The following is a 96,102-nucleotide window of genomic DNA, read 5'->3' as shown; positions in this document are numbered from 1 at the left end:
TAAGTAAAGTGGGATCCCACCCTGAATGGTGAATAGACAAGAGGAAAAGCTGGATGATATCGAAACGTTTCGCTGTTTATTTTAAAGAAGCATATTATATGCAATAAAATAGTTAACTCTCTATTTTTCTTAATTTTAACATCGTCGTCGTTAATAAAGAATGCCCTTCATTCTTCATTCACAAAAAACTAGTGCGACGTTATCGTTCTACTGGCCGTCAGCGAGTATTAGAGAAATCGATTACTTGTTGAGGAAACGATGCTGGCTCAGTTGCTGCAACGTTACTAATAATAATTTTTCTTTTGTCGTTATTTTCCACTGGAAAANNAAAATACACGTCTCTAGTCTTCAGTCTTCCGGCCAGATAATCTCCGATTATTCAAGCTTATGACGCTAAGTTCGTCGAAGGTTCAATCGCATCCTGGTTTAGGATCAGCAGGGAAAGCACGCGATTTTCAACGTTCAGCTTCGAAAAGGACAGCGTACTGAGCTGCTTTTTGGTAAAGCCATCAGACAACAAATCCGAGACCACGTGCGTACTCAACATGTTGGAGTTCGTCATAAAATCGTGATAGGCAAACTTCACGTTGATAGGGAGTACATCATCAATTGAGACGGGCGTATTCATTTCAGCACGCAATCCAAAATGGGCGTTGAAAGCGGAATTCGCACAGACGACCTTACATTTCTCGTCAATCACCGCCACTGCACGTCTATCATTCTGAACTGGTTGAGAAAGCATGCCTAAAATCTCATTCCGGCCAAATATCAGACTCATTGTTTCCTCTGCATCATGCTATGTAAAAAGATATCTCACAGCGAGCCATGACGCCACGGCGCACCATTGATAAGCAATCAACCTACCGGAATGTAAAAGGTTTCCGGATTAATAGTGTTCTTCCCTACCCCAGAAAATCCCCTACTAAAAATAGTGAATTCACTAACCGGAACCGTTTACACGTTCTCATGTTACCGAGGCTCAAACATCTGCCGCCTTACTCAGCGTCAGTGATGTTGGGTATATCTATGTTATTTATTTTTGGAAACCGGATATTTCTGAATCAGATACAAAAATAATACTTCATTTTTTCAGCGGCTAGCACACGGTATCTTTACGCCTTTTAAAGAGGATCCACATCGATGCTATGCAACCGACTAAAGTGTAGATTATTCACACTTATCTGCCCGTGGATAATCAGATAAGCCTATTTCATTAATAGTCTACATATAATTAACAACTGGAACAAAAATCCAACACATCAACCATCGTTGAACGCGCTAAATAGCTGGCCTACGTAGGAATATACTCTGAACAAGATTTTTACTATCGGCTGAATAAGCGGGATCTTTATGCCTTTTGATCGTAAAGGGCGATCAAAAACTTGATAACGATAGATATAAACTATTGAAAACAATGAATTGATCGTTAATCACATTATAACAGCACTGATAATTCTGCTGGCAGTCATATTGTGACATACATCACTTACTGCATTTTGACTACCACAAAAAGTTGCCTGTTTTCTGCACCAGAAGACTATCTTTTAAGTAACGCCTCATTGCTTTTCCTCCATTGCGTGATCAATCGCGCAAAAAAGAAACAAAGATAACAGGTTAACTACAATTAACGATTATTTGACATAGCATTAACATGTTTAAGGAGAAGCGCTATGACACAACATAATAAACACACGATTCCCGCTGCAATTGCAAAAAATGCACTGATAAATGCCCAGCAATACAAAGATATGTATCAGTTATCCGTTGACGACCCCGACGCCTTTTGGGGCGAGCAAGGAAAGATCGTCGATTGGATAAAACCTTATAAAACGATCAAGAACACCTCATTCGACCCAGGCCACATCAGTATCCGCTGGTTTGAAGACGGTACACTCAATGTGTCAGCAAACTGCCTGGATCGCCACCTCGCCGAACGTGGCGATCAAACCGCCATCATCTGGGAAGGTGATGACGCGACGGAAAGTAAAAAAGTCACCTACCGTGAACTGCATCAATCCGTATGTCGCTTCGCCAATGTGCTGAAATCGCAGGGCATCAAAAAAGGCGACGTTGTTGCTATTTATATGCCAATGGTGCCGGAAGCGGCGGTGGCAATGCTGGCATGCGCCAGAGTCGGGGCGATTCATTCGGTGATCTTCGGGGGGTTCTCTCCCGAAGCGATTTCTGGGCGTATCATCGATTCCAGCGCCAAACTGGTCATTACCGCCGATGAAGGCGTACGCGCCGGACGAATGATTCCGCTGAAGAAGAATATTGATGAGGCGTTAAAGAATCCGAACGTCACCACCATTTCCAGCGTTATCGTTTTCCGCCGTACGGGTAAGATCGGTGAATGGCAGGACGGGCGCGATCTGTGGTGGCACGATCTGGTTGAAAAAGCAGACGATTATTGTCCACCAGAAGAAATGAACGCAGAAGATCCACTTTTTATTCTTTATACGTCAGGTTCGACCGGTAAACCCAAAGGCGTGTTGCACACCACTGGCGGCTATCTGGTTTATGCTGCGCTGACCTTCAAGTATGTATTCGACTATCATCCCGGCGACATTTACTGGTGTACGGCGGACGTTGGCTGGGTCACAGGGCACAGTTACCTACTTTATGGCCCACTGGCATGCGGTGCGATTACGCTGATGTTCGAAGGGGTACCAACGTGGCCAGACGCCAGCCGCATGGCGCAAGTGGTCGATAAGCATAAGGTCAACATCCTCTATACCGCTCCCACCGCGATCCGTGCGCTGATGGCTGAAGGTGATAAAGCGATCGAGGGCACATCGCGTGAATCCCTTCGGATCATGGGGTCCGTCGGTGAACCGATCAATCCAGAAGCTTGGGAATGGTATTTCAACAAAATCGGCAATGGCAAATGCCCTATCGTCGATACCTGGTGGCAGACAGAGACGGGCGGCTTCATGATCACTCCTCTGCCTGGCGCGATTGAAGCGAAAGCCGGCTCCGCGACGCGCCCGTTCTTCGGTGTACAGCCTGCGCTCGTCGATAACCTCGGCACCCCACAAGAAGGCACCGCTGAAGGCAATCTGGTCATCGTAGATTCCTGGCCGGGTCAGGCGCGAACCCTGTTTGGCGATCACGATCGCTTTGAGCAAACCTATTTCTCTACCTTTAAAGGCATGTACTTCAGCGGTGACGGCGCACGCCGTGACGAAGATGGCTACTACTGGATCACGGGTCGCGTTGACGACGTGCTGAACGTTTCCGGGCACCGTCTGGGGACGGCGGAAATCGAATCAGCGCTCGTTGCCCATCCCAAGATTGCTGAAGCCGCCGTGGTCGGTATTCCACACCATATGAAAGGCCAGGCCATCTATGCCTACATCACGCTGAATCACGGCGAAGAGCCGTCCAGCGAGCTGTATACGGAGGTTCGCAATTGGGTACGTAAGGAAATCGGTCCGATTGCTACACCGGACATCCTGCACTGGACCGATTCTTTACCCAAAACGCGATCCGGCAAAATTATGCGTCGTATTTTGCGTAAGATCGCCGCCGGTGACACCAGCAATCTGGGGGATACCTCAACGCTGGCCGATCCTGGCGTCGTCGAAAAACTGCTCGAAGAAAAGCAGGCCATGAGTAGCGCCTCTCAATAACCCTCTGACCCACTACTCTCTTCATCCCCGTAAGCCATGATATGGCTTGCGGGAATGTCGGTGGTGATAAATCAGAGGATGACGGTCGCAGTCGCACTCAACCCTACAAATTACTGGAGACTTACGATGAATGATTCCATTTATCAACGGATTGAAAGTAACCCTTTATTCAGAGAACTGGTCAACAAGCGGCAGCGTTTTGCCGCTTTTCTTTCACTCATCATGCTGGTGCTTTATGTCGGCTTTATTCTACTCATCGCCTTTGCGCCTGGTTGGCTGGGAACACCAATTAGCCCAGAATCCAGCATTACCCGCGGTATTCCGATTGGCGTGGGATTGATCGCAATCTCTTTCATTCTGACTGGTATTTATGTGTATCGCGCTAACGGTGAATTTGATCGTTTGACCAAACAGTTACTGAATGAGGTAAAGCAATGAAAATACGCTTTATGATGCTGTTCGGGCTTTTGGCGCTGCCTGTACTTGCATGGGCGGCAGATGCCCTCACAGGGGATGTCCAGCGCCAGCCGTTGAATATTCAGGCCATCGTGATGTTTCTGTTATTCGTCAGCGGTACGCTGTATATCACCTACTGGGCGTCGAAGAGAACTCGTTCACGTAGCGATTATTACACGGCAGGCGGCAACATTACCGGCTTCCAGAACGGGCTCGCGATTGCGGGCGACTACATGTCTGCCGCGTCTTTCCTCGGTATTTCTGCGTTGGTCTATACCTCCGGCTACGACGGCTTGATTTACTCACTCGGCTTTTTGGTCGGTTGGCCCATTATTCTGTTTTTGATCGCAGAGCGACTGCGCAACCTCGGACGTTATACCTTTGCTGACGTCGCATCCTACCGTTTGCAACAGCGCCCGATCCGCAGCCTCTCCGCTTGTGGTTCGCTGGTGGTGGTGGCGCTGTATCTCATCGCACAGATGGTGGGCGCGGGGAAACTCATCGAACTGCTGTTCGGCCTCAATTACCACATTGCCGTGGTGCTGGTCGGTATCCTGATGGTGATGTACGTGATGTTTGGCGGCATGCTCGCCACCACATGGGTGCAGATTATTAAAGCCGTCCTGCTGCTGTTCGGTGCCACCTTCATGGCAGTCATGGTCATGAAATCAGTAGGCTTCAGCTTTGACACCTTGTTCAAACAGGCGATAGCGGTGCACCCCAAAGGCGCGTCGATCATGAGCCCCGGCGGACTGGTTTCCGACCCGATATCCGCGTTGTCCCTTGGGCTAGGTCTGATGTTTGGTACGGCTGGTCTTCCGCACATCCTGATGCGTTTCTTCACCGTCAGCGATGCGAAAGAAGCACGAAAAAGCGTGTTCTACGCCACGGGGTTCATGGGTTATTTCTACTTCCTGACCTTCATCATCGGTTTTGGTGCCATCCTGCTGGTCAGCGCGAATCCTGCGTTTAAGGACGCAACGGGCGCGCTCATCGGCGGCAATAACATGGCAGCGGTACATCTGGCCGATGCCGTCGGCGGCAACTTCTTCCTCGGCTTTATCTCTGCCGTGGCCTTTGCCACCATTTTGGCGGTCGTCGCGGGTCTGACGCTGGCGGGTGCCTCTGCCGTGTCCCACGATCTCTACTCTAACGTGATCAAGAAAGGGAAAGCGACAGAGCGTGATGAATTGAAAGTCTCGAAAATCACCGTGATGGTGCTGGGTGTGGTGGCGATTTCGCTCGGTATCCTGTTTGAGAAACAAAACATCGCCTTCATGGTCGGGTTAGCGTTCTCCATCGCGGCGAGCTGTAACTTCCCGATTATTATCATCTCGATGTATTGGTCGAAGTTAACCACGCGCGGTGCGATGATCGGCGGTTGGGCGGGTTTGTTGACTGCTGTCATTTTGATGATATTGGGGCCGACAATCTGGGTGAAAATTCTCGGTCACGCTACACCTATTTACCCTTACGACTATCCAGCGCTGTTCTCCATGCTGGTCGCGTTTATCGGTATCTGGTTCTTCTCCATCACCGATCGCTCCGAAGCCGGACAGCAGGAACGCGCACGCTTCCATGCACAGTTTGTCCGCTCACAAACTGGCGTCGGCGCATCAAAAGGCAGTTCCCACTAACCTTCCTCTCTCATCCTCCCCTTCACAGGGGAGGATTTAACTCTTTGATGTTTCTGGTTCACTCTCCCCTACCAAGATTTTTATACATAGACTCCACGACTGATAAGGGATTATGCCGTTATCCGGCATACAAAATTATGCAGCGGTATTCATGAACGCCGAGTGAGCGACAGGACGTCGCGAAAGTCAGTGTCGCGTCGGCCAAAACGTCAACGACGTTTTGAACAGCACTTGTGCTGGCCCGAAGGGCGAGTCCCATTTATGGGCGAGTAAACGCGTCACTGACGGCTCGATTAGCGGTCATGAGCACCGATGGAACCGCGCGGCGGCATAATTTAGCCGGAAGCCTGGGTTCGCAGGGCGGCGGCGATTGAGCGCCATGCGTCGGGCGCATATACAATTTAACATATGAATGATCACGGTATGGCGCACGAAACCGTCTCTTAGGCGACATAAAATACAACCAATAATAGGCTGCCACGGTGAAGGAAAAATCTAGTCATATCCCAAATATAGAGGCTTGTAAGAGGTCTGAAACCCACTAAAGAAGCGTTAACTTCTTTCATATTCGAACACGGGATATGCTGGAATTGGCGCACGACATCGGGCTATTATTTGAACACTGGAATCTGTCTTTGCCACTGCGGCACGCATTATTACTGTACGTCGCGACAGTGGGCAACACGTCTGACATAGACAGGTTCATTGATTCAGTGGCTGAGCCCCTGTCAACGCATAAGGAGGACACAATGACCATTGCACAACAATTACACCAAAGGGGATTTGAGCAGGGGATGCAGGCAGGGCTACAGGAAGGAAAGCAAGAAGGGATGAAATCTAGCGCGCTAAACATCGCACGCCAGTTACTGCAAAACAAGATGGAACAGGAGCTAGTTCAGCGCGTCACCCAACTGTCCGATGAAGAGATGACGCAGTTGCTCCGCAGCGAGCAGAAGTAATTTTTTATCGTGGGCTATCCCTGCCCACGCCCCTTCGGGCCAACGCTGCGCGTTGTTGAAAATCGCTCCTGCGCTTTTTTATCGTGGGCTATCCCTGCCCACGCCCCTTCGGGCCAACGCTACGCGTTGTTGAAAATCGCTCCTGCGCTTTTTTATCGTGGGCTATCCCTGCCCACGGTTCTGCGGAACCCAGCGCTTCACCTTGTTAAAACGGGGTTTATTCCTCGCTTAAGGTCACCACGTCATACATCACGCTGCCGCCTTTTAATTGCAGCGTGATTGTGTTGTTGCCGTTTTTCAGAAAGCGGGATGACACAGGGATACGGGCGATGTGATAACGACCACTTTGTAGCGCACCGCGATAAATGGTTTTGTCGTTTGCGTAAGTCAGCGTTTCCAACGTGGTGCCGTTCACCGCTACCGCCAGCTGTGGCATGGTCGGTTCACTCATGCCGCTGTTGCTCGCGGCCGCCAACGCGATGTTCAGGAAATAGGTTTTCTTCTCCGGTTGCAGGGCAAAACGGATATCCCATTTTCCCGGTTTGGTCTGCGCGTAATACCAGTCACGCTGATAGTCGCTGCGGCCAATATCGAACATCAGATTTGCTGGAACCTCCTGCTGCCAGCGGGTATTGCGTGACTCATTGCCAAAGCGGAATTCGCTCGCCTGCCGATTGGCCTGTCCAATAGCCCATACAACTGGCTCGGCTTTGGGCAGCGTTATCACAGGCAGCGCTTGCTTATCACCGGAAACGGACAACGTTTGTTCTGCCACTATCCCCGGCTGTGTACCGCTGTTGGCATATACCGCCAGATGGTAATTGCCCGGACGCACATGGGGAATCGCAAAATTCCCCTGAGCATCGGTGGTTGCCTGATACGAATAGCCGCGAGTTTGCACATCAAACGGTTCATCCAGCGATGACGAAAGCACGACGGTTACGGCCTGCTGGCTGGCAACACGTCCACTCACCTGCGTGCGCTCGCGCGCATAGCGGGAATCATCCACCCATTGGTACGGCCAACTGACGGTTTCCGTCAGCGCCTGACGCTGAGCATCCGCCAGCATGTGTCCGGTGTCGCCCTGATTGATATACAGCAGCCACGGACCGTAGAATTTTTTCCAGCCCGGTGGAGCGACCATATCCGGCGTGCCGAAGTGCGAGCCCGTCATGTAGTTCAGGATGATCGCATCCTGATGCACCAACAGATCCTGCTTAAGCGCATCGCCGGAGAAATACTCCCGATTGCCGTGAATCAGCCACGCGCCCACGCCGTTACCGAAAACGCCCCAGAAAGGCGCGGCACGCATGTAACCGGCAAAATCATATTTGGAATAAATGCTGCCATCTGGCAATCGCCAGGTTTCATCCTGTACCTTCGGCGACGCTTCAAGCTGGCTGTAGAGCAGCGGTTTACCCTGACGCTCACCATTGTAGAGATGATCTAACCGAGCGGGATCGAAGCGATAAACGTTACGTAGTTCACTGACTTTAACGTCCTGAGTTCCGCTATTTTCAGCAACGACATAGCTATAAAGCCCGCTAACACCGCGACGCATAATCAGGTGATATTCAAGCCGTAACAGCCCGTCCCGATCGTCGATATAAGCCACATGCGCCATCTCACGATCGTTGCGCAGCACCTCTATCCGCTCGGGGACAAAATCTTTGACGCCTTTAGCATGCGTATCGTTAACATAGTAATCGAGGTAAGCGCTACGCGTTTTACTCGGATCGCGCGCCGCACCGGACAGATTGGTGACGATGTTTTTGCCTCCCGTCACCATGCTCGTCGCGCTGCCATCCTCCCCGAATGCGACCTTCAGCAAGCCGTTATCCAACACGGTATTCAAACCAGAAACGGATAACGACACCGCATTATCCTGCGCGCTATAGCTATAGGGTGCCAGCATGGCACCCACCAACAACAAGACAGATCGCTTCACAGTCAGCCCTCTTGTGTTCCACTGTTTAGACAGAAACGTTCATCGCGATGGTTCAAGCCACGGCAAATGTCAGATATTAGGGGAAACACGGTGATGAGGTTCCCGCAGGGACACCTCGCGCCGTGGTAGCCCCGTGTATCTCGGTATGGCACCAAACCTTGTCGCTGAAATTAAAAATTTCTGCCATTTTAAATAGATAGGATAGAGATATGAGTAACAAAATAATCGAAGGGATAAGCGCCCTCCTTCACGCCACTGCCAGCACAAACAAGAATCTGGCAATAACGGAAAGATAGTCAGGATCGACATCGCAGAAATCAAAACTGATCAGAATGACAGTTCTCGGATCAGCACGGCGGACACCACTTTCCAGCCGCGAATCAACAGGCTTTGCGCCTCACCGTCCATCACCACCGTGCCGCGCAGCACCTGCGGCTGAGCACGATAATCGTCGGGCAGACTGAGCAGCACGCGATAAACGGCCTGTTCAGGATGCAGCTTGCGTTGTGCATCGCTCAGCGTGGCAATATCGCCGCCATAAATTGATGCCAGTTCCGGTGCGGCGTTCAGATCGCGCGTTGCCGTGCTGGCAATCTCCACAATAGTGAGCGGCAGCGACGAACGGCTCACATCCTGTAAATAAAACGTCCCCTTTGCGCCCGTGTGGAGCCGCTGCCAGTCTTTTTCCGATACGAACGCTTCCACCAGCCCGCCGGTTGGCTTGGTGACAACCGCCAGCCACTCGCCCTGCCCCAGCCACTCACCGGTTTCCAGCGGCGTTGTCATGTCAGCCACCACGCCGTCTATCGGCGCACGCACCGTCAGTTGTTCAGACTGACGCTGCAAGACCTGTAACTTTTGCAGCGCGGCTTCGTGCTCCTGCTTTACCCGCTGGTGATCGCCAGCCGCTTCCTTGTTGAATACCTGAAAGGTGCTTTGCCAGTTCAGCGTGGCGATTTGTCGCTCTAGCTGTTTCTGTTCGTGCGCCAGCGCGTCAGACGACAGCGTAAACAGCGTTTGTCCCGCCTGTACAGGCTGGCCGACCTTCACGTCAATGCGCTGAATCATCGCGGGCACGGGCATATACAGGCTGCTTTGCTGTTCCGCCCGCAGCAGCGCTGGAGCGTACACGCCGCGCTGCCAGGGAATCATCAGCAAGAGCAGAACCACGGCGCTCACAGTCAGCGTTGTCGTCATATTACGGTTCATACGATAATCCTTACGGCGTTTACTCCATTCGCGCACTTCATTCACCACCGGCATCACCACGAAGTAGCCGATTTCAATCGCGAAAAGCAGCATCCCCAGCAGTTTGAACGTCATGTGGTAAACCAGAATCGCGATACCGGTAAACAGGAAGAAACGGTATATCCACACCGCGAAGGCATAGCCCACCAGCGTGCGCTGTAGCCAGCGTGGAAAGTGCTCCGGCGGCGCATCACCTAAGCCGAACAGCCATTCCCGCATCTGCCAGCGGCCGATAGCGAAGCCACGGTTTTGCAGATTCGGCATCTGCAATCCATCGGACAGCAGGAAATAGCCGTCGAAGCGCATCAGTGGGCTGAGATTAATCGCCAGCGTCATAATCCAGGTTGTCGTCGCCAGCATAAACGCGGCGCTGCGCAGCATGCCGTCCGGCAAGAAGCTCCATGCCAGCGTCGCCCACGCCGCCAGCACCAGCTCGGTCATCATGCCCGCTGCGCCAATCGCCATCCGCTGCCGGCGGCGGGTGAGCTTCCACGAGCCGGACGTATCGGTGTACAACACCGGCATCATCACCAGAAATGCGACGCCCATCGTGGCAACCCGCGCACCAAAGCGCTTGCAGGTGTAGGCGTGACCGAACTCATGCAGAATCTTGGTAAAGCACAGCGTCAGCCCCGCCAACGCTGCGCCTTCCAGCGTGAAGAAGTGCAGAAACGTATGCTTGAACGTTTCCCACTGGCGTCCGGCGAGGAAGAGCCCCAGCACGGCCACCAGCAGCGTCAGTTTGAGGAAAGTCCGGCTGAAAAATGGTTCGACCCACGGCAGCGTTGCGCCCAGAAAGCGATCGGGGTGCCATAAGGGGATGCGAAAAAACAGGTAGTTCTTCAGCAGTTTGCGCCAAATCGAAACGCGTGACTGTTCCACCTGACGAGAAAACTGCGCCAGCGCCTCATCGCCGGAAACGCGCGTCAGGCCGTTGGCCTGCAAGAAGCGATTGAAGTACTGCACATCGCTGTCATCGAGCGTCAGCGCAGAAGTCTGGTTAACGTCGGACACGATCTGCGCCGCGTTCCCCATCGACCAGCGCGATAGCATCGCCATTTCTGCCCAGCCGATACGAAAATAGAGACCACGCAGCGGATCTTCCAGCGTCCAACTGGGCGACCCGTCGCGGTTAGCCGGCCCGGCGTGCAGGATCAGTTCATCGCGCAGCGGGCTAAGCCCAGCGGCTGGCGTTGCACCTCCGGCCATCGTTAGACGCCCAGCCAGACGCGCAGAGCTGCCAGCGGTTTACGCAGCAGGTAAACGAACAATACCGTGCGTTTCCCGTACAGCTTGGCGGTCCCCTTCAGGCCCACGCGTAGCTGCGGGTCATCCTGCGTAAAGCGCGCCCGCAGCCGATAGGCCATCACATTATCCGGCGTTGGCGCGGCGCGGTAGCCAATCTGCTCAAGCCGCGCGTCCTGTGCCGAATTCGGTGCAACATTGAGGAACAGACGCACGTCCGCACCATTTTCCAGCGCAATCGCATCCGCCGCAGGCAACTGGATCTCCAGCTCAACATCATGTGGATCGGCAATCATCATGATGCGTTCTCCCACCGCCACCGAGCGCCCAATCCAGTCGCTGCTATCGTCAAAAATCGCCACGCCGTCACGCGGGGAAGCGAGCTGCATGCGTTCCTGCTGACGTTGCAGAAAATCCATCTCGCTCTGTGCCTGTTCGCGGCGGCTTTGCAGCACGGCCAAACTGGCTTTGCTGTTAGCATCGAACAGCGCCTGCTGCTGTGCCTGACGATACTGAGCATCGGCGGTAGCAAAAGCCTGTCGGGCCGATTCCAGCCGGTTTTCCAGTTCGCGTACGTCCAGTCGCACCAGCGGCTGATTAGCACTGACAGTCTGATTAGGGCGAACCAGTATGTCATCCACAACGCCTGCCACAGGGGCGCGCACCATCACCGGACGATGCGCGACGATCTCCGCCGGAGCCAGCACCGACTGGCGAACCGGGATCAACAAGATCAGCACCAGCGCCACGATCGCAGCAACGATCAAACGGCGTCTGGCAGGCGGCATTTTCGACGGACGACGGCGTACTTTACACAGGCTCGACCAGGCGTGCGCATAGGCATCTGCCAATTTCTCCAGCAGCACAATCTCGGCAGGCAGCCACGCGCTATCCCGCGCTAACACCAGCACCAGCGGCGTATCACCCTGCGGTAAACGCAGCGGCAGCCAGAGTAAAAATTCCGGCAGATGTTCCTGCCACAAAATCTGGTCATCGGCAGGCAGTTCGCGGCATTGCAGCGTCTGCGTTTGACGCCCTTCTTCCTGCCACTGGCGGCACAGGCGGCTAAATTCGGTACAAAACGGGGCGTTGTGATCGAGCGAGGCCAGCCCGGAAGCCGCCTGCAAGCACCGTTTATCACAGTCCCACAGCAGCGCCTGCCGATACTTCACTAAATTATGCGTCTCGTTGACGATAAAAAACGCCAACTCATCCAGCGTCTCACGCGCTCTGGCACGGCTTTGCAGTTGCAACAGCTCGGCCAGCAGCGCCAGCCGGGTATCCTGTTCCGTTTGTGCTACCGTCGTATTCCGTTCGGTCATGGCGATACGCTGCCTGCATCAGGCGGCACGATTTGCGCCACGCCGCTCATGCCCGGTAGCAATCCAACGGTAGACTGGGTAATGCGGCCAAAGACTTTTACCGACTGACTAACCGGATCGATCGCCGAAGAGAGTCGGCTGATTTCTGCCGGATAGCTCAGACCAGTTTCATCCAGCACGACCTGAAAGGCGCTGCCCTGCTTTAACCACACCAGCCAGCGCGACGGCACGATCATTTCCAGCTCGAACGCGCTGTCATCATAAATCGCCAACAGCTCCTTGCCTTCCGGCACGGATTCCCAACGCTTCACCTTGGTTTCCGTGACGCGACCGGAGAACGGCGCTTTAATCACACAGCGTTGCAGCATGGCGCGATTGACGCCGCTTTCGGCCTGCGCCATCGACACCGACGATCGCGCCTGATCGACATCCGACAGGCTGATCGAATTGAGCTTATCCAGCCGATCGGCAATTGCCAGCTTCTTACGCGCGGCATTCTCTGCGGCGTTTGAGTAGTTCAGCTTTTCGCGCAGCACGGTGCAGTCAAACGTCACCAGCGTATCACCCTGCTTGAAGTGTTCGCCCTCTTTCACCGCAATATCCGTCACTTTCCCGGCAATTTCGCTGGATAACACGGTATAGCGCTGCGCACTAAGCTGTACGCGAATGTCTCCCGTCGTCGCAGCCTGCCCCAACAGGGGCAGACCTAACGCACTGACCAGCAACAGCGGACGCATCATGCCGAAAGCCATTAACGCGAACCTCCCGCCTGTAGAGATTGCAGGTTATCCCACATATCCGTGTTCACCACGCGATAAGGCTTACCCGCGCTAGCCGACGATGTAGCCGCGGACGAGGCAATTGGCTTCACCGCAGGCGCAGAGGATGGGGTAGACGCTGTTTTAGTCGACGCCGTCGTGGTGGCAGGCGTAGCCGGTGTTGCCAGAGACAGACGCGGTACCGCAACGCCGCCTTTCTCAAGGTTACCCGTGGTGCGGGCAATCGAGCTGCTCAGCGCCGCCAGACTGACATCGCTCACGTTATCCGGCAGCACATCCAGCCCGGCAGCCTGATACACCGCACCGAGCGCGTTCTGCACATCGGCAAAGCTGCGGTCGCGCGCGCGCGTCGTCAGAATGGTTTCCGTGCTGACGCGCACCTGCTCCATTTGCGTTTCGGCACGATGCTGTACGCTGAGAGTGGTCTGGTTGAGGATGCCGCGCTGAATCCGCGCCAGTTCCTGATAGCGGCCAAACATCTGCGTACTCTGCTGATATTCCTGCCACGCGACGTTCACCTGCGTCAGCACCGCCATGCGCAGCGCCTGACGACGAACTTCCGCCAGATCTTCATTCGCCTGTCCGGCACGTTTCACCGATGACCACGACAGCACGTTCAGCAGATTGCCGCTGACCTGAACGCCCGCGTTCGCCCACTGGTGATTGACCAGATAGCTGTTGCTGTCGCCGTTGATACCGGCAAACAACGACACGCCCGGCAGCAGACGCAGCAGTGATTTACGGGTTTCCAGTACGCTATTGCGTGCCAGATAGCTCTCTTCGCGCACTTCCGGGCGTTTAACCATCGAGAAGTTTTCCAGATCGTCGAGCGAGTAGGCCATCTTCGGCGCGACCAGACTGCTTTCGCTCGGTACGACGACATCGTATTTGCTCGACGGCGGCAGGTTCATCAGCGCGGCCAGACGGGATTTCGCCACCACCAGATCGCTGTCGACAATCTCTAACTGACGCACCATCTCCAGCATGTTTTTCTGGAAACGCAGTGCCTCAACCGGTGCCAGCAGACGCTGTTGTTCGGTCTGACGCGCATATTCCAGCGCCTGACGCGCCTGCGTCAGCGCGGTCGTCACTTCCGGCTGCAAGCGCTGTGCCGTTGCCGCTTCCCAGTAGGCCGTCCGCACCTGACGGGTTATATCCGCGACCACGCGACGACGACGCTCTTCCGCCGCCAGCGATTTGTTCGCCTGCACTTTGGCGTTGAAATAGCTGATGCCGAAATCCAGCACGTTCCAGCTCATCGTCAGATCGGCGGTACGCTGGGTCTGATCCTGACTGGTTGATGGGGCTAATGATGGTTGCCCTGTCGCAATATTTTCACTACCGGAAGCCGATACATTGTCGCGGGTTTGTAGCCCCGCGCGCGCGGTCAGTTTCGGTAACAGCATGTCCAGATTCTGTACGCCCAACAGGTCATCTTCCATCGCCTGTTCCATCAGAGCGACCCGCTGTTGCAGGTTATATTTCAGCGCACGGGCAATCGCCTCATCCAGCGCGATCGTGCCGCGCACCGGTTCCTGATTGGCGAACATCTGCGTTCTGTCGCTCAGCGCCTGTGCAACCTGTTGTTCGATCGTAACCGGCTCAGGTTTGACGGCACAGCCAGCAAGACCCAGACAGGCCAAGGCTACCGCGATCCGTAACGCCCGGGAACCCGCGGTGCGTGGTCTAGCCTCGTGTTGAACGTTCTGCTGCTGACTGTCGTGTTGCTGGCTATCCCAGAAATGCGCTATGTGCTGATTCACCCGGGTTCTCCCCATCTTCTATTTGTCTGTTCCCTTCATCTGGCAAACTCCCGCCTGCCAGCGCCAGGGTTAGTGGTTAAGTAAATAAAATCTCGTCTTAATATTCAGCCTACGTGTGCTATGTACGCAGGCTGCTCAGCTCACTGAGCGCCGCCAGCAGCGCATCCTGTTCAGGCTGATGCTGACGCAGCTGTTCGGTAAAGGCGGTTTTTCCCACTGGCGCTAACCGCTCTGCATCGCGGTTTTCTGTGGGGAGCGCATCAGAGTGGACAGGCAGTTGCATCGCACCACGGTCAGTTGCCATCTCTGCGCCATCGCCCAGCCCGGTTTGCAGCGTAATCGGTACGATCCGGCTGGTACCGTCTGCGGCCTGTGCTTTCAGCGCCAGTTGGATCTGATTAACCTGCACCGCGCTGGCATCGGTAATACGCACCACGCCGTTGCGGGCATCGAACTGCACCCACGCAGGCAGCGGACGTCCGTTCGCCAATTGCAGCGTCAGCGTGGCATTACCCTCACGCACGCTGAACATGCGCTGCGGCAGGCTAAAGGCGAGCGCGCCGGAGGCATCCGGCTGTAACGCGCCCTGCACGCTACTGAAAGCCGACTCCAGCGCCGTTGTCTGACCGCGCACGCTCAGGAACAGGTTGGAATCAGCCGGACGCAGCACGGCGTTATCGCGTAGTGACGCTTCAGCGCGCGAAGAGAAGTTGACCTGATCCAGCGTTGGCATCAGCGATGACATCACCGGATCGAGCACCCAAGGGGCATCCGACTGACGTGCCGTGTCGGCATCGCGCTGACGCACAGGTTCGGTAACGATGTTGTTCGGTAGCGGCTGCGCTTCCGGGCGAGACAAATCGGCGACAATCGCTCCCAGCGGCTGGTCGCGCTCTCTTTCACTCGAATCAACAGGCAGGCTTGCGCCCTGCTGCACCAGAATCACCGGTGCCGTAGTCGTGGTATTGTTATCCGGATTTGCAGGCTCCGTCGGCGTGCCAGGGTCAACCGGCGTTCCCGGATCAACCGGCGTTGAAGCGGCATTGACCGTCAGCGCCACATTCAACGGCGTCGCGTTACCCGCGCTGTCCGTGGCGGTAATTGTCAGGTTGAACACACCGGCGGCTGACGGCGTGCCGCTGAACGTCCGTGTTGCACTATCAAAACGCACGCCGTCTGGCAGTTGCGCGCCATCAACGGTAAACGTCAGCGCATTATTTTCAGGATCGGTAAATAGCGTACCTGGTAAGGTATAAGACCAGCGAGTACCCGCCTGCGCCGTTGGCGGCGTGAACTGATCAGCATGACCCACCGGCGGCAGGTTCACCTCTCTCGACAGCGTAACGCCGAGCGCCCGCGCGGCAGAATCAGCTGCGCCGTCATTGAGCACCAGCGTCAGCGATGTCGCATTCCCCGTCAGCGGGGCGCTCGTCGCCCAGCTAATTTGGCGAGCCAGCGCTGTCGCATCCGCACGGGAAAGGGCAGCCGTGAAGGTCACGGTGAGCTTGCCGTCTGCCTGCGTGAAGGTGGCTACCGCTTGTCCATCGTTGCTAATGACGCCATTCGCTAAGGTGAAACCGTTGCCCGCAGTAAAATCGAAGCGATCGCCGGCTGATGCCGTTTCACCACGCTGTAGCGTGATTGAGGCTCCCTGATAATTCCCCGCCCCGCCGTTCAATGCATCCAATTCAGCATCACTGAGGACGGTAGACGGTGCAACGATAATTGCAGGGCCATCGACGCGATAAACCGGCAGACGAGAGACTTCATCCAGCACCGACACACCGTTGCCAAGCGCAATCAGACCACCGTCAACCGGCAGCAGATGAGCGAAGCTCGTACCCGCGTTTTTCAGCGTATCGAGTTTTGTCAGCGTCTGGTCGTTCAACACATAGCGAGTGAGCGCACCGTCGCTTTGCGTGACGTACAGCACCCGCGCATCCGCAGAAAGAGCGATATCGCTCACCGTGCCTTCTGCCGCGACGCGAGCCAGGTGCGTGAAGGTTCCCGTAGCGGTATCCAGCGAGAAGGCATCAATGTGCTCTGCGTTAGCAACAAAGATGCTACGACCATCGGCACTGACCGTAAGCTGTGTCAAACCAGAGAATGAGACGATATTACCTGCGGCATCGGTAAAGTTGCGGATGTATCCCAACGGCTTCAGGTTGCCACCGCCGTCGCGCTGATATGCAATCAGCGTCGAACCATTACTCGGATCGGTGGTAACAAAGAGCAGATTGCCACGGCTGAGGATGCTGGTCGGGGCCCACAGATAAGGCGGCTTATTCATATCGCCGCCCAGCGCCTTAACATAGGTTAACGCCCCTGTTGCGGTGTCACGGTTAAACCAGACGATGTTGTATCCATTGATGAGATAGAGCGTCTTTCCATCTTCCGACAGTGTGATATCTACCGAATTCCAGAGACTACCTTCAAAACGGTCTGTCTCTCCCTCACTGAGAGTTTCTTTATGAGTGAGGTTGCCCTCAGTATCACGACTAAACCAAATGATGGCGTTGTTACCGTTACCCAATGCATACACACTGCTGCCATCGGCAGAAACCTGTAGCCGACTGATTCCTGTCACGCCTTCTGCGGCGGCGAAGGTACGCACATAGGTTAATTCGCCGCTGTTCGCATCGCGCTGGAATAAGGCAATCGCGCCTTTATCATCGCTGACATACACGGCCAGCCCGTCTGTCGTGCGGGCGGCAGCCGTCACCGTGCCCAGCCCGCTAATTGCGGTGTATGTATTCACCAGACGCAGTTCATCGGCTGAGAGCACCGGGTCGTTTGCCACGACAGGCGTGTCATTGATAGCCGTAATCGCCACTGACAAGGCCGTGACCTGAGAGTCCAGATAGCGGTCAGACAGCGTTACCGTCACCGCCACTTGCGCGGCAGGCGTATGGCTGTCGCTGGCGTAGGTAATCTGGCGCAGCGTATTCTGCACGTCTTCCGTGGTGGGGATGGTGCCAGCATTCGCGTTGAAGCGAATCGTCAACACGCCGTCTTTATTACTGACCTGACCAATGGTGACGCCGTCTTTCTGAAGCGTATCACCCGATAACGTCAGACCGTTGCCAGAGCTGAGGCCCAGCTTATCCAGCACCGTTTTGCCGTCACCCAGCGTAATCTTCAGCGTCGCGCCGTCGTAGTTACCTTTACCGCCATTGAGCTTGTCCATCTGTGCATCGGACACCGTCGCGTCCGGTGCCAGCACGATAGGATCGGCACGTTCGGTATACGTCGGTGTGGTGCCCGGAATCGTGATAACCGGCGCAGTATTGGCTTCTACCGCAGGCACCAGCGTCAGCGTAATCGCCTGATCCAACGTGGTTTCCGGTGAACTGCCGCTATTATAGTCTTCTACAATCTTCAGGGTAACGTGGCGTTCCCCATTTGGACTGTTACCCAGATAGTTGTAGCCGATACTGTCGATAATTTTGGCAGTCTCACTGCCATTTTTCATCGAGTAGAAGACAACGGTAGCCTTTCCGTCTTGTACCGCAACAGAATATTCCGCCTCATTGGCGGTTTTCCGTACGCCGTTGGATGATTCAAGAACAATCGTGGATCCTCCCACGCTGATCGTCTCATTGGGCCCTGACGCATCAAATGTCATCACTACTTGCCAGATGCGTTGTCCGCTCTCGATAGTGTCGATATGGGTATCTTTAAACAGCTTAACAAACTCGCCGTTGCCCGGAATCTGTGGGTTGAGCACCGTCGTCGTTAACGTTGACGGATCGTTCACACCGACGAGATCGACGGTGATATCCAGGTCAGCGACGTTATTGTCATTGTCACGAATGCTGAAAGTGAAAATTGGTGACGAACCCGCCAATTCAGGATCCTGACTGGTATTCTGGTAGGTAATCTGACGCAGAACATTCTGCGCATCGGATTTAGTTGTTGCTGCCGTGAATGTCACGGTTAATGCGCCATCTACCTGGGTAAAGGTCGCGATTACCGCGCCATCTTTTAGGATAGTGTCACCATCACGCGTTAAACCGTTATCCGCCTTCAAGCCAAAGACATCTTCCGGCCGCCCGCCATTCTCTCGACCCACCGTGATGACGGCACCATTATAGTCGCCCTTCGCTTCATTCAAGGCATCAAACTGCGGGTCGGACAGGCGGCCTGACGGCAGCAACACAACGGGATCATTGCCTTCGGTGTAAACAGCCTCAGCCGTACCAATATTCAGTATGAGGACCTGATCGCCACCGACCAGATAGAGTTGCTTACCATCTGCGCTCAATTCCACGTTTTGCAGCCCAAAGAAACCGGTGCCAAGCGCGCTATCACCACTCTTAATGGTCTGTTTCAGCGCCAGGCTACCATCTTCAGCGCGGGAGAAGAGGGTGATGTTCTTCCCGATCACGAATAGCGCCGAACCATCAGCGGACACCACCAGATCGGTCGCCAGCGCTTCGCCGGTATCGCCACCGTCATCGGTGATTGGCGTTGTCGATACCAGCGTGAGCACCCCATTGGCGCTCACCGCTATCGTATTGAGCGTGTAATTCCCCACATCGGCATGAATTGCATACAGCGTTTTGCCATCGGGCGACAGCGCCAGTCCGTTAATGTAATACTCGCTCGCTCCGCTAATCTGACCGACCTGAGCCAGCGTACCTTGCGCATCAATGCTGAAAGCGGTGACGCCGACTGTGCTACCTGACCCGGAAACAAACAGGTAGCGCCCAGTCGGATCAACCACCAGACGGTTCGCCCCAATCAGATTATTAGCCTGAGAAACCGATGTCAGTTTGCCGTCCGCTTCGCGCTTAAACACCAGCACGCTGCGGCTGTCATTATCACTATCAGATTGGGCAGCAGTGAGGTAGAGATAATCGCCTTGAGAAACGATGTGGGAACGCACATCCAGCGAACGTCCGCCCAATGCAGCCTGATCCAGAACACCCGTTTGCGTCAGCTCACCGTCGCTGCCCACACGGAAGAGAGTGACCGTGTTGCCTTCACTGCCCACCACATACAGGTACTGCCCATCAGAGGACAGGGTCACCTCGGACGCCCCTGCTAATGAGGGATTGTCGATAAACCTGTCGTTCTGTAGCGTATCGTTATTAAATACCTCTCGGTAATGAGGGAATACTTTTGATAGAGTGAACTTCCCTTCTGCATTGCGCACAAAGACGCTCAGTACCGCTGAGCCACCATCCGGTGAACTCACGACGTAGAGGGTTTTACCGTCAGCAGACAGCGCGGTGTCTTTTACCCCCGCCATCAGATTCCTTTCGATGACCTCATTATACAAGTCTTGCAGAGATTGATCGTTTTTCAGCGTGGAAGACTCACCGCCAATCGTGGGGACTTGTTCAGGGTTGGGCGCAATGGTTAGCGTGAGCGTCTGCTCCACCTGTGCGCCCGACTCATCACTCGCCGTCACGCTGATCGTAAAGGTTCCAGAGCCATTGAGCGCTGGCGTACCGGAAATGGTGCGTGTTTCGGGATCGAAGGTTAATCCCGCAGGAAGACCGTTGACCTGCAGCGTCAAAGCACCATTTTCAGGATCGCGGAACAGGTTTGCTGGTAGTTCTGCGGTATACGATTGTCCCGCTGTCGCCGACGGTGGAACGTACGCGTTATTCTCCACCACTGGCGGCTTGTTCGGCACCAGTGTCAACAGCAGGCTGGTCTCCTTAGCGCCATCGCTAAAGTTGACCTTCATCGGAATGGCTGCGCCTACCGTGTCGCCGCCGTTGCGGTAAGTCACCTGATGCAGAACCTGATTGGCGACCGCTTTAGTAACACTGCCGGTAAAGACAATCTTCGCCGTGCCGTCATTCACACTAAAAGTAGCGATTGTCGCGCCCTGATACTGAATCTCGCTGCCAGATAACGTCAGATCGCCGCCGTTCTGGAAAGCAAAGTGGTCATTTGCCGATGCATCGCCGTTACGGCCAACGGTAATCGTCGCGCCCTTGTAATCATCAGCGGCGTCCAGATCCTGGTCTGACAACGTGACGCTCGTGGCAAACCGGGCATCCGCCGTCTGGCTATAAGGTGCATTGGCTGCCGCATTAAGCACATTCAGCCCAGCAAAGAACGTACTGACCCCAGCATAAATATTCTTGCCATCCGCGCTGACGGCCAGATGGTTGACGGTGTTAATCGATAGTTCAACGCTATTGCGATACGTTAACGCACCGGAATCGCTATCGCGACCAAACACCAACAGTGACTTGCTGCCGAACGCTGCAACATACAGCGCCGAACCGTCTTCGGATATCACCAGTTCACGTAACGCCAGCGCGTTCGCAGGAATATGGCCTGCACTATACAAATTCAACGTCCCAGCGTAGGTCAGCTCTCCTGAATCCGTATCACGACTGAAAACCGACACGGTACCCTGCGAGTTTGATGACACGTATACAAATCGGTTATCCGGTGAGATAACGATATCCTGCAAGCCATTGAGGTAACGGTCGTCTTGCGGAACCTCCGCGCTGTTCGCATCAGCTGCTATGGTGCTGTTATTGATCGTGGTGACATAGTCAAGGGTGCCCGACTCCACATCGCGTGACAGTACGGTAATGCTGTTATTCCCCAGGTTGGAGATATAAGCCGATTTCCCATCGCTGGACAGCACAATGCCACTTGGACTTTTCAGCGGAATCGTATCGCTGCCAAACAGTGAACCGACAAACGTCAGCGCACCCGAAGTGGTATCACGTGAGAAGAAAACGACGGCGTTTTTAGTCGTCGCGCCATCGACTGGCGTCACGCCGTTAATGGCATACAGCGAGGTGCCGTCGTCGGACAGCACGATCTCAGAAATCGCCGCATCCAGACCACTGACGCCATTCACACCTTGTGTAGCGACAATCCCGACATAGCTCAACTGTCCCGTCGTAGCATCGCGGCTAAACTGCACCAACGAGTAGGCACTTCCGCTTCCTCCCGCAACATACACGCTGGAACCATCTTTTGACTGCACCAGCGTGGTAATCGTGTTCAGACCGTTAACTTCAATCGCAGGAGTGGACGGGTCATCCTGTTCGCCCTGCGTGAAGCTTTGTAATAACGTCAATTCACCGGTTTCTGCATCACGGGCATAAACGCGCAGATAGGTCTTACCACCGTTATTGTTCCCTTCACTGCCAGTGACCAGCAGCGTTTTTCCATCCTGAGAGACGCTGATCGCCGAGACGCGTTCGTTATAGCCACTTAGCGTCCCCGCGTTGTAAAACAGTGTGGCATCAGGGAAGTAGGTCATCTCGATCGTCGGCACGTCGTTTAAAGCCAGATTAACGCTGCCAGATACCGTCAGCGTCGCGGTATCACTTCCGCCATTGGCAGTGCCGCCGTTATCCTGCAACTCAGTTAGCGTAATAGTACGCAAGCCGCTGGCGCTGGTGCTCTCTTTGCTGGTTGAGTAGCTCAGGCCATCGACCAACTTCATCATCGCCATGCTGCTGATGCCCTGAGCACTGCTTAGTACCAGAGAAGACTCACCGCTTAGGGCGTTATAGGTGTAGGTATACTGGTAGCCGCTTACCGTCGTGCCCGCGCTGTCCTTACTCAGATCGATAACCGTACCATCCACCGTCAGGTATTCTTGATACGGGTTTTTTAGGCCATCAATACCGATCGACAGTTTGGTCAGCGCCTGCCCGGCTTCTCCGGTGTTAACCACAGTGTCTTTGAACAACGTGACGGACGTACCGCGCGTATCCAGCGTCAGGTTACTTCCGCCCTGACTGACCAACGTCGGCGCACTATTCACTGTCAGCAATAGCGCGACCGTCGTCACCGTGCTGTTCAGTTCGCCATCGCTCGCCGTCACTGCGAGCACTACTGTTTCGGCCGCACTCTGACTACCGACGTTGCGATAGGTAATTTGCTTCAGGACGTTATTAGCGTCATCCCGACTGGTTCCAGCAAGGAAAGCAATCGTCAGTTTGCCACCAGTCTGGTCAAACGTAGCTATCGCCTGCTCGCCTTTGAAGATCTGACCATTATCAAAACGCAGGCCATTTTCTGCATTAAAACCAAACACATCATCACTGGATTCACCGCCAGAACGGTTCAAGACTAACTGAGACGAACCGTAATCACCTTTCCCCTCTGCCAACTTGTCAAAGTTAGCGTCGGATAACGTTAATCCCTCGGCTAACACCACTTCAGAACCGTGAATCACAGTACGAATCGATGAGTAGCGAATCAGTCCGCCGCCAGAAACCAGAAGCGATCGTCCATCCGCCGATAAAGCAATATCTTCGCCAGTCGTGCTACCTGCCGCACTCCCGGTCAGGATGAGGTTGCCACTGTCAGCCACCGTATAGATATTGATCGCGCCGTCTGTCGTCGCGGCATACAACATCGAGCCATCAGCATTCAGCGTCAAACTCCCCACAGGAGCACTGGATACCGTGTTGAACTGAGTCAAACGATTATCAGAACCCAAGCGATAAACGATAATCGTGTTCTCCGTAGGGTTACCCATATACAGCAGTTTTCCATCAGGAGATGTCGCCAGTGCATAGTCGATAGCGTCCTGCCCTTCAGCACTGAGAGATAAGGTGTCGAGCAGCGTTAACTTACTGTCCGCCTCTCGCTGATAGACTTTTAACTCATGATTTTCAAAAACAAGTGGACTGCTATGCGCGATATAAACGTAATTACCAGAGGTTGCGATGGAGCCATTACGATGCGACTCTAACGTTTGTACGCGGCTCAACTCACCTGTCACAGCATCACGACTATAAACGTAAACTTCCCGGCCATAGTTGTTGCTCGCATCCACATAAACTTGGGCACCATCACCGGAGATAGCCAGTCCACCGTTGGCGCCACTTCCCAACGATATCGTGCCGGTGTAGCTCAGCAGGCCGTCGTTCACGCTCAGGTGAACCAGATTACCGTTACCAGAAACCGTATAGACCGATTTGCCATCACCGCTAACCACTAAATGATTGACGGTTCCCAGGTTTTCAACGACGACACTCTGCTTCTGCGTCAGGCGACCCAACTCATCGACTGAAAAAACAGAAAGGGTGTTGTCTGCACCTGCGGCATAGACAAAGCGGCCATCAGAGGAATAAGCCACTTCCGTAGAATGAGCCAGAGTACCGGTAACAAATGATTCTACTTCTCGAACCACATCACCAGACACCACGGGCGCCACATTGATCTTACTGTCGATAGTGACGGTCGCATGAATATTCAGCTCGGCAGTATCGGTATCATCGCCGCCTTCATCACTCAGGCTTTTCAGCGTCACCACGACATCACCACCGGCCACGGTGTTATCCAGCGGCTGGTAGGCAATACTGTCAATCAATGACTTGGTATCCGCGAGATTGTCGGTAAAACCGTCGATATTCACAGTTACCGTCGTGATGTCGCCGCTCACGGTCACGCGGTATGAGAAGCCATCACTGTCAGCCCGTGTCGTTCCGCTTCCCGATTCCAGCGCGATGCTTTTACCATCAATGACTAATGCCTGATTCGCACCCGTGCGGTTAACGGTAATCACCAAATCTTTCAGTTCCTGCCCGTCTTTACCTGCCGACACGCGAACGTCGCTGAACAGATCGACCGGCTGGAAGCTGTCGCTGGAATCGGTGATGGTGACTGTCGCCTTAACCGGTGTGGCATCGACGCCGGGCGCGGTGTCCGTTGCCGCGACGGTCGCCGCCACATCCACTGCCGTGACCACAGCAGCGGCATCAAACATCATGCGCGGTTCCAATACCCACGCCTGACGCGGCGTGCGCGTTAAGCCTGAACCAGATTTTGAGCGGGAAAAAGTCATCGTGTCATGTCCTGTAATAAAGGGGCAAATCGCGTCATTTCTGGCTACATCTGGCGGTCATTCAACCAGCCGAACATAGCCGCCCTCGGTTTCGATCTGGCCGGCAATACGATCCAACCGTCTAATCAATTGATCCTCAACGCCCTCAGCACCGAACCCTGCACCATCGATAAAGCTCATCCGTTTCTCACCCTCGGTACAAATCAGCAGACCTGGCGTCGCTTCGGTGTCGAACAGGTTGCGGCCAAAATCCTCTGGGTCGCCGGGACGAATGCCGACAAAATAGAATTTGATGTTGCGCGCGCGGAAGCTGGAACACAGATCGCGGAAGCGCTGCGCGGCAAAGGTACGGGCAAGATCCGTGCCGGTCGAACCACGAAATTCATTGCGATTGAAGTTGTAGCTGTCGGTGTCAAACCAGTCACCGACGGTGTTGGCCATCATCACGATCACTTTTTGACCGTCACCGTTGCCGTCCAGATTGAAATCCAGCGGCAGCGTGGCATCACCCCAGCCGTCTGAACCGCGCATGTTGGGTGACAGCGCCGCGCCCGCCCATGACATCCCGATGGCGTAGTTCACGTTGTAGCGGGCAGAGAACTGATCGATACGCTGATTCAGTAGGCTTTCTTCATTGGTCAGCGGCATTAGTGCAGCATTCGGACACCCTTTGTCCGCAACGATAAAGCGGGTATCGACTGCGTCGGAACCGTTATTCCATGGATAGAGATCGGGATTGGGGCCGCGCCAAGAGATCGGCGGTGCGCCGGGGCTGCCGTTTTGCGGCAAATCGTGACGGTAGTACACACGAAATTGCCCAACGGGCGGTTCATCCCAGAAGAAATTTTCTTCCCGCCCCAGCCCACGATACATGCACAGCAGGTTAGCGCGCCGATCGGGGAAGCGACGGTCTGCCAGGCTACTCACCACACCACTGGCAAACAGTGAACGCAGCTCCGGTGGGTTCAGTGCACTCGGTGTAGACCAGCGCCGAATGCGGTTGGCGTCTTCCGCATCGTACACATTTACCGACTGGCTGTACGGCACCAGCGATAGCCATAGGTTGTCACGCTTGCCGTCTGCGCTACTCAGCATACGCTCGACAAAACTGCGGCTAACGCTTTTTAGCGAACGGATATCTCCCTCACTCATATCCCCCGTCACTGGCATGACAAAGGCAATTTCGGTAGGACGGTTGATAACTTCGGCGGTCGAGTACACTTCCTGTTTCTTCGCCCCGAGGTTCAGCAGACTGGGCTTGGTTTCGAAGGCGACGGTGACGGTATAGGTTTTCCGCGTCTCGCTGTTGCGCCCTTCCGTGACGGCCACATCACCCACCACCAGCTTGTCACTCAGGGTCTTATTCATCCCCAGATTATTTTTGACGTAGTCATACGCCAGCTTATTGGTCTCTTCCTGACTGTATTCTTCGCCATTAATGGTCGCCTGATGCCCGACGGCCAGCGCAGCGGCATCCGTCGCGCGCTTGATCTGCGTGGCATCACCGGTTGCCGTGGAGGTATCCACAATAAAAGCCGCCGTCACCAATAACGCCATCGCCCCCAGTGCATAGAATCCGGTGCCCGCACCCTTTTCCTCCTGAATAAAGGCAGACAGGCGTTCACGCCAGAACAGAGTAATTCCGGTAGCGTCTTTTTTTATTCTTCTGTTCTGTAAGGTTTTTTTCATTCCTTCCTATCCTGTATTCCTGGATTCAGCGCGTACTCAACCCGCCCATAAAACGGGAAAATAAAAACGACATTGCTCATATGCCTATAGATTTTTTAAGTGTTTCATTATTCCGGTAACGAGAAGCTCGCTGCCGTTTGCGGTCTATTTGCCGCTTCTATGTCCGGTATAAAAATGTCCGGTATAAAACCCGTCGCTATTGATCTTTTTCTTCCAGCCCGGCCTCTTTTCTGAGTACCTCGTCCAGTTCAACCACGTCGACAGCGACCCGGTTGACCGACGACGCATGCAGCAGACCGCCCAGTGAGAGGCCACCCAGCAGGCTCACATCTTTCCCCTGACGGCAGATCTCGACCACAATCATGGAGATATTTTTGCTGCCTTCTTCACGGTCCCTTTCCGGCAGTTCAGGGAGGTATTCTTCTTCCGGCAGGGTTTCACTTTCCGTACACAGCGCCTCTGCCGTGCCTCTGCTCAACTGCCAGTGCAGCTCACCCGTCTGGCGCACGTTGCTGATTAACAGCTGGTAATTACCTAAACCTTCCGTTGGCAACACCGTCTCGAGCAACCCCTGTAGTCCGCTTTCATCCAGTTCCTGCTGCATCGCTAATATTGATGCGATAGCGCCCGCACGCTGTTCCATGCGCGTCCGCTCCAGCCCGACGGTGTAGATATCCGCGCACAGTGACCCAATCGCCAACACAATCGGGAACGCTAACGCCGTTTCTACCGCGGTAGAAGCGCGGCGAGAAAACCAGAAGCGGCGCATCCCGCTCAGGAAACGACTGGTTTTCAGTAAAAGACTGGGTTTCAGTAAACGACTGGGTTTCAGTAAACGATCAGTCATTGCGCAGTTCCGTCCCAAACACATGTTTGTACTGATAGCGGAAGGTGTCCCCTAGCGTTAACACCTCCGGCAGCGGCGTAATAAACGCTTTTTTAATCTGTACCGTCACGGACCACACTGGCAGCGTCGTCGTTTCCTCACCATTNNATTCGGGTTGTCCTGATTGCCATTGCCGTTCGTCAGCCCGCCAAGTTGGCTCAGATTGTCGAAGTGCAACACGCTGACGGTTAAATCGTCTTCCTTGAGGTAGCCGTATCCCGCTTCAACCATGCGTGCCTTGAGACGGGTTCCCATCTGTTCCGCGCTGTCCGAGGCGAGATTATCGAGGCGGAAAGCCTGCACGGCTTTATCCAACGCGGCGCTGCCAGCGGCAATGACCAGCCCGATACGCGCCAGTTCAAACAGCATCATCACCCCGACCAGCACCACCGGCACCAGAAACGCCACTTCCGTCGCGATCACACCGCGCGTGCTGCGCCAGTGGCGTTCATGGCGCGGCACGATACGTTCATCACGCCACGAGCCGAGATTACGAAACCACGCCATTACTCAGGCGTACTCAATTGCAGGCGTTGACGGCTGGATAACAGCAGCGCTTCACCACGGGATTTATCCTGCTGCATCTGCTGTAAACGTTGATTCAGCTCGTCAATCAGGCCATCAATACGCTGTGGCTGTGCAATGGTCGCCAGCGCCGAACGCGCTTCATCGTCTTTGCCGCCAGAGAGGTAGGCCAGTGCCAGATTCAATCTGCCCGTCGCGTTGCTGTCATCCACCGAACGCAGCAGCGAAATGGCTTTGTCTGCGTTGCCGCTTGCCAGCCATGAGAGCGCCAGATTGTTGAGTGCCGCGACATCTGCCGGGTTTATCTGCAACGCTTTTTCAAACAGCTGACGCGCTTCGGCGTGTTTACCTGAAGCATCCATCACCACGCCCATGCCGTTAAGAGCGCCAGCGTCATTCGGCTGCGCTTTCAGCGCACAGGCAAAGTCGGTTTGCGCCATCGCATTACGTCCCAATGCCAGCTGCGCACGACCCATTCCCAGACACACCGCCAGTGCTTCTTCCGGCGTCATTTTGTTGGTATCGCCGCCCAGAGCCTGACGTGCTCGTCCGTACAGTTCCAGCGTTTGCTGCGGTGAACGCGCCAGAGCCGCCACGCTGGCATACTCCAGCATCTCTGCGCCTTTCAGCGCATCGCGGCTGTCGAGGCGCGCGTACACTTCCGTCGCCGCTTCAACACGCCCCTGATCGCGCAGCAGACGTGCCAAACGCAGGCCTTCATCTTTGCTGCCCTTAATCGCCATCGAGCTGCTGCATCCCGCCAGCACGGTACTGACAATCAGCAGTGCCAGCATGGGCGCGCCGAGCTTAAGTTTTGCTACCAGATCGACCATCTTCGATAACTCCATCGGTTGTAACCGTTGTGATTTCCGGCGCATACCGGGAATCGATGCTTTTAAAATAAACACATTAAAATCAATGTTTTGAAAATAAAACGCTACTGCGCCAGCAGGCGGACCACGCGTACCAGTGCAGGCGACGCCATAATGGCGATAATCGGTGGCAGGATCAGTGCCATCAGCGGCACGCTCAACTGCGCAGGCAATTTACCCGCCTTCTCTTCCAAAGTCAGAATCAGCGTCTTGCGGCTTTCATCCGCAATCGTGCGCAGCGCCTGAGACAGCGGCGTACCGTAGCGCTCCGCCTGAATCAGCGTCGCCACCATGCTTTCGATCTCGCTGACGCGGGTACGCTCCGCCAGATGTTTCATCGCCAGCGTACGATCCGACAGGATCTGCAATTCAGCGGCGGTGTAGTGCAGTTCATCCGCCATTTCTGGTGAAGACAGCCCAAGCTCTTTCGATACCACCTGCAATACGCGTCCGATAGGCAGACCGGCTTCGGCGCAGACCACCATCAGATCCAACGCATCCGGCACCGCACGCGCCAGCTTTTCACCCCGGCTTGCCGCACGCCATTTCAACCACCATTCCGGCACCATCGAACCGACAAAGAAGCCGATCAGCCCCGCCGCAACGCCCGTCAGACCCGCACGGTCAGCAGGTGGCAACCATCCCCACACCAGCGCGATTGCTAGCAGCGCCCCGGCAGCAAATTTTCCCATCACCAGCCAGCCCACCGCTTCGTTGCGGCGGAGCCCGGCGAGATCCAGCAGGCGGCGCAGATTGCGGCGATCGCGATCCGATCCTGAAAGGCGCTCGCCCTGCATGGCGAGAGGCTGCAACAGCTTTTCCAACAGGGGAGATAATGCGGTTCCCTGGCCTCTCAGAATATTTTCCTGAGAAGCCACCTCTGTAGAGGCAACGGGCAGATGCCCACGCATGCGAATTTCCAACCGCTTGTATTGCTGCGCTTTATGCTGTGTACGTGCTAGGTAAATCCCAGCCACCATCAGCACGAGCGCCAGCAGCAGTAAGGGATCGTCAAAAACAGTCATGAATGGCTCTCCCTTTACCCTATTCGCTTAACCATCACGTGCGTGATCAACATGCCGACCGAGACGCTGCACAAGGCATAAATCAGCACCGACGTTCCCACCGGATCGGAAAACAAGAAACTGAAATCCTCCGGTGACTTCATGTATAGATAAGCCAGACAGCCGGGGAACAGTGCGGCGACAATCTTGGCGGACGCGCGCGCTTCCGACGTTTTGGATTGCACTTTCAGTTGCAGTTCCCGACGTTCACGCAGCGTCGCAGACAGACGCTCCAGCGTTTCCCCCAGTCGCCCACCCGCTTCCTGATTGATGATCAAAATCACCACGAAGAAACGGTATTCGGACATCGGCACCCGTGTTGCCGAGGCCTGGATCACCTGACGCAGCGGAATCCCCAGCCGCAGCCAGTGATCGATCGTCTTGAATTCATTCGCCAGCGGCCCAGTCAGGTGCTCCGCGACAATTGAGAAGGTATTCGCCACCGGCACACCGGCACGGCAGTTGCGGGTAATCGCATCAATCGCTTCCGGCAGGCTCTCGCGCAGCGCTTTCAGGTGTTTTTGCAGCGTCGAACGGAATAGCAGCATGCCGATGCTGATAAACAGCATCAGCGTAAATATCAGCCCCATCGTGAGCGGCAGCAGGGTGCGTTGTCCCAGAATCATGCCGAGAATCAGACTCACCGCCGCCAGCGAAAGGGAGCGCTGGAGCAGGTTCTTTTTCCAGCCAATGAACGTCATCTGCGCCCAGAGGATCGCCAGCCAGCGTCCAATCACCGGGACACCCATCAGCGGCGTTCTGATCTCGTCACGCAGAATGGAATCAGACGCTACGGCGGCAGCCGACGGGCTGACCTCGTTCAAAATCTGCTGCCAGCGTTGTTCGCGCTGCATACGCTGCTGCCGCGACTTTTTCCAGGCGTTGACCGCCAGAAACAGCATCAGCACGCTGCCAAACACCAGCAACGTGATCAGATTCAGGCGTAAATCACTCATCGCGTCTCCTCTGCCCGTCACTGCGCATCGAACAGATGCGCTTTATCGCTGTAGAACTGCGGGCGCTGAATGTGCTGAACATAGTCACCCGTCAACAGACCCTGTCCATCCATCCCCTGAATGTTGAAGCTGAACAGATCCTGAAGCTGAATGACTTCGTTCTCCATGCCACACACTTCGGTGATGGATACCACGCGGCGCATACCGTCGCGCATACGTTCGATCTGCACGATCAGGTGAACCGCACTGGCGATCTGACGGCGGATCGCTATCAGCGGCAGTTGCATGTTCGCCATCATCACCATGTTTTCCAGACGCTGTATCGCATCGCGCGAGGTATTGGCGTGCACCGTACACAGCGAACCGTCGTGACCGGTGTTCATCGCCTGCAACATGTCAAAACTTTCGCCGCCGCGCACCTCACCCAGAATGATGCGGTCAGGGCGCATACGCAGGGCGTTACGCATCAGATCGCGCTGATCGACGCGGCCCGTGCCTTCGGCACTGACCGGACGCGTTTCCAGCCGCACCACGTGCTCCTGCTGCAATTGCAGCTCGGCGGCATCTTCGATGGTGATGATGCGATCGGTACTGCCGATCTTCTGCGATAGCGCATTCAGTAAGGTGGTTTTACCCGCCCCCGTTCCGCCGGAGACGATCACGTTAACGCGCGCCTGCATCGCTTTGTTCAAGACATCCGCCATCGCGTAGGACATGCAGCGGCGCTCTGCCAGCATTTCCAGCGACAGGTTGCGACGCATAAATTTACGGATCGAGATTGTGGTGCCGTCGATCGCCAGCGGATAGGTGATGACGTTGACGCGGCTACCGTCCGGCAGACGCGCATCCACCATCGGGCTGGCTTCGTCGATGCGACGACCTACCGCGGCGGCAATACGCTGCGCGGTGTTAAACACATGCTCTTCATCAATGAAGGTAATCGGCGACAGTTCCAGCTTGCCAAAACGCTCGACAAACACCTGACCGGCACCGTTGACCAGAATATCGTTGACCGTGTCATCCGACAGCAGCGGCTGGATCGGCCCGATCCCGGTCATCTCATCCAGCATTTCGGCGGCGATGGCTTCCTCTTCCTGACGAGAAAGCTGCAAGCGCTGCTCATCACAGATGCGGCGGATCACCGTTTCGATCTGCACCAACAGCTTGTCGCGTCCCATCATCGCCGCTTTACCTGCGTCGATCTGATCGTAGAGCTGTGCGCGGATAATCCGACGCTGGCTGTTTCGGTTGTCCGTCTGGCGGGCAGCCGGTGCCGATCCAGAAGAGGTATTCACCGCAGGCTGTGTGCGGTTCTCCGCAGCCGGGCGCGTTTTCAGTTCTGCCACATTGGCAGCAGGCGCAGGCTGAGGCGTGCTTTTTCCTGCTTCACTTTTTTGCAGGTTATTCTTGCGAATCAACATAGTCCTGAACCCCAAAAAACAGTCTGTAACCCTTTGAAAAACGGTGAACGCTGAACATCATCAGGCGCGTTTTAACCAACGCGAGAACCAGCGTTTTTCCGCCGGTCTAGCACGTACGCCGCAGGCCAGATCGACCAGTTGACGTAATCCCTGCTGGAAAGCGGGTGCCGCGGCCAGATTCAATGCGCCGAGCGTCAGGCTCTGCGATAACGCGTGGCCTGCATTCGGCAGCACGACATCAATCTTCCGGCCGGTAAATTGCTCGAACTGATCGCGGCTTAACGGCGCGGTCGTAGCAAAACGGCTCTGGTTATGTACCAGCAACAGACGCTGTCCTTCGCTTTCGTCGCCGATCTCATTCAGCACGCGCCGTACATTACGCGCATCCTGAAGCGTCAATTCCGTCACGATGATGCGCAGATCCGCGTAGGTCAGCACGTCGAGCGCACCGGTCGGGTAGCTGCTGGGCAGATCCCAAATCACCTGATTGAACATGCGGCACAGCGCACCGCCAAGATTCAGCACGTTATCGACGTCAACCGGGGCCAATTCTCCCAGCTCTGGCTTCTGTGCCAGCAGGTGCAGACGGGTATCCACGCGCAGCATGGCGCGTTGCAGAAGTCGGGTATCCAGTTCCTGCGTCCCCAACACCGCCGCCAGACCCGCATCATCGGTTTGCCCCTGCAACAGCAGTTGGTCGCCGTTACGACGGTCAAAATCCACCAGTGCCACAGGCAAATGACGCTCGCCGGACAGCAGGCGGCCCAGCCCCATCGCCACAGTACTGGCACCACTTCCGCCGCTGGCGCTGACGACCGCAATCGTCCTGCCCATGCGGGCATATTCCGGCCCGGCCTGTTGGCCTTCACACTTCGCCAGCGTTGCCGCCAGCAGATCCAGCGTGAACGGCTTCACCAGATAGTCCACCACGCCCGCCTGAAGAAGCGCGCGGTACAAGCCGACATCCTGTTCTTTGCCCGTCGCAATCACCTGACTGGTGGGGCCGCAGACGCTCAGCAGCTCTTCGAGTGCCGGAAGCGGCCAGTGCGCCCCTTCCAGATCCACCAGTAAAATGCGCGGCGGGACATTCAGTTCACACCATTGACGCGCCGCAGCGATACCGCCGGACATCACCGGTACATCCGGCTGTTTCAGGCGAGTAAAGAGATCGCCGATATCGGCTACGTCGCGTACGTCATTGGCGAACGCCACCAGCGGTAGCGCCAGTTCTTCACCATCGTTAGGGGTAATTTCACTCATGGAATGTCACGCCCTTAATCTTCTTCAAAGTTAATGTCGATGAGCTCTTTCACTTCATCTTTGTGATAGCGTTCGATGCTATTGACCGCCGCCACGCCATCCGCACTATCCAGCGCTTTGGCCTGAATCAGATCGCGTGGTTCGGCGACCATCATCGCCAGATTGTTTTGCGTGGCGCAGCCGAGAGAACCCATTGCCTCATAGGGCTTCACCATCAGCTGATTGGGATCGTTGATCGTGCAGCGGGTGGTTTTGACCACCAGCGCCTCGGAGATCACTTCCAGATCGCCATTCTGTCCACTCGCCGTAGAACGGCGCATCTGCTTCACATTCTGTGGATTAGCACCGGCGTTTTTCAGCACGGTAGCCAGTCGCCCTGCCATCTGCTCACCGCTTGTGCTGTGCGGAATCAGCGTCAGCGTCTGTGCGGATAGTCGTCCCTGATCCTTCAGCATGATATTCAGCTGTTTCAGGGATTCAGGAAGGAACCCACGTCCGTTCGGTGCAACCAGTAACGGCACGGACACCGATGAAGGCTGGACGGCAATCGGTTGAAGCCCAGGCTGATCGAAGCGCTGCATACGGACGTCGTTAATCGGCTTATTCCATCCGCATCCTGCCAGCAGAACCACGGCGGTAAGCACCGCCACACGCATGTGCAGTGGGCGAAGCAGAGGGTAACTGTTGTTGATCGTTTTCATGTGTTATTTCCCCTCGCGGACTCAGTAGAGATAGCCGATAGATGCAGAGCGCGGCATGGACGAATCCAGCATTTTCACGCCTTGTCCCGGCGTCTGAAGATCGCCCGCGTTAACCGGCTCAACGACATAGGCGGTCGCGATAATCACCAATTCCGTTTCTTCCTGACTGGTGGCTTCGCTTTCAAACAGGCGGCCAAACATCGGAACGCTGCTTAATCCCGGCACGCCGTTGATCGTCTGGCTACCGGCGCTACGCAGCATGCCTGCCAGCGCAAAGCTCTGGCCGCTGGCGAGCTCTACCGTGGTATCCGCACGGCGTACGGTTAAGGCCGGAATGCGCGATCCGCCTTCCAGCTGTACGGAACCGACGTCGGTTAGCTCACTAACTTCCGGTGCAATGTGCAGGCTGATGCGATTGGCAGACAGCAGCGTTGGCGTCATGCGCAGAATCACACCGTAGGATTTGTAATCGATGCTGACGCTGTTGTTGGTGATCAGGACGATTGGCACTTCACCACCCGCGGCAAACGCAGCGGTTTCCCCTGACATCGCCGTCAGGTTGGGTTCAGCCAACACGGTCGCCATGCCCTGCTGGTTCATCGCGGTTAACAATCCGCTCAGTCTGGAACGGCCGAAGTTCAGGAAGCCAGAATCCGTTGGGTTAGAAAATCGTCCGGTTGTAGCGTTGAACAGATTAAGACGCGAGCCGCTGCCTGCACTCATATTCCCGCTGCCGGTGCTCAGTGATGCCGCCCAGTTGAAGCCCAGTTCGCTGGTCAACTTGCGGGACACTTCCACTACGCGCACCTGAATATTGATTTGCGAAGGCGTTTTGATTTTGAGCTGGTTGATCACTTTGCCGGAGGATTCGCTGGAGCCTGGCAGTCTTTCGCCACCGCCTCCACCACCCTGCCCGCCACCGCCGGCGGACGCGCTGATATAAGCCTGTATGCTGTCGATCACACGCTTGGCGTCCTGCGGGGTATCGACGCTACCGCGCACAATCACACCGCTGGGAATCGAGGCTTCCAGTTGGATATCCGCACCGGGGAATTCACGCTTCATGCGTTCACCCAGCGCTTTCAAATCATGCTCGGATACCAGACGAATGGCGTTGATCACATTGCCATTTTCATCCATCGCGTAGAGCGTGGTGGTACCGACGCTTTTAGCGTAGACAAACAGGTTACCCGGTGAAGGCAGTTCGAAACTGGCAATATTCGGATCGGCCACCAGCACGCTGTCCGGCAGCTCGTTGAGTTGCAATAACCGTCCCTGATGCACGGTCAGGCGCACTTCGTCGGTTACCGGCGCTACCGATACCCCAGCCGCCAGCGTGGTTGCGGGCAACATCATCGTCGTCAGCGTGACAGGCAATACCGCATTAAACAGGCCAGCGGCCAGCAATCGTTTGCACGTACCCCGAAAGTCCGATTTCAAAAACAGCGAAAACATCGTCATTTACTTAATTTCCGTAATGGGCTTCATTTTTCCATGAGCAACTCGCGGCTGCCCGCAGGCTGTCAGATTTCGTGTTCGTCCTATCGGGAGGGGAACGTCACCACGTCTTTTTGCTCAGCGCGATAGATTTTCACTTTGTGCCCGCCGGATCCGGCAGATAGCGCTCCGTAGATATCGGTTGCCAGAGGCACTGTGGTCACATGAGGTCGCCCTGTTGCAGGATCGACTACATCATCCAGATCGGCACTGCGCAGCGCCAAATGCAGAATGCCCAGCTCTTTGGCAACCGCCAGCGCTTCAGCCTGCTGAGGCGTCACTTCCAGCGTCACGGTTTGATAAGTTGCAGGACGAGAACGCACGGCAGACTCACGGCTTTTGGCGGTTGCATCAAGCACCGTACCGTCTTCAGCAGCATCAAAGCGTGGGTATATCGGCGTACCAGTTTTATCGTTCAGCGCCAATACGCGTAAATCACGAACTATCGTTTGTGACGCCAGAAGCGGCATCACGACAGGTTGGTTACGGCTTGCGGGTAACTCAGACTGATCGTCTCGTCTCATGCTAAGGATCACATCAACACGATCGCCTGCTGACACTAATCCAGCATTGCTCGCAATGGCGCTGGTAGGAACGGAGATAGCACGCATGCCTTTACGCAGTACGGCAGCGACAAAACCCGGCTCATTCGGCTTAACCAATACGTTACTGTTTAACGGCGCACCTTCTGCCACTGTTTCACGCAACGTTGAGCCGAACAGTAGCGACTGACTGTCTTTACCACGAACAAAGTTAAATGAACGAGAAACCGATTCATCTGTCTCCTGCCAGCGCAGGGAGGATGAATCCAGAAAGTCACCGGGATGCAGATCTTTCGCGGCCACCAAAACAGCCGTTTTTTCCGGTGCTTTAACCACAATCGGAGGCGGCGCAGGGGGTTCAGAAGAGAGGTGGCTACGCACCATCAGCGCAACAATGCCTGCCAGCACGAGCGCGCCTGACAGTACGTATGTAGAGTTCACTTTCATTTCAACTTGCCTACCTAAGCCGTGTGTGTCTTAAAGCTGCGACAGAATTAAAACAAGGGAAAAATCAGGACATACATCGCGCCGAACGCAATGGCGACGCCGTAAGGTATGCCTTGAGAAAGATCGGCGGGCAACGCGGGTGGCATAGGCAACCGACTCTTGAATATCCGGTTGGTGGTTTGAATGCCCATCGCCACCGCTGTGGGTACGGTATTCAGCAGCGGCAAGCTAAGCGCCAGAACACCGCCAGCCAGCGCCGTCACCATGACGAAAACGATCTGGTGCCCTTGCCCAACCCACAGGCACAGCACACTCATCAGCTTGACATCCCCGGCGCCTAATCTGCCGGTGAGGAAAAGCAAAAATCCCACAACCAGTACTGCCGCCGCGCCTGGCAGCGCCCAGAGCGTTTTCTGTAGTGCCAACCTATCTAACGCACCGGATTGCAGGACATGTGAAGCGCTGAAAAACAGCCAGCCCAGCAATAAAATCAGTACCGCCTGATTCGTAATTTTGCGTACTAACAGGTCGGTACTGATACACCACAGCAGGCACCCCATCAGCAGTACCGTCTGCGGCCAGTGCGCGTAATCCGCCATCCCGTACTTATTTCGGTACGTTCGTTGAACCCGATCCTGGCGTTCCTGCGCCAGTGATTTGATCGGCGATCTGGCTAAATTTCTCATTCAGCGCTTTCACGAAGATACCGTCACCGCCGAAAATAGCGCCGATAGCTGCCGCCATCGCCGCCGCAAGAATGCCGTATTCGATTGCCGTTACACCGCTCTCGTCACGCAGGAAAGAACGCAGTTTTGCTTTCATATTTTTCATGGGAAGACTCTCTAATCCGCAGGCAAAGAAATCATGGCCTACTCGGAAACTCAGGGTGCCACGATGATAATAAGATTAATAATGAGACTTATTATCAAGCAGAGCAAGCAGTGGAACATTAATATTCGTTAATCTTTCCATACAAAAAATTATCAATATAAATCAATGATTAAAACAATTTACATTGCAGGGTAAATTAATAAATATTCATGTTTTTTGCAGGGATATTCATAAACGATTAAGAGAAAATCGTCGTAGCAAGCAGAGAAAACCCACTTACCACACGTCGTATTCATCGAGAAAAAAGAGGATTAGCAGCGATTAAGGCACAGATAAACGTTCAGGCCCGGCTCTGAGGAATCCAGATAGAGTTTGCCACCGTGCAGATCGGTAATTGCCTGAACCAGAGATAACCCCAGCCCATAGCCAGACTGAAACCAGGTATCCAGCCGCTGAAAGCGTTGTAGCGCTTTGGCATGCAGCGCCGGCGGAATGCCCGGACCACGGTCAGCAACGCTCAGGGCTATCCAGCCACGGTACAGCGTCACGCTCAACGTGATGTATTTTCCCTGCGCCGCATATTTCAGCGCGTTCTCTACCAGATTGGCCAGCGCCTGAAACAGCAGCGCTCGGTCGCCAAATAGCTGAATTCCGGCTTTGATTTCAATCTTCAGGCGACAGCCGCGCTCTTCCGCCAGCGGCTGATAATATTCGGCAATTTCTTCCAGCAGTTGGCGCGCTTCAATGTTCTCAAACTGGTGTACACAGCGCCCACTTTCGATTTCACCGATACGCATCACGGTTCGGAATAGCCCGAGAATTTTATGCACCTCGTCCACCGCCAGATTCAACTCATCACGAATGTCGTTATCCAGCCCTGCCCGCTCCGTCAGATTGAACAGGCGATTTTGCAGATGCGTCAGCGGCGTACGCAGTTCATGCGCGACATGGCTGGAAGTGCTGCGCACCTGCTCCATCAGGCGCTCAATGCGTTCCAGATTCTGGTTAATATCGGCACTCAGGCTGTCAAAATCATCGTCGTAAGGCGACAGCGGCATACGCACCTGTTGCTCACCGCTGCTGTAGCGATGTAGCGCCGCACGGATTTTCTCCACGCTGCGCAAGCTGCGTAAGCTGAAATGGCGGCTGACAAACAGGCAAAAGAGCAGCACGACAAACAGTCCCGCCCCCGCCACGAGCGGGATGGTTCTCACCCTCTCTAACATCGGCCGAATGTTGTAAGCGGTAAACAGCACGCCCCCGTCATCCAACATGACGGACAAACCGATTAGATTCGGGTCGTCAGGGCTGGAAATTTCGGCTTTAAGACAGCTGACATCCATCTGGCAATCGGTATGCTGCCGCATTTCAAGAGGGTGTGAGTTTGCAGAATGGGGAGGGAGTGGATGCGTTCTTAATGGATGATTGTGATACAGAATATCACCGTGTTTATTCATCACCAGAAACAGCGGTAATTCGTCCCCTTTCGCGCGATTGTCCTGCCGTAATTGCGTAATCAGGCTATCGGCATTGGTTAAACGCGACTGCATCGAATAGTCGTAAATATTACCCAGAATAACTTCGCGGACATGCGTTCTAATCAGCGTTTCACTTAATGAACTGAAGCCGACAATACACATCAGCATCATCAATAAGAACAGAAAAACAATGGTTATTGCCTGGCGAAAATTAGAGGTGCATAAAAAGCCGGGATATTGGCTTGCCCCCAGTAATTGCCAGTGTTTTATTTTTACCTGCCAGTGCTGCCCGAGCTTCTTTATTTTTATTTTATTCAGCGTGGCTGCCAACATCGGTTTTGTCCTTATCTACCGCGCCTAATGCGTAGCCCATCGCTCTTAGCGTTTTAATTAATGGATGCGGGAAGCCTTTATCAATTTTTGCCCGCAATTTTGACATATGAACGTCGATCAGATTGGTTTGCGGATCAAAATTGTAGCCCCATACGCGCTCTAACAGCATCGTACGCGTAATCGCCTGACCCGGATTTTCCATTAATATAATCAGTAACTTGATTTCTTTATCGGTCAAGTCGATGCGCTTGCCGCCGCGCCATGCAACGCGCTGCATACGGTCAAGCTGCAGGTCTTCAAAAGTCAGCATGGAAGGATTATCGACATGATGTTTACCGCGCCGCGCCATAATATCCAGACGTAATCTAAGCTCATTAAAATTAAAAGGCTTGCCGAGATAATCCTCCGCACCAAGCTCTAAACCCATCACCCGATCGACATCACGATCCAGCGCCGAGAGCAGCATAATAGGCGGATGACGTGAGCCTTGTAATTCACGTAATACCGTAAATCCATCCATGATGGGTAACATTCTGTCTAACAGAACGACATCATAAACTTCATCCTTGATCGCTTTTAATGCGTGTGCGCCATCGTGCACCATTCGGCAAGAATGGCCGTGGGAATGTAATTTAGACCCCAGCCAATGGCACAGCACAGAATCATCATCAACCACTAATACACGCATAATATTCCCCTATAAACGTGGCTTATTACCTAATTAATTTAGGGTTAATGTCCGTTTATTTTATCTGGTCCTTCAAACAGCCATTCACCCCACACGATGTTGATACCGTGCGGGCCGTTTTGTGCTTCTGGTTTTTTAGTTTTCTGTTTTTTACTGCTCTACTTTTCACTTATGAGAAAAGCCCTACAGATAATAACAATCATTATCATTTAGTGACAAGCAGTTTACAATCGCCTGACGTCGTTCTTAGGCTGGACGCATAAAAAACATCCCCATCGCTTACGCCATGGAGATGCAGAGGAAGAAAAGAGAAGAGAAAGAAATCAACGCGGTAACGGGGATCGTCTCACCGCGTCTTACTCATTTTCGATCAGAAGCGCTTCCATCAGATCGAGGTCGCGCAGCATTTTTTGCAACGTCTCATTGCTGATTTGCTGCGTGGCACGCAGGTGATACAGCTCAGCACGTTCGGAATTCAGCGCGGTCAGACGAAAACGCCGCTCCAGATTCTCAATCAGCAGACCATTTTCAGGATCGTCTTTATCGATGAGCCGTCGGCGCAGATTACCAATGACACGCGCGCTGACTTCTTTCAGCACCTGCTCATCAATGTTCTCCTCTCGATCGGCGGCCAGACGCTCCTCCATTTTGTGCATACTTTTGATCGCCACTTCTGCCACCGCCATGCGCGCCATGCGGATTTCTTTGGCATGCGCGGCCTTGTCCGCGACCACCACACCACGCAACAGAAACGGCAACGCCAGCACGCCACACAGTAGAGAAAACAAAATGACGCCCGTAGCGATAAGCACCAGTTGATAGCGTGACGGGAATGCGGTGCCGTCCGTCAGCAGCAGCGGAATAGATAGCACACCCGCCAGCGTAATCGCCCCTCGCACGCCAGCAAAGGACGCGATCCACAGCTCCCGCGTGGAAAATTCGGCAAAGATCATCGGGCGCTTTTTCTGGATGTGTGTGCTGTATGTTTTCATCACCCACAGCCAACAGAAACGCAGCAGCAGCAAAGCACCATAGATAATCACGATATCGGTAAACAGCATCCAGGTTTCAATCGTTGGGTCCAACTCCGCCTGCGTCACCGAGGTTTCCAGAATGCCCGGTAATTGCAGGCCCAACATGATGAACACCATGCCGTTAAACACGAACTCCAACATCGACCACACGCCGTTCGCACGCAGCCGCATTGTCAGCGGTGCGCTACGAATGACGCCCGATTGACCCATCGTCATCCCCGCGGCTACCGCGGCCAGAATGCCCGACACACCGATGTGTTCGGCAATCAGATACGAGGCGAAAGGTAGCAGCAACAGCAGCACAATCTGCGTTGCGGCATCATCACCACTCCAGCGGCTGATAGCGCGCAGCGATTTACCGAATATCCAGGTCACGCCGACGCCCGCCAGCAGCCCGCCCAGCGCAACCTGCATGAATTCCAGCGTCGCACCGGAAACCGTAAACACCATCGTGCCCATCGCAATCGCGACAGCAAATTTCAGCGACACCAGACCGGACGCATCGTTCATCAGCGCTTCGCCCTGCAAAATGCCCATCAGCTTTTTCGGTATACGATCTTCCCCGACGATACCAGACAGCGCGACGGCATCCGTCGGCGACAGCACGGCGGCCAGCGCGAAGGCCGCAATCAGCGGCATGCCCGGCACCATCCAGTAGATGAAATAGCCGATGCCCACCACGGTAATCAGAACCAGAACCAGCGCCAGACCAATAATTTCTCGACCGTGTCTCAGGAACTCACGCGTCGGCGTTTTCCAGCCGTCGGCAAACAGCAGCGGCGGAATGAAGAGCACCATAAACAGCTCGGGATTGAAATCAACGTGCAAACCAAAATGGGGCCAGGCAAGGATGGCACCAAGCACGATTTGCATTAAAGGCAGAGGGATTTGAAAAGGTAAAATGCGGGTAATCACCCCAGACAGAGATACCACTAGGGTCAAAATAAGAATCGTAAAAAATATTTCCATGCTTTCCTTAGACGTACTCCTAAATCAAAAAATTCTGCCTGCTAGCGAGCAGACTGCTCTTCCATATTTAACGCATTTAGCTCGGTATGAAAATGGATTTCTGGTCGAAATCAAAATTAATAACAATATTGATTATCACACAAGTAACATCAACCCAACGCCAATAAAAAGACACATAAAATCGCATTTAGCGTGGGAAATGATAAGAAGGGAAGGAGGAAGGAAAGACGAGGAATGACAGACCTTCTGGACGGCACCAGAAGGTCTATTGGAAAGAATTACAGCGCCCAGCCGCCAGCGTAGAACACCACCAGCGCGACAGCAATCACCACGGTGCCGATGTTCAGTTTACGCCATTCGCCGGAGAAGATGCGGCCTAATACCAGCGCGCCAAAGCCCAGCATGATACCGGTCACAATGTTACAGGTCAGCACGATGAATACGGCACAGACCAAACCGGACATGGCATCGACGAAGTCATCAAAGTTCAGTTTGGAAACGTTGCCCAGCATCAGCAGGCCGACGTACATCAGCGCGGGTGCGGTGGCATAGCCAGGCACCAGATACGCTAACGGAGACACAAACAGCAGCAGCAGGAACAGGACACCGACAACGGTTGCCGTTAAGCCCGTTTTACCACCGGCTGCCGTACCTGCGGCGGATTCGATGTAAACCGCTGCCGGAGACGTCCCGACCAAGCTGGAGAAAATGCTGCTCACGGAGTCTGCGGTCAGGGCTTTACCACCGTTGATGATTTGCCCGTCTTTATCCAGCAGGTTCGCCTGTCCGGCTACCGCGCGGATCGTACCCGTGGCATCGAACACGGCGGTCATCACCAGCGCCAGCACGCTCGGCAGAACCATCGGCTGCAATGCGCCCATGATATCCAGACTGAAGATCAGCGACGAACCGTCAGCCGCCGTCAGGCTTGGCAGCGCAAAGAAGCCAGCGTATTTTACATTTGGGTCAAAAATCAGCCCCAGAATAGAGATCGCGATGATAACCAGCAGAATACCGCCCGGTACGCGACGCTTCTCTAAACCGATAGTCGCTGCCAGCCCCAGCAGGGACATAATGACAGGGAAAGAAGTGAAATCACCCAGCGCGACTGGCAGGCCGTCAATCGGGTTTTTTACCACCAGACCGACACCGTTGGCGGCAATAATCAGCAGGAACAGACCGATACCAATCCCCGTACCATGCGCCACACCTATCGGCAGGTTACGCAAGATCCAGGAGCGGATGCCTGTGACGGAAATGATGGTGAACAGCACACCCATCAGGAAGATCGCTCCCAGCGCCACAGGAATGCTGATTTGTTGCCCCAGCACCAGACTGAACGCGGTGAATGCCGTCAGCGAAATCGCACAGCCGATCGCCATTGGCAGATTGGCCCACAATCCCATCAGCAGCGACCCCAGCCCGGCAACCAGACAGGTTGCAACGAACACGGCTGCCGGCGGGAAGCCAGCCTTACCCAGCATACTCGGCACCACAATCACGGAGTAAACCATTGCCAGGAACGTCGTCAGGCCAGCTAACACTTCCTGACGCACGTTACTGCCGCGCTGTGTAATTTTGAAAAAAGCATCAAGCGAGCCTTGTGAACCTGCCTGACGGGTGGTGTTTGACATGGTGGTATCCCCTGAAATGCCATTATTATTTAAGATCGATTCTGACGGTTCCCGCGGCCTTGCTCCGCGAACGCACCAGCATCGCTGGCGCATCATGAACCGTATATACCCGTCATTCTTCAAGCTGCACGTGTGTTGGCTGCGTTCAGTCACCCGAATCACTTACTCAAGTAAGCTCATCGGGATTCCCTCTCTTGCCGCCTTCCTGCAACTCGAATTATTTAGGCTATAGCCCCGCACGCAAACGATTAACTCGCTGGATGCAAAGCTGGAAAACGTTGCTATATCAAGACACTGCAGCACCAAAAACAGGCTGAACTAAAACAAGCTGGATAAGACGGTGTCAGGCAATATGAAGCGCGTGATTATCCCGCTTCACCCGCGCTTATTTCAACTGCTAATCGAGACAATTTACCTATCTCACGCCATCTGTCCGATAACGAAGCGCACAGCCAGTACAGGTAATGCCCAATCAGGCCACTCTCTGAAAATGGGTCAGTATGAAGAAAAAGCAGAAAGGGTTCTTAGACGGAAATCAAAACAGCGGTTTACCCCTCACAAACTGATCGTTCATTTTTTTGTGATTCGCATCACAAAAAAGTTGACCACCCGTATCAGTGCGAGTATTCTTAAAAACGTGAACAGCATCACAGAAAACAAATCAACTAACAATGAGGAAATGACCATGAAACTGCTGAACAAAATCATCGCTATGTTTGAAAACATCAACATCAACTTTGGTACTTTCAACCAATAATTATTTAAGAATCGTGGGGATAAAAAAGATGCGCGTTGTCCGCAAAATCAATCAAATATTAAAAGCGTTGGGCAAAACCTATCGCGGTGTTAACCCCCACGCTATCTTCCGTTAATCGTACTCAAGTACGTTAACCACCCTAAAATGGCTGCCATCCGGTAGCCATTTTTGTTTGTGCATCATGCGTAGGGACTGTTTTTTCGATATGTTAGATGGCGCTGAAGCACCATCCAATTTCAAACGTTTACGTCATTTAACACAAAGTACATTCAACATCCACACTATCCTCAGGCGTAAAGAGACACTTCCCCTACCGGACGGGTTTTAAAGCGCCGGTGCAGCCAAAGGTACTGTTCGGGTGCACGCATGATTTCTTTCTCAATCACCTTATTCATGTAACACGCCGCAGCCTGTTCATCGTGATAAGGATAATCCTGTAATTCAGGCTGAATCACCAGTTGATAGCCCAAGGCATTGGGTTTGCGAATCAGCACTGTCGTCATCATCGCCGGTTTTGCGAGACGGCTAATCGTGTATGTGCCGTTCGTGGTTGCCGCATTTTTCACCGCAAAGAACGGGGCAAAAACGCTGCCTTTAGGGCCGTAATCCTGATCGGGAGCGAACCATACCGCTTCACCCCGTTTTAGCGCTTGCACCATGCCACGCAGATCTTTACGGTCGATCATCGCTTTGTTGGAACGAGAACGTCCCCAAGTTTGTACCATTTCCATCGCTTTATTATTGTGCGGACGGTACATCGCCATCATAGGCTGACACAGCCCCATCGCCCTACCACCCAGTTCCAGCGACATAAAGTGAATACCAATCACCATTACGCCCTGACCTTTTGCGGTCGCATGCTGTAAATGCTCCAGCCCTGAAACATCAAACCACTGGCGCACGCGGCGATCGGACCAAAACCAAGCCATACCGGTTTCAACCAATGCCATCCCGAGCGAAGCGAAGTTATTGTCGATCATCGCTTCTCTTTCATCGTTGGAGATCGTAGGGAAGCACAATTCAAGATTGCGTCGGGCAATCGACACCCGGCGTTTCAGAAAGAGGCGGGATAGACGACCTGCACTGCTTCCGAGTTTCATCAGCAGCGGATAAGGGAGTTGAACTAATAAAAACAGCACGCCAAGGCCAAACCAAGTCATCCAATAGCGCGGGTGGAGTAGTGCCCTGGTAAATGTTTGCTTAATTTTCATGATACTCGTCTTTAAGTGATTAACAGCGTACCGCATAAAGAGTCGTTCTCATCGCGCTACATCTATCATGACACTTATTTATAGGGATCGTTTCAATTGTGTGGAAAACCGTTTCTGACCGTTATCGCGCGTGAGGTTAAAAAGCAGGATAAACATGCTGATAACACTGAGGGGATTTTTGAGCAGCCGATGAACGGCTAACGGCAGCGGCATCATACCCGATTCACGTTTAATAAAGGAGTGGTCGGACAAGAAATATTCGCAATATTACGCCGTCTAACGCTAACATCTTGGCATATACCAAAAAAGCGACTGGCTTTCTGGCAGCGAAAATAGGCAGGCAGCAAGCTACCGCGTAATCAAGGACTTGATAGAAAATGACTTTTTCTCTCCCTTCCCGCCTCTCTATGCTAACGGCACTGATCACGGGGATTCCTGTTCTGGCGTTTGCCACAACCTTCGCTGATAGCACTTTCTTTCATAAAGACTGGGAAGTGGTCTGTGATAACACGCTAACGTGTCGGGCTGCCGGCTACTCGCCAGAAAAGCAGTACACAGGGGAAGAGGAAGATGTGCCAGATATCTCACTGCTTCTCACGCGTCATGCCGGGCAAAATACGCCAATAACGGCTGAGGTTACACTCGCTGAGGTAGAAAAGGAAATTCCTAAAGGCACCAAGCTCACGCTAACCGTTGACGGTGTCGATACAGGCCTACTCACCTCAACCGGAGACAATCTCTGGCAGCTCAATGAGACACAGATTCCCTTCGTCCTACAGGCACTAAAAGGAAGCGGGAAAGTGGCTTTTCATCACAATGGCGTCGTTTCCGAACTGTCTGGGGCGGGTGCCTATGCGGTACTGCTAAAGATGGATGAGAAACAAGGTCGCATCGGCACAACGGATGCCATCACCAAAAAAGGAAGTGAAAGTAGCGCATTACCTGCTGTCACTGCCCCCATTATCTATGCGGCAGTAACCAAAAAGGAACGATCAAGAAATCTGACAGACGCAGAAAGGGCGGCTATCCAGAAAACGCTGCTTAAGACGTTAAAAGCAGATGACTGCGACAGTTTCCCACCGCAAGATTATCAAGAAGCAGAACCGATTGAACGCATTCCATTGAATGACAGTATGTCCCTACTCAGCACCCTTTGCTGGCGCGCCGCTTACAACGAAGGCTACGCTTACTGGGTTATCGACAACGCCATGCAAACCCAGCCGCAGCTTGTGACCACAATCGGAGTAGGCTACGAAAACGGTGAAATTACCGCAGTACAGAAAGGGCGTGGACTCGCAGACTGCATGAGCGATAGTGCCTGGGTATGGGATGGCAAAGCATTCCAGCAAAGCCGAGCATCAATCACAGGCTCATGCCGTATGATCCAACTCGGCGGCACCTGGGATTTACCCTACTGGACGACGACGGTGGTGAAATCAGGAAAGTGAAACTTTGATTGGATCGCCGCAAACTTTTACTTGCGGCGTTTCTGGCTCATTCCACCGGAAGAGGCAAAGATGCCACCCATTAGGAATATTTCGGGAACAATCAATAATGCCGTCAGCTCCACTAGCCCTTGCACGATCTGCGTTAACCCATGAACCTGGAACTAACCCGCTCCCGATAGCCTCCCGCCAGGAGCCATTCGACGCTTGCGGATTAATTCCCAGAAGTCGGGAGATCTCCTCATTCCGCTGATCAAACACCCATGCATCGGTAACACTAATTGGGATAAGAACACGAGCAAGACCATCTTCTCTCATATAGCCTGACACAGCACTGATTGACCACTCCGGAAATGGACTCATGTAGAGTGCAGGTTGGCCATGTCTATGATAGCGCCCTGCACTTTGTGGTCCTGGCGGATCAAGAGCAGCCCCTACATTCGTCGCTAACACAGAACGATAGAAAACACCCTGAATCTGAAGAAAGTCTCTACTAACCATAAGGTTACTCTCCCTACCAGATGAATTTCGACCATAAAAATCACCAGAAAGCGCGTTTAAAACCCTACGCGCATTCTTGGATTTTACTCTATGGCTTGGCACAGTGGATCTCAAAATCTGTAAATGGAATGCGTATAGTATTTCAGGTGTCATCGTGCCCTATACACATGACTATACGCACCAGGATGTAGATTTCGAGAGACGAGTTATTTCCCTAAACGACTGAGAAGTAGCGTGAAGCATTGTGATTGCTGGATTTATCTGACTTAGGTAGACATTGAGAGAAGAGAACTTGGAGCGAGTGAAGGGAATCGAACAAAAATCCATTCCACTTCTGTAACCTACTGACAGATAAAGATATTGCGATCAGCATAGGTAACTGATTACGTGATAATAGAGGATCATTATCGTGTCAATCAAGGGCCAGGCGTACTTATATAAGCGAAAAGACGGGATCTGGATGTTTCAAATCTTCGTTCCTAAGTATCTTCGATTCTTATATCCGTGTTGGATGTGGCGCAAAACCACCTCAACCCGCGATCTCAATGAGGCTCGGCGCTTTAGAAACCACTTGTTGTTAGAATGGGAAGAGTTAAAACGGAAGTACAATCCAAACAACCCGGATCAGTGGTTGCAGCAATCAATAGCCGCCCTGCATACGGAAGGCAAAAAGAACAAAAGCCGCCCTCGATCCGTAGCACGATCATGTTCGATTCCCATTCTGTGCCTATTACGGGACGAATACGCCGAAAGCTATAAAGACCGCCGTTCTTATTCAACGTTGAGCAAATCGGCGCGAGCCGTTGAGTTATTTCTTGAAAGTGCCAAACAACCCGACATTGCATTAGAAAGGATAGGCCGTCGCCTGGTTACTGAGTTCCTCGAAGCACAGAAGGAGAAGGGAGCAGCCGATCAATCTCGTCAAAACTGGCTGACGTGCTTAGGCTCTCTCTACGAATTTGCAAAGCGCCGCTACGATGGCATACCAGACCGCAATCCTTTTCACGGTCACAACCTCGAAGCACGTCGAACCATCGAGAGCTACCAGCCATTCGAGCCTGACCAGATGCAAAAGCTACTTGATTCAGCAGAGCCGGAGATCAGGAACATTATTATCATGGGGCTGTTTTCAGGATGCCGCCTTGATGAACTGGCAAGCCTCAAGAAGTCAGAGATCCAAACGGTGGAAGGTGTGCGCTGTTTCTAGATCAGCAAGAGTAAAACCAAAGCGGGGATCAGGCATGTGCCGATTCACTCCCTGCTATCTGCGATAGTCGATGAATACATGAGCCACAGTTACGGTGAGTACCTATTCCCACAGGCTAATAAGATTAACCGCGCTGACGGTAAGAAAGGCCCGTTCTACTCTCAAGCGTTCACCAGGCTACGCCGTCGCGTTTTGCCTACAGCTACAGATCGTCAATGCTTCCACAGCTTGCGCGGGATGTTCATCACCTGCTTAGACCGTGCAGGAGTGCAGGAAACACGGATCGGCAGTATCACCGGACATACAGAGCAGAAAGCGAAAACGGAGGCATTCAGGACGTACAGCAAAGGGGCAGGGATGATTGAGCTATCGAAGTATATAGAATTGGTGAATTACGAAGGAATATGAATCGCAGATACAAAAAAGCCGAGGGTATCCCCGGCTTTCTATCAATCTTTGCTCTCACCAGCTTGTATCTTTTCATCAACAGCTTTGCGAAGAGCAGACAACGAAAACTTGTCATGCTTAATCTTTTTCACGCCAAACAATTGGTCATGATCAGTGATAAAGCGAACAGACACGTAAGGTTTTCCTTCGTCATCCTTACTAAATTTTATAACAACAAGAGGATCATCAAAATTTGGTCTTAAACGAGCATGGTAAATGCCAATGTACTCGATAACTAAACGGCCTTCGCCATCGCAATCACTGCTCTTTGCCCTGCCGTGCGTGCGGTCTTCACGTACTTCATAAATCTCAATGTATTGCTGCTCTTCCCACTTTTCGATGAGTGCATACAATTCATCAAGATATTTTTCTGCGTCGTAACCATACTCAGCACTAAACTCATAAAAAAATTGGTTAATCTTAACAGAGTTGATAGTTTCTCTTTTGAGCATTTATGATCCTTGCCAGACTTTCCCGGCGCTCCTGCAAAGTTTTGCCTTGGATGGCAAAATCTCTGCCCTCGTCACCTTTTAAGAGCAATGCTTGAGCCTGGAGAACTTCTTTGTTAGTTTTTTCGTAATTTTTCATAGTATATCCTCCTACGCTTATGCGTCGGGAGTGTCAGCATCAACATTAGCACTGAATGTACCAATGTCTGCTAACGCATCAACATATCTGATACTGTAATTTTTAACTTGAGATAGGGTTTGCAACTTATTTGTTTATGGACACAGATTACGCAATCTACGTCAGTGTGTCAAGAAAATGCGCGAAAAACACGCATAGTAAAACAGTCGACAAAAACAATTAACGCATTGATTATTAATTAATTTTCACGAAAATAACTAACAGTACTTCGCCCGTTGCCTAAAGTCTCCAGTTTAGATATCAAAAACTGCGAGAAACAATAAAGGGGCGTAAGCCCCTTCGAGATATCACCCGCCTGTACTGCTTTGACCACTGCTAGCAGCTAACGTTAACGACTGCTCGAAACTGGCAGCGGAAGCCTTCGCCGTGAAATCGATATATTCGCTCAATCTTGAGCTATCGCTGGCGATGGTGAGCGGTACTTCCGGCGCTACCGTCAGGTTAAACGTAGGATTCAGCATGTATGCTGGCGCATTACCGCTGGTTAGTGACATAGCAGAATCACGCAGAGATTGCCCTGACAGGTTGTATTGGTTCGCCGCTGTTCCAGCTTCACCACTACAAAGCGCTGGCAGAGCCGGATCTGTAGCTACCGGAGCATTACCACTATTCACCTGTTTACGCGGTCATAAAACCGCACATCGGGCTTAAATGCGTGTGATCAGTCAGTCGATGACATAACAATGCCCGGATGGGCTTTCCCTTCACGTTGTGCTATCGCGGTGTGAGGATGCAACTGCCGCCAACGCTGAGTTATACTGTCATCTCATCATGTAACTTAGCGTGACAGTTACTAAGGGCGGATCACAATGGTATAACCCATAGGCAACTAAAATAGATAACTATTTAAGTTGATGATAAAGAAGGGTTTTAATATTTATCTAAAAAGTGAAGGGAATATAACTAGATAAAATAACCACTGATTAATATAGATAATATTTTATTCTAAGTTTTTCATACCCCCAAATATACCCCCAGCAGCATTCCCGTTATAATGTACGCATAAACAATATTTTTAGTGGAACACAGCATGGAACCACGTAAAAAACTCCCCGAATGCCCTAAATGCGGCGCATGGATGCGAGCACGTACAAGCTTTGCCTTAGATGCCAATGTGCGCAGTATCTACCACATTTGTACCGGTCAAGAATGCGGATTTAAATGCACATCATTGCAATGGTATGAGGTCGCCCTTAACCAGGCAGAAGAAAACGGCAGCATCCCCGCAACAATAAAAACGCGCTGTATAGAGATGAGGCAAGGCCGCTATGATCACTTGTAAATACTGCGGTAAAGTCGCAGGAGACAGAGGGGTGGAAAAAATTGGGGAAAACAGTTATCGCCGCTACCACCAGTGCAAAAACTTGTTATGTGGCCATTGCTTCACCACAATTGAAGAACTGAGAGTGAGCACATCAGACAACGAACAGGCAGCACATTGTAGTGCTACCTGTGACAATATCATGCCTAACAGTCAGCCCAATAACTCTGCCATCCTTCATCGGGTAAATGCCGATTAAAATGTTGAGCAGTATATTGTTGATTCAGATACTGCTCGCGCTTTCCCTCATTATTACCAACAGTGCTTTTTCACAGGCTGACATCAAAAATTGCTAAATGGGATTTCCCCAGTGAACAGTTTTTCTTTGTATTCCGCATCAGACTTAGCACGCGATAATTGTGCCGGAGAAGGGGTATTTTTCATCGCTCTGAAAACATTTCTTGGATACGCACCAGGATGATCATCTGGCAACTCACTACCGGTTACCTTAATACCGTCACTGCGAATGATAGTTTTAACAGAATTGATTATTGATGACTCGATATCATCCGTTGACATGATTTTTTCAAAACGCCCCACATCAATTAGTTCCCCCTTCTCGTTTCTGTATGTAGTAGTGAAATAAACCGCTGCCAGTGTTTCACGAACACTAACGCCATACATTCTGCAAAGTCCAATAACTCGGCTAATTCGCGGTGCCATTAAATCGTGTAGTTCTGTGATAAGTTGTTCAACCTCACGCTTTATGATAGGAGCTGTAACATTGGAAAATGCATTGTTATATTCAACAGTCATAGCACCCAGTCGAATATTCATTTCGGCTACTTTTCGCTTTTGATCTTTCAGTAAGACAGATAAACGGGATATTTTAGCCTTAGCGGTGGTAGTCATAAACAAAGCACGTTCTGACTCAGTATTCTCTAAACCGTTATTCCCCATGAGAATACTTTCCCATTTGCCATCATTCTCTTTTAGCTCCGCTTCTGCCTGACGATGACTTTCCACAAGATTAGCCAGGGTTCGCCTTTCCTGCTCAATATCGGCCTCCAGTGCAGAAAACGTGTTAGCAATCTCATCTAGCCGTTGCCGTGTAGGGCTTTTATCTGAAATAGCGTCATGAATAGGGGTGGTCATTTTTACGTCCTTCTCAGTAGTGTAATACACCTATATTCACCATCTGAGCATGGCAGATCTCGCGATTACATTTGTCGCCGGTGTATTACAACGAAGTGCACTTTTGCTGGCCTGCAACCAGATGAAAAATCGGGTGTATTACACAACGCTGGAGATCAAGATATGAAAGGCAGCAGTAACGGTAAAACACGGGTAAGAACTTTGCGTGTACCTCACCAGATCGATGCAGAGATTGAGCGGCAGTGCCAGCGCTCAAAGCGGGATTACACTGCGCTGATATTGGATGCGGTACAAATCTATCTTGCGCAAACACCACAAGCTGATAGTGCCAGAACGATGGCGCCCGAGTCCGTTTACCACATGAACTTTGATGAATGCTTCCCGTTCTTGAAGTAATCCTTTCCTGTCTGGTGTAATACACTTTTGTATATCGTGCAGTTAGCGCGACGAACAACAATGTATTGCCCAGCCTAAACTGCCCATGAACCGCACCAGAATCGGCTTCTGAGGCATGATCATCCGAATCCATCTCACTTATCATGAACGCGCGACGCGCCTCCTCAGTAGCATTTGAATGCTGTTTTATGGGTACTCCCTAATTATATCTGTCCATAACCCCGTATACCCCACAGCGCGCGAGGGTTCCCCCGCCACGCCCGCGCATTAAAATGGCGCGTTTTTGTGCAGTTGTGCAAAGAGAACAAACCCGCGCCAGAACTGGTGCGGGAAGGGGGGATAGCATCAAAAAAATTGTGCATTTTCGTGCAGAATTTTGCAGTGATTTTTACGAGAAAAAATGAATCCCGTGGACACGGGATTCAGGCAGAACAATATCAAACTATCTTCATTCGGTAAGAAGACATAGAAACTACATTTCCTGATACTTTTCCAATTGAAGTGTCTGTTAGTAAGTTATCGTTCGCCAGCTCTGCCAACATAGCTGGCGTGATCTTCAAACGATGTGCTAACGCATCAGCATCAACCATCAAATCCGTTAAAAGAAACTTCATAGCTCGATGAAAAAGCTCAGGCCTTTCATTTGGTATCAGACAATCTTCTTTCTCATCAATTGCTTCCCCTTTACGTTTTAGGCCGAAAAATGCCGTTTTGTACTGGGCATCCGTCAAAAGTGAAAGCTGGTGTGCTCGATAGATGATAGCTGCTTTACTTACTTTCCACGTCAGTTTGAACTGACTAAGCCCTTGCCAGTCGATACGTCCACCAATTGGCCGAGGAAAATACTTCGCCATAGCCGAGCGCGGTAAAAGTAATGCCGACGCAAAACGATTCGCTTGTGATTCTGTCACTCTGTCACCTGTAGAGATGCCTTCATGCAAAATCAAATGCGCAACCTCATGAGCAATATCAAAACGCTGACGACAAGGTGACTTCTTGGCAGTATTTCTGACAATGAAAGGACGGCTTAACGGAACAGAAAGCGCATCCACATCATCAGATACAGAGTCGAAAGAGGTAACAAATGCCCCTAGCTTTTCAGCCAATCGAGTCATGTTATCAATCGGCCCAAAGCCTAATCCCCAATCAGTTCGACATTTCTCCGCTGCCTTTTCAATGTCTTCCTGAGTATGTACCTTCATTTCCGGAAACTTAACAGCCGGTAAATTAAGATATTCTTCAAAAACTTCAATCAGGCGACGATATAACTCAGCTTTAGCAAGCGTTGCTAATTTAGTCGCCATACGAGTAGTACTGCGTTTACGGAAATGAACAATTTCCTCATTCACGGGAGACTGCTCTTGCGCTTCGAAAAATTCAGGCATGACCTGTAAGACGGCAGCTAATTTATTCGCAAGCTCAGGAGTAGGCACAGCAGAGCCAGATTCCAGCCGCTGTATATACTGGCGGGTCTTATCGACCCGCTCAGCCACTTGCTCCAATGATAACTCGTGATACAGACGAGCTAACCGCAAATTAGAACCGTTAAACACTTTTCACCTACTATTATTCTGCATCGCTCTTCTTGTCTTTTTCAGTAACAGAAGCGCTGATATCATCCAACACAATTTCAACCGGTGCAGGCGGGGTGTCGTCGGTTGAGTGCAACACTGCAACCCGTTCTTCGCCATATGTCCAAAGACTTAGGATTTCTTCCAAGGGGCTGTAGCCAACAAAATGCACCCGAGCACCTTCGCCCTCAAACTCCGGCTTCTCAACCACAAAACGCCACATTGTAGGTATTGTTGCTTCTGGTGCCCATAGTTGATCGACGGAATTACGGCGGAAAAAACCCGGTTTTTTGGGATTTTCAGGATCATCAGCAAAAAAACGAACAGGAATACTCTCAATCTCAAACGTAACATCCATACCGGCGTGAGTTAACGCTAACCAATCGTAGGTCTTACTTGTACATAACTGGATTAGATATTGTCGCTGGCGTCCGAAAGTACATGTTCCTCTCGTGTAATTATCATCAAGTGAGCTTGATAACTGCCTGTATGTATCATCTAAAACTTTTAGAATACCTTCAGCGACGATAGATAAACGCTCAACCGTCAATTGAGGGTGAAACTGACTAGGCACAGGTAAAGTATGTTCTGACATTAAAATTCTCTCTGTAGGAATTGGTGCAAATAGTAATTTTTGTCAACTTGAATGTTGGTGCATATTCCTGATTTTGTCAACCTAGAATACAACAGATCAGGAATAGAATTTAAACATTTGTTTTTATTAAAAAAATACATCCATCCAGTACAGTAAAAAGATGATTCAGAGAAAATTTTCTATTCTCCTCACCTTTTCTTTTTTCACTGTCACTTTCTATTTCCAGTCAGCCATCGGAAAACTGTTACAACCGTTACACCCCATAAAAACCATATCCAATACGCTGATAAATAACATAAAATTATGTAACACTTTAGGCGTTACAAACCGTTACGCAAAGTGTTACACCTAATAAAATCAATGGGTTAAAAAATCATTCTGTAACACTTCATAACCGTTACATCGTGACGCTTTTGTAACGGTTTTATATTTCTAAAATAGTTATATTATTCAATGCATTAAATGGTGCTCTTGAATTTTGTAACAGTTGTAACGCTTTTCCGGTGCACCCCCTAATATTTTGAAAATGGCGCATAAAGGCTACTTTTAACCTGTTATGAGGGGACGTGAGAGTATGGGAGTGTTAGGGAGGAACGTTGCATGGTCGGAAAAACTATCAACGATACCGGCCATCCGTTGGCCAGCATCGCCGAGATTAACTGTGCTGCAGCTCGTTACGTTTGAATACCCAGCAGCGAACGATTTCAGGGCGCATCACATCATGCTGACCTTTGCCCTTGTTGTACAACTCATTGGGGAGACTACGCACCGCTTTATTGCCCGTAAACTGGAAGCTGGTGCCGCCTTTAAGCTGTTTTTTCAGGTCGCTAATCACAAACGACTGGTTAACCCGATATTCAGATGCCATCTGGATAAAGTGCTGGAAATTCACCGCCACCATCCCTTCCCTGTTATCTTTTCCTGCGTGGTTCAGTCCGTAGCGATCGAGCGAATCCAGATACTCGAACGTCTCCCAGAACTCCTGTACCTGCGGCGGATCGGTGCGCAATGCCTGACGACGCTCTGCGGCCAGCGCAACCAAAGCCTGCCTTGTTTGAAGAACGGCATCAGCCTGAACAGGCAAAACCAGCGGTAAGGTTTCAACCATCGCGATCAGTTGCGCATGGTTTTTGGCAATACGGTTATGGTTTATCTCTGGATGGTTCTCCAGCTCGGTTTTAGCCTGTTCATAGACTCGGCTGAACGCATCGAGTACAGCCGTTTCTGACTGTGTCACCTGGAGGATAAACCCGGATACCTGCTCTGTCGTCGCACGTTCAAGCCGTTCCGCCGCCTGGCGCGTTTGCGGTGTCTGGGCGCTCTTATCCGTATGGATATGCACGATACGCTCAAGCAATGCCGGTGAACCGCCTACATCCGCATTCTGCGCGATCACAATGCTCCCTCGGAACGGCGGCTCATAGGTTTCATTATTGTTGGATTTAACCCCTGTCGCCCGCATACCTTTACCGTTATACAGCGGTTTCAGGTCATCAAAATCAAACGCCCGCTGACGTAAGGTGTCTTGCGTTCTGTCACCCTCAATCAGCACGACGGGCAGATTGCCAACCTGTGCAAAGTTTCGTGCTCTGGCGGCGGCTGTGGATTTGGTCGGATCAAACCCCTCGTAATCATCTCGGCCACACAGCTTCCAGAGAAAATCGATCAAGGTACTTTTTCCCGTTCCTGGCTCACCGACGATTTCAAGAAACGGAAAGCTACGACATCCTTGCCGGATTTGCTCAGCAAACAACGATCCCAGCCAGAACGCCAAAGCGATGTAACCCTTAGCGCCAAATGCCGTCCAGATATCCTGTACCCAATCCGTTTTAAATTGGCTGAGGTCAGCGTTAATTTCCAGAACGGGGCTATGGCTGAGGCTTTTAGCGCTCAGTTTGCCGATCTCGAAATAGTCCTCACTATTGAGGTGGTAAACCTTACCGCCGGAAACCGCCAGAGCATTAAATATCCAGCCCTGCCAGACCTTGTTGTAGCCGATAAAATTCTGCGTCTGCACCTCTTTAATCACCGGCAGATCCTGACGGATCAAGCGGTCGAGCTGGTTCGTATTGCCGGTATAAATGGCTCCTTTCGCCACATGTAACAAACGCTTTTTAAATTCTGACGCACTGGTAAGCTGGCCTGAGGTAAACATATCTTTCACCGGCGGCGTGGAGCCTGGGAAATTGATTTGGAAATAGTACCAGGCTTCATCCGTTGGCTCACTGCGCTGGAAATACAGCGGTACGGGATAGCAATTGGCAATTTCTACCACGGCACCGGCTTCTTTCAGCGCTTTCACTTTCACTTCCTGTTCGCTCAACCGGATATCACCATCCTGAATACGTTCAACCGCTTTCATATGCCTGTCCAGATCGAGCTTGAACCAATACAGACGCGAATCAAATTCAAAATGAAACTCCCGCCGTTCAGTATGCTCAGCAATCCGTAGCGCCTTATCTGCGGCGTTGTCAGCCAGTAGTAAATCCCCCTGATAGCGATATTCCTTTAGATCGCGTGGAGTCAGCTTTCCCTGAATGTGCAGATCGTTCCAGTCGCGTTTTTGTCTGCCCACAGGTACGCAGGCCGCGTTGACCATCCAGCCTGCCTCCTGACTCCGGCGAGCGTGACGGGCGGTGTATTTTCTCCCCGCCGGATCGTTGTCCAGCGCCCACACAAGCACCGGCCTGGGACGTTCTCCCAGACTTTGTGCCAATTGCGCCAGAGTCTGTTCTGGGTAGTTGTTGCACGACATGATAGACACCGCCGCGATCCCATTTTGTATCAGGCTTAATGCATCAAAAATCCCCTCTACCAACCAGATCGCTTTCTGCTTACTCAAATCCTGAGCCGGATAATTCCACCATTGGCCGGCATAGCTGCCATGAAAATTAGCTTTACGCTCAAATCGCTCCGGCTGATCGATAAGGCGTTCCCAATATCCCCCACTGGGGAGCGAAAAGCGCACCGTGGCTGTCCCCAGTCCTTTCTGGTGAAAGCTTTCCTGTGTGTAACATCCTGCAAGACGGGTGATATCCAGATTACGCGATTCACGTAAGTAGGCATCTGCGGCCGCACAGGGCGACGCTTCCGTGCGTGGGTAGCGATCAGACCAGTGATTAAATAAATCAGCGTAATGAGCATTGACGATAATTTCAGCCCCGCACTTATTTTCCCGTCCGCATTTCAGCACGTAAGGTTTTTCGATGCTGGTAAACAGTTCTTTCTTATGGCAGTGGGGACAAATACCATAGCGTAAATACCCTTCCTGTTCTTTAAACTGGAATTCTGCTATCAATCGCTTTATAATTTCTTTTTGTAATTCGTTATTCATGAATAGCTCCAAAAGCGCCGCGCTGAACGGCGCTTTTTTATTGAAAGTGAATAAATGTGTTAATCACCGAAACGAATCCTTTCCTTGTTTCAGCCATTCATTGCACAATCCGTTTTCCTTCAACTCGTTCAGTACATAATCAATATCATCGTGGAGATAGCTGAAAATATCGGGTAACCACAAAAGTGGCTCAGCATTTACTTCCAGTTTTCTTACGTGGAGATGAAGGCTAAAGGCCACATTTTTAGCCCTATTCATTTTGTGATAGCTTTCAATGCTGAGAGAATGAACTTCATTATTTTTCTGAGTCTCTTCACCAGCAATCATTTTAGCGCTAAGCGCTTGTGCAGTGACACGATCCATTGGGATACCCTTCATTCAGAATGCAAGGATTCGCCGAAATAAAATTCGTAATATTATTCCGGTATTTTCAACTATAAATAACGCGCGTAGTCGTCTTTATCCGCGTTAGAACGTCGCTCGTAATAGTCCTGCGCCATTTCTTTTCTGCGTTCTACATACTCAGGCAATAACTGATAGGAACGGCGAAATTCACTGAGTGGCATTTCTCCACGTTGCTGACTGGACTCATACAGGAAAAATACTTCTGGCTCTGGCATTACCTGGCCTGATTCATAGTTGATTGATCTGACGCTAATCACCTCAATGATCCATCCTGTTTCGCTGACGCTTTGATAGCGCTCACCTCGCATTGGTCGCCCCAGAAACAGATTACGCATGGTGCACCTCCGCTTCCTCTGGTTCTACCTGTCTGGTGCGGTATAGGTGATCGATGCGTTCTTGCAGAATGAACAGCAGTATTTCACGCACTTGCGCGTCATCGGTGTTTACAGCGGTATAGGCCAGTGCTCGGCACTGATCGATGATTTCATCCAGTTCCAGCGGTGTGTTATCAAACATGGCGTACCGCCTCAACTGGCAAGCGGCCAGCAAAAGAGAGGATGAAGTGAGGGACAAGGATCTGACGGGCTTCCTGCTCTATATAGGCTTCAACAGACAGGCGGCAAAGTGTAGCAGCACTATCTGCTCGATAAAGTGCCAGAAAACGATACTGATATTTGGGGCGAGTTTGGGTAGACTGTGAATCAGCCATAGTGTTATCTCCAGTAACATTGTGGTTAGAAGCTCGGCTGGTGTTGACGCACCGCCGAGCTTTGCGCTTACAAGGTGTATTTCACCTTCAAGAGGAAAAATACCCTCAAGTGAAATACACTTCAAGCCTTTTCTATCATCTTTTTTTGCGTATACTGACATACACCTAAAATTTGGAGTCCCAACAATGGCAACAGGTGCAAAGAACGCAAAATCACAAATGACAACTGTTAGAATTCCCCACGATGTTATGGAAGATATAGAGTTACTGAAAGAAGATGGAGAAAGTACCGCCGGTTTTCTTGTCACAGCAGCCAAAGGTGAGATCAAACGCCGCCAGCGTAAACAAGCTCGTGATACGGAACCTAAAGACTGATCCTTTCCCCAAAAAGCCAGTGTATGGATATTGCTAACACCAATGGATGTTAAGGCAGTATCACAGTAGGTGGCGCTTCTCATGATTTCCATTCCCCACGTTCAGCGATCCGCTGGCTGATCCATTCGTCGATCTCACTTTCAACAAAGGAAATTGCACGTTCCCCGATCTTAATCGGTTGGGGAAATGCCTTTTGTGCCAACTGTTTATAGAGCCATGATTTACTACGCTGGACGCGACGCAGCACCTCTTTTGAAGAGATCAAGGATGCTTGGTTGTCCTGAATATTTCTGCCTGCCATATCGTTACCTCATCGTGCTTGCTGGTATATGGCGGAGTTTAGAAGTGTACAAATCGGGGTTCTAGCAAGAATAAAATCCATTAAAATAAAATTAATTCCATTGAAACATTATTGTTTCCGTTAAGTTAACAAAGGAGAAAAAAGAATATGCCACTGACAAATCATATACTTAAATGCCATTTAAATTAGTTAGTTATGTAATACTACGTAATACTACGCAATACGGAGCAACATAAAATAAGCCGCTACAAGCGACTACAAGCATATGGCTATTGGCTAGCATTTATGATTTATATCTGGCCTAGGCATAAGGCCAGATCAAGGTTATTCAGAGAAGAGGGAATTAAACGATTTTTTAACTTTATTATAAAAAGATGATTCTTTTATTCCCTTTAAGGAAACACCCTCTTTTTCAGCAAGACTAACCAAAGCCCTATAAATTTCACGTTTTGATGGCTCTTTCGCTGTTCCATATTTATTCCCTAGCTTATCAGCTAATAACATAATCAACAAAGCCAATAACTTATCTGTATTTTCTTTTTCATGTTCTTGTCGATAAATTCCACGCCCACTTTTTCTAATAGATCGTCCATACTCAATGAGTTCATCGTCACCATATTCTAATAGTTTTTCTTTCCAGCGAACTTCTCGCGCTATGTTATTAATAACCTCATGACATTTATCAAAAATAGGTTTCGGCGTATATTCAATATTAATGAATTTATAAGACTCGGCAAAGTATATTTTTGCATCTATCCTTTCATTATGTTGTAAGTTTATATTACTCTTTTCATTATGCTGTAATTTTATATTTGTATTACTCCCTGCATTTTGTCTCAGTATCGTTCGCAGTTGAGAAACATCTTTTTCTATATCTTTAGGTATATCTTTTGGATCGGAAAATGGATTAATACCTAAAATCGCCAAAGCCATTTGTTGAGCGGTAACACCCTTGAGTTTAGTGAACCGCTCAAAAGCATCCATTTCCTTAAAATTAGTCATTTAAATATCCTTCTACGCTATGCCGGTTTACGGAATCCGCCAATAACAACATTTTTGCTATATTCTAAATTTTCCATGTAATCCGAATACCACTGCAACATATCCCGACGACCATCCAGATACTGCGCATGGTTATACGTACCACGAACGCTATTTTTATCAACATGAGCAAGTTGAATCTCAATCCAGGCGGTATTAAAACCCTGCTCATGAAGAATTGTGCTCATTGTGTGCCGGAAACCGTGGCCTGTCGCCCTTCCCCCGTAGCCAATACGCCGGATCAACACATTAAGCGTCATTTCACTGATCGGTTTTGTAGACTGGATACGCCCAGGGAAAACATGCTGGTAACGGCCACTAATTGGCTGCATCTGCTTTAAAATATCTACAGCCTGAGAAGACAGAGGAACCATGTGAGAACGCCGCATCTTCATTTTTGAAGCCGGTATTTCCCATAATGCCTTATCTAAATCAATTTCTGCCCATTCAGCCTGACGCAATTCACCTGGCCGCGTCCCTGTCAGAATTAGTAACCTCATAGCCAATTTCACTTGCATACTGCCGCTGTAACTGGTCAGAGTCTGCAAAAATTCAGGCAACTCAATCACGTTAAGATGAGGATAATTCTCTCGTTTATGTGGCTTCATCGCACTTGCGAGATCCGGCGCAGGGTTATATTCTGCTCTGCCCGTTATAATCGCGTACTTCCACACTTCACCACACCGCTGCCGTACCTTACGCATCTTCTCGGTAGCACCACGATCGTTTAACTTAGACAGTACCGTCAGGAGTTCCATAGGCTTAATTTCCGCAATGGGGCGATGCCCGATAAACGGGAAAACATCTTTCTCAAAGGTACTCATCATTTCTTCGCTGTATGACGCTGACCAGCGATCTAAGCGTTTCTCGTACCATTCACGCGCTATCGACTCAAACGTGCTTTCATTCCGTCCCTGTTTCGCCAGCTTCTGCTCTTTGCGTAAATCACTGGGGTTTATCCCTGCGGCAACCAGCTTTTTGGCTTCGTCTCGTTTTTGTCGCGCCTCATTCAACGTGATCGTAGGGTATGTCCCGAAAGACAGCATTTTAGCCTTGCCATCAAAGCGGTAGCGAAAACGCCACCCTTTAGATCCATTCGGCTCGATCAGCAGCGAAAGTCCATAGCCATCATTCTTGGTATAGGGCTTTTCCTGTGGCTTGGCGCGGCGTATCTCAAGGTCTGTAAGCGGCATGTGTATAGTTTCCGGTATGTATAGCTACCTAATGTGTATAGAAATGGGTATGTATAACACCCCCTATTCACATTACTATACACATTTAACACATGATTTGGGTAGATACCAGTTGACACACAGAGGCCAACAAAAGCGTAATTGCATTGATTTTACTGGTTTTTATTGACTTCAGGAGACATGCAGAGAAGTGTTTTTGGAGCGAGTGAAGGGAATCGAACCCTCGTATGCAGCTTGGGAAGCTGCCGTTCTACCATTGAACTACACTCGCACACAGAAGCGACTGGCATTATAGCGCTATGCCGTTGCCGAGCAAGTAAAAAACCCGGCAAAGTGCTGATATTTTAGCCGGTTATGCGGCTGTGGAAAGCGGTAGAAACAGCGTCTCATACCCATTGGAAATGACGTGCCAGGCAAAGTAGGCAAATAGCAGCGCAGAAATCAGGCTGCAATAGAATGAGATTCGCTCTTTCAGCAGGCGCTGACCGTACTTCACCAGCGCCGCAAGGAAGAACGTCCACAGCACACCGCCGACGAAAAATCCCAGCAGAAACAGACAGATCATGAAAGCAGAGCCATCGGTAGACTGCGCGATAATCGTGCCGCCAATCGCTGCAAACCACAGTAACGCCGTCGGTGACGCCAGCGCCATGCCGACGCCGCTGAGAAATTCTGTATAGCGGGCAGGTGGCGTAATAAAACCCGCCGCATTCGCTGTCGCAGACAGGTCAGCGAAGCGTTTAACCTGATAGTCGCGCCATGCCGCGCGCGCCATGCTGAACGTCATCCAGATCAGAATCAGCCCACCGCCAATCCATAACACCCAGCGGACGGGCGTCAGGTTAAAGACCACTGCCAGACCCAGCACTGACAGCGTGGCATAAAACAGATCGCCGAAACAGGAACCCAGCCCGATATAAAACGCCGAGCGCGCCCCGTGTCGCAACCCACGGTTAATAATCGCGGTATTGACCATTCCCAGATCGAGACAGAGTGACAGGGATAGCAGCATCCCCGTGAAGACAACTAACAGCATGGTATTCCCTTCGAGCGTTAAGCAATAAGGCGAGTGTAGAGCCGAAGGGAAAGGCTGTATTGTCAAAAATTGATACGGCGGAATTGCCCCGGCGTCATGGCGTTATAGCGGTTGAAAGCCTTCGTAAAATGCGCCTGATCGGCAAACCCGACATCGCCCGCAACCTGACTAATCGCAGCGCCCTGCCGCAGCAGCTCCCGCGCTTTACACATGCGTCGCTGCATCAGCCACGCCAGCGGCGGTAGCCCGACCGCCTGATTAAACGAGCGCACCAGATGTGCGACTGACAGATTTTCCTGCTGCGCGAGCTGGTCGAGCGTGGGGACATCGCTGAGATCGTTCAGCAACCCGTCTTTGATCCGCGTGATCCGCTCTGCTTCTTTGACCTGTCCCTGAGACGGCATAGGATGCTGATTTTCCATCAACCCCGCCAGCAGCAGGATAATACGCTCCTGACGCGTGCTGTCGTCCAAATCAGAGGTGACGAGCTGTTTTAACTCAGACGCCAGCTGCGCCGACGGATTCCAGCCCCGTGAGAACCGAAAGGTTTGGTGGAAATAATGCTCGAATGCCAGTGGGTGAACGTACAAGGATGCGCACTGCCAGCGATCAAACGCGTTGTCGCTACCTTGTAGCTGATTGGGATTGTAGGTCGTCACCATATCGTTGGTAGCAACAAAGGTCTCTCCATCCAGCCAGACCGTTTCCAATCCGCTGAGATTGGCGCTGATGACGAACTCATCGTGCGTATGCCGTGGAAAACTGCGGCCGTTGGTTAACAGCGCCAGTTCGAACCAGGCATCGCGGTACGTCATCATGAGGGTGTTCCGGCAGTGAATGAATGCCTGAAAATAGCATCTTCCCCCGCTGGGCGACAATCACAGAATGACGGCAAAATGCGGAGATAAAACGCGGTTATAATACTATCGAGGTGAAATCGAGATACACGGGGCTACCACGGTGCGAGGTGTCCCTACGGGAACCTCATCCCCGTGTTTCCCCTAAAATTTTGCATTGTCGATAATAAATAATAAAAAAACCGGTGCAATTGCACCGGTTCAATAAAGAATGACGATAACGTCAGGGTTATTTTTACACCCTGCGTCTTATTTCTGCGGACGCATCGCCGGGAACAGGATCACGTCGCGGATGGTGTGGCTGTTCGTGAACAACATCACCATACGGTCGATACCGATACCCAGACCCGCCGTTGGCGGCAGGCCGTGCTCCAGCGCCGTCACATAGTCTTCGTCGTAGAACATCGCTTCGTCATCGCCTGCATCTTTAGCGTTCACCTGCTGAGCAAAACGCTCTGCCTGATCTTCAGCATCATTCAGCTCGGAGAAGCCGTTACCGATTTCACGGCCGCCAATGAAGAACTCAAAGCGATCGGTGATTTCTGGGTTCTGATCGTTACGACGCGCCAGCGGTGACACTTCAGCCGGATATTCGGTGATGAAGGTCGGCTGGATCAGGCTGCTTTCTGCCGTTTCTTCGAAGATCTCGGTCACGATGCGGCCCAGACCCCAGCTTTTCTCGATCTTGATCCCCAGAGACTGGGCGATAGCAGTCGCTTTCTCCAGATCGTCCAGATCGGCAACGTTGGTTTCAGGACGGTATTTGCAGATCGCTTCGCGCATCGTCAGCTTCTCGAACGGCTTACCGAAGTCGAATGTCTGGTCGCCGTATTGCACCGTCGTCGAGCCCAGTACGTCCTGCGTCAGCGTACGGAACAGGTTCTCCGTCAACACAATCAGGTCTTTATAATCGGCATACGCCATATAAAGTTCCATCATGGTGAATTCAGGGTTGTGACGCGGGGAAACGCCTTCGTTACGGAAGTTACGGTTGATCTCGAACACACGTTCAAAACCACCCACAACCAGACGCTTCAGATACAGTTCCGGCGCGATGCGCAGGTACATGTCGATGTCCAGCGCGTTATGATGCGTGATGAATGGACGGGCAGACGCGCCGCCGGGGATCACCTGCATCATCGGCGTTTCGACTTCCATGAAGCCGTGATCGACCATGAAGCTACGGATCGCCGCCATCACTTTGGAACGAATACGGAAGGTATTGCGAGATTCGTCGTTAGCGATCAGATCCAGATAACGTTGACGATAACGCGTTTCCTGATCGGCCAGACCGTGGAATTTATCCGGCAGCGGACGCAACGCTTTGGTCAGCAGACGCAGTTCGGTACAGTGGATGGACAGCTCGCCCGTCTTGGTTTTGAACAGCTTGCCGCGCGCGCCCAGAATATCGCCCAGATCCCACTTCTTGAATTGTTCGTTATAGATGCCTTCCGCCAGATCGTCGCGGGAAACATACAGCTGAATACGACCACCGACGTCCTGCAAGGTCACGAAAGAAGCTTTACCCATGATGCGACGGGTCATCATACGGCCCGCGACAGTCACTTCAACGCCCAGTTCTTCCAGCTCTTCGTTCTCTTTGGCATCGAACTCAGCGTGCAGACGATCGGACGTGCTGTCACGGCGGAAATCATTCGGGAATGCGATCCCAGTTTCACGCAGCGCCACCAGCTTCTCACGACGCGTTTTTAATTCATTATTCAGATCTTGCGCCTGATCGGCACCCTGTGATTGTGATTCAGCCATGTGAATTCTTATAACCCCGCTTTTAAACTTGCTTCAATAAATTTGTCCAGATCGCCATCCAGTACCGCCTGAGTGTTACGTGTTTCCACTCCGGTACGTAAATCTTTGATGCGCGAATCATCCAGAACATAGGAACGAATCTGGCTGCCCCAGCCGATATCAGATTTGTTGTCTTCCATCGCCTGTTTCTCAGCATTTTTCTTTTGCATCTCAAACTCGTACAGCTTCGCTTTCAGCTGCTTCATCGCCTGATCTTTGTTTTTATGCTGGGAACGGTCATTCTGACACTGCGTGACAATGTTGGTCGGAATGTGGGTAATACGCACCGCGGACTCTGTCCGGTTAACGTGCTGACCACCCGCACCGGATGCGCGGTACACGTCAATACGCAGGTCGGCCGGATTGATTTCGATATCAATATCGTCATCCACTTCCGGGTAGACAAACGCGGAGCTGAATGAGGTGTGACGGCGGCCGCCGGAATCGAACGGGCTCTTGCGCACCAGACGGTGTACGCCGGTTTCAGTACGCAACCAGCCAAACGCATAGTCACCGATGATCTTGATGGTGGCGGATTTCGTACCGGCCACGTCACCGTCTGACTCTTCAATAATTTCGGTTTTAAACCCTTTGGCTTCCGCCCAACGCAGGTACATACGCACCAGCATGCTGGCCCAGTCCTGCGCTTCCGTACCGCCAGAACCCGCCTGAATATCCAGGTAGCAATCCGCACTGTCGTACTGGCCGGAGAACATGCGACGGAACTCGAGCTGGCCTAATTTATTTTCCAGCGCGTCCAGTTCTACCGTGGTGTCATTGAACGTTTCTTCGTCGTCTTCTTCCACCGCGAGCTCAAGCAGGCCGTTCACATCTTCCAGACCCTGAGTCAATTGATCGATGGTATCGACGATAGCTTCCAGTGAGGAACGTTCTTTTCCCAATGCCTGAGCGCGTTCAGGCTCATTCCAGACATCAGGCTGTTCTAGCTCGGCGTTTACTTCTTCGAGGCGTTCTTTCTTGGCATCATAGTCAAAGATACCCCCTAAGAACGGCACTACGTTCAGACAGATCCTGAATGCGGTTTTTTACCGGATTAATTTCAAACATGATTTTTTATATTCTTACGTTAAGTCGTTGACAACGGAATGGTGTAACCCGCCATTCTAGCGGATAAAAGGCCTATTTTATAGACTTTCTGCCCGCCGTATTCGGTTCACGCTATCAGCGCGGCCACAGATGTTGGATCATCAATTGCACCGAGCGTTTACCGCGAAACTCGTTAATATCCAGCCGGTACACCATTTCCACTTCTTTAATACTGGGATCTGGCCAGATGGTGGTATCGATATTGAACGCGATACCGTCTAGCAGCGGCACCTGCCCTGTTGCACCGATCGGCTCAAACATCGCTTTCAAATGGCGCTCTTTGAGTAGGCGGGGTTGCAGAATGCGGAAGCAGCCATCGAACGTCGGTTCGGGGAACGCCTGTCCCCATGGCCCCGCGTAGCGCAGCATTTCTGCTGTTGAGAGCAGATCCAGTTCCGGCAGCATCAGTTCGCCATCAGACCAGACGACGCCTTCAAGCTGAGACGGGTCGAGCCATTCGCCAACCAGTTCGCCGAAGCGCTGACGAAAATCCTCAAACCGATCTTCATGCAGAGAGAGTCCCGCCGCCATCGCGTGTCCGCCAAACTTATCCATCATGCCGGGATACAGCGTATCCAGCCGCTCCAGCGCATCACGCAGATGCAGGCCGGCAATCGAACGCCCTGACCCTTTCAGCATGCCGTCGCCAGCCGGTGCAAAGGCAATCACCGGACGATGAAAACGCTCTTTAATACGCGATGCCAAAATGCCAACAACGCCCTGATGCCACTCTGGATGATACATTGCCAGACCGTAAGGTAATTCGGTGCGGGTACGTTCCAGCGATTCGCACAGGCGCAGCGCTTCGACCTGCATCCCCTGTTCGATCTCCCGACGATCCTGATTCAACGCATCTAAATCATTAGCCAGCACGCGCGCCTGAGTAATATCGTCACTCAATAACAGCTCAACGCCGACCGTCATATCATCCAGCCGTCCGGCAGCATTCAGCCGTGGGCCTAACGCAAAGCCTAAATCGCTGGCGACCAGTTGGCTGGCATCGCGGTTCGCCACTTCCAACAGCGCTCGAATGCCCGGACGACATTCGCCCGCACGAATGCGATTCAGCCCCTGAGCGACCAGAATTCGGTTATTGGCATCCAGCGGCACCACGTCAGCCACCGTGCCCAGCGCGACCAGATCCAGTAATTCGGTGAGATTCGGCTTCGCCAGCCCCTGTTGCGTAAACACGGGTTGCGTAAACCAGTTGCTATCACGCAGGCGCACGAACAGTGCCATCATCAGGTAAAACGCGACGCCTACGCCAGCCAGCGCCTTGGAGGGAAACTGGCAGTCAGGCAAATTGGGGTTAATCATCGCATCGGCGTCAGGCAAGATTTCGCCCGGCAGGTGGTGATCGGTCACCAACACCGCGATACCGCGCCGGTGCGCATCTTCGACACCTGCGTGAGAAGAGATCCCGTTATCCACGGTCACAATCACTTCAGCACCCAGCGCGGCAGCCTGCGCCACCACTTCCGGGCTTAACCCGTAGCCGTTTTCAAAACGGTTCGGCACCAGATATTTCACGTTCACGCCGCCCATACTGCGCAGCGCTAATACGGCGAGCGCCGTGCTGGTGGCACCATCGGCATCAAAGTCACCAACAATGACGATGCAGCGCTTTTCAGCGAGCGCCTGTTGCAGCAGGTCAATCGCTTTATCAATGCCGCTGAGCAAACGGTAATTGAGTAAACCACTCAGGCTGCGTTCCAGCTCTTGCGCACCTTTCACGCCGCGCTGCGCATAAAGGCGACGCAGCAAAGGCGGAACGGTGTCAGGTAAGTCAATGTCCTCCGCCAGCGGACGCCGGCGGAGTTGGGTAATCATATCCACGTAGCATTAACCGCCGGTTTTTTTCGAGGCTTTGTGTGCTTCCAGCATCGCCAGCATTTCTTTCGGCCCTTGATATCCCGGTACGACCATGCCGTCTTGCAGCACGATGGCAGGGGTGCCCTGCACACCAAACTGGATGCCAAGTTGGTAATGCGCGGCGATATCGGTTTTACACGTTGCTGCCGAGATCGCGTCGCCCTTCATCGCGCTATCAAACGCTTTATTGCGATCGGCCACGCACCAGATGGACTGCATATCTTTTGCTGCCGGCGATTTCATACCCTGGCGCGGGAAAGCCAGATAGCGCACGGTAATGCCTAGCGCGTTGTAGTCTTTCATCTGCTCATGCAGTTTGTGGCAATAGCCGCAGGTGATGTCGGTGAACACGGTGATAACGTGTTTTTCCTGCGCGGCTTTATACACAATCATCTGTTCCTGTAGCGCATCCAGCTTGCCGATCAGGATCTTATTGGTCGTGTTAACCGGCATGGTACCGCTCACGTCATAAAGCGGGCCTTGCAGCAAATGCTTGCCGTCTTCGCTGATATACAGCACGCCGCTATCGGTAATGACGGTTTTCATGCCCGCCATCGGCGAAGGCAGGATTTCCGCCCCCTGCATGTCCAGACGCGTTAACGTCTGCTTGATCGCGGCATCATCGGCGTGCGCAAAATTGGTCGCCGTCGCCACCAGCAAAGAAAGCAGTAATAACCCTTTTTTCATTTCATCAATCCTGTTTTTCGCAGCATGGTCCGTAGCAAACATGGTACTTAGCAAACATTGTTCGTAGCAAAATAGCCTTGTACCCATGCGCTGTGATAGTGAACGGGGTGTCCCGTCAGCCAGATAACGTCCTGTTACTCTGTTTACTTTTACTCGTGTCGTTACGCTAACCTATGCGCGCGGATGGTGCTGCTGATGCAGCTGTTTCAGCCGTTCCGTTGCGACATGGGTGTAAATCTGCGTCGTGGAAAGATCGCTGTGCCCCAAGAGCATCTGTACGACCCGTAAATCCGCGCCGTGGTTCAATAAATGGGTTGCAAACGCGTGACGCAAGACGTGCGGCGAGAGCTTTTCGCTGTCGATGGACGCCAGCACCGCATAATGCTTGATACGGTGCCAGAACGTCTGGCGCGTCATTTGCCGTGCGCGATTGCTGGGAAACAGCACATCCAGCGTCTGCCCATTCAGCAGCCACGGACGACCATGTTCCAGATAATACTCGATCCAGTACACCGCTTCTTCACCCAGCGGCACCAGCCGTTCTTTATTGCCTTTCCCCAGCACGCGAACCACGCCCTGCCGCAGGCTGACATCGCTCATCGTCAAACTGACCAGCTCGGAAACACGCAGCCCTGTCGCATACAATACCTCAAGCATGGCCTTATCGCGTAATTCCAGCGGTTGTTCAATGCTTGGGGCGTTGAGCAACGTATCAACCTGCGCCTCACTCAAATCTTTGGGTAGACGCTGCGGCAGTTTTGGCGATGACAGCACTGCACTCGGATCGTCACTGCGACGCTTTTCCCGATAAAGGTACTGAAAGAAGCGGCGCATCGCGCTCAACAAGCGAGCCGAACTGGTTGCCTTGTAGCCCCCCTCAACTCTGTCAGCGAGAAACGCCTGAAGATCGAGCGACTGTGCCTGCAATAAATCGTTGTCATGATGCGCAAGCCACTCTGCCAGCGTTCGCAGATCCAGCCGATAAGAGGCCAGCGTATTCTCTGCCAGATTTCTTTCCAGCCACAGCGCATCGAGAAACTGTTCGATAAGCGCCTGATCGTGTTCTTGCATCGCTGTGTCCTTCTTCACTGGTTGGCAATATTATGCCGATGAAGCGGCGACTTTACACCTTCATCAAGTCCGCATTCTCTCGCCAACAGAATTGTGTGCAATCTCACATATTCCGTGAACATCAACATCGCCATAACATTCTCCGGCAAAAATAAGGCCGTGGCACATTATATTTTATGTATCGTCAATATAGCGGGACAGGCTCCTTGAAGCCGCATGTCTACTGGCATTGACCTTACTTAATCAACGTTGAAAAGCCGATTTTTCTGTGCGTAGAATGGCCGTTCGTGTTGTTAAAATAAAGAAACATTATGCAAGCCACCACCATCACTCCCACTCTCGATGCCGAAGCGGAAGCGCCACCCGTAAACTCACGCAATAAAGTGATTGTTGCGTCATTAATTGGCACCGCGATCGAATTTTTCGATTTTTATATCTACGCCACCGCCGCGGTGCTGATTTTCCCGCACATTTTCTTCCCACAGGGCGATCCAACAGCCGCCACGCTACAGTCGCTGGCAACCTTTGCGATTGCCTTTGTGGCTCGCCCGATTGGCTCAGCGGTCTTCGGTCACTTTGGCGACCGCGTCGGACGTAAAGTCACACTGGTCGCTTCTCTGCTGACCATGGGGATTTCAACCGTTCTGATTGGGCTGCTACCGACCTACGAAACCATTGGTATTTTTGCCCCGATCCTGCTGGCACTGGCACGCTTCGGCCAGGGGCTAGGTCTGGGCGGTGAATGGGGCGGCGCGGCGCTGCTGGCGACCGAAAATGCCCCGTCCCATAAACGTGCGCTGTATGGGTCGTTCCCCCAGCTTGGCGCACCGATTGGCTTCTTCTTCGCTAACGGCACCTTCCTCTTGTTGTCCTGGCTGCTGACGGAAGAGCAATTCATGACCTGGGGCTGGCGCGTACCGTTCGTCGCGTCTGCCGCGCTGGTGCTGGTTGGCCTGTATGTCCGTATCTCTCTGCATGAAGCTCCCGTCTTTACCAAAGCGGTCAAAGCCGGCAAGCAGGTACGTATGCCGCTGGGCACGCTGCTCAGCAAGCATATGAAAGTCACGATTCTCGGCACCTTCATCATGCTGGCGACCTACACGCTGTTCTACATCATGACCGTGTACTCCATGACGTACGGTACAGCGCCAGAGCCTAAGGGACTAGGTTTCTCGCGTAACAGTTTCCTGTTGATGCTGATGATCGCAGTGATCGGTTTTGGTCTGATGGTGCCGGTAGCTGGCTATCTGGCGGATGCTTTTGGCCGCCGTAAAACCATGATTACTATCACTTGCCTCATGATCGTTTTCGCCATGCTGTTCCCTTATATGCTCGGTTCAGGTAATCAGGCGCTGGTAATGGGCTTTCTGGTGCTGGGTCTGAGCATCATGGGACTGACATTCGGCCCTATGGGTGCGCTGCTACCGGAGCTGTTCCCGACGGAAGTGCGCTACACCGGCGCGTCATTCTCGTATAACGTTTCGTCGATTCTGGGTGCATCGGTCGCACCGTATATCGCGGCGTGGCTGACGGCCAACTATGGCCTGTTCTATGTCGGCGTTTATCTGGCAGCCATGGCGTCGCTGACGCTGATCGCGCTGCTGGCGACCAAAGAAACGCGTCACCAGTCTCTGGGATAATGTCCCTTCAGTGAGGGCTACGGCCCTCACTGCGCCTTTCCTTACTTCCGTTCTCCTTTTAGAATACTGGCATCCGGCGGCATCATTCGCCTGTCACGTCCTCTCTGTGACCTGAAGCGAACGCGCTATTCTCGATAGATATCGTTTATAAAGAACTGAATATGAAAATCGGTCTGTTTTACGGCTCAAGCACCTGCTACACCGAAATGGCGGCGGAAAAAATTCGCGACATTCTGGGCGAAGAACTGGTGGATCTGCACAACCTTAAGGATGTCGACCCTCAACGTATGGAAGATTACAGTACGCTGATTCTCGGCATCCCCACCTGGGATTTCGGTGAGATTCAGGAAGACTGGGAGAACATCTGGGGTCAATTAGCGACGCTAAACCTCAAAGGCAAAGTCGTCGCGCTCTACGGTATGGGCGACCAGCTTGGCTATAGCGAATGGTTTCTTGATGCGCTGGGTATGTTGCATGACCAACTACTGCCGCTGGGTGTCACATTCGTTGGATACTGGCCGATAGAGGGCTACGAATTCACCAGCCCGAAACCGCTGACTGCCGACGGCAAACACTTTGTCGGACTGGCGCTGGACGAAGTGAACCAATACGATCTCAGCGATGAACGGCTGGAACAGTGGTGCGAACAGATCCTGCAAGAAATAGCATCACTGATTTAATTTGAACGGAATCATGATTTGAACGGGCAGGTAACATGAGCGGATACCGTTGTGAGCAGTATCCGCGAAGATTGCTATTTGTAGACGTTGAAGTGGCTTAGCGCTTTTGTAACCAGCGGGTACGCGCCGCGGTATCAAGGAAACTCCACGCGACAAAACGGCTTTGCTTCTGACCTTGCGCCATATCTATCGTTCTGACCTTCTCCGCATCAACCGCTTCCAGCGCACGATAAATCTCCGGCAGGTTCTCTTTGCGCGACACCAGCGACGTAAACCACAGGCACTGACGGGCGAAACTGGCGCTCTCTTTGATCATCTGACCAATAAAAGCGGACTCGCCGCCTTCACACCACAGCTCATCCTGCTGCCCGCCAAAATTCAGCGGTGAGCGCTTATCCAGCCCCAGATTATGCAGTTTGCGCTGAGAGCCCTGACGCGCATCCTCCGCAGACGCATGGAACGGCGGATTACACATGACGGCATCAAACGTATCGTTCTTGTGAATAATCCCTGCCAGGATCGCTTTGCTGTTCTTCTGACGACGCAGGCGAATCGACCGATTCAAGCCGGGGTTCGCCTCAATCGTCTCATTGGCGGCTTTCATCGCTTGCGGATTGATCTCGCTGCCAGTAAAACGCCAGCCGTACTCGCGATGTCCAATCAGCGGATAGATACAGTTGGCACCACAGCCGACATCCAGCACGGACGCATCGCGCGGCACCACTGAACGGTTATCTTCCGCCAGCAAGTCAGCCAGATGGTGGATATAATCGGCGCGACCAGGAATTGGCGGGCACAGAAAGCCCTCTGGAATCGTCCAGTGCTCAATCTGATAAAAATGCTGCAACAGCGCCTGATTCAGCGTTTTCACCGCCTCAGGATTGGCAAAGTCCACGGACTCATCACCGTAGGCATTCACCTTTACAAACGGGATCAGCGCAGGAAAACTCTGTTTGAGCGCGGGAAAATCATAACGGTCGCGATGGCGATTACGAGGGTGCAGACCATTTTTTTGCACTGCGGGCTTAGTCATCAGTTATATCCAATCAATTTCAAAGCACGGCCAAACGATGACCGAATAAAAACATGTCCAACGCGCTGCTATCTTGCCCAGTGTTTCTGCTGCAAAAGAATTTGACGCAAGTGACGCCATTCGTCATCGCCCATGCTGTCCGATGCCAGCCACAGCTGCTGCTTGTCTTTACCGTTAACTGCTTGCAATGACAGTAATACGCCATTCTTCAGCAGCCACGGTCGTTTAACGATCTGCCATTCCTGCTGCCGCCAGTTCAGGGTCGTTTCGCTGAGCAGAACGATTTCCCCCTGTCGGGATTTAATATTCCGTTGGCTACGGATAAAACCGAACATCACCATCGTGACCAGGCATAGCCATAGCCACGCATAGCCGTCCGGCCAGGGTGCCAGCAGAATGAGCAATACTAATAGGCCATGCACAACCAATGATAACAGTTGCATGCGCCAGGAAACGCGAAGGTCACATCGCCACTGGGCCACGATCTTTATTTCGCGTCTGAATAAGGGAAATCATGCGTTTCAGCTCTCCGTCCTCCGGTTCACCGTGGTTCATCAGCCAGTTGAATAAATCGGGATCGTCGCTTTGTAACAAGCGTACAAATGTGCGCTTATCACTGTCATTAAGTGTGTCATAGTCATGCTCAAAAAACGGCATGATCGCGATATCCAATTCGCGCATACCACGGCGGCATGCCCAATGAATGCGTGATTTATTATCGATTTCCATATTTCATGTCCACCTTGTTATCGCTGCTTGCCGCTAGTGTACTCTGATTCCGGTAGCGGGTATCAACTAATAGTAACATTTTGACATAGTTTACTGGTGTGCGCCGCGCCGAGTGCGCTCATCAGCATCAGGATGTGCTCTGTAATAACACAGCGTGAATAACCACTTGCAAACCCTGAGCGCTCTTTTACCATTAGGTCATTCGGGTATCGCCCTTAGCGCAGGATTGTACTATATGGTTAATCAACATACGGCTCATCAACGCCCTTTTGCATCACAACCCCCATTTGCTTCCGCTCAACTGGCCGCTACGCTCATCTCTCTGGATGACTGGGCGCTGGTCACGATGGTCGGGCCGGACACCGTCAAATATCTTCAGGGACAGGTCACCGCGGATGTCGGGGCGCTGCCTGACGATGGGCACATCCTTTGCGCCCACTGCGACGCAAAAGGAAAAATGTGGAGCAACCTGCGTCTGTTCCATCACGGCGAAGGCTTTGCTTTTATTGAGCGCCGTAATCTACGTGACGCCCAGCTTAACGAACTGAAAAAATACGCCGTTTTCTCGAAAACGACCATCGCACCGGACGACAACGCCATCCTGCTGGGCGCGGCGGGTGCCGGTATCCGCGAGCTGCTGGCTTCTGTATTTAGCCAGCTTCCAGACGCTGAACACCCTGTAGTGCAGCACGAAGGGGCTACCTTACTGCATTTCGCCCATCCTGTAGAACGCTTCCTGCTGGTACTGTCTCCTGAGCACAGTGCACCGCTGCTTGAACAGCTCGGCGATAAAGTCAGCCTGAATGACAGCCGTCAATGGCTGACGCTGGATATTGAAGCAGGTCAGCCCATCATTGACAGCGCAAACAGTGCGCAGTTCATCCCGCAAGCAACTAATTTACAGGCATTAAATGGGATTAGTTTCAGCAAAGGGTGCTATACCGGTCAGGAAATGGTCGCTCGGGCAAAATATCGCGGGGCCAACAAGCGTGCGCTTTATTGGCTGGCGGGTAAGGCCAATCAGGTGCCGCAGGCGGGGGATGACCTCGAATTGCAGCTCGGTGAGAACTGGCGTCGTACCGGTACGGTGTTGGCAGCCAGCCAATTGCAAAACGGTGACGTGTGGGTACAGGCGGTGCTGAATAACGATCTCACCGCAGATAACGTCCTGCGCGTCCGTGACGATGCCGAAAGCCAGCTCACGGTTCAGCCCCTGCCGTATGAAATAACGGATTAATTCGACGAGTGATACCGCGCATGAGCCAAGCGGGCTCATGCGCTTTATACAGGCTTAAATATAAAGATAAATCGCCAGAAAATGGCAAACGCTGCCGCCTAAAACAAATCCATGCCAAATCGCGTGATTATAGGGAATGCGCTTGCAGGCATAGAAAATCACCCCCAGCGTGTACACCACGCCCCCCACCGCCAGCAGCGTCACGCTCCCCGCCGCCAGTTTCATCACCATCTGATAAATCACCACCAGCGATAACCAGCCCATCACCAGATAGGTAATTAACGACAGCACTTCAAAACGGTGAGCAAATACCAGTTTGAAGATCACGCCCAGCAGCGCCATGCTCCAGATGACGACCATCAGGCCATGCGCCAACGGCGAATTCAGCCCTACCAGCAAAAACGGCGTATAGGTTCCGGCAATCAACAGATAGATGGCGCAGTGGTCGAATTTCTTCAGCCACGGCTTAATACGCTGAGACGGAATCGCATGATACAGCGTCGATGCCAAAAATAGCAGAATAATGCTGCCACCATAGAGGCTGTAGCTGGTAATCGCTACGCTGCCAGCATCATTATTGACCGCCTGCACCAGCAATAAAACCAGCCCCACAATCCCGAAAATCACACCGATTCCGTGGCTTATGCTGTTCGCAATTTCCTCTGCCAGAGAGTAATCCGGCATTTGTTCATTTTTTGACATCAATCGATTCCACAGTATTCAATAGTACACGTCGTGTGTTGACGTTATCCACCTTGCGTTTCCCCTTTTTATGCAGGCGCGCAGGTGTTTAACCTTTGAGCAGATTAACTGAGAATAGTTTCAGTGTACACGTGTAAGCTAAAATATTTACACTCACCTGACTTCCGGCTTTCTCTCTCACTTAGCGTGTAATCATTCATGTCAATCTCGGGCGACATCCCCTACAATGATCGACGTTGATATTTCCCTGTTTTTTGAAGGGCTCTGCCGTTTTTACCGGTTATTCGCGTTAACGGTCATCCGGTTCTGACGCTCACAGCGCCTTCCTGTAGTTTTCACTACATGTCGTTTTGGTTTTCACTACATATCGTTTCACTGCATGACTTTTACTGCATCGTGTTCACTGCAAGAGGTAAGTTTTTCATGTCATCTGCCCCATCTACTCTGAATTTCGGTTCTATGACCGATGTCTTCGGCTTTCTGATAGAAATCGATAAATTAAAAAGCGTGCAGCGCCGTAACAAAATTATCGGCAGCGAACGTCACGAAGATTCTGCCGAACACAGCTGGCACTTTGCCGTCGCGGCAATGGCGCTGGCGCCTTATGCCGGTGAAGGCGTGGATATCCAGCGCGTGATCCAAATGGCGCTGATTCACGACATCGTCGAAATCGATGCAGGTGATGTGCTCGTTTACGATCTTTCCGCTCGTCTAGCGATTCACGATCAGGAAGTCGCCGCCGCCGCCCGTATTTTCGGCCTGCTGCCCGAGCCACAGCGTCAGCACTTCCACGATCTGTGGGAAGAATACGAAGCGAATGAAACCCCCAGCGCCCAGTTCGCTATGGTGCTTGACCGGGTCATGCCGATGCTGATGAACCTGTCTAACGGCGGCCAAAGCTGGGTAGAAAACGGTATCCGTCTGGAACAGGTTCTTGACCGCGCCGATTTCATCGCCACGATCAACCCGGAACTGTGGCAATACCTCCAGCAACATCTGGAAGACGCCAAAGCCAAGGGCTGGTTGCTATAATTCGGTTTTCTCGCTAGACGACCCGTCGCCGGGCATGCACGTCAGGAGAGGGTGATGTCTTTAAAAACAATCGCAAATAACCTGGGTTTGTCCGTGGCGGCGGTGAGTCGTGCGCTGAACGGCCATCGGGATATCTCCGACGCCACGCGCCAGCGTATTCAGGAAGAAGCGGAACGTATCGGCTATCGCCCCAATACGCACGCACGCCGCCTCAAAATGGGCAAAAGCAACGCCGTCGGGCTGGTCTATCCCTACGCCTCTTCCCTGAGTAACGATATCTTTTTCGAGATGATTGGCGCGATCAGCCGCAAACTGGCACAGCATGAGGTCGATTTTCTCCTGCTGGCTGACGAGCAAGATGCCTGTCAGGGCGCCGCCCGGTTGATCGCCAGCCGCCGTATCGACGCGCTGATCGTGGCGCATACATGCGAGCAGGATGCACGACTGACCTTACTGCAACGTCACAACGTCCCGTTTCTGGCACTGGGGCGCAGCCGGCTCACTCACCCTTACGCTTGGTTCGATTTTGACAACCGCGCAGGCATGGCGTTGGCAACCGAACACCTGATCGCGCTTGGCCATCGCCGTATCGCCATGTTAAGCGAAGATCACCCGCAGGCGTTTATCATGCAGCGTCGTCAGGGCTATCGCGATGCCCTGCAACGCCACGACCTGCCGTTTCACGACGCCTATCTGCGCTGTGTGAATCCCACGCGACGCGCGGGCTATCAGGCCATGCTCGACCTTCTGGCGCTGCCTGAACCACCCACCGCGATGGTGATGGATGGCAATGTCCACGGCGATGGTGCCGTTGCGGCATTGCAGCAGGCGGGGCGGCTTTCCGGTTCACACCCCATCGCATTAGTGATGTATGACGGCTTGCCGCAAGACAGCCTGACCGACATCACCGTGACCGCCATCGAACAGGCAACTCGCGAGCAGGTTGGCGAACAGATTGCCAGCATGATGCAGGCGCTGATCGCGGGCGAAGCCGTAGAAAACTTGCAGGTGTTATGGCAGCCAACGTTACGCCCCGGTAACACGAGCTTTCCCGCCTAATCTATTCCGTTATCGACCACGTTTAATAAAGTCATCGGTTGGTTTGCTACGCCAGCCGTCAGCAAGATGATCTTCACCTCCTCATCGCAACCTTTTTCCATTTTCTAACGATTACTTTAACAACATCACATTTCTTAAACGTTTAAGTTGATGACTTAAACGTTTAAGTTTTCACTGAGATTCACTATTCGTAATTTGGAATCCTCCTCATGATGCGTGATATTGTTCAATTAACCAGCGCGCAGTGCGACGTCATCGTACGCTGCGCCCCAGCGGCAGAAATTCTCTACTGGGGGCCGCGGCTGCGCGGTTTTTCACCAGAAGATATCGTTTCTCTGCAACGCCCCGTCGCTAACGGTCGTCTGGATGTGGATCTTCCTCTGACGCTGGCAATGGAATACGGGCGTGGCCAGTTCGGTTCGCCGGGTATTGAGGGGCACCGTTCAGGCTATGACGCTGCGCCGATCTTCACGACAACGCAGGCTGATGTTCAGGACAATACGCTCACCATCACGGCGGAAGATGCACAGGCGGGGCTTCGCCTGATCAGCGAACTGCGTCTGGATCCGCAGACCGACGTCCTGCAACTGCGCCACACGCTAGAGAATCTGCGTGCGGATGTCTGGCAAGTACAGCGCCTCGCCGTCACGCTGCCCGTCCCAGAACGGGCGAGCGACGTCATGGCATTTCACGGCCGCTGGCTGCGTGAGTTTCAGGTTCACCGCATCACGTTGCAGCACGGCGGTTTTATTCAGGAAAGCCGTCGGGGAAGAAGCTCCCACGAATATTTCCCCGCCTTTATCCTCGGCGAGTCCGCGTTCAGCGAGCAGCATGGTGCCGTATGGGGCGTGCATTTAGGCTGGAGCGGCAATCACCGCCTGCGTGCCGATATCAAAACGGATGGCCGTCGCGTCGTGCAGGCAGAAGCCCTGTATCTGCCGGGCGAAATCACGCTGGCGCAGTCAGAATCCCTCACAACACCGTGGGTCTACGCCGCTTTCTCCGATGCCGGTTTAAACGGCATGAGCCAGCGCTATCACACCTTCTTGCGCCAGTCCCTGATCCAATTTTCCGGTGATAAGCCACGTCCGGTACATCTCAATACGTGGGAAGGGATCTATTTCGATCACTCCCCTGAGTACATCATGCAGATGGCGAGCAAAGCCGCCGACGTGGGCGTAGAGCGGTTCATTATTGATGACGGCTGGTTCCGTGGGCGTCACCACGACCAAGCCGCGCTCGGCGACTGGTATCTGGACGAGGAAAAATACCCTAACGGGCTGATGCCGGTGATCGAGCACGTCAAAGCCCTGGGGATGGAGTTCGGCATTTGGGTCGAACCGGAGATGATCAACCCCGATTCCGACCTGTTCCGTGCACACCCTGACTGGGTGCTGCAACTGCCTGGCTACGCACAGCCAACAGGCCGCTATCAGTACGTGCTGAATTTAAACCAGCCCGAGGCCTTCGCGTATCTGCTGGAGCGACTGAGCTGGCTACTGGGTGAGCACCCGGTCGATTATGTGAAGTGGGATATGAACCGCGAACTGGTGCAACCCGGCCATGAAGGGCGTCTGGCCGCCGATGCGCAAACCCGACAGTTCTATCGTCTGCTCGATACCTTGCGCCAGCGTTTTCCCCATGTCGAATTTGAATCCTGCGCCTCCGGCGGCGGCCGCATCGACTACGGCGTACTGGAACGTACCCAGCGCTTCTGGGTGTCGGATAACAACGACGCACTGGAGCGCCAGACCATCCAACGCGGCATGAGCTACTTCTTTCCACCAGAAGTGATGGGGCAACACATCGGGCACGCTCGCTGCCACGCCACCTATCGACGTCATACCATCGCCTTTCGCGGCCTGACGGCCCTGTTCGGCCACATGGGCATTGAGCTGGATCCCGTGAAGGCTGACGACGACGAGCTGGAAGGCTATCGCCACTACATCCAGTTGCACAAAACGCTGCGCCCGCTGCTGCACAGCGGCACCACCTGGCGGGTCGAGATGCCGGACGATACGGTGCAGGTCACCGGCGTGGTGAGCAACGATCGGCAGCACGCCGTTTTCCAGGTAGCTCAGCTACGTATGCCAGCTTATTCGCTGGCGGGTACGCTCCGCTTCCCCGGTCTACAGCCCGACGCACGCTATGAAGTCACGCTGCTGGACAGCCCGGAAATCAAAACGGTGCGTGAAGGCGGCGGCACCATGCGTGAGCTTCCACCGTGGTTACGTCAGCCAATCGTGGTTTCCGGCGACTGGCTGATGCAGGCAGGCCTTGCCCTTCCCGTCCTGACGCCGGAGACCGCCATTCTGGTTTCGCTTTCCGCGGTGCCGAAAAGCACAGGCAACTAACATTATCGCGCCCCGTTGGCGGTTAAGCCGTGGGGCGCGATGTGACTATTTCACGTCCCGCAGCGCGGTTTTATCCACATAAGGCTTCATGATGCCGTCCGCCTCTTTTTGTGCAGCGGCAGCGGCGTCATCAACCTTTTTCGCCGGATCGTTTAGCAGCGCCGCCAGCTGGTTTTCCATTGCTTTACGCACCGCAACCGTTTCATAGGTGGCGTACCACGGATGGGCATATTGCAGTTGTGACAGCGCAATGGCCGCACGCGGATCTTTCGCCAGATAGTCCTTCATTTCCGGCAGATCGTAGGCCGCCATACGCGGGGCGAAGTAGCCGGTAAAACGGCTCCAGTTTCCGCTGACTTCTGGGCTGACCAGATAGTTCATAAACTGCCAGGCCGCTTTCTTCTGATCTTCAGAAATCCCTTTGAAGCTCACCAGACTTGCTCCGCCGATGGTCACACCACGACGCTCTTTTTCCGGCATCATCGCCACCCCAAGCTGGAAATCTTTGGTGTTTTCACGCATAAAGCCCAGCGCGCCGGTACTCAGCATCGTCATACCCAGCTTGCCAGAGAAAAATGCGGCGCTGATCTGCTTGGAATTCAGCACGCCAGCAGGCATCACTTTGTCGCGATACACTAAGTCGCGCCAGAACTGGAGCGCGCCTTTGGTTGATGCCGTGTTGTAATACACTTCGCCCGGATAGTCGGCATTGTAGTACGCCCCGCCGTTGGCACGCGTCAGCGCAGACAGCATCCAGCCGCCGTAGTCATCGTTCGTGGACGGAATCATGATGCCCCACTGCCCTTTTGCCGGGTCAGTCAGCTTTTTCGCTACCGCAATCACTTCATCCCAGTTTTTCGGCGGTTCGTTGAATCCCGCTTTCTTCAGCATATCTTCGTTGTAGTAGAGGATCGGCGTCGAGTTGTGGAACGGGATCGCGTAAGTCACACCCATCACCTGCGCGTTCTGATGCAGCGCAGGCCAGAAGTTTTTAGTCAGGAAAGGCGTGGCCTTTTCGTTGCCGTATTTGAATAGCTCGTCCATCGGCAGAATTTCATCTTTGATGACCAAATCGGCGGTAAAGTTGGCCGACATAATCACCAGCGCCGGCGGATCGCCCGCTTTGGCGGCCGCTTCCGCTTTCACCTTGGTTGTGTCGTAATTGCCGGTGAAGATCCCACGCACTTCAACCTGATCCTGCGATTGGTTGTACTCCTTGATGATGCGCGTCATTTCCATCGTCAGCTTGCCATCAACCGGCGCGGGGAACATGAAATCGATACTCTCTTTCGCCAGCGCAGGGCCAGACATCAGCAAGGCAATTGCCAGCGCCATCATACGGGGCTTACGCATTTCTTTTCTCCTGGGATAAATTACGGGCGGTTTGCCCGGAAAACCAATGACAATCCTGCGGTGAAAAATGAAGCACAATGGAGGCACCGACATCCGGCACGCCATCGCGATTTGGCCGACGGTAGCGAATATTCCCCAACGGCGTATCCACATGAATCAGATACTCCGCGCCAAATAGCTCCCGTTGCTTCACCGTTCCTGACAATGACAAGTCGCCGTCTGACGCGGCGTGTTCGGTAATATGCTCAGGGCGGATCCCGAGCAGCACACTGTTTAATGAACGCGTTTCTTCACTGGCGGGCAGCGCCACAGACAATGCCTGTAGAAATGCCAGCCCATCAGCACAAGGCAGCGTCACCATATTCATCGCGGGCGTGCCGATAAATCCGGCGACAAAGACATTTGCGGGGTGAGAATACAGCTGTTCCGGCGTACCAACCTGTTGCAGCACGCCGCGATCCAGCACAGCGATTCTGTCCGCCATCGTCATCGCCTCGATCTGATCGTGCGTGACGTAAACGGTGGTTGTTTTCAACTGCCGATGCAGATCCATAATGCCGTCCCGCACGTCGCTGCGCAGGCGGGCATCCAGATTCGACAGCGGCTCATCCATCAAAAACAAGCGCGGATCCCGCACGATCGCCCGCGCCATTGCTACGCGCTGGCGCTGACCGCCGGACAGTTTTCCCGGTTTGCGTTTCAGTAGCGGTTCAAGCTGAAGCAGGCTGGCAACGCGCTGCACGCGCTGTGGATACTCCGCTTTCGGCTCACCGCGCATCCGCATCCCGAACGTGATGTTTTGCTCAACGGTCAGGTGCGGAAACAACGCGTAGTTCTGGAAGATCATCGAGAAATTGCGCTGCTTCGGGCTCCATGTCGTAATGTCATCGTCACCCAGCAGGATTTGCCCATCGCTCACGTCTTCCAGACCAGCCAGCATACGCAGCAACGTACTTTTGCCGCAGCCAGACGGCCCGACCAGTACCAGAAACTCACCGTCAGCGATATCCAGCGACAGCGACGCCAGCGCCTGCATGTGCTCGAAGCGTTTACTGATATTACGTAACTGAATCACGGCCATTACGCATCCACCGGACAGCTGATACGCGGATCGTAGAGGTAAGGCCCAGGGTACGAGGCAATCGACTGGCTGTAGCTGACCAGCCCGGTGACCGGCACATAGCGGTGCATGACCACGCTGGCGGGCTCCAGGTTGTAGTACGAGGTATCGTCATAGTAGAAATACGGCACCTGATGGACAGTGCCCGGCACGGTGGCAATAATCGCCTGCCGATGCTGCGTCATAATCAGGCAGTGCGTATGCCCACAGAAGATCCGCGTCAGCTGCGGGAAACGCTCGATCAGCGTCAGCAGCTCACTCCCGTTTTCGCAGGCGATCCGATCCATGTGCGCCGATCCCAGCGGGAGCGGTGGATGGTGCATGAAGATCGCCGTTTCGCGCGTTGAGTGATCCTGCAATTGCTGCTCCAGCCAGCCCAGCGTGGACGGCGTCAGCCAGCCTTTCGCCTGCCCGGACAGACTGGTGTCGATGAACAGCAGGCGCATCGGGAAGTCATCCACCGCATAGCGGATGTTCTCGGGATCATCGCCTAACTGCGGACAAAGCGGGCGCATCGCGTTGAGGAAATGCTGCTTGTCATCATGATTGCCCGGAATCACGTACATCGGGTAATCCAGCATCTGCAACACGCGCTGTGCCACCTGATACTCCTGCGGGCTTCCGCAGTTGACGATGTCGCCGCTAATCACCACCGCGTCCGGTCGCTCGTTCAGCGCGTTTAGCTGGTTAATGACCTTGGCGTTTTCCCCGTTAATATCAATAAATTCATAGAGCTTACGCCCCTCACTGCGAAAATGCAGATCGGAAATCTGTGCCAGCAACATACAACCACCTCATCGTTATTTCGCCCGTTGGCGAACGCCGATCGTTTAAGGATCGAGATACACGGAGCGACCACGGGGCGAGGCATCCCTACGGGAACCTCATCCCCGCGTTTCTCCTAAAAATCAGGCTTAATTAACCCGCATTAACCCATTCGCGATTCACTTAATGCCCGAGAAGCCGAAGCTGCTCAGGAACTGCTTCTGGAACACCACAAAAGCCACCATCAGCGGCAAGCACACCAGCAGCGTGCCCGCGCAGATCAATCCCCACTGCCCGCCGGACTCTGCGCCCATGGCGAACGAGACCAGCCCGATGGTCAGCACCTGTTTGTCGGGGTCATTGAGCACCATCAGCGGCCAGAGATATTCGTTCCAGTGGTAGGTAATGCTGACCGTAGCGAAAGCCAGAATTGACGGCCAGGTCATCGGAATCAGGACGTGAAATACCACCTGCCACCAGCGGCAACCTTCCATCAACGCGGCTTCTTCGATCTCTTTGGCGATATTAAGAAACGCCTGACGCATCAAAAACACGCCAAACGCCGAAGCGAAATACGGCATCATCACGCCAGTCAGAGTGTTAAGCAGGCCGAGCTGTTTGAGCGTCATCATGTTCGGCACCATCATGACGACGGGCATGATCATCATCTGAATCAGCAGCAGGTAGAACAGCAGCGTTTTGCCGCGAAATTCGTGATAGGCAAAGATGTAGCCCGCCGTGGTGATCGTCACCAGCTGTACCAGAAACGTGCCGACCGCAAAGATCAGCGTGTTGGTGTAAAGCCGTAACCAGTCGGCGCTATCCCACGCATCGCGGAAGTTATCGAGCGTCAGCGGGAGACGCGGCAACAGCGAGGCCATGTCCACGCCAAAGCTGCTGGTGCTGACGGAAGCAGACAGCATCCAGATAAACGGGCTGACCCACAGTAACGCGGCGCACATCAGCAACAGCGGCAGCGTGAACCGCGTCGTGATGCGAAGCGGATGGCGATTGGCAACGCTGCGGTTTGCAACATGCCGAGCGTCAACACTTAGGCTCTCAACATTCGGGTGATCAACGCTCATAATGCGCCCCTTTCTCCAGCACTTTCAGATTCATAATGGAAAAGGCGAACAGCATCGCTAGCGTCAGGAAGGTAGCCGCAGAGGCTTTACCCAGATCGTGCGTGTCATTCGCCAGATCCTGGATGTAATAGAGCAGCACGGTCGTCGCGTTATTCGGCCCGCCGCGCGTCATCACAGCAACATGGTCGATCTGGGTAATGGCGTAGATAAAAGCGATAGTGACCACGAAGGCGATAGTTGGCCGCAGCAGCGGTAGCGTGACGTAGAAAAACACCTGACGCCGCGAAGCCCCTTCCATCAGCGCCGCCTCGCGTGCAGAGGCTGAAACGGCTTGCAGACCGGCGAGAAAAAACAGCATGTAGTAACCGGCGAATTTCCAGATACCAATGACGCTCACCGCCACCAGCGCGCTGTCGCTCATACCGAGATAGTTGTTGTTCATCGGGCCGAACACTTTCGCCAGATAGTAATCCAGCAGCCCCAGCCCCGGCATAAAGATGAACAGCCACAGCGTCGCGGCGCTCACCAGCGGAATAATCATCGGAAAGAAGAAAGCGGTACGCAGCCAGCGGTTAACCCGCGTGTTTTCCCACAGCAGCACCGCCAGCAGCAGCGCCAGTAGTACACCGGGTACCACCGTCATCAGGATATACAGCACGTTGTTCAGCAGGGCCTGCCAGAACACCGCGTCCTGCACCAGACGCACAAAATTATCCATCCCGACAAACAGCGGCGCATCGGCATTCAGCCGGGTGTCATACAGGCTGTCGATGACCGAGCGCAGCAGGGGGAAATAGGTGAAGGCAAGCAAAAAAACCAGCGTCGGCAACAGCACAAGATAGGGAAAGCATTTTGCACGCATAACTCAAAGGCCGCTCAGTGTGAAACACAGAGGCCTTACCCTAGAACGCTAGCGTGTCAGTGGGGCGTCAGTTTAATGACAGTTTGTTTTCGAAAGTAAATAATTCGCAGGCTAAGCTGGAGAGACAGCCAGTTAGGAAAATTGAATTACCCTTGATTCTCTATATGATTTTTCAAATCAATCAATGAATGAATGAAAGCTGAAAACCCGCTTGGCGTATTCCCCAGATATTTGATATCAAAGGATTTATACCCGCTATACTTCAATTTTCATGAACGTTGGCAATACTCAAATTATTTATAATATAGCTAATAAACATGGTATTTAATTATACCAACAAGCCTTACAGTCACCATTAGTAAACATTTAATACTGAATTATCATACTTCGATGAATTGTGAGATGGCAAATGTAACTGAGCAGGAAGAACCTCATGACAATATAAGGATGAATTTTTTTCACTTGCCATATAAATTACAGTAATGTAATAGTATATAAATTCATATCGATTACATGGAAGTTATATATGGATGATTTTATTAAATCCTGTAAAAAAGCGCCTCGTATTAATGCAATGGCTAACTTCTTTTCCAACACAGCTTCAGGTGAAAATAACCGACCCTATAAGGATGTAAAACCAGACCCAAGACTATTTTGCAATAAAGAAATAGAACATTTTAGCCAACAACTGATTAATAACAGTGGGTCATTCGTAAAACATTACTTCGCAAGTATTCCTTACAGCCTTGAAGAAGAGTGCCGACTGGGGAATGCAATTATTAATTTTGCGAGAAAAAATTCAAAAAAAATTAATGTTTACTGTCTTGGAATGGCTGAAGGGGCAATGGCGAGAACGATCAGCCAGGAATCTGGCGAAATGATAACCACATTAACAACCAGCCCCACAGCTGCCAATGAATCATCTTTCTATAAAAATCACACGCCTAAAAATGCATATTTTATCTGCACCCCATTTTTTATGGTAGATAAAAAACTAACCGAAGATAAAAAATATACAGTATTCAATGACGGATTTGATATTATCATAGAAGACACTACTTTCCAGATGTATTCCCCAGATAGAGATGCTCAGATTAAACTTACTATTAAATTATTAAAGAAAGATGGTCTTTTTATTTTTACGGAAAAATTTAAGTGCGATGAAGATGAGTATAATGCGAGGGAAATACAGAAAGACATGTCATTTAAACGAAGATTCTTTACAGAAACACAACTCGACAGTAAGCGTAATGATGTTCTTCGTGTTATGTCGACTAATGAAGTAACTATTGAAGAAATGAAGGAAACATTAGATAAATACTTTAAATATAAAGCCATATATTGGAATTCCGGCAACTTCTATTCTATTGTAGCGTCGTCATCAGAAAGTAAAATAAAACAATTCCTATCCTTATTTTCTACACCATGCATACCATCAGAATATGTATATTGTGATTTACCAAAGTATCTTTGATGGTATATAGATGATGAATCACCATACTTTATTCATTTTTTGCATTATTACATTAACTCAAACTTTTTCGATTGGCCCTGCTGTAGCACTTTTACTCACTAATTACTTTAACAATGGTCTTAAGTCATCTTTATCACTAAGCATTGCATTTAGGTGCGGAGAAGTCGTCACATTACTTACCGCATTTTTAATTACATCATTAATTCACTCATCTGTGATTTTGTTTAATTTCATGAAAGTAGCCGGGGGAGCATACCTTATATTTCTTGGCATCAAAGGACTCATAAAACTGATAAAAAAAAGTAATAATACCAAAGAAACCCACATCACAGAGACTAAAATTGGATTCTTATCAGCATTTCTAGTTCCACTAATAAACCCAAAGGCATTAGTGTTTTTCACAAGTTTCATCCCCTCTTTCATTTCTATAAATGCTGAATTTAGCTATGGCAGCCAGTTTTTCATTCTCAGCACTATCTTTGTCTTTCTCTCTTTTATCTCTGACATAATATTTTTATCAATCGCTTCAATCGCTAAAAAAATATCTGGAAGCAAACTCCCTTACATCATCAATTTAACTAGCTCTATTTTCCTTGTGGGGACAGGTTTATTTTTTGTTTTAGATACCATATCGATTTAAGTAAAAAAATAATTATAGAGAAGGATTTACAACCTCATGAAATATAGCGAAGGAATATATTTAAAACACTCCACCTCAACGTAAAACATTAAAATATCGACATATTTCCTAGTAATAAATCCTGATATCACACATATTAAATATCGTGCAATATCAGGATAAACATTATCTAATTAATAATCGCTCATCGGCACACACGAGCAGAACAGGTTACGGTCGCCGTACACATCGTCCAGACGCTTCACGCTCGGCCAGTATTTGTGTTCGCTGCCTGCCGGGAAGACCGCCAGCTCACGGCTGTACGGGTGCGTCCAGTCGGCCACCAGCTCCGCCTGCGTGTGCGGTGCGTTGACCAACGGGTTGTCATCCAGCGGCCATTCGCCCTGCGCGACGCGGTTGATTTCGGCGCGGATCGCCAGCATCGCATCAATAAAGCGATCGATCTCTACCTGACTTTCCGATTCCGTTGGCTCTACCATCAGCGTGCCCGCGACCGGGAATGACATGGTCGGCGCATGGAAACCGTAGTCGATCAGACGCTTGGCGATATCCATCTCGCTGATACCCGTGCTCTCTTTGAGCGGACGAATATCCAGAATGCATTCGTGCGCCACGCGACCGTCACGGCCGGTGTAGAGCACCGGATACGCCTGCTGCAAGCGCGTCGCGATATAGTTGGCGTTCAGGATCGCCATCTGACTAGCCTGTTTCAGCCCTTCCGCGCCCATCATGCGAATGTACATCCAGCTAATCGGCAGAATAGAAGCACTGCCGAACGGTGCCGCCGAGACCGCGCCCTGTTCCGTCAGCACACCCTCGATTTTTATCACCTGATGACCCGGTACAAACGGTGCCAGATGCGCTTTCACGCCAATCGGCCCCATGCCCGGCCCGCCACCGCCGTGCGGAATACAGAACGTTTTATGCAGGTTCAGGTGCGAGACGTCTGCGCCAATGTAGCCCGGCGTCGTGATACCGACCTGCGCATTCATGTTCGCGCCGTCCAGATACACCTGACCGCCATATTGATGCACGATCTGGCACACTTCGCGGATCGTCTCTTCATAGACGCCGTGAGTGGATGGATAGGTCACCATGATGCAGGAAAGCTGTTCGCCCGCCGCCTGCGCTTTCTCACGCAGATCGTGCAGATCGATATTGCCCTGCTTGTCACAGGCGACCACCACCACGTCCATCCCCGCCATCTGCGCCGATGCTGGGTTCGTACCGTGGGCAGAGCTAGGAATCAGACAGAGATTACGGCCAGCTTCATTGCGGCTTTCATGATAGCGACGGATCGCCAGCAGCCCCGCGTATTCCCCCTGCGCCCCTGAGTTGGGCTGCATGCAAATCGCGTCATAGCCCGTCAGCTGCATCAACCAACCCGATAGCTGTTCGATCATCTGGCGATAGCCCAGCGCCTGTTCCGTCGGGCAGAATGGATGCAGCTCGGCAAATTCCGGCCAGGTAATCGGCAGCATTTCCGCCGCCGCGTTGAGCTTCATGGTGCAGGAACCGAGCGGAATCATCGCCTGATTCAGCGCCAGATCCTTACGCGCCAGACGGTGCAGGTAGCGCATCATCTCGGTTTCGCTGTGATAGCGGTTGAACACCGGATGCGACAGGATCGCGTCGTGGCGCACCAGCCCGGCGGGGATCGTTGCCGCTTTCTGGCCGATGGCCGCATCAAGCGCGTCGATATCCAACCCGTGATCGTCGCCTAACAGCACCGCAAATAGCGCCAGCACATCTTCACGCGTGGTCGCTTCATCCAGCGTGATGCCCACGGCGCTTGCCAAATCGCCGCGCAAGTTAATACCAAAACTTAATGCCCGGCTCAGCACCGCGTCCTTGTCCGCAACCTCAATCGTCAGCGTGTCGAACCAGCTGCGATGGCGCAGCAGCAGCCCGCCCTGCGTTAATCCCGCCGCCAGAATATCGGTCAGACGGTGGATGCGCCCGGCAATACGTTTGAGCCCTTCCGGCCCATGGAATACCGCATACATCCCCGCAATGTTGGCCAGCAACACCTGCGAGGTACAAATATTGGAGTTCGCCTTCTCGCGGCGAATGTGCTGCTCACGCGTCTGCATCGCCATGCGCAGCGCGGTGTTGCCTGCCGCATCGCGCGACACGCCGATAATACGTCCCGGCATAGCACGTTTATGTTCATCACGGCAGGCGAAGAACGCCGCGTGTGGCCCACCGTAGCCCATCGGCACGCCAAAGCGCTGTGCTGAACCAAAGACGATATCCGCGCCCTGCTTGCCCGGCGCAGCCAGCAATACCAGCGCCATGATGTCCGACGCCACGCAGCTGACGACCTTACGCGCTTTTAGTGCCGCCATCAGGTCGCTGTAATCGTGCAGTTCGCCCGTTGTCCCCGCCTGTTGCAGCAGAACGCCAAACACTGCATCGTCTTTCAACGCGTCTTCCGCCTTACCGACGACAATCTCAAAACCGAAGGTTTCCGCACGGGTACGCACCACGTCCAGCGTTTGCGGATGCACGTCGTCAGCAACGAAGAAACGTTCGGCCTGTTTGAGCTTGCTGATGCGCTTCGCCATTGCCATCGCTTCCGCTGCTGCGGTTGCTTCATCCAGCAGCGAGGCAGAGGCCAAATCCAGACCAGTTAAATCCTGTGTGACCTGCTGGAAATTCAGCAGCGCTTCAAGACGCCCCTGAGAGACTTCCGGCTGATACGGCGTATAGGCGGTGTACCAGCCTGGGTTTTCCAGCAGGTTGCGTAAAATCACTGGCGGCATCAGCACCGCGCTGTAGCCCATGCCGATGTAGCTTTTATAACGTTGATTGCGTCCTGCAATGGCCTTCAGCTCAGCTAACGCCTCATGTTCCGTCATCGCCTCTCCCACCGCTGGCGGGCTAGGCAATTGAATGTCCACCGGGACAATCTGGCGGATCAGCGCATCCAGCGACGTCGCGCCGACCACCGACAGCATATGCTGCTGTTGGCTGACGGAAGGACCGATATGGCGCTCGATAAACGCGCCGTCATGTTCGAGTTGACTGAGTGTCTGGGTCATTACAGTAATTTCCTGGATCAATCGTGCCTGCATCAATCGTGATCGCTGCCGCGTTGGAAGACGACGCGGGCGAATAAAACAAAACGCCCCCGGTTCAGCAAAACCGGGGGCGCGATAACTACTCGTCTTCTTCTAACGACGCCTGATAGCCTTCGGCATCAAGCAGTTCGTCCAAGTCAGACTCATCAGAAATTCTGATGCGGAACAGCCAGCCATCGGTATAAGGCGCGCTGTTGACCAGCTCAGGGGCGGATTCCAGATCGTCGTTAACTTCCACGACCTCACCGCTGATGGGCGCATAAATATCCGATGCCGCTTTTACCGACTCCGCCACCGCGCAGTCATCACCTGCGGCGACGACCGTGCCCACTTCCGGTAAATCGATAAAAACCATGTCACCCAGAAGCTCCTGCGCGTGTTCGGTAATGCCCACGCTGTAGATACCGTCGCCCTCGTGCAGCACCCATTCGTGCGACGTGGTGTATTTTAATTCTACTGGTACGTTGCTCATTGCATCCCCTTTCCTAAAGTCGTTAATCCCGTGCGCTACCCGTCATACTTCAAGCTGCATGTGCGTTGGCTTTCCTCGCTCACCCCAGTCACTTACTTGTGTAAGCTCCTGGGGATTCACTGTGTCGCCGCCTTCCTGCAACCTGAATTATTTAGGGTATGACATAAGAAGTTATTCAATACTGAACGATGGCTTTTCCGGCGCGGACAAAGCCGGGTTTGGTCACGTGGACAGGCAGTTCGCGGTTACGAATCTGCACAATCGCCTGCTCACCAATCCCCACCGGAACACGCGCCAGCGCGATGCTCACGCCAAGCGTCGGCGAGAACGATCCGCTGGTGATGACCCCTTCTCGCATCACGCCATCACTATCAGTAAAGCGCACAGGTAAATCATTGCGCAATACGCCTTTTTCCGTCAGCACTAAACCAACCAGTTGATCGGTCCCTTTTTCACGCTGATGCGTTAATGCTTCACGCCCGATAAACTCGCGATCCTCCGGCTGCCAGGCGATTGTCCAGCCCATATTGGCGGCCAGCGGCGAAATGCCCTCATCCATATCCTGACCGTACAGGTTCATCCCCGCTTCAAGCCGCAGCGTATCGCGTGCACCCAGCCCGCATGGCTTCACGCCAGCTGCCAGCAGCTGTTGCCAGAAATCGACCACCTGCTCATTCGGCAGCGCGATTTCATAACCGGCTTCGCCCGTATAACCTGTTGTGGCAACGAAGAAATCACCCGCCTGCTTGCCAAAAAACGGCTTCATGCTGGCGACAGCAGCCACGTCTGCATCACTCAGGCCTTTTGCCTTCAGGATTTCTTGTACTTTTTCCTGCGCCTGCGGACCTTGCACCGCGACCAGCGCCAGATCGTCGCGCTCACGGATTTCAACCCCGAACGGTGCAGCGTGCTGCCCGATCCAGGCGAGATCTTTTTCACGGGTCGCGGAGTTCACGACCAGCCGGAAATGGTCTTCCGTGAGAAAATAAACGATCAGATCGTCGATGACGCCGCCGGAGACATTCAGCATGCCGGTATAAAGCGCTTTGCCCGGCTGTGTGAGTTTGGCGACATCATTCGCCAGCAGATAGCGCAGGAATTCACGCGTTCTCACGCCGTGCAAATCGACGATGGTCATGTGGGAGACATCAAAAATACCGGCTTCCCGACGCACAATGTGGTGCTCATCCAGTTGGGAACCGTAATGCAGCGGCATCATCCAGCCGTGAAAATCCACCATTTTGGCGCCATCGGCCAGATGTTGTTGGTACAACGGGGTCTGCTTTGCCATTCTTCATCCCTCTTCAGCGCATGGCGTTCAGGCGATAAAACACACTGCGCAAACGATATCTTATGACTGAACTTACCACCGACGCGCAGGTTAAACCACTCTCTCAGACATAAGATAAATTATATAGAAGACAAAGAAAGTCGAGCCACCCACAGAAAACAAATCAGCATAATATTCTTAATAATTAACAAAAATAGGCACATAAATTATTTAAATCAGCGAAAACCACAAATTAATGACATTAAAACTGGCTAATGCAGGCATTGACACCCAACTGAAAACGCCATTCGGATTAGATAATATAATGATAAAAACAAACCTAAATTAGATTTTTTCAATCAAAAACCAACAACGACTCCCTACCTGGCTCTCTCCCTTCCACCATCATCATCACGATTCTGTGAACCGTTTCTCAGGCGTCTTTACTTCAGTGCCAGCAAACAAGATGACATGGCACCTGACGGAAGGCGCTGATAACCGATTTATCCCACACTAATAGCAAGGAATTACGCGACATGCATTTTTCGCTTTATCAAAATCAAACGTGATTAGGAGATAGATGATGGCTAACAGAATGATCCTTAACGAAACGTCCTACTTTGGCGCGGGCGCGATTGCCCACATTGTCGATGAAGTGAAGCGGCGAGGGTTCAAAAAAGCGCTATTGGTGACGGACAAGGATTTGGTTAAATTTGGCGTCGTGACCAACGTCACGGCGAAGCTGGATGCAGCAGGCTTACCCTACGATATCTACGATGAGGTGATTCCCAATCCAACCATTGCCGTGGTGGAAAGGGGCGTCGAACGCTTCAAGGCATCACAGGCCGATTATCTGATCGCGGTTGGCGGCGGTTCACCGCAGGATACCTGTAAAGCTATCGGGATTATTATCAATAACCCTGAATTCGCTGATGTCCGCAGTCTGGAAGGCGTTGCCGCCACCCGACGCGCTGCCGTCCCGATTATCGCGATTCCGACCACCTCCGGCACGGCCGCAGAAGTCACCATCAACTACGTCATCACCGATGAAGAAAAACGCCGTAAATTCGTGTGCGTCGATCCGCACGACATCCCGATTGTCGCTATCGTCGATCCCGACATGATGATGAGCATGCCTGCCTCGCTGAAAGCCGCTACGGGGATTGACGCCCTGACGCACGCCATTGAGGGCTTCACCACCAAAGCCGCCTGGGAGCTGACCGATACGCTGCACCTGAAAGCGATTGAAATTATCAGCCGCTCGCTACGCGATTCCGTCGCCGGGAAACCAAAAGGCGTGGAAGAGATGGCGCTGGGACAATACATCGCTGGCATGGGGTTCTCGAACGTAGGACTTGGGCTGGTACACGGCATGGCGCATCCGCTCGGCGCGTTTTACAACACGCCGCACGGTGTTGCTAACGCGATCCTGCTGCCGCATATCATGGCCTACAACGCGGATTATACGGGTGAAAAATTCCGAGACATCGCCGTGGCAATGGGGGTAAAAGGCGCGGCGGAGATGTCGATAGCCCACGTGCGGGAAGCTGCGATTAACGCCGTGCGGCAGCTTTCCCACGATGTGGATATTCCACCGAGGCTGCGTGATGTCGGAGTAAGAGAAGAGGATATCCCGGCACTGGCACAGGCCGCCTTTGACGATGTCTGCACCGGCGGCAACCCGCGCTATACAAATATCGATGAGATTAAAGCGCTGTATCAGTCGATTTATTGAGGATTTATAACCATTTATTAACGCATGACAACAAGGCTTTATTTTGTGCTCGCTATCGTTACTATGCGGGCACAACATTCATATACACTCAATCAGCACACTAATATTTAGATTCTCCATCAGCCAGTGGTTATCGGAATAATCAACCGGGATCGCAATCACGGCAGAGCCGTCAACGTCCATCGCCTGACGGCGTTTGCTGACCAGTTCATAGCAGATTCAACGGCAAATCCTTTTGCGCCAAATGCTTCCGCATACACCTTGAAGTCAATCGGCCTAAACGACACACCCATCGTCTGCTGGCCGTTGGTCATCAGAATCTGTCGCACTCGGAAGCGATACAGTTAACGGCCACTATCGGGATGGTCACCGCAGGCTTCGGCATCGCGCTTGTGCCGGAATCACTCGCCTGTATTAAGGCCGATAACGTGACCTATCATGATATCGGCATGCCCGAAGTCCATACACAAATTGCGGCTATCTGGCGCAAACATGAGCGATCGCCCGCTATCGTGAATATGATCCACCTGATACGCCAGCATTTGAGCACTCAACATCCCGATTAACGTGCCTATGTAGAAAATTCCAACAATCTGCTCGTCAAAAAGCTAGTAATTGATATAAATTCTTATATGATATTAGTTATCATTATCACTTTTGACGGGTGAAAAAATGCTGACAGCAATGATCACAGCCTGCGGGCTATGGAGTGTGAGCTGGTGTATGGGGAAGCATCTGTCCAGTGCCTGGGGCGTGCTGCTGCCTTGTGCCATCATGCCGCTATTGGCGCTGCTCAACCTGAATCTGACGCATCTGAAAGTGATTATCGCCATCGCCCTGCTGGCGACGCTTGTCATGCTGTTCCATCAACGCTTACGTCACTATTTACTGCTACCATCCTGCATTGCACTGGCTGGCGGTTTAGCGGCGCTGTCCGTCACGTTTAATCTCACGACGCTGTAAATGCTCGTGGATAAAGAAAAGAGAAAGGGTACACAAAGCCAGATGGGTCAATGAACGCGGAAAAGCGGGGTAGCCAGAAACGGGATAAAAGAGAATAAATAGGGGAGAAAATCAGGAAAATACAGAGGGCGTCTGTGGTGCGAAGAGAGGGACTTGAACCCTCACGTCCGTAAGGACACTAACACCTGAAGCTAGCGCGTCTACCAATTCCGCCACCTTCGCA

The 96,102-nt window shown here is 52.4% G+C and carries 78 protein-coding genes, 2 tRNA genes and 4 pseudogenes; 22 read left to right on the top strand and 62 right to left on the bottom strand.

The features are described from left to right. Positions 1–385 precede the first annotated feature (385 nt). Positions 386–778 (bottom strand): transcriptional regulator, encoded by a 393-nt coding sequence (locus tag H0248_RS03795; protein WP_180784852.1) that lies wholly within the window; start codon positions 776–778, stop codon positions 386–388. An 892-nt stretch (positions 779–1,670) separates the two neighbouring features. Between H0248_RS03795 and acs the strand changes: the two genes are divergently transcribed. From acs to H0248_RS22030, 4 genes are all read left to right on the top strand, one after another. Then, on the top strand, positions 1,671–3,632 hold the full coding sequence (gene acs / locus H0248_RS03790) for an acetate--CoA ligase (protein WP_180784851.1): 1,962 nt from the start codon (positions 1,671–1,673) through the stop codon (positions 3,630–3,632). A gap of 126 nt (positions 3,633–3,758) precedes the next feature. Further along, positions 3,759–4,070 carry a DUF485 domain-containing protein gene (locus H0248_RS03785; RefSeq protein ID WP_180784850.1) on the top strand — a complete coding sequence of 104 codons (312 nt, stop codon included), beginning with the start codon at positions 3,759–3,761 and terminating at the stop codon, positions 4,068–4,070. Continuing rightward, positions 4,067–5,725, top strand: a complete 1,659-nt coding sequence (actP, locus tag H0248_RS03780) for a cation/acetate symporter ActP (protein ID WP_180784849.1) — start codon at positions 4,067–4,069, stop codon at positions 5,723–5,725. Before H0248_RS03785 ends, actP begins: the two co-directional genes overlap by 4 nt. Positions 5,726–6,474: 749 nt before the next feature. Then, positions 6,475–6,684 carry a hypothetical protein gene (locus tag H0248_RS22030; RefSeq protein ID WP_226887620.1) on the top strand — a complete coding sequence of 70 codons (210 nt, stop codon included), beginning with the start codon at positions 6,475–6,477 and terminating at the stop codon, positions 6,682–6,684. 217 nt (positions 6,685–6,901) lie between these two features. Here the strand turns inward: H0248_RS22030 and H0248_RS03770 are convergent, their stop codons facing one another. The 23 genes and pseudogenes from H0248_RS03770 to H0248_RS03660 all read right to left on the bottom strand — a co-directional run bounded on the left by H0248_RS03770 (position 6,902) and on the right by H0248_RS03660 (position 43,603). Further along, positions 6,902–8,632: a polysaccharide lyase family protein gene (locus H0248_RS03770; RefSeq protein ID WP_180784848.1), complete on the bottom strand. Its 1,731-nt coding sequence runs from the start codon at positions 8,630–8,632 to the stop codon at positions 6,902–6,904. 327 nt (positions 8,633–8,959) lie between these two features. Beyond that, entirely contained in the window at positions 8,960–11,089 is a 2,130-nt protein-coding gene (locus H0248_RS03765; protein ID WP_180784847.1) for an HlyD family efflux transporter periplasmic adaptor subunit, read from the bottom strand. 2 nt (positions 11,090–11,091) lie between these two features. Next, positions 11,092–12,447 (bottom strand): efflux RND transporter periplasmic adaptor subunit, encoded by a 1,356-nt coding sequence (locus H0248_RS03760; protein WP_180784846.1) that lies wholly within the window; start codon positions 12,445–12,447, stop codon positions 11,092–11,094. Continuing rightward, positions 12,444–13,199, bottom strand: a complete 756-nt coding sequence (locus H0248_RS03755; RefSeq protein ID WP_180784845.1) for an efflux RND transporter periplasmic adaptor subunit — start codon at positions 13,197–13,199, stop codon at positions 12,444–12,446. Before H0248_RS03755 ends, H0248_RS03760 begins: the two co-directional genes overlap by 4 nt. Next, complete coding sequence (locus H0248_RS03750; protein ID WP_180784844.1) at positions 13,199–14,989, bottom strand: TolC family protein; 1,791 nt, start codon at positions 14,987–14,989, stop codon at positions 13,199–13,201. The genes H0248_RS03755 and H0248_RS03750 overlap by 1 nt, the downstream gene beginning before the upstream one ends. A 118-nt stretch (positions 14,990–15,107) precedes the next feature. Beyond that, positions 15,108–24,776: a beta-propeller fold lactonase family protein gene (locus tag H0248_RS03745; RefSeq protein WP_180784843.1), complete on the bottom strand. Its 9,669-nt coding sequence runs from the start codon at positions 24,774–24,776 to the stop codon at positions 15,108–15,110. 57 nt (positions 24,777–24,833) lie between these two features. Beyond that, positions 24,834–26,465, bottom strand: a complete 1,632-nt coding sequence (locus H0248_RS03740) for a Tad domain-containing protein (RefSeq protein WP_180784842.1) — start codon at positions 26,463–26,465, stop codon at positions 24,834–24,836. Between the two features lie 196 nt (positions 26,466–26,661). After that, on the bottom strand, positions 26,662–27,312 hold the full coding sequence (locus tag H0248_RS03735) for a TadE/TadG family type IV pilus assembly protein (RefSeq protein WP_180784841.1): 651 nt from the start codon (positions 27,310–27,312) through the stop codon (positions 26,662–26,664). Beyond that, positions 27,305–27,858, bottom strand: a pseudogene (locus tag H0248_RS22350) (hypothetical protein). The gene H0248_RS03735 and the pseudogene H0248_RS22350 overlap by 8 nt, the downstream one beginning before the upstream one ends. Continuing rightward, positions 27,858–28,709 (bottom strand): tetratricopeptide repeat protein, encoded by an 852-nt coding sequence (locus H0248_RS03725; protein ID WP_180784856.1) that lies wholly within the window; start codon positions 28,707–28,709, stop codon positions 27,858–27,860. The pseudogene H0248_RS22350 and the gene H0248_RS03725 overlap by 1 nt, the downstream one beginning before the upstream one ends. A 104-nt stretch (positions 28,710–28,813) precedes the next feature. Next, complete coding sequence (locus H0248_RS03720) at positions 28,814–29,773, bottom strand: type II secretion system F family protein (RefSeq protein WP_180784840.1); 960 nt, start codon at positions 29,771–29,773, stop codon at positions 28,814–28,816. Between the two features lie 14 nt (positions 29,774–29,787). Continuing rightward, positions 29,788–30,768 (bottom strand): type II secretion system F family protein, encoded by a 981-nt coding sequence (locus H0248_RS03715; RefSeq protein ID WP_180784839.1) that lies wholly within the window; start codon positions 30,766–30,768, stop codon positions 29,788–29,790. A gap of 17 nt (positions 30,769–30,785) precedes the next feature. Beyond that, complete coding sequence (locus tag H0248_RS03710) at positions 30,786–32,189, bottom strand: CpaF family protein (RefSeq protein ID WP_180784838.1); 1,404 nt, start codon at positions 32,187–32,189, stop codon at positions 30,786–30,788. A 60-nt stretch (positions 32,190–32,249) separates the two neighbouring features. Further along, a complete protein-coding gene (locus H0248_RS03705) occupies positions 32,250–33,449 on the bottom strand; it encodes an AAA family ATPase (RefSeq protein ID WP_180784837.1) in 1,200 nt (399 codons plus the stop codon). 14 nt (positions 33,450–33,463) lie between these two features. Further along, positions 33,464–34,150, bottom strand: a complete 687-nt coding sequence (locus tag H0248_RS03700; RefSeq protein WP_039274218.1) for a CpaD family pilus assembly protein — start codon at positions 34,148–34,150, stop codon at positions 33,464–33,466. A 21-nt stretch (positions 34,151–34,171) separates the two neighbouring features. After that, complete coding sequence (locus H0248_RS03695) at positions 34,172–35,611, bottom strand: type II and III secretion system protein family protein (RefSeq protein ID WP_180784836.1); 1,440 nt, start codon at positions 35,609–35,611, stop codon at positions 34,172–34,174. Positions 35,612–35,691: 80 nt separating this feature from the next. Next, complete coding sequence (gene cpaB / locus H0248_RS03690) at positions 35,692–36,636, bottom strand: Flp pilus assembly protein CpaB (protein ID WP_180784835.1); 945 nt, start codon at positions 36,634–36,636, stop codon at positions 35,692–35,694. Positions 36,637–36,683: 47 nt separating this feature from the next. Beyond that, positions 36,684–37,235 carry an A24 family peptidase gene (locus H0248_RS03685; protein ID WP_180784834.1) on the bottom strand — a complete coding sequence of 184 codons (552 nt, stop codon included), beginning with the start codon at positions 37,233–37,235 and terminating at the stop codon, positions 36,684–36,686. A 7-nt stretch (positions 37,236–37,242) separates the two neighbouring features. After that, positions 37,243–37,467, bottom strand: a complete 225-nt coding sequence (locus tag H0248_RS03680; RefSeq protein WP_180784833.1) for a Flp family type IVb pilin — start codon at positions 37,465–37,467, stop codon at positions 37,243–37,245. Positions 37,468–37,778: 311 nt separating this feature from the next. Continuing rightward, positions 37,779–39,278, bottom strand: a complete 1,500-nt coding sequence (locus tag H0248_RS03675) for a sensor histidine kinase (protein WP_180784832.1) — start codon at positions 39,276–39,278, stop codon at positions 37,779–37,781. After that, complete coding sequence (locus H0248_RS03670) at positions 39,256–39,966, bottom strand: response regulator transcription factor (RefSeq protein ID WP_180784831.1); 711 nt, start codon at positions 39,964–39,966, stop codon at positions 39,256–39,258. The genes H0248_RS03675 and H0248_RS03670 overlap by 23 nt, the downstream gene beginning before the upstream one ends. 356 nt (positions 39,967–40,322) lie before the next feature. Then, on the bottom strand, positions 40,323–41,969 hold the full coding sequence (locus tag H0248_RS03665) for a Na+/H+ antiporter (protein WP_180784830.1): 1,647 nt from the start codon (positions 41,967–41,969) through the stop codon (positions 40,323–40,325). Positions 41,970–42,247: 278 nt separating this feature from the next. Further along, entirely contained in the window at positions 42,248–43,603 is a 1,356-nt protein-coding gene (locus H0248_RS03660; RefSeq protein WP_180784829.1) for an NCS2 family permease, read from the bottom strand. Between the two features lie 340 nt (positions 43,604–43,943). Between H0248_RS03660 and H0248_RS03655 the strand changes: the two genes are divergently transcribed. After that, positions 43,944–44,360: a hypothetical protein gene (locus tag H0248_RS03655; RefSeq protein WP_180784828.1), complete on the top strand. Its 417-nt coding sequence runs from the start codon at positions 43,944–43,946 to the stop codon at positions 44,358–44,360. Positions 44,361–44,647: 287 nt separating this feature from the next. Here H0248_RS03655 and lpxP read toward each other — a convergent pair whose 3' ends face one another. Continuing rightward, positions 44,648–45,571 (bottom strand): kdo(2)-lipid IV(A) palmitoleoyltransferase, encoded by a 924-nt coding sequence (gene lpxP / locus H0248_RS03650; protein WP_180784827.1) that lies wholly within the window; start codon positions 45,569–45,571, stop codon positions 44,648–44,650. A 377-nt stretch (positions 45,572–45,948) separates the two neighbouring features. Between lpxP and H0248_RS03645 the strand changes: the two genes are divergently transcribed. Next, on the top strand, positions 45,949–47,019 hold the full coding sequence (locus H0248_RS03645; RefSeq protein WP_180784826.1) for a DUF1176 domain-containing protein: 1,071 nt from the start codon (positions 45,949–45,951) through the stop codon (positions 47,017–47,019). Here H0248_RS03645 and H0248_RS03640 read toward each other — a convergent pair. Next, positions 47,008–47,517: an RES domain-containing protein gene (locus H0248_RS03640; protein ID WP_180784825.1), complete on the bottom strand. Its 510-nt coding sequence runs from the start codon at positions 47,515–47,517 to the stop codon at positions 47,008–47,010. The two genes, H0248_RS03645 and H0248_RS03640, sit on opposite strands and share 12 nt — an antisense overlap. A 409-nt stretch (positions 47,518–47,926) precedes the next feature. Between H0248_RS03640 and H0248_RS03635 the strand changes: the two are divergent. After that, positions 47,927–49,132, top strand: a pseudogene (locus H0248_RS03635) (tyrosine-type recombinase/integrase). Positions 49,133–49,173: 41 nt separating this feature from the next. Here H0248_RS03635 and H0248_RS03630 read toward each other — a convergent pair. The 3 genes and pseudogenes from H0248_RS03630 to H0248_RS22425 all read right to left on the bottom strand — a co-directional run. Next, positions 49,174–49,623 carry a hypothetical protein gene (locus H0248_RS03630; RefSeq protein ID WP_180784824.1) on the bottom strand — a complete coding sequence of 150 codons (450 nt, stop codon included), beginning with the start codon at positions 49,621–49,623 and terminating at the stop codon, positions 49,174–49,176. After that, positions 49,592–49,759, bottom strand: a complete 168-nt coding sequence (locus H0248_RS03625; protein WP_157891291.1) for a hypothetical protein — start codon at positions 49,757–49,759, stop codon at positions 49,592–49,594. The genes H0248_RS03630 and H0248_RS03625 overlap by 32 nt, the downstream gene beginning before the upstream one ends. Before the next feature lie 347 nt (positions 49,760–50,106). Further along, positions 50,107–50,292: pseudogene (locus H0248_RS22425) on the bottom strand (hypothetical protein); the annotation flags it as partial. A 557-nt stretch (positions 50,293–50,849) separates the two neighbouring features. Between H0248_RS22425 and H0248_RS03615 the strand changes: the two are divergent. Further along, positions 50,850–51,101, top strand: coding sequence for an ogr/Delta-like zinc finger family protein (locus H0248_RS03615; protein ID WP_180784823.1), 252 nt, complete (start codon positions 50,850–50,852; stop codon positions 51,099–51,101). Further along, on the top strand, positions 51,088–51,339 hold the full coding sequence (locus tag H0248_RS22420) for an ogr/Delta-like zinc finger family protein (protein WP_374705252.1): 252 nt from the start codon (positions 51,088–51,090) through the stop codon (positions 51,337–51,339). The genes H0248_RS03615 and H0248_RS22420 overlap by 14 nt, the downstream gene beginning before the upstream one ends. 83 nt (positions 51,340–51,422) lie before the next feature. Here the strand turns inward: H0248_RS22420 and H0248_RS03605 are convergent, their stop codons facing one another. Then, positions 51,423–52,235, bottom strand: coding sequence for a hypothetical protein (locus H0248_RS03605; protein WP_180784821.1), 813 nt, complete (start codon positions 52,233–52,235; stop codon positions 51,423–51,425). Positions 52,236–52,397: 162 nt separating this feature from the next. Here H0248_RS03605 and H0248_RS03600 point away from each other — a divergent pair, with 162 nt between their 5' ends. Next, positions 52,398–52,631: a hypothetical protein gene (locus H0248_RS03600; RefSeq protein ID WP_180784820.1), complete on the top strand. Its 234-nt coding sequence runs from the start codon at positions 52,398–52,400 to the stop codon at positions 52,629–52,631. Between the two features lie 437 nt (positions 52,632–53,068). Here the strand turns inward: H0248_RS03600 and H0248_RS03595 are convergent, their stop codons facing one another. The 7 genes from H0248_RS03595 to H0248_RS03565 form a co-directional block, all read right to left on the bottom strand. Further along, complete coding sequence (locus H0248_RS03595; RefSeq protein WP_039470839.1) at positions 53,069–54,184, bottom strand: helix-turn-helix domain-containing protein; 1,116 nt, start codon at positions 54,182–54,184, stop codon at positions 53,069–53,071. A 13-nt stretch (positions 54,185–54,197) separates the two neighbouring features. Next, a complete protein-coding gene (locus H0248_RS03590) occupies positions 54,198–54,797 on the bottom strand; it encodes a hypothetical protein (RefSeq protein ID WP_130621610.1) in 600 nt (199 codons plus the stop codon). 655 nt (positions 54,798–55,452) lie between these two features. Continuing rightward, entirely contained in the window at positions 55,453–58,131 is a 2,679-nt protein-coding gene (locus tag H0248_RS03585) for a toprim domain-containing protein (protein WP_180784819.1), read from the bottom strand. A 63-nt stretch (positions 58,132–58,194) separates the two neighbouring features. Next, positions 58,195–58,494, bottom strand: coding sequence for a Derepression protein (locus tag H0248_RS03580; protein WP_240345930.1), 300 nt, complete (start codon positions 58,492–58,494; stop codon positions 58,195–58,197). Between the two features lie 71 nt (positions 58,495–58,565). Next, positions 58,566–58,871, bottom strand: coding sequence for a hypothetical protein (locus H0248_RS03575; protein WP_180784818.1), 306 nt, complete (start codon positions 58,869–58,871; stop codon positions 58,566–58,568). Continuing rightward, positions 58,864–59,052 (bottom strand): hypothetical protein, encoded by a 189-nt coding sequence (locus tag H0248_RS03570; RefSeq protein ID WP_180784817.1) that lies wholly within the window; start codon positions 59,050–59,052, stop codon positions 58,864–58,866. Before H0248_RS03570 ends, H0248_RS03575 begins: the two co-directional genes overlap by 8 nt. Then, positions 59,045–59,245, bottom strand: coding sequence for a host cell division inhibitor Icd-like protein (locus tag H0248_RS03565; protein WP_180784816.1), 201 nt, complete (start codon positions 59,243–59,245; stop codon positions 59,045–59,047). Before H0248_RS03565 ends, H0248_RS03570 begins: the two co-directional genes overlap by 8 nt. Positions 59,246–59,431: 186 nt before the next feature. Between H0248_RS03565 and H0248_RS03560 the strand changes: the two genes are divergently transcribed. After that, the gene (locus tag H0248_RS03560; RefSeq protein WP_180784815.1) at positions 59,432–59,620 is read left to right on the top strand and encodes a YlcI/YnfO family protein; all 189 of its coding nucleotides are present in this window, start codon (positions 59,432–59,434) and stop codon (positions 59,618–59,620) included. A 79-nt stretch (positions 59,621–59,699) separates the two neighbouring features. On the opposite strand, the gene H0248_RS03555 is transcribed toward H0248_RS03560, so the two are convergent. The 11 genes from H0248_RS03555 to xerD all read right to left on the bottom strand — a co-directional run bounded on the left by H0248_RS03555 (position 59,700) and on the right by xerD (position 70,591). Next, on the bottom strand, positions 59,700–59,921 hold the full coding sequence (locus H0248_RS03555; RefSeq protein WP_033070909.1) for a helix-turn-helix transcriptional regulator: 222 nt from the start codon (positions 59,919–59,921) through the stop codon (positions 59,700–59,702). A gap of 324 nt (positions 59,922–60,245) precedes the next feature. Next, positions 60,246–60,923: a hypothetical protein gene (locus H0248_RS03550; RefSeq protein WP_180784814.1), complete on the bottom strand. Its 678-nt coding sequence runs from the start codon at positions 60,921–60,923 to the stop codon at positions 60,246–60,248. Between the two features lie 17 nt (positions 60,924–60,940). Continuing rightward, entirely contained in the window at positions 60,941–62,155 is a 1,215-nt protein-coding gene (locus tag H0248_RS03545) for a tyrosine-type recombinase/integrase (RefSeq protein WP_180784813.1), read from the bottom strand. Between the two features lie 197 nt (positions 62,156–62,352). After that, positions 62,353–62,426: transfer RNA gene (locus H0248_RS03540), tRNA-Gly, on the bottom strand. A gap of 81 nt (positions 62,427–62,507) precedes the next feature. Beyond that, entirely contained in the window at positions 62,508–63,191 is a 684-nt protein-coding gene (locus H0248_RS03535) for a LysE family translocator (RefSeq protein WP_180784812.1), read from the bottom strand. A 62-nt stretch (positions 63,192–63,253) separates the two neighbouring features. Continuing rightward, positions 63,254–64,009 carry an AraC family transcriptional regulator gene (locus H0248_RS03530; RefSeq protein ID WP_180784811.1) on the bottom strand — a complete coding sequence of 252 codons (756 nt, stop codon included), beginning with the start codon at positions 64,007–64,009 and terminating at the stop codon, positions 63,254–63,256. 288 nt (positions 64,010–64,297) lie between these two features. Continuing rightward, positions 64,298–65,815, bottom strand: coding sequence for a lysine--tRNA ligase (gene lysS / locus H0248_RS03525; RefSeq protein ID WP_039275538.1), 1,518 nt, complete (start codon positions 65,813–65,815; stop codon positions 64,298–64,300). Positions 65,816–65,823: 8 nt separating this feature from the next. Further along, positions 65,824–66,922, bottom strand: a protein-coding gene (prfB, locus tag H0248_RS03520; protein WP_100068784.1) for a peptide chain release factor 2 whose coding sequence is annotated in 2 segments (ribosomal slippage) — positions 65,824–66,846 and positions 66,848–66,922 — 1,098 coding nt in all. Because the reading frame shifts where the segments join, the coding sequence is not laid out codon by codon here. A 114-nt stretch (positions 66,923–67,036) separates the two neighbouring features. Further along, the gene (gene recJ / locus H0248_RS03515; RefSeq protein WP_180784810.1) at positions 67,037–68,797 is read right to left on the bottom strand and encodes a single-stranded-DNA-specific exonuclease RecJ; all 1,761 of its coding nucleotides are present in this window, start codon (positions 68,795–68,797) and stop codon (positions 67,037–67,039) included. Between the two features lie 6 nt (positions 68,798–68,803). Beyond that, a complete protein-coding gene (gene dsbC / locus H0248_RS03510; protein ID WP_010279866.1) occupies positions 68,804–69,520 on the bottom strand; it encodes a bifunctional protein-disulfide isomerase/oxidoreductase DsbC in 717 nt (238 codons plus the stop codon). 171 nt (positions 69,521–69,691) lie between these two features. Next, positions 69,692–70,591: a site-specific tyrosine recombinase XerD gene (xerD, locus tag H0248_RS03505; RefSeq protein WP_014914181.1), complete on the bottom strand. Its 900-nt coding sequence runs from the start codon at positions 70,589–70,591 to the stop codon at positions 69,692–69,694. Positions 70,592–70,902: 311 nt separating this feature from the next. Here xerD and H0248_RS03500 point away from each other — a divergent pair, with 311 nt between their 5' ends. Both H0248_RS03500 and fldB read left to right on the top strand, forming a co-directional pair. After that, positions 70,903–72,231: an MFS transporter gene (locus tag H0248_RS03500; RefSeq protein WP_039282120.1), complete on the top strand. Its 1,329-nt coding sequence runs from the start codon at positions 70,903–70,905 to the stop codon at positions 72,229–72,231. A gap of 161 nt (positions 72,232–72,392) precedes the next feature. Further along, on the top strand, positions 72,393–72,911 hold the full coding sequence (fldB, locus tag H0248_RS03495) for a flavodoxin FldB (RefSeq protein ID WP_180784809.1): 519 nt from the start codon (positions 72,393–72,395) through the stop codon (positions 72,909–72,911). Between the two features lie 97 nt (positions 72,912–73,008). On the opposite strand, the gene rlmF is transcribed toward fldB, so the two are convergent. The 3 genes from rlmF to sdhE form a co-directional block, all read right to left on the bottom strand. Then, positions 73,009–73,944: a 23S rRNA (adenine(1618)-N(6))-methyltransferase RlmF gene (rlmF, locus tag H0248_RS03490; RefSeq protein ID WP_180784808.1), complete on the bottom strand. Its 936-nt coding sequence runs from the start codon at positions 73,942–73,944 to the stop codon at positions 73,009–73,011. Between the two features lie 68 nt (positions 73,945–74,012). Further along, positions 74,013–74,387 (bottom strand): protein YgfX, encoded by a 375-nt coding sequence (locus H0248_RS03485; RefSeq protein ID WP_010301815.1) that lies wholly within the window; start codon positions 74,385–74,387, stop codon positions 74,013–74,015. A gap of 19 nt (positions 74,388–74,406) precedes the next feature. Continuing rightward, entirely contained in the window at positions 74,407–74,673 is a 267-nt protein-coding gene (gene sdhE, locus H0248_RS03480; protein WP_094433612.1) for an FAD assembly factor SdhE, read from the bottom strand. A gap of 235 nt (positions 74,674–74,908) precedes the next feature. Between sdhE and ygfZ the strand changes: the two genes are divergently transcribed. Then, a complete protein-coding gene (gene ygfZ, locus H0248_RS03475) occupies positions 74,909–75,910 on the top strand; it encodes a tRNA-modifying protein YgfZ (protein WP_180784807.1) in 1,002 nt (333 codons plus the stop codon). 54 nt (positions 75,911–75,964) lie between these two features. Here the strand turns inward: ygfZ and trhA are convergent, their stop codons facing one another. Next, positions 75,965–76,612 carry a PAQR family membrane homeostasis protein TrhA gene (trhA, locus tag H0248_RS03470; RefSeq protein WP_180784806.1) on the bottom strand — a complete coding sequence of 216 codons (648 nt, stop codon included), beginning with the start codon at positions 76,610–76,612 and terminating at the stop codon, positions 75,965–75,967. 423 nt (positions 76,613–77,035) lie between these two features. On the opposite strand from trhA, the gene H0248_RS03465 reads away from it, so the two are divergent. The 3 genes from H0248_RS03465 (at position 77,036) to H0248_RS03455 (ending at position 81,057) form a co-directional block, all read left to right on the top strand. Then, positions 77,036–77,644, top strand: a complete 609-nt coding sequence (locus H0248_RS03465) for an HD domain-containing protein (protein WP_180784805.1) — start codon at positions 77,036–77,038, stop codon at positions 77,642–77,644. A gap of 54 nt (positions 77,645–77,698) precedes the next feature. Beyond that, the gene (locus tag H0248_RS03460; RefSeq protein WP_180784804.1) at positions 77,699–78,703 is read left to right on the top strand and encodes a LacI family DNA-binding transcriptional regulator; all 1,005 of its coding nucleotides are present in this window, start codon (positions 77,699–77,701) and stop codon (positions 78,701–78,703) included. 209 nt (positions 78,704–78,912) lie between these two features. Further along, on the top strand, positions 78,913–81,057 hold the full coding sequence (locus tag H0248_RS03455; RefSeq protein WP_180784803.1) for an alpha-galactosidase: 2,145 nt from the start codon (positions 78,913–78,915) through the stop codon (positions 81,055–81,057). Positions 81,058–81,102: 45 nt separating this feature from the next. On the opposite strand, the gene H0248_RS03450 is transcribed toward H0248_RS03455, so the two are convergent. From H0248_RS03450 to H0248_RS03430, 5 genes are all read right to left on the bottom strand, one after another. Next, positions 81,103–82,410 carry an ABC transporter substrate-binding protein gene (locus tag H0248_RS03450; RefSeq protein ID WP_014914170.1) on the bottom strand — a complete coding sequence of 436 codons (1,308 nt, stop codon included), beginning with the start codon at positions 82,408–82,410 and terminating at the stop codon, positions 81,103–81,105. Next, positions 82,403–83,491: an ABC transporter ATP-binding protein gene (locus H0248_RS03445; protein WP_110163502.1), complete on the bottom strand. Its 1,089-nt coding sequence runs from the start codon at positions 83,489–83,491 to the stop codon at positions 82,403–82,405. Before H0248_RS03445 ends, H0248_RS03450 begins: the two co-directional genes overlap by 8 nt. Continuing rightward, on the bottom strand, positions 83,491–84,315 hold the full coding sequence (locus H0248_RS03440; protein WP_180784802.1) for a phosphodiesterase: 825 nt from the start codon (positions 84,313–84,315) through the stop codon (positions 83,491–83,493). Before H0248_RS03440 ends, H0248_RS03445 begins: the two co-directional genes overlap by 1 nt. Positions 84,316–84,474: 159 nt before the next feature. Further along, positions 84,475–85,380 carry a carbohydrate ABC transporter permease gene (locus H0248_RS03435; protein WP_180784801.1) on the bottom strand — a complete coding sequence of 302 codons (906 nt, stop codon included), beginning with the start codon at positions 85,378–85,380 and terminating at the stop codon, positions 84,475–84,477. After that, entirely contained in the window at positions 85,370–86,242 is an 873-nt protein-coding gene (locus tag H0248_RS03430; protein WP_100017586.1) for a carbohydrate ABC transporter permease, read from the bottom strand. Before H0248_RS03430 ends, H0248_RS03435 begins: the two co-directional genes overlap by 11 nt. Positions 86,243–86,768: 526 nt before the next feature. On the opposite strand from H0248_RS03430, the gene H0248_RS03425 reads away from it, so the two are divergent. Together H0248_RS03425 and H0248_RS03420 are read left to right on the top strand one after the other, a co-directional pair. Next, positions 86,769–87,716 carry a hypothetical protein gene (locus H0248_RS03425; protein ID WP_180784800.1) on the top strand — a complete coding sequence of 316 codons (948 nt, stop codon included), beginning with the start codon at positions 86,769–86,771 and terminating at the stop codon, positions 87,714–87,716. A 10-nt stretch (positions 87,717–87,726) separates the two neighbouring features. Continuing rightward, positions 87,727–88,356, top strand: coding sequence for a LysE family translocator (locus H0248_RS03420; protein WP_110163498.1), 630 nt, complete (start codon positions 87,727–87,729; stop codon positions 88,354–88,356). Between the two features lie 173 nt (positions 88,357–88,529). On the opposite strand, the gene gcvP is transcribed toward H0248_RS03420, so the two are convergent. From gcvP to gcvT, 3 genes are all read right to left on the bottom strand, one after another. After that, the gene (gene gcvP, locus H0248_RS03415) at positions 88,530–91,400 is read right to left on the bottom strand and encodes an aminomethyl-transferring glycine dehydrogenase (RefSeq protein ID WP_180784799.1); all 2,871 of its coding nucleotides are present in this window, start codon (positions 91,398–91,400) and stop codon (positions 88,530–88,532) included. 118 nt (positions 91,401–91,518) lie between these two features. Further along, positions 91,519–91,911, bottom strand: a complete 393-nt coding sequence (gene gcvH / locus H0248_RS03410) for a glycine cleavage system protein GcvH (protein ID WP_180784798.1) — start codon at positions 91,909–91,911, stop codon at positions 91,519–91,521. Positions 91,912–92,086: 175 nt separating this feature from the next. Then, positions 92,087–93,202 carry a glycine cleavage system aminomethyltransferase GcvT gene (gene gcvT / locus H0248_RS03405; protein ID WP_180784797.1) on the bottom strand — a complete coding sequence of 372 codons (1,116 nt, stop codon included), beginning with the start codon at positions 93,200–93,202 and terminating at the stop codon, positions 92,087–92,089. 562 nt (positions 93,203–93,764) lie between these two features. Between gcvT and fucO the strand changes: the two genes are divergently transcribed. Then, positions 93,765–94,916 carry a lactaldehyde reductase gene (fucO, locus tag H0248_RS03400; protein WP_180784854.1) on the top strand — a complete coding sequence of 384 codons (1,152 nt, stop codon included), beginning with the start codon at positions 93,765–93,767 and terminating at the stop codon, positions 94,914–94,916. A 78-nt stretch (positions 94,917–94,994) separates the two neighbouring features. Here the strand turns inward: fucO and H0248_RS03395 are convergent. Next, positions 94,995–95,215 (bottom strand): annotated as a pseudogene (locus tag H0248_RS03395) (thiamine pyrophosphate-dependent enzyme); the annotation flags it as partial. On the opposite strand from H0248_RS03395, the gene H0248_RS03390 reads away from it, so the two are divergent. Together H0248_RS03390 and H0248_RS03385 are read left to right on the top strand one after the other, a co-directional pair. Then, positions 95,171–95,482: a LysR substrate-binding domain-containing protein gene (locus H0248_RS03390; protein ID WP_374705253.1), complete on the top strand. Its 312-nt coding sequence runs from the start codon at positions 95,171–95,173 to the stop codon at positions 95,480–95,482. The pseudogene H0248_RS03395 and the gene H0248_RS03390 overlap by 45 nt on opposite strands. 106 nt (positions 95,483–95,588) lie before the next feature. Then, positions 95,589–95,879, top strand: a complete 291-nt coding sequence (locus H0248_RS03385) for a DUF1435 domain-containing protein (protein ID WP_039496905.1) — start codon at positions 95,589–95,591, stop codon at positions 95,877–95,879. Positions 95,880–96,014: 135 nt separating this feature from the next. Here the strand turns inward: H0248_RS03385 and H0248_RS03380 are convergent. Further along, positions 96,015–96,101 (bottom strand) — tRNA-Leu (locus tag H0248_RS03380). Position 96,102 lies beyond the last annotated feature (1 nt).

This window comes from Pectobacterium brasiliense (assembly GCF_013449685.1).
GTDB lineage: Bacteria > Pseudomonadota > Gammaproteobacteria > Enterobacterales > Enterobacteriaceae > Pectobacterium > Pectobacterium brasiliense_A.
This window is presented reverse-complemented; position numbering and strand designations above follow the sequence as displayed.

Excerpts from the sequence above, each read along its gene's own strand:
- rlmF (WP_180784808.1), bottom strand. The coding sequence starts at position 73,944 with ATGACTAAGCCCGCAGTGCAAAAAAATGGTCTGCACCCTCGTAATCGC.
- cpaB (WP_180784835.1), bottom strand. The coding sequence starts at position 36,636 with ATGAAAGTGAACTCTACATACGTACTGTCAGGCGCGCTCGTGCTGGCA.
- H0248_RS03530 (WP_180784811.1), bottom strand. The coding sequence starts at position 64,009 with ATGATGACGTACCGCGATGCCTGGTTCGAACTGGCGCTGTTAACCAAC.
- H0248_RS03675 (WP_180784832.1), bottom strand. The coding sequence starts at position 39,278 with ATGTTGGCAGCCACGCTGAATAAAATAAAAATAAAGAAGCTCGGGCAG.
- H0248_RS03575 (WP_180784818.1), bottom strand. The coding sequence starts at position 58,871 with ATGCGTAATCTGTTTCTGGGGCGACCAATGCGAGGTGAGCGCTATCAA.
- H0248_RS03600 (WP_180784820.1), top strand. The coding sequence starts at position 52,398 with ATGAAAGGCAGCAGTAACGGTAAAACACGGGTAAGAACTTTGCGTGTA.
- H0248_RS03645 (WP_180784826.1), top strand. The coding sequence starts at position 45,949 with ATGACTTTTTCTCTCCCTTCCCGCCTCTCTATGCTAACGGCACTGATC.
- H0248_RS03755 (WP_180784845.1), bottom strand. The coding sequence starts at position 13,199 with ATGGCTTTCGGCATGATGCGTCCGCTGTTGCTGGTCAGTGCGTTAGGT.
- H0248_RS03450 (WP_014914170.1), bottom strand. The coding sequence starts at position 82,410 with ATGCGTAAGCCCCGTATGATGGCGCTGGCAATTGCCTTGCTGATGTCT.
- lysS (WP_039275538.1), bottom strand. The coding sequence starts at position 65,815 with ATGGCTGAATCACAATCACAGGGTGCCGATCAGGCGCAAGATCTGAAT.
- H0248_RS03700 (WP_039274218.1), bottom strand. The coding sequence starts at position 34,150 with ATGAAAACGATCAACAACAGTTACCCTCTGCTTCGCCCACTGCACATG.
- H0248_RS03715 (WP_180784839.1), bottom strand. The coding sequence starts at position 30,768 with ATGAGTGATTTACGCCTGAATCTGATCACGTTGCTGGTGTTTGGCAGC.
- H0248_RS03590 (WP_130621610.1), bottom strand. The coding sequence starts at position 54,797 with ATGTCAGAACATACTTTACCTGTGCCTAGTCAGTTTCACCCTCAATTG.
- H0248_RS03660 (WP_180784829.1), bottom strand. The coding sequence starts at position 43,603 with ATGTCAAACACCACCCGTCAGGCAGGTTCACAAGGCTCGCTTGATGCT.
- H0248_RS03485 (WP_010301815.1), bottom strand. The coding sequence starts at position 74,387 with ATGCAACTGTTATCATTGGTTGTGCATGGCCTATTAGTATTGCTCATT.
- H0248_RS03745 (WP_180784843.1), bottom strand. The coding sequence starts at position 24,776 with ATGACTTTTTCCCGCTCAAAATCTGGTTCAGGCTTAACGCGCACGCCG.
- dsbC (WP_010279866.1), bottom strand. The coding sequence starts at position 69,520 with ATGAAAAAAGGGTTATTACTGCTTTCTTTGCTGGTGGCGACGGCGACC.
- H0248_RS03680 (WP_180784833.1), bottom strand. The coding sequence starts at position 37,467 with ATGAAAAATATGAAAGCAAAACTGCGTTCTTTCCTGCGTGACGAGAGC.
- H0248_RS03585 (WP_180784819.1), bottom strand. The coding sequence starts at position 58,131 with ATGAATAACGAATTACAAAAAGAAATTATAAAGCGATTGATAGCAGAA.
- fucO (WP_180784854.1), top strand. The coding sequence starts at position 93,765 with ATGGCTAACAGAATGATCCTTAACGAAACGTCCTACTTTGGCGCGGGC.
- H0248_RS03460 (WP_180784804.1), top strand. The coding sequence starts at position 77,699 with ATGTCTTTAAAAACAATCGCAAATAACCTGGGTTTGTCCGTGGCGGCG.
- H0248_RS03760 (WP_180784846.1), bottom strand. The coding sequence starts at position 12,447 with ATGACCGAACGGAATACGACGGTAGCACAAACGGAACAGGATACCCGG.
- H0248_RS03640 (WP_180784825.1), bottom strand. The coding sequence starts at position 47,517 with ATGGTTAGTAGAGACTTTCTTCAGATTCAGGGTGTTTTCTATCGTTCT.
- H0248_RS03570 (WP_180784817.1), bottom strand. The coding sequence starts at position 59,052 with ATGTTTGATAACACACCGCTGGAACTGGATGAAATCATCGATCAGTGC.
- H0248_RS03455 (WP_180784803.1), top strand. The coding sequence starts at position 78,913 with ATGATGCGTGATATTGTTCAATTAACCAGCGCGCAGTGCGACGTCATC.
- sdhE (WP_094433612.1), bottom strand. The coding sequence starts at position 74,673 with ATGGAAATCGATAATAAATCACGCATTCATTGGGCATGCCGCCGTGGT.
- H0248_RS03555 (WP_033070909.1), bottom strand. The coding sequence starts at position 59,921 with ATGGCAGGCAGAAATATTCAGGACAACCAAGCATCCTTGATCTCTTCA.
- H0248_RS03695 (WP_180784836.1), bottom strand. The coding sequence starts at position 35,611 with ATGACGATGTTTTCGCTGTTTTTGAAATCGGACTTTCGGGGTACGTGC.
- lpxP (WP_180784827.1), bottom strand. The coding sequence starts at position 45,571 with ATGAAAATTAAGCAAACATTTACCAGGGCACTACTCCACCCGCGCTAT.
- fldB (WP_180784809.1), top strand. The coding sequence starts at position 72,393 with ATGAAAATCGGTCTGTTTTACGGCTCAAGCACCTGCTACACCGAAATG.
- H0248_RS03615 (WP_180784823.1), top strand. The coding sequence starts at position 50,850 with ATGGAACCACGTAAAAAACTCCCCGAATGCCCTAAATGCGGCGCATGG.
- H0248_RS03795 (WP_180784852.1), bottom strand. The coding sequence starts at position 778 with ATGAGTCTGATATTTGGCCGGAATGAGATTTTAGGCATGCTTTCTCAA.
- H0248_RS03385 (WP_039496905.1), top strand. The coding sequence starts at position 95,589 with ATGCTGACAGCAATGATCACAGCCTGCGGGCTATGGAGTGTGAGCTGG.
- H0248_RS03580 (WP_240345930.1), bottom strand. The coding sequence starts at position 58,494 with ATGGATCGTGTCACTGCACAAGCGCTTAGCGCTAAAATGATTGCTGGT.
- H0248_RS03740 (WP_180784842.1), bottom strand. The coding sequence starts at position 26,465 with ATGAAAAAAACCTTACAGAACAGAAGAATAAAAAAAGACGCTACCGGA.
- H0248_RS03440 (WP_180784802.1), bottom strand. The coding sequence starts at position 84,315 with ATGTTGCTGGCACAGATTTCCGATCTGCATTTTCGCAGTGAGGGGCGT.
- H0248_RS03625 (WP_157891291.1), bottom strand. The coding sequence starts at position 49,759 with ATGAAAAATTACGAAAAAACTAACAAAGAAGTTCTCCAGGCTCAAGCA.
- H0248_RS03425 (WP_180784800.1), top strand. The coding sequence starts at position 86,769 with ATGGATGATTTTATTAAATCCTGTAAAAAAGCGCCTCGTATTAATGCA.
- gcvP (WP_180784799.1), bottom strand. The coding sequence starts at position 91,400 with ATGACCCAGACACTCAGTCAACTCGAACATGACGGCGCGTTTATCGAG.
- H0248_RS03720 (WP_180784840.1), bottom strand. The coding sequence starts at position 29,773 with ATGACTGTTTTTGACGATCCCTTACTGCTGCTGGCGCTCGTGCTGATG.
- H0248_RS03670 (WP_180784831.1), bottom strand. The coding sequence starts at position 39,966 with ATGCGTGTATTAGTGGTTGATGATGATTCTGTGCTGTGCCATTGGCTG.
- H0248_RS03445 (WP_110163502.1), bottom strand. The coding sequence starts at position 83,491 with ATGGCCGTGATTCAGTTACGTAATATCAGTAAACGCTTCGAGCACATG.
- H0248_RS03560 (WP_180784815.1), top strand. The coding sequence starts at position 59,432 with ATGGCAACAGGTGCAAAGAACGCAAAATCACAAATGACAACTGTTAGA.
- H0248_RS03630 (WP_180784824.1), bottom strand. The coding sequence starts at position 49,623 with ATGCTCAAAAGAGAAACTATCAACTCTGTTAAGATTAACCAATTTTTT.
- actP (WP_180784849.1), top strand. The coding sequence starts at position 4,067 with ATGAAAATACGCTTTATGATGCTGTTCGGGCTTTTGGCGCTGCCTGTA.
- H0248_RS03665 (WP_180784830.1), bottom strand. The coding sequence starts at position 41,969 with ATGGAAATATTTTTTACGATTCTTATTTTGACCCTAGTGGTATCTCTG.
- trhA (WP_180784806.1), bottom strand. The coding sequence starts at position 76,612 with ATGTCAAAAAATGAACAAATGCCGGATTACTCTCTGGCAGAGGAAATT.
- H0248_RS03605 (WP_180784821.1), bottom strand. The coding sequence starts at position 52,235 with ATGACCACCCCTATTCATGACGCTATTTCAGATAAAAGCCCTACACGG.
- gcvH (WP_180784798.1), bottom strand. The coding sequence starts at position 91,911 with ATGAGCAACGTACCAGTAGAATTAAAATACACCACGTCGCACGAATGG.
- H0248_RS03545 (WP_180784813.1), bottom strand. The coding sequence starts at position 62,155 with ATGCCGCTTACAGACCTTGAGATACGCCGCGCCAAGCCACAGGAAAAG.
- H0248_RS03430 (WP_100017586.1), bottom strand. The coding sequence starts at position 86,242 with ATGCGTGCAAAATGCTTTCCCTATCTTGTGCTGTTGCCGACGCTGGTT.
- H0248_RS03735 (WP_180784841.1), bottom strand. The coding sequence starts at position 27,312 with ATGACTGATCGTTTACTGAAACCCAGTCGTTTACTGAAACCCAGTCTT.
- gcvT (WP_180784797.1), bottom strand. The coding sequence starts at position 93,202 with ATGGCAAAGCAGACCCCGTTGTACCAACAACATCTGGCCGATGGCGCC.
- H0248_RS03725 (WP_180784856.1), bottom strand. The coding sequence starts at position 28,709 with ATGGTCGATCTGGTAGCAAAACTTAAGCTCGGCGCGCCCATGCTGGCA.
- H0248_RS22030 (WP_226887620.1), top strand. The coding sequence starts at position 6,475 with ATGACCATTGCACAACAATTACACCAAAGGGGATTTGAGCAGGGGATG.
- acs (WP_180784851.1), top strand. The coding sequence starts at position 1,671 with ATGACACAACATAATAAACACACGATTCCCGCTGCAATTGCAAAAAAT.
- H0248_RS03420 (WP_110163498.1), top strand. The coding sequence starts at position 87,727 with ATGATGAATCACCATACTTTATTCATTTTTTGCATTATTACATTAACT.
- H0248_RS03550 (WP_180784814.1), bottom strand. The coding sequence starts at position 60,923 with ATGACTAATTTTAAGGAAATGGATGCTTTTGAGCGGTTCACTAAACTC.
- H0248_RS03685 (WP_180784834.1), bottom strand. The coding sequence starts at position 37,235 with ATGGCGGATTACGCGCACTGGCCGCAGACGGTACTGCTGATGGGGTGC.
- H0248_RS03565 (WP_180784816.1), bottom strand. The coding sequence starts at position 59,245 with ATGGCTGATTCACAGTCTACCCAAACTCGCCCCAAATATCAGTATCGT.
- H0248_RS03785 (WP_180784850.1), top strand. The coding sequence starts at position 3,759 with ATGAATGATTCCATTTATCAACGGATTGAAAGTAACCCTTTATTCAGA.
- H0248_RS03710 (WP_180784838.1), bottom strand. The coding sequence starts at position 32,189 with ATGTTGATTCGCAAGAATAACCTGCAAAAAAGTGAAGCAGGAAAAAGC.
- ygfZ (WP_180784807.1), top strand. The coding sequence starts at position 74,909 with ATGGTTAATCAACATACGGCTCATCAACGCCCTTTTGCATCACAACCC.
- H0248_RS03500 (WP_039282120.1), top strand. The coding sequence starts at position 70,903 with ATGCAAGCCACCACCATCACTCCCACTCTCGATGCCGAAGCGGAAGCG.
- H0248_RS03435 (WP_180784801.1), bottom strand. The coding sequence starts at position 85,380 with ATGAGCGTTGATCACCCGAATGTTGAGAGCCTAAGTGTTGACGCTCGG.
- H0248_RS22420 (WP_374705252.1), top strand. The coding sequence starts at position 51,088 with ATGATCACTTGTAAATACTGCGGTAAAGTCGCAGGAGACAGAGGGGTG.
- H0248_RS03535 (WP_180784812.1), bottom strand. The coding sequence starts at position 63,191 with ATGCTGTTAGTTGTCTTCACGGGGATGCTGCTATCCCTGTCACTCTGT.
- xerD (WP_014914181.1), bottom strand. The coding sequence starts at position 70,591 with ATGCAAGAACACGATCAGGCGCTTATCGAACAGTTTCTCGATGCGCTG.
- H0248_RS03765 (WP_180784847.1), bottom strand. The coding sequence starts at position 11,089 with ATGGCCGGAGGTGCAACGCCAGCCGCTGGGCTTAGCCCGCTGCGCGAT.
- H0248_RS03465 (WP_180784805.1), top strand. The coding sequence starts at position 77,036 with ATGTCATCTGCCCCATCTACTCTGAATTTCGGTTCTATGACCGATGTC.
- H0248_RS03705 (WP_180784837.1), bottom strand. The coding sequence starts at position 33,449 with ATGAGTGAAATTACCCCTAACGATGGTGAAGAACTGGCGCTACCGCTG.